Consider the following 115,343-nt stretch of genomic DNA (forward strand, 5'->3'; position numbering starts at 1 on the left):
ATCAGCGGAATGACCGTTGGAACCTCCTATACCGTTACCGCCACCAGCGGAGGCTGTACCTCTGCCGCTTCGGCATCGTTCAGCAATGCGGCGCAATTGCCAACACCTGCAGTTCCGACACTCAGCAACACGGCAGCAAGCTGTTCGGCTGACGGAACCAGCACCATCAGTAATTACAACGCGGGTAACACCTATACCTTCACTCCGGCAGGTCCGAGCGCAGGTGCAGGAGGGGCAATCAGCGGAATGACCGTTGGAACCTCCTATACCGTTACCGCCACCAGCGGAGGCTGTACCTCTGCCGCTTCGGCATCGTTCAGCAATGCGGCGCAATTGCCAACACCTGCAGTTCCGACACTCAGCAGCACGGCGGCAAGCTGTTCGGCTGACGGAACCAGCACCATCAGCAATTACAACGCGGGTAACACCTATACCTTCACTCCCGCAGGTCCGAGCGCAGGAGCCGGAGGGGCAATCAGCGGAATGACCGTTGGAACCTCCTATACCGTTACCGCCAGCAGCGGAGGCTGTACCTCTGCCGCTTCGGCATCGTTCAGCAATGCGGCGCAATTGCCAACACCTGCAGTTCCGACACTCAGCAGCACGGCGGCAAGCTGTTCGGCTGACGGAACCAGCACAATCAGCAATTACAACGCGGGTAACACCTATGCTTTCACACCGGCAGGTCCAACTGTGGGTGCAGGAGGTGCTATCAGCGGAATGACCGTTGGAACCTCCTATACCGTTACGGCCAGTAATGGAGGTTGTACCTCTGCCGCTTCAGCCTCGTTCAGCAATGCGGCACAGTTGCCGACACCTGCAGTTCCTTCACTCACAGCAGGAACGATCAACTGTAATGATATTACGGCAAATTGGACAGCAATACCTAATGTAACGGGTTATCGCATAGACGTTGCAAGAGATAATATTTTTACAGATATTTTACCTGCCTACAATAATTTATTACTGGGCAGTGGAGTCGCTACTGAAAATGTAACGGGACTAGCATCCGGATTAACTTTCTATATAAGGGTACGTGCGGAAAATAGTTGTGGAACGAGTCCTAATTCTAGTACTCTTACAATAACAACTGGGTCAAGTAGTACTGCTTTTACTACTGATTTAGTACAACCAACTTGTGTATTGGCTACTGGAAAAATAACCATCAATGAATCAGTGGTTGATCCGTCAGACCAGTATAGTTTCGATGACGGGGCAACGTATCAATCTTCAAATATCAAAGATTTATTGGCTGCGGGAACCTATAAAGTAAGAATAAAAAACACAAATGGTTGCGAGACCGCAGCAACAACAGTGGTTTTAAATGCAGCAACTGTTACTACTTATTCTGGATCTTGGTCCAATGGAGTTCCAGACATACTTAAAAAAGCAATTTTCGCAAGTAATTATACCGTTACAGGTGACATACAAGCCTGCTCATGCGAAGTAGATAGTGGAGTAACTGTAACTGTTAATCCCGGATTTTCTTTAGTGCTAGAAAATGGTATAGATGTTTTAGGATCTGGATCAATAATATTTGAAAACAATTCAAGCTTGATACAAACCAATAATGTTGTCAATACAGGAAATATAACTTATAAAAGAAATACTACTCCGGTTGGTAAATTTGATTACACTTATTGGTCTTCTCCTGTTTCACCTCAAACTTTATTGAATGTTTCGCCTACCACATTATTCGATAAATACCTTTCTTGGGATGCTGTTGGGGGAAAATGGAAAGTAGAAGCTACTGGAACAGTAATGGAGAAAGGGATTGGTTACATTATTCGTGGTCCACAGGCAAATGCTACTCCAGCGGTTCATACCGCCAGTTTTATTGGTGTACCTAACAATGGTACTATTTCTGTTTCTATAGCTGGTTCTGGATTGAGCTATCTCATAGGAAACCCATACCCCTCTGCTTTAGATGCAGATGAATTTTTAGGAGCAAATTCAGCCTTAGACGGGACTATCCGTTTTTGGACACATAATACACCTGTTACCAACTTAAAATACAATGGCAATGATTATGCTTCTTATAATGCGGTGGGAGGTACTGGAACGGCAGCTGCAAATACAGGTGTAAATAATTCTATTCCAACAGGAAAAATAGCAGCTGGACAAGCATTTTTTGCAACGTCAAACGCTGCAGGAACGGTTACTTTTGAAAATACGATGCGAGTAGGCCCCGGAGGTGCAATACTTAATAACTCTCAGTTTTTTAAAGGACCTAAACCAAAAACAAGTAGTGCTTTGAAAAAACATCGAATTTGGCTCAATCTATCAAATGTGGATGGTGCCTTCAAGCAATTGTTAGTTGGTTATGTTACCAATGCCACCAATGGATTGGATAGGCTTTTTGATGGTGAGACAATGAATGCTAATAAATATGTTGATTTTTATAGTATTAACGAAAGCAAGAAACTTTCGATTCAAGGTCGTGCATTGCCGTTTGACATTCTGGATCAAGTACCATTAGGATTTAAAACAACCATTGAGGGAACTTTTTCAATAAATATTGACCAAGTAGATGGTATTTTAGCAAGTCTGCCAATATTTTTAGAGGACAAATTAACTGGTACTATTGTTGATCTTAAAAAAGGAGCGTATAGTTTTTCTACAGCTACTGGAACCTTTGATGATCGTTTTGTATTGCGATATATTGATCGCTCCATAGTTAATAATTTCCCTAATATTAACTTAGAAAAAGTGCTAGTCTCTGTTAAAAACCATCAAATAAAAATCAATTCTTTTGACCAAACCATTGAAAATGTAACTATTTATGATTTGAGCAGAAGAAAACTTTATGAAAAGGATAACATTAATAGTAATGAATTTAATGTTCCTGATTTTAGTTCTACCAATCAATTTTTAATGGTGCAAATCCGTTTGAAAAATGGTAAAATAGTTACCGATAAAATTATTTATTAAAGTGATTAGAATAAAATTGTTTATATTTATGTTATGACTCTAAAACAATTATTTAGGACATGACGATAAAACGAAAAGCCCATTCCTTTCGGTTTGGGCTTCTTTTTTAAATTATAGTCTTACAGCTAGATTGATTTTTTTGTATTGAATTAGTTGTTTACTTTTTTAATTGACACCAACAACGGCTTTCAATTCAATATATTTTTCAAGGGTTTTAAAATTATGCCCCTTTTCTTTCATGGTTTTAATAAAGGCAGGAGAAACTCCCATTGATTTTGCTCCAATAACATTATCAACATCTAAATCATTAAATCCTAGATTTTTGTATTCATTTATCAAATCTGGAGTTATGTTCTGTGATTTCAAAGCAAACAAGTCATCCGGTTTCAGATTTTTATAACCTATCTTTTCAAATTCACCTATATATTTTGGAGTAATATTTAAAGATTTGAAAGCAAACAAATCATCCGGTTTGAGATTTTTATAACCTGCCTTTTCAAACTCATTGATATATGCCGGAGTAATACTTAAAGATTTGAAAGCCATAAGATCATCGTTAGAAAGATCATTATATCCCAATTCTTTAAAAGAATCAATAAATTTTTTATCGATATTTAAAGACTTAAATGCAATAATATTGTCCCCAGATTCATCATCGTCTTTACTGTTAGTCGAGTTATGAAAATCTGCAATAAATTTGCCATTAACGCCTTGAGATTTTAATGCAATAATATTATCTGCAGTAATATTTTTATAGCCAGCTTGGCGTATCTCATCGATATAAGCTTTGTCTATCCCCATTGATTTAAAAGGAATTAAATCTTCCAAATTAAAATCAGGAATACCAGCCTGCTTAATAGAAGTAACATACTCCTCATTTGCATCTAAAGACACCAACGGAATCAATTGATCTTTATCAATATCCTTGTATCCGTTTTTCTTCAGCATTTTCACATACGAAGTTTTCACATTTACCATAAAGAAAACCATAAGATCCCTGTCATTTTCAATTGTAACTCCTTCTTGAGCCATTGCTTTGCTAAAATTTTTGCTGGCAACAAATTTATACATTCCCATTCCATTGTTTCCTTCAAATTTTCCTTCAAAATTCATGATTCCCGCTTCGCGTGTTATTGTAAACTCGCCCTTCATGTCCTTTGTTAATCCATTCAATTCGCTCAGCTGAAAAGTAGTTGATGAATTATTGTTCTCATCGTTTTTAAACTGAATATTTACTGTATTGCCTTTGATAACTGCAAACCAGCTTCCCTCGGTATCCATTCCATTTTGAATGTTTGAATGCTCATTTGGCTCTTTGGATTCTTCATTTAAATTTAGAGTTTGTCCTTGCGCTACCGGTTGATTAAAAAGGCAGGCAAATAACACCATTAATGGTACAAGGAAAAAGTATTTCCAAGTGGTGTTTACATTTGATTTTTTTGAGTTCATCATAATGATTCGTTTTTTGATTAATGATTGATTATAGTTAGTTGTAAGACTCAATGGAAAATGGGGTGCTGCAACTTTAAGCAAGCTAAACTGATAACTTTCTTTTTCAACAGTGTCCTGCAAAAGCATTTGATTATCGGTCAAAAATTCAAGATTACTTTCCAATACTTTTCGCCATTGCCACGCAAAAGGATTGAACCACTGAAAAATGAGAACTATTTCAGCAAGCAGTAGGTCAATGGTATGTTTTTGCTCAATATGAATTTTTTCATGTAGCAAAATCTGATTATACATTTCCCATTCATATTTTTCAGGATTGATAAAAATATTATTGGCAAAAGAGCAAGGAGCCTTGTCTTCCTTTATTTCGACAATACGAAATTTTCCATCTTGGATAACCTCTTTTGAATAGGCTCTATATAGCAATATAATTAACTGCATCAAAAAGTTAAGCCCAAAAATTAGAACTCCGAACCAATACAAATAAACCGTCCACTTCACAAACAGATCAGCATTGATAACTTGTTTTGTCTGTTCTACAATTGATTTCTGAACAGGTTGTTCTTTTAACTCTGTTGTATTCTTGTCTACCGGAACTTTAGCCAATGCAATCTGCATTACCACAGGTGCATTTCTAAATGATAGTTGCTGAGGCACTGGAAGCAGGGGCAAAATAAAAGTCAGCGTCATACAGGAAAGCAATACAAACCTGTTCAAATGAAAGAAAGTTTCTTTTTGCAAAAGCAGCTTATAAAACATAAGACAAGCAGAAAGAATAATGGCTGTATACAAAATATAAGGTATCATTTTTTATCTTTTTTAATGATGTTCACTATTTCATCCAATTCATTTACTGTAAGTTTTTGCTCTTTGGCAAAAAAAGCAAGCATTCGCGGATACGAGTTATCAAAATACTGACTAACGATATCCTTCAATGCAAATTGTTGGTATTCTTCTCTACTGATAACTGGAAAAAAACAATGCATATTCCCGGCTGTTTCATGATTCAAAAACCCTTTTTCCTCCAGTATCTTCACTATTGTTGCCACACTGTTATAATGTGGTTTTGGATCAGGCAGCAATGGAATTATGTCCCTAATAAAGGCTTTGTTTAAATCCCAAAATACTTGCATTATCTGTTCTTCTCGCTTAGCTAATTTTATCATCGTTTAAAATATTTTAGCGCAAGATACTACTAATTAATTAGGAGGCAAACTAATTTATTAGTATTTTAACTAATCAATTAGTAATAATAAGAAATTCGCATACTAAAAGATTTAAAATAACTTGCTTATATTCCATAAAAATCATTGATTAACAATCATTTAAGTCTCTATTTACATTTTATAACATAACAATACTAATTTGACAAACATTACAAACCCCAATAACATAAGCATATACGTTAACATCCTTTTTTCTCTTTATGCTAATACATTCTAGAACAAATCAATTCTATTTATAAAAATATAAATCCTATTTTTGCACCTTAAAACACAATAAATCTATTTTATGCTCATTATAGGAATCGCAGGGGGAACAGGATCAGGAAAAACAACAGTGGTACATCAAATCATGAATGAATTACCGGAAGCTGAAGTTGGAATTATTGCTCAAGACTCGTACTACAAACAAACGCACGACCTTAGTTACGAAGACCGTTCCCATATCAATTTTGATCATCCAAGAGCTATAGATTTCGAATTGTTGGTAGCACACCTCAAAGAGTTAAAGGCGGGAAATACCATTGACCAACCTGTCTATTCTTTTGTGCAACACAATAGGACCGATGATATTGTAGTTACACATCCCAGAAAAGTAATGATTGTGGAAGGCATCTTAATCCTGACAAATCCTGAATTAAGAAGTCTTTTTGATATCAAAATATTTGTTCATGCCGATTCGGATGAACGTTTAATTCGTCGCATGAAAAGAGATATTGCCGAACGCGGAAGAGACATGCATGAAGTTCTAAACCGTTATCAAAGTACCTTAAAACCAATGCACGAGCAATTTATCGAGCCTTCAAAAGCCTTTGCCGACATTATAATACCCAACGACAAATTCAACACTGTAGCCATCGATGTAGTTCGTGCCGTAATTAATCAGCGTATTTTATAATTTTGTTGTAATTTTATCGTGTTTAATTCACAACATTCTTTATCTCATTTTTGCATAATGAAAATTAAGAAGTTATAAAAACAAATAGTGTTGCCTATTAAATTTGGTTTAAAAAATATTCCCAATGAAAAACCCCTTTAAAAACAAATCTTGGTTTAAATTCCTAAGCAACAAGTACGTTTGGGTCTCGTTATCATTTTTAACATGGATGGTTTTTTTGGATAATTACTCCTATTTTGAACATCGCTTTCTGGACAAACAAATTAATGACTTAGAAGACAATGCTACTTATTATCAAGGAGAAATAAAAAAAGATGAAGAAAACATCAAACAGCTTAAAAATCCTTTGCAAATCGAAAAATATGCTCGGGAAAAATACTATATGAAAAAAGATAGTGAAGATATTTATATCATCGAATTTGATGGTGATACAGTCAAAAAAAAATAATCCTATCGCATTTCAAATCTAATTACATTTAAAAAATGGCCAAGAATTTATTCGACGATTTCAGCCCTGTTTCTGCAAAACTTTGGAAACAAAAAATTCAATTTGAACTCAAAGGAGCCGATTATAACGAAACCGTAATCTGGAATTCTCCCGAGGACATCAAAGTAAAACCATTTTACGATAAAGAAGATATTACCAAAAAGTATACTGTTTCCACAAAGGCTTCGCTATTTAGAATTTGCCAAAACATCTATGTCTTTGATTTAGAAAAATCAATCGAAAAAGCGTTGGACTCCATCAATCGTGGTGCCGAAAGTTTACGTTTTACCATTCCAGAAGAAACCGTAAATATTGGAAAACTATTGGAAAAACTTCCTTTAGAAAAAATTGTCATTTACTTTCATTTCCATTTTATTTCAATCGATTTCGTTAAAAAGATTAACACTATTGCAAAAGAAAAAAAAGCAACTGTATATTGCCTTTTAGATCCTATCGGACAATTAGCCAAAGACGGAAATTGGTATAATACCCCAGAAAAAAACAACTTTGACACCCTAAACATACTTTCCAAAGAAACCACATCTCTTTCGATCATAAGTATCAACGGCGGATTATATCAAAATGCGGGTGCTACTATGGTTCAGCAAATTGCTTACAGTCTTGCACATGCGAATGAATATTTCAACCGAATTCCAGACATAAATCAACCTATTGTTTTTCAGATTTCAGTGGGAGCCAATTATTTTTTCGAAATCGCAAAGCTTCGTGCTTTACGGATCCTTTTCAAAAGCATAGCCAAAGAATACAATCACAACCTGGATTGTCATATACTGGCTACTCCAACAAAGCGCAACAAAACTATCTACGATTACAATGTAAATATGCTGCGCACCACAACCGAATGTATGAGTGCCATTCTTGGTGGAGCAAATGCGATTGCTAATTTACCGTATGACGCTTTGTACCACAAAGACAATGAATTTGGAGACAGAATTGCCCGAAATCAATTGCTGATTCTAAAAGAGGAAAGTTATTTTGACAAAGTAGACAATCCTGCTGATGGAAGTTATTATATCGAAAGTTTAACCAGTCAATTGGCTGAAAAAGCATTAGTATTATTCAAAGACATTGAAGCCAACGGAGGTTTTCTAAAGCAACTGAATGAAGGTGTAATCAAAAGAAAAATACAGGAAAGCGCTGATACCGAACAAACTTTGTTCGATTCCGGAAAAGAAACGCTTTTGGGAACCAACAAATATCCCAACAAGAACGACAAAATGAAACATGACTTAGAATTGTTCCCTTTTGTAAAAATCAAACCAAGAAAAACGTTGATTACTCCGATAATTGAGAAAAGATTGGCGGAAAAATTAGAACAGGAACGACTTTCTGAAGAGTAATCAGAATTCAGTCTTCACCAAACAATAAAATCAATTTGGCAATAAAATAACAAATTGATTAAAGGCTAAAAAAATGAAAAGAAAAGATTTACAACATATAAAGCTTAAAGAAGATTTCCAGTCTGAAAACTACAGTTTGCAGTCTGAGAACTTCCTGACCGCAGAAGGGATTGAGCTTCACAAAACGTATACTGAAAAAGATATTGAATCTATCGAGCATCTTGATTTTGGAGCTGGATTTGCACCCAACTTGCGTGGCCCTTATGCAACTATGTATGTGCGCAGACCTTGGACAATACGTCAATATGCAGGATTTTCTACAGCTGAAGAAAGCAATGCTTTTTATAGACGAAACTTAGCCGCTGGTCAAAAAGGACTTTCAATTGCTTTTGATTTACCCACGCACAGAGGTTACGATTCGGATCATGAACGCGTAGTAGGTGATGTTGGAAAAGCTGGAGTAGCCATAGACTCTGTTGAAGACATGAAAGTATTGTTCAATGAGATTCCGCTTGACGAAATGTCGGTTTCAATGACGATGAACGGTGCCGTTTTACCCATTATCGCATTTTATATTGTGGCTGCCGAAGAACAAGGTGTAAAACCGGAACAACTTTCGGGAACTATTCAAAATGACATCCTGAAAGAATTTATGGTGCGTAATACTTATATCTATCCACCTACTCCATCGATGAAAATCATCGCCGACATATTTGAATTCACCAGCAACAAAATGCCTAAATTCAATTCCATTTCCATCTCAGGCTACCATATGCAGGAAGCTGGAGCAACAGCTGATATAGAATTAGCTTACACATTGGCCGATGGATTGGAATATATTAGGACAGGATTGGCAACGGGAATGAAAATTGATGATTTTGCTCCTCGCCTCTCTTTTTTCTGGGCTATTGGGATGAACCATTTTATGGAAATTGCCAAAATGAGAGCAGGAAGAATGATATGGGCTAAATTAATCAAACAATTCGGCCCAAAAGATGAAAAATCATTGGCACTGAGAACTCACTGTCAAACATCTGGTTGGAGTTTAACGGAGCAAGACCCATTCAACAATGTGGCACGCACTTGCATCGAAGCAACTGCAGCAGCTTTTGGTGGGACACAATCTTTACACACCAATGCACTTGACGAAGCTATTGCTTTACCCACAGATTTTTCAGCTCGAATTGCCCGTAATACCCAAATCTATTTACAGGAAGAAACCAAAATAACCAAAACTGTAGATCCGTGGGCTGGTAGTTATTATGTAGAAAGCCTGACCAACGAAATTGCAGAAAAAGCTTGGAAACTAATCGAAGAAGTTGAAGAATTGGGTGGAATGACCAAAGCCATTGAAACCGGAATTCCCAAGATTCGAATTGAGGAAGCAGCAGCCCGCAAACAAGCCCGAATTGACAGCAGTCAAGATATTATTGTTGGGGTCAACAAATACCGTTTGGAAAAAGAAGATCCATTACAGATTTTGGATGTAGACAATCAAATGGTTCGACAACAACAACTCGAACAATTAGACCGAATTAAAGCATCCAGAGATGCTAATAAAGTGCAGACATCCCTTCAAAAATTGAAGCTTTGCGCCGAAACGGGCGAAGGAAACTTACTGGAATTTGCCGTTGAAGCAGCGAGAAACCGTTGTACATTGGGAGAAATTAGCGATGCATTGGAAACTGTTTTCGGAAGGTATAAAGCACAAATTAAATCTTTTAGTGGAGTGTATAGCAAAGAAATCAAAGACGACAAAAGTTTTGAAAAAGCAAAACAACTGGCAGATACCTTTGCCAAACAAGAAGGGCGTCGACCAAGAATCATGATTGCCAAAATGGGACAGGATGGTCACGACCGTGGTGCAAAAGTAGTGGCCACAGGTTATGCAGATGTGGGTTTTGATGTGGATATTGGCCCATTATTTCAAACTCCAGCAGAAGCAGCCAAACAAGCTGTAGAAAACGATGTGCACATATTAGGCGTATCCTCGCTCGCGGCTGGTCATAAAACATTAGTTCCCCAAGTAATTGAAGAATTAAAAAAATACGGAAGAGAAGACATTATGGTTATCGTTGGTGGAGTTATCCCACCACAAGATTATCAATTTCTATTTGATGCTGGAGCGGTAGCTGTTTTTGGACCTGGAACAAAAATAAGCGATGCGGCTATCAAGATTTTAGAAATTTTAATTGACTCATAAATACCCTCCTTTAAAGAAGTTATTGTCTTCAAAAATTGATACTTCTTTTTCTTTTATAGCTATTCAGTACTTTAGCTAATTGTTAAAGTACTGAATAATTAGATTTAAAACCCTCTGTTTATTTTTTTGCATAGCAAAATAGGCACATCTATTCAGTCCCATTAATTTTACCAAAAAAGCTATCTTCTTCTTTTTTTATTATATTTTTTTTCTTTTTCACCAACAAAAAAACAATCTCCAAAAATAAACTATCCGCCAAAGAATCATTTATTTTTTAATATAAAAACCAATTTTTCATCTTAAAATTTAAAATTGGGAGGTACTTGCTTAATAATTAAAATTTTATGACTCTCAATCTGAATAAAAAAGGTTTTTTAAATTAACATCCCTTAAGCAAGGCGTTAACAACACGTGCGTTATAATTACCCTATTTTTATAACAGTCTTTAAAATAAATAAAACAACAAAAAGGGGAAGAAACAATGAACAAGCCTTACCATTTATTTTAAAAATAAAATTTCAAAATATAATATTAATTTAAAATAGAATATTATGAAAGCCGTTTTAATTATTGCATTAGTTTTAGGAATGCATATTACCTCATATTCACAAGATAAGATAATAGAAGGTAATGACGAAGGAAATATGAACACAGTAGATCTACCAGAGATTGTTATTAAAAATGCAGGGAAAGATTTTTCCTATTATTTACCAGACAAAAATCCAGACATTACCGTTAATCAACTTGAAAAAGAATTTGTAGCTTATGATTTAGGGAAAGACTATGAGGGATATGAAAACTATCTGGTTATTTTATCCACAGGAAAAGGTTCATTATCAGCAACCTATGATGTTAATGGTAAACTAACTAGTGTTGTAGAAAAATACACTGATACGATGCTACCTCATCCAGTTATTTACTCTGTATATAAAGCATATCCTGGTTGGCAAATTGTAAATGACAAGTATCTCTACACACAAGAAAATGGAGATGTTACGAAAAAAGAGTACAATTTAAAACTCAAAAAAGACAACGAAGTAATTAAATTAAAAGTAAATCCGAAAGGTGAAATCATCTCAAAAAGTTAAACAAAAAAATTAAGAGGAGGTTTGGAAAATCATTTCCAAACCTCCTCTTAATAGTAAAATTTGAGATTCAATACAATTTAAATCATCACTCTTGCAGTACTGTCAGCAACAATGAAGGAAGTATCGTAACCTCCAAATCTTCTCAGATAGCTTCTCAATGAAGTTCCATAAACGTCTTTAATAAAACGCTTCCCTTTATATCTGAAATACTTTTTAACAGATCCCACACCAGCAAGATGTGCCGCTGCCAAAATTCCTGATTCAGTAATTCGGATGCCGTTCAAAACAGTTCCATCATACCTTTCAATGACTTTTCTTAACTCCCATTTGTTTTTTGACAAAAGGGCAATAAAAGCTTTTTCTTGCATTCTGGGGCTGTTTAAGAATGCGTCGGAATTGTGAACCCCAATAGTTTTTAAAGTTTCAATACCAAATTGGTATTTTCCTAAATAGCCGAGAGAATTAATTTTTCTGTATTTTCCTTGTGATTCTTTGAAGCCGATTGCTTCTTTATATCCAATAAAAAAGGTTCCAGTATAGGGAATCTCAGAATTGGTATAATCGCTCACATTTAATGATGGTAGTAAGTAGGATGTATCATCTGTTTCGTTAATTAGAAACCATGGGGTAGATTCTAATTTGGAGGGTTTAAAACCTAAGCTTAAAAAAGCTACTACAACAATCAAACTTGTGTAAAAATACCATTTTTTTATCATATTTGGGTTTTCTTCAAAACGCTGTCCCGTTAAGAAATTTCTATGCCCAAAGATACGACTTTAAAAATAAAGCTGAAAATCAAGGCTTTAAACTTATCAACTTTTTAAATTTTCACTCCTTAAGTTACTAATTGTGCGGGCGTTCGAGTTTTGAAAATAAATCGAAATAATTAAAAAAATGTAACTTATTCAGCATCAAAACATAAGCTTATTCTTGCTTAAAAAAAGTAAAAACGTCTAGAAAAAGCAAAATAACACTGAATTGATTACAAATTCTTCATTTTACGATAACGTTTGAAATAAAAATATAAGAATTGTTAATTAATAAATTCACTTTTGGACAAATTCAATAGATAAAAAAAGCTTCAAAACTGTCTTAAAAACAATTTTGAAGCCTTTTTAAAATAGTATTTATGCTTACAAAACCTATCGTTGCACTCCTTGGCTATTAATCCAATCGGAATATTTTTTGGCATTTACATTATGCTCCGCTAAAGTAGCTGCAAATTCGTGGTATCCAAAACGATCAACACTGGCACAAAAATAGATATAATTGTTTTTTTCAGGATTTAAAACCGCTTCAAGCGCCGTAATATCCGGCATCGCGATTGGTCCCGGAGGAAGTCCTATATTCACGTAAGTATTGTAAGGTGATTTCATAATCAAATCATTATAGAACACTCTTTTAATCACCTGATTAAAATCGTTTGACTTCTTTTTCATTGCAAAAATTACAGTCGGATCGGCCTGCAATGGCATTTCAAGTCTCATTCTATTCAAATAAACACCCGCAATTCTTGGTCGTTCATCTTTCTTAACTGATTCTTTATGCACTATAGAAGCTAAAATAGTAGCTTGAATTGGAGTCAGACCTTGTGCTGCAGCTTTGGCAGTACGTTCTTTGTTCCAAAACTTATTGTATTCCTTAATCATTTTGTCACGAAACTTCTCTGCCGAAGTATTCCAGTAAATATCATACGTATTAGGAATAAACATCACGAGGACATTCTCTTCCGTAAATCCGTTTTCTTTCAAAAAAATAGAATCTCTAAAAGTATTCAATAACTCAAGGCTATCCGGTTCGATTTGGGAACCCACTCTGCCAGCAAAATTTTCTAGACGCTCTTGATTATTAAAAGCCAGACTTACGGGATCATTAAATTTCATCGCTTTAACCAACTCATAACTATTCATACCATTCTTTAGTAAAAAGCGACCTGCTTTTACATTTTCTGGATAGCTTGTTTTTCCAGCTACCATTTCAAAACGGCTTATATCTTTTACATAAGGCTCTAAAATATGTTTTACTTGCTCATAATCGGATCCTGTTGGTACGTATACATACAACTCTTTATCTGCAAATTTTGTGTTACCACTAAAAATTTGATACATCAAAACAAACCCATAAACGATTAATATTGATATTAATGCAACAGATACTAATGATACTATTTTTTTTAGATTCAAAATAAAAAAATTTAAATTACTGCGCCAGTTCGTTGTCGCTAGTGTGATTATTAATTAATTGAAAAATCGCTTCGTCTTTGTAAACTCCATTTACAAAAGTCCAGTCTTTTTTTACGCCTATTCTTTCGAAACCAAATTTAGTAAAAAGAGCAATACTAGCCTTATTTTCGCATCCAATATTTGCATATAATTGATGCAAATTAAGATTATAAAAGGCATACTGAATGAGTAAGTCCAACGCTTCCGACCCAATACTCTGATTTCTATTGGCTGATGCCTGAATCACAATCCCAACGCCCGCTCTATTGTTCTTCGGATCAAAATCAAACAAATCAATCAGTCCCAAAGCCGGAAAATCATCATCTTGACAAATTGCCAATCGCAATTGCTTGGCCTCATAAATATCCTGATGAGCATTCTCCAAATACTGCTTCACCAAAAAACGACTGTAAGGAGTATGAGTATTGCTTACTTCCCAGATACTCTGATCATTTTCTATGGCATAAATAAACTCCAAATCATTGGGTTCAAGTGCTCGAATATAAATATTATCGCCTTTTAATGTCCTCATATTAGAATTACGAATTTGAAATTATGAATTACGAATTGATTTTTGAATAGAACCTATTATTTTCAAAAGCTCTTAAACATCTTTCAATAAAACATCAGATTGTTCAATTGTTAAATAATCCGAATCTCTCAAAAGTCTTATCCAATATTTTGACTCTCTAGCCTCTTTATAAGCAATTGTTAATTTTGCAAAAAAATCAGCTTTTGATTGACCTCCTATAGCTTCTTCAATATTAGCTCCAACAGAAGTTCCACTTCGCAACAATTGTTTTGACAGAACAAATTCTTTTTTCTCTTGACTTAGATATTTATAAACTTTAACAATCCTTAAAGCGAAATCATAACTTTTAATTTGAACCACATTCTCTGACTTCATATATAATTAATTATGATTTTGTATTTATGAACTTGAATTATAAATTTGAAGAGCCTAATTTCGTAATTCATAATTGACAATTCGTAATTAGACCTCTATCGTTCCTTTAAACACAAATTCAGCAGGTCCTTTCAAGAAAACATTTGTAAAACCGTTTTCGTTTTTATCAAAAGAAACAACCAATTTTCCGCCTTCGACATTCACGTTAATGGCTGTTGCACTAGTTTGTCCTGTGGCGTTCATAGCAATTGCAACTGCTGTAGCTCCAGTTCCACAAGCTAAAGTTTCGTCTTCAACACCTCGTTCGTAGGTACGAAGCCTAAAAGTGGTATCGTCAATTTTTTTCACAAAATTAATATTGCTTCCTGCTGCGCCGTACAATTCGCCATAACGAATCGCAGCACCTTCTGCTTTTATATTGTAATGCTCTAAATCCTCTATCATTTGAACATGATGCGGGGAACCTGTATTCAAAAAAGTGTGGTCTTTTTTAATCTCTATAGTCGGAACATCAATCATCTGTAACGAAACCAATCCGTTGTCTTCAAATGAGGCATGATGCAAACCATCCGTAGCTATAAAAGTAGTTTTACCGGCAATCACATGTAGATCTTTGGCAAAAGCCACCAAACAACGTCCTCCATTACCACACATCGAACTTTGATTCCCATCTGAATTGTAATACACCATTTTAAAATCAGTATCCGTATCGTTTTCAAGTAAAATAAGACCGTCTCCTCCTATCCCAAAACGTCTGTCACACAAATGAGCAACCAATTGCGTGTCCTCTTTTGGGAAAAATCCGGAACGATTGTCAATCATAACAAAATCGTTTCCAGCTCCTTGGTATTTATAAAATTCTAATTGCATTTTTATTTCCATTTTAATCACACAAAAGTACAAACTATTAATGAATTGTTAATCATTGTTAAAGAGCGTTAAACCATATTGTGCGAAAAAAAAATTCTTCTAAATTCGTAATCAAATAACTAATAAAAACTTTATTGCTATGAAACAAATTTCAAAATTATTCTTGGTTTCCTTGTTAAGTGGCGCAACAACCCTTGGTGCATACAAAATATTATTTGACAACAATGGTTATTTTTCATCCAACAAACATGGAATTACAACACTTGCTCCTGAATCCTATGGAAGACAAGTTGGATTAAGTGCCGAAAACATCGATTTTACAGTTGCTGCAGAAAAAACCGTTCATACTGTAGTTCACGTAAAAAACGTATCGGTGAGAACAATTTCTAATCCAATCATGGAATACTTTTATGGCTATGGAGGTGGACAACAGCAAGAACAGGTTGGAACTGGATCGGGTGTTATTATCTCTGAAGATGGATATATTGTGACCAACAACCACGTAGTAAAAGATGCTTCCGACATTGAAATTACCTTAAACAATAAAAAAACGTATAAAGCAAAGCTCATTGGAACCGATTCTAAAATGGACATTGCTTTGCTAAAAATTGATGCTGATGAAAAACTACCGTATTCTACATTTGCCAATTCCGATTCGGTTAAAGTAGGCGAATGGGTATTAGCAGTAGGTAATCCATACAACTTGACATCAACCGTAACTGCAGGAATTGTTTCTGCCAAAGCCAGAAATCTGGACGCTAGAGGAATTCAGTCTTTCATACAGACTGATGCAGCGGTAAACCCAGGAAACAGTGGTGGAGCACTTGTAAACACTCGCGGCGAACTGATAGGAATTAACACCATGATTTCATCAATGACAGGTTCTTATGTAGGTTACTCATTTGCAATTCCTTCCAATAATGCCCGAAAAATAATCGAGGACATAATGGAATTTGGTAATGTCCAAAGGGGAATACTTGGAGTTGAAGGCGGTGAATTAAACGGAACCGCATCTAAGGAACTGGGAGTTACACAAACCCAAGGTTTTTACATTAATAAAGTGTCCAAAAACTCTGGTGCCGAAAAAGCCAAATTACAAAAAGGAGACATCATCATCAAATTAGACAATCAGGATATTTCCACTTTTGCAGATCTTTCGGGTTATGTAAACACCAAAAGACCTAATGATAAAGTACAGGTAACTATCATTAGAGAAGGAAAAAATATGGTTGTGCCTGTTATATTGAGTAAAAATGAAAACTTTAACACCGAATTCAAAGGAATCGAACTTGAAAATATTGACACCGCCAACAAAAAGAAATTCAAATTGGATTATGGTGTAAAAATCAAATCCATTTCCAATGAAAACTTGGCACAATATACTGATGAACTAGTCGGAAACATCATTTTAAGCATTGACAATGTCAAAGCAACGAATGTAGAAGCGGTTTCTAAACTTTTGAATAATAAAGACGAAAAACAAAGTATCCGTATCGAAATGATAAATAAAAACGGAGAGGTCATGAGAATCATTATCTAAAAAGTTAAAACAATAAATTTAAAGCCGATTTGTAAATACAAGTCGGTTTTTTTTTATTTCAAAAAAAACTTAAAAAAAGTTACGAAATCGATTGAAATAAGTACTTTTGCACCAAATTTTAAAAAACTGCATCAATTACCAATACAAATTTTCAACATGAATAACATGGATTTATACGAAAAAGAGGTTTCGTTTCAAGCCGAAAGAAGACGTTCAGGAGTAGAATTAATTAAAATTATTAGTGATTTATGGTACGACAAATCAATTGAATTGGTTTTGTTCCGCAACCAATTAATTGATAGAAATGTAAGCGAAATTATCAACTTACACGAATATGCAGGTAAATTTGTAGGCAAACCAATTTCGGTTTCAGATTCAGTAGAAATTGCCAATGTAATTCTTACTTTGGATTTGCCACCATCAAAATTGGACATCGGAAAACTTACTTACGAGTATCGTCTAGAAGATGAAAAATACCCGGACGCAAGACATTTTGTTTTAGATAAATTAAAAGAAGCCAAATTCTCTGAAGAAATTCAACCCAAAGATGTAATTCTTTATGGCTTCGGTCGTATTGGGCGCTTATTGGCACGAGAGCTAATGTCCAAAACAGGAAAAGGAGAGCAAATGCGCTTGAGAGCCATCGTTACGAGAGACAAAAACGATGCTACAAGCCTAGAAAAAAGAGCTTCTTTATTAAGATATGATTCCATTCACGGAGATTTTCAAGGTTCTGTTGTTGCCGATACCATAAACAATGCCTTAATCATCAACGGTACTACAGTTCATATTATCACAGCAAACACTCCTGAAGAAATTGACTATACTAAATACGGAATTGACAATGCCCTAGTAATTGACAATACAGGCGCTTTTACAACTAAAGAAGCTTTAAGCCGTCATTTGGTTTCAAAAGGAGTTGATAAAGTATTGCTTACTGCTCCAGGAAAAGGAGTTCCAAATATCGTTCATGGTGTCAATCAAAACGAATACAACCCAGACGAAATAGATATTTTCTCGGCTGCTTCATGCACTACCAATGCAATCACTCCAATTCTAAAAGCGATTGAAGACACTTTGGGTGTTGTAAAAGGGCATTTAGAGACAATTCATGCGTACACGAATGACCAAAATTTGGTTGATAATATGCACAACAAATACCGCCGTGGTAGAGCAGCAGCACTCAATATGGTCATCACCGAAACTGGTGCCGGAACAGCAGTTGCCAAAGCATTGCCATCTCTAGAAGGTAAATTAACATCAAATGCCATTCGTGTACCTGTACCAAACGGTTCTTTGGTCGTGTTGAATCTTGAAGTAAAAAAAGAAACTTCGATAGAAGCCATCAACGCTATTATGAAAAAATATGCACTCGAAGGTGAATTGGTAGAGCAAATCAAATATTCATTGAATAACGAATTGGTTTCGTCTGATATTGTGGGAACTTCGGCTCCTTCAATTTACGACAGCAATGCCACAATCGTTTCCAAAGACGGGAAAAATATAGTTCTTTACATTTGGTACGACAACGAATATGGTTACAGTCACCAAGTTATTAGACTAGCCAAATATATTGCCAAAGTAAGACGTTTTACGTACTACTAGCATTCATTTACAGGTTGGGAAAGCTCTTTTAGTTTTAATTTTAGTTTTTTAGATAATAAAATCGCCCCAACCTGAATTCAACAGAAATCCGCCAAGTTTTTTAACGAGGCGGATTTTTTATTTTCTCTAAAATCTAAAATCTCTTTGGGCGTGCCCCCGTTGAGAAAAGGAGGCTATTTATCGGAGCGGTTATTCGCCTCCTTTCCTCAACGGCGTCAGGCTATCCGCGCTACTTCGGTAGCTTGCTGCTATCCTTCACGCACTAAGCGACAACTTTTTATCATAAAAGAAGCTCACAATAAAATCAAAATTCAATAATCTAACAATCCAAAAATCTAAATTGGCAAAACCGTCGTACTCTTCACTTCCGAAATAATAAAAAAACTGTTTATCAAAGACACCTCTGGCAAAATCGACAATTTCATTTGATGAAAATGATGATAACTTTCCATATCGGGCAACACAATTTTGAGCATATAATCAAAACTTCCCGAAACAAAATTACACTCCACCACTTCAGGCAAATTCAATATGGCTTGATTGAAACTATCCGAAATATCAAAAGTTTGCTTCACCAAAGTCACTTGACAGTAAACAGTCAGGTTTTTACCTAGTTTTTTCTTGTTCAAAATAGAAACATATCGTTCTATAATACCCTCTTTTTCAAGACGTTTCACTCGATCATGGACCGGAGTCAACGAAAGATTTATTCGATTTGAAATGTCTTTTAATGTCAAATGCGCATCTTCCTGCAGGAGGCGCAATATTTTTCTGTCGTTTTCATCTAAAATCATAACAAAAAGAGGTTTAATAAAATTGATTTATAACAAAATAATCCGATTAATTTTCTTTTTACAAATAAAAAAAGCATCAAAAAAAGAAATATTTCATGCTAAATTACTAAATAAAAATAATATTTTCCTATTTTCATTTACTACGAACAAAATTTTTCTTTATCTGCTAAATTTGTAATTGAATTTTAAATCAATCACTAAATACAACAGTTATGATAATCGGTGTACCAAAAGAAATTAAGAATAACGAAAATCGTGTTGCTCTAACTCCAGCAGGTGTTGCTGAGATGAAAAATAACGGTCATAGTGTTTATGTTCAAGCAACTGCAGGTGAAGGAAGCGGTTTTGCTGATGAAGAATATGCTACAGCCGGAGCTGTAATCTTACCTACTATCGAAGAGGTATACGGTATTGCCGAAATGATTATCAAAGTAAAAGAGCCAATCGCTTCAGAATACCCACTTATTAAAAAAGATCAATTACTTTTCACATACTTCCACTTTGCATCATCAGAGCCATTAACTCATGCAATGATTGAGCGTCAGGCTATCTGCTTGGCATACGAAACTGTTGAAAAAACAGACCGTAGCTTACCATTATTAGTTCCAATGTCTGAAGTAGCAGGTCGTATGTCTATTCAAGAAGGTGCAAAATACCTAGAAAAACCATTAAAAGGAAGAGGAATTCTTCTTGGTGGTGTTCCAGGTGTTCCTCCTGCTAAAGTATTAGTACTTGGTGGCGGAATCGTAGGAACTCAAGCAGCAAAAATGGCTGCTGGTTTAGGAGCTCAAGTTACTATCATGGATGTTAGTTTGCCACGTTTACGTCAATTAGACGATATTATGCCTGCAAACGTTATGACTCAAATGTCTAACAACTATAACATCAGAAAAGCAATTTTAGATACTGATTTAATTATTGGTGCTGTATTAATCCCAGGAGCAAAAGCACCTCACTTGATTACTCGTGATATGCTAAAATTAATGCGTCCAGGAACAGTTCTTGTTGACGTAGCAGTAGACCAAGGAGGTTGTATCGAAACTTGTACTCCTACAACTCACGAAAACCCAACTTTCATCATTGACGATATCGTACACTACTGCGTGGCTAATATGCCAGGTGCAGTACCTTATACTTCAACTTTAGCACTTACAAATGCTACTTTACCTTATGCTGTACAATTAGCAAACAAAGGATGGCAAAAAGCTTGTGCTGAAAACGAAGAATTAAAAAAAGGATTAAACATAGCCAACGGAAAAATCCTTTACAAAGGAGTAGCCGAAGCTTGGAATCTTCCTTTTAATGAAGAGTTAGTATTAGAAAACGCTGTTTGCTAATATTAAATAAGTGCTTACTACACTAGAAAAACCCGTTTTGTTCATCAAAACGGGTTTTCTGTTTTATAAAACAAAAAAAATCCGCCTCGTGGGAGACGGATTTTCTTTAAACATCATTTAAGTATCTTAATTCAATATTCTCCAGAATTCTGAGTACTGCAAACTGCTATCTGAATTCTGTGATCTGAGTTCTGAGTTCTAAAATCTGCAATCTGAACACTTACTCCTTAGATTTAGTCAAATAATAAATCGGAATTCCAATCAACATTATAAAAACACCCCAACCGCAAGTGCTGGGTTTTGTGTATAACAAAGCAATACTAATGGCACTGGCAATAAGAATGTAAAGTGCTGGCAAAAACGGATAACCAAAAGCCTTATATGGTCTTTCAGCATCTGGCATTTTCTTGCGAAGAACAAAAATTCCGTAAATTGTCAGAATGTAAAACACCAAAACGATAATCACAACAAAATCCAACAAATCACCATATTTTCCAGTCAAACATAAGGCCGAAGCCCAAATACACTGCGCCCACAATGCCCAAGCCGGTACGCTTGCCTTGTTCAAATGGGAAGCTTTTTTAAAGAACAAACCGTCTTGTGCCATCGTATAATAAACCCTTGCGCCAGTCATAATCAAACCATTATTACAGGCAAAAGTCGAAATCATAATCATCAAGGCGATAATTAATGTTCCGATATTTCCGAAAATATTTTGTGATGCCACAACAGCCACTCTATCAGATTCTGCCGTAGCAATATCCTGCAAAGGAACCACCGCCAAATACATTATATTGGCCAAAATATAAATACAACTTACAATCAAGGTTCCTAGAAACAAACTCAATCCGACATTGCGTTTTGGATTTTTGATTTCGCCAGCGATAAAAGTCACACCTTCCCATGCCACACTAGAAAACAACGAACCCACCAATGCCGCCGACATTGCCGAAATCAAGGCCACTCCACTAATTGGGAGCCAAGAACCCGTTTCGACATCCAATGATTGAGAAGTCCAGGCATTCGCCCAGTTGGCGTCCCAAACTTCTGATTTGGCAGCCACGAATCCGAAAATAATCAATCCAAAAATCGAAGCAATTTTAATAACTGTCAAGACAGTTTGCAAAATCTTGCTGTTTTTCACACCACGACTATTGATATAACTCAATAAAATAATGGTGATTATCGAAACGATTTGGGCTGCGCTCAGTTTGAAATCGCCCAATTCATAAATAATATTTTTTTCGCTCACAGGAGAATACAAATAAGCGGCGAATTTCGAGAAAGCCACACCCACAGCAGCAATTGTACCTGTTTGTATCACGGCAAAAAAGCTCCAACCATATAAAAACCCAATCAGTTTTCCGTAAGCTTCTTTTATGTAAACATATTGCCCGCCAGCTTTGGGAAACATCGCGCTCAACTCGCCATAACTAACGGCGGCAATCACGGTAATAAATCCAGTAAGCACCCACATTGCAATCAGCCAGCCGGCAGAACCCAATTGACGCACCATATCCGAGCTCACAATAAATATCCCTGATCCAATCATTGATCCAACAACAAGCATTGTTCCGTCTAGTAATCCGAGTTCTCTTTTAAATTCTTCTGGTTTGTTTTCTTCCATTTTTATAGGTTTATTTTTTGGTTGGCTAAAGATATACTTTTTTTTGAAAATGGCTAATAATACTCTTTACACCGAGATATTAAATAATAAAAAAACTCCTAAGTTTCCTTAAGAGTTCCATTAAATTATTCTTTTTATAAGCTATTTGATTACTCGATTGACCTGTGCAAAATTTCGTTGATAATAAGGCTCTTTGGTAGAAGAAATAATCACTCCTGAATGTGTTGAAGAATGAATAAATTTTATTTCATCATCCACTACATCAATTACCATACCCACATGATTAATATGACGTCTGCCATTGGTTTTAAAGAAAATCAAATCTCCTTTTTGTACCTTCTCCGTTTCTACTTTTTCGCCAAAACTTGATTGTTCAATTGAAGATCTAGGCAATTTTATATCAAAATTCCCAAATGTAGAACACATAAACCCAGAACAATCAAATCCAGCAGTTGTGGTTCCTCCGCTTCTATATCTTGTCCCTATTTTATCGGATGCAGTCTGTATCAACTGATCGATCAAATCTACATTTGACACATTAAATGTTGCATTTATTGTATCCTTAAGCTCTGAATTCACTTGAGATTCTACCACGTCAATTTTACTCGGTTGTACCAATTTATCATTAGGCACTTGAATACTCAATTTTGAACCTACCAATAATTTTTGTTTAATAGTGGGATTTTGCTTTTCTAATTCTGCTACAGTGATTCCGTATTTCTTGGCAATACCATATTTAGTCTCCTTGGTCAAAACCTCATGAAAAATTTCTGTTGTTTGAATTTGAGAATCTGTTTTTACTTCTTTTTCTTTCGTACCACTTTCAGCAACAGCAGAAACAGTTACTTTATTCTCTGCAACATTATTTTCTTTTGATTTTGACTTATTTTCTTCAACGACAATTTCATCTTGAGGTGCTTTTCCATTACTTGGAATCACAACTGTCTGCCCAATGCTTAACCCCTTCTTTCCGATCTCTGGATTGGCATTTTGGATTTCTTTTAATGAAATACCATACTTTTTGGCAATTACATACAACGATTCTTTAGGCTTTACTTGGTGCGTTAAAGGAGTTGTCGCTGATTCTACTGTCTCAACTACCTCTTGAGTTTTTGCATTTGACAGACTCGCTATTTCTTTTTTGGTCAAACTCGATGGGATAATAATCGTCTGACCAACTTTTAATCCTTCAGCTTCTAATTGTGGATTGGCTTTATAAAGTAGTTCTGTAGTAGTTTTGAATTGCTTGGTAATTCCGTATAATGTTTCTTTTGGCAATACTTGATGATTAATTTCTGTTGCTTTTTCAGAATCAATAACTACTAAATCATTCGTTTTTTTAGGTTCAGAATTTGGAATTAATAAAACCTGATTGAGCTGTAAGGTTTTTTTAGCTTTGGGATTTAGCTTATAAATAGAAGCAATGGAAACATTATATTTTTGAGCAATACTAGAAATTGTTTCTCCTTTCTCTATTGAATGCTTAATGTTTTTTTCTTGAGAAAAAACACTAACACTACAAAAAACAAACGCTAAAACAATTACTTTTATAAACTTCATACTTATTTATTTTTACTTCAATTTTTTAACATTACGTACGATTTCAAGGTAATTTATTGAATTTTTCCGTATTTCATCCCTGAAAAAAGTATTTTTATCGGGATTTACAAATATAAGTTATTTGTTAGATTAGAAAGTTAAAGGATTACTAAAATTTAAAAAAATGTTAAAATAATATTCTTTACGGTCGATATTGTTAATTATAAAAGACAGTTTACAAACTTTCCAAAATAGCTACATAGTGAAATACGGTACCTAAAAGCACAAAAAAATGCCAAACAGTATGAAAGTAGTTTTTATGTCCTTTTACATAAAAATAAACGCCTACAGTATAACTCAATCCTCCAGCAAGTATCCACAAAAAAATCGATAAAGGAATAACTCCCCACAAAGGCTTTATCACAAAAACGATCATCCAGCCCATCAATAAATAAAACAAAACAGAAAGAAACTTAAAACGATCAACGTAAAAAATCTTAAAAAAAGTTCCCAGCAAAACTATTGACCACATTATTCCCAGAAAAACCAAAGCCGTTTCTTTATTCAAATAAATAACCATCAATGGTGAGTAGGTTCCGGCAATTAGATAGTAAATACTGATGTGATCTGCAATTTTAAGCAACTGTTTCGTTTTCTCTTTTTGTGCCAAATGATACAAAGACGAAAAAGAATACACCAATAACATTCCTATTCCAAAAACAATAACGGAAGATTCGGTAATTAAATTGTGCTGTCCGCTTGATTTCATAAGAAGGAACGGCATTCCGATTAAACAAAAAAGCACACCAAGAGCATGTGAAATTCCATTGGCTAGTTCTTCGTTACGCGTTTGTATTCTTACTTCCATTACAGTCTGATTTAATAGTTTTTATTTCACTAAAGATACGATTTCATCATTTAATTTCAACCATTCCGAGGCATAAGCTTTTAAAAATCTGTTCCGTTTACTTCATACCTTTTTTTGATAGTAAGACGCATTGTCGCGATACTTGCGGAGATTGCTTCGCCAATCTACTTCCATAATCTTGTCATTCCAACAATGAAGCAATCTTTGAAAACCCAATTAAGCCTAAGTTGACCTTTTACCCTTATTACAGTGATAAAAACCCACAACTTAGAATAAACACAATAGTACTTTACCTATATATTTAACAAAATACACAAATAATGAAAGAAAAACACTATGTAAAAAAGTAAGAATAGTTTAGTTTTGGTTTTGTAATCTATTATTACAATAACCAATAAAAAACTATTTATGTCAAATTTGCTTAACAATCGCGTAAACGCTACTGCTACGGCAGCACAGGTAACGGCAGTCAAAGCCGCTTTCCAAACTATTCTAACCAATCTTCCTTTTTTGGTGGGTTTAACTGCCGATGAGAGAAAATCATTAATCACTATTGATGTCAGCAACAAGGCGTTTACCGAAGATGCTATTAATGCGGGTGTCAACAACCCCACAATAGTTCCGTCTTATCTTTCGGTGGCGAATATGCAAAGTGATTTAACACTTTTTACGCAACTGGATGAAATCTCAGGATTGGCCAACCAGCTTTGTGAGCGTATTGAAGACACCAAAATGCTGGCAGGAAGTGAGGCCTACAGTGTGGCACTCGCATTGTACAAAACCTTTGGGTCGGCAGCCGATGCCGGAGTTCAGGGTGCCGACAGCATAGTCGAGCAGCTCAAAAAACGTTTCCCAAGCAATAGTAGCAGTTCAGGAACTAATACAGCACCTCCTGTACCCGTGCAATAACAGCCGTTGCAATGCTAAACTGGCCCCATTATGCTATGGGGCTTTTTTTACCGAAATAGTGAATCAAAAAACGACCTATGGGGATTGTTTTCCAGTACCAATACAGGTACTTTAGGGTAATAGTACACCCATAAAAACACCCTTACCCCCCTACAAATTAGGGTCAAACCTCCATCATTTAGGGAGTATAGCCCCTCTTTTAATGGAGCAATACCCCTACTTTATAGTACCCATACACCCTATAAATAGCAGTATTGGTACTGCTTTTAGGGAGTATAGGGGTGTATAATGGGGTGGTTTGATCACTTTTATTGGGTATAAACTATTTAAAAAACGACTATTATGACAGACAACAATAAAAAACACAGCCTCGACAGGGGCGATCAGTACCCGCAGGTGGGGAATTTTATCAATTACCACATTTCGCAGCAGCTTGTAACCAAAGCAGATGTAGCCAGAGCACTGAACATACGCCCCAAAGGACTGACAGCCTATTGCAAAAGAGATACGCTGCAGTTTGCTGTTTTATGGAAACTAAGCCTGGCATTGAAACACAATTTTATCGCTCAATTGGGCGAATACCTGCCCTATCGTTTTGAAACCATTCGCGAAAAGGCACTAAAAGAAGAACTTGCTCAGAAAGAGGACATTATACAAAAAATGGAAATCCAGATGGAGACTATGAGGGAGTTGATTAAAAAATAAAACGAATTGAAATTGAGGAGAAATCAATTATATTTGGTTTTATAAAAAGTGTGTATTATATCACATTTATACACTCCCTTTTGGGTGACAGTGTCACACATATATTCTAGTTATGTGAAATTCTGCAGAAGTACTAAACAACAACTTATTATAATTAAATTAAAAAATAACATGGTTAATAAAAACCCCTATCTAAAAGATTCTCTTGTCTTTTTTAAAACCGTATCTACAGAATTAAAACCTATTTTAACGGAAAGTGAAATCATCAATTTAACAATGCATTTTTCATTTGGATTAGAAAGACTCCTAAAAGGGATTTTATATTCACTTAATCCAATTTATATACTCATGGTTCCCGAATTTAAAAATTCTCTACCCGTTTTTTATTCTTCAAAAATAATTAGTGAGGCAACAGGAACTAAAGAAGTTGCAGAAACTCCAAATGAAGATGTTATTACTTTCAGAAATTCTTTATTAAGAACTCAATTAATATCTAAAACGGCATATGACAATAAATCATTATTATTTACCATTTCAAACGCAAGAGACATAATCGCACATCATGAACTTTCAAAACTAGATTTTGAAAGTTTAAAAACACTTTTAATACGTGACTATTATCCTTTAATGAAAGCATTTTCAGAAGAATTGAATATAAAATCAACCTTAATCTTTCATGGAAAACACATACAAATGGCAAAAAATTCCAGTGCACTTCAAGATACAATTGAAAAACAAATTGAATTAAGATTTGAGGCACTAAAAGAAACATTTAAAATGCTAGAAAATAGACCCGGATATATACTAGACAAAGAGTGTCTAACTTTTGAAGCTTATAATAAAGGCAACAAGTTTTTAGTGAAATGTCCTTGTTGCAATAATGAAGCGTTAATATATTCAAAACCCATATATGAATACAATCAATATGAGAGAAGTGATATTAAAATAGGTAATGAAATAATAAAATTAAAATGTTTTTATTGTAAATTAGAAATTGAAGATTACAAGCAATTGGATTATTTAAAAATATCAATACCTACACCAGAAGATCAAGAAAAAATTAAAACTTGCATTAAGTGCCAACAAGCATTTACAAGTGACATAGAAATTAATATTTGTAACAATTGCAATAAAGAAGAATAAGAACTTCACATAACAGCTACAACGGATTTGGGCAATAGACTTAATGGAAAGTTGGTCTTGTATTTGAGATGATTTGGCAAATCCGAAAATAGGGCTTAATTTAGTCCCAAACCCGCTGTAGTGCCAGAACGTTGTGTGCAATTATCAAAAAAACAATACGGAAGTCATCAATTAAAACATATGAAAAAGACGATTCAGATTATAGGATTTTACTTTTTATTTTTCAACTTAACTGCTTTTAGCCAATCAGTTAAAATTGAAAAGGATTCACTTTGGACAATAGACGAAATTTCTAATATGTCTGTTTATTTATATCAAAAAGTCACAGATACATCAGGAATAGGTGGAACTGGAACAATAATTAATCATAATAAACGGTATTTTCTTTTGACCGCAAATCATGTCGCAAAGGAAATGAAAATAAATTCACAAATTGTTTTTCGCATAACAGGTGATAAACCCGTAATTTTTAATCTTTCCTTGTTTACTCCTAACCATAAAATTGATTGGATTAATCACAACGAAGCAGATTTATCTATTATTGAACTTTTACCTTTTAATAATGATGTTCAAAAACGATTTGATGAATCATCATTTTCATCAAAGTTTATATATAAAGGACATGATACTTTACCGAGAGATAATGATGTGACATTTTTTGGTTATCCATTACTTGATTTAGATCTTAAACATTTTTCATCGCTTAGTTTTACTGCATATCTTGCGAGTGGCTTAATTACCAATAAAAGATATGATACTAAATCAAAATGCACTTTTTATTATTTAGATCAACCGAGTATGCAAGGTGCAAGCGGTGGTGGCGTATTTTGTTCAGTTAAAAAAGCAATGTACATGGGGTCAGGGAGAACATTATTAATTGGAGTTGTTCACGGAACAGCTGGAGATAATACTGGCGGAAAATTAGCTGCAATTACGCCATCATTTTACATTTGGGATTTATTGAATAATTTAAATTAAACTGCACACAACAGCTACCCCGATAGCGCGGATTTGCAATCCGTGCCCACCACAATAAGCCACAATAGAAATCATATATAAACACAATCCACATTTATTTTGATATACGTTGTCGGCACGGATTGCAAATCCGCGCTATCGGTTGCCAAGACGTTATGGGCTAGTTTAAAAAGATTCACGTTTAAATGAACAATGAGAAAAGAAGAAAAAATCTATAAAATACTTGAATCAAAGCTTTCAACACTTGAAATGCAAGAGAAATATTTGAATCTTTTAAATTTTAAAATTGAGGAAAATCGAAAATCAATGGGTGGACTTGCAATAATAATGATTTTGCTTTTTTTAGCTTTTCCGTTATTAATTCAAACAAAGATTAGTGAAATTTCTGTTGGTCCATTTAAGCTTCTAGATAATACTTTTGCAATCTCTATAATTCCGTCAGTTTTTGCATTTTGTTATTATAAATATATAATGATTTGGGTTGATTTGTCGGAACAAAAAAATATCTACAAATGTTTGACTTCAAAAATATTTGATATTGAATATAAGTCATACTTAAATATAAGATTAAGATCATTTTCGCTTATCGACTCAATTGAAAACTATAACAATAATAACCAAAAGACAACTCCTTTTGGATGTCTTGTCGACCTAATTTATTTGCCCGTAATTATAGCAATAATACTGATGCCATATTTTTTTGAATATTATTGTGCAAATTTCCTATTTCATAAATATGGAATTAATTCTATTCTAAATTTTATTTTTTTCTTTTCGCCAATTGTACTAGGATTATGTACAATATCTATATTTTTTCAAGTTGGTAAAAAAGATATTTATGAATTGTAAAAGAAAACCCGATAGCGCGGATTTGCAATCCGTGCCCACCACAATAAGCCACAATAGAAATCATATATAAACACAATCCACATTTATTTTGATATAGGTTGTCAGCACGGATTACAAATCCGCGCTATCGGAACCTAATCTGCATCTAAGCTACTGACGAAAATCGAGCGGAATTAATTGCATCCAACGGGTTTTAGTATATTATAAAACATTAATTATGAGTGATATTCAAGATTTAAATATAAAAAAAGAAGTATTACCTATTTTTGATTATTCTCTAAATTCATTCACTAGAAATAAAATCCTTAATTTATTAGAAACATCTCTTATAAGCGAAAGTCAAATTATTGAACGGCAAGATATTCTTAAAAGTTTCATTACTAATATAGAGCTATTTAAAAAATATTCATATACTGTTCTGTATTTAAATGAAGTTCATTTTTTTCTAAATAATTTTAAAATCGAGCCGGTTGAAAGGAAATACCTTTTGTTTTTTAACCCTAGTACAGACGAGATATTATTGAACAATAAAATCCATCAATTAATATTGTTTTTCCATAGGCTTGAATCTATTTGCTTTTTAAGACTTAATTTAATAGATTTCCCTGAAACATATAGAACCGATTTAAAAAGAATTTTAACTTTTCTTTCTTTTTTCCAGTTAAATAAATATGAAAAAATTATTAAAGAGAAGAAGTGGAAAAATAAGGATAGTAAAGAAATAATAGCTATAATTTTAAAACTAAAGTCAGAAAATAGGATCGAAACTTTTTGGAAAGATCTTTTTTTGTTTGAAAGCTATTTATCTATTAGTAGAGCTATAGTCGATAAGAACTTTGTTTTCCCTACTTTTGAAAAAAACAGTATAACTCTTGCTGATTTTTATCATCCAATAATTAAAAATCCGACTAAATATAGCTTTACATCTTCCACTAATGTTATTATATTGAATGGACCAAACATGTCAGGAAAATCAACTTTCTTGAAATCTGTTAGCTTATGTGTATATTTAGGAAATCTTGGTTTTGGAATTCCAGCATCAACAGCGAAAATTCCATTTTGTACTGATTTTTCAATAGGAATTAGTAAGCGTGATGATATTTTAAGTGGTTACAGTCTTTTTATGACAGAAATCATGAGTCTTAAAAATATTCTTTTGAAAGCAGTCGAAGGAAAAAGATGTTTTGTTGTTTTTGATGAACTTTTTAGCGGAACAAATATTGAAGATGCCTTGGAAATATGCACCACCACAATAAATGGGGTTAGTTTTTATTCTAATTCATTTTTTTTTATTTCTACACACATTCAAGAACTAAAAAATCTTACTAGTACTAATATTTCAACTTATTATTTAGACTGTGAGATAATTAATAATACACCTACTTTTACATATAAACTAAAAAAAGGGTGGTCAGAAATTAAGGTTGGAAGAATTTTATTTGAAAAAGCAGGTTTAAATAAACTATTAAATTCTAAAATTTAATCTATAATTTAATTTGAATTCATTGTTGTCCGATAAAAAATTTCAGAAGGTTAATTTTTCTATATATTTAAGTGCTTAACTATTTTGTCACAACAATAGCTAACACACACTACAAGCAATTTGGGCAATTGGCTTAATGGAAAGTTGGTTTTGTATTTGGGATGATTTGGCAAATCCGATATCAGTGCCTATCGATGCCTCTTTTTAGGTTTTCCACAGACTGATGTTGCCAATCAAAACAAAAATATCATTATGAAAACGAATGCCCTAGCCCTGATGGGAATGGAAAGCCTTGTGAAGTAGCCTTGAATTTTTTCTTGATGTAAAAGAGCGACCAGAGGAAGCTTCTTTTATATCTTAGAAAAAAACAAGGATACAAACAAGCTTGAAATGACAGCAGGATTAGCTCCTTATTACATTTACGATGCCTAAACAAAAAACTCCCAAGTTGCCTTGAGAGTTTTTTTATGTAAATTTTTAAAAACTTATGAATTAGCTTCAGCAGCGATTAAATTCAATGCAGAACCTGCAACAAACCAACCAATTTGACTTGCATTATAAGTATGGTTGGCCAAGATGATATCTTTGCTTCCATCAGCGTGAACGAATTCAATACTTAATGGTTTTCCTGGAGCGAAATCAACCAAATCAGTGAAGTTGATCGTGTCATCTTCTTGAATTTTGTCATAATCAGCTTCGTTTGCAAATGTCAATCCTAACAAACCTTGTTTTTTAAGATTCGTTTCGTGGATACGGGCAAATGATTTAACCAATACCGCTTTTACACCCAAGAAACGAGGTTCCATAGCCGCATGCTCGCGAGAAGATCCTTCACCATAGTTGTGATCTCCTACAACAATAGAAGGTATTCCGGCTGCCTTGTAGGCACGCGCCACAGCAGGAACTGCATCATAAGCACCTGTCAATTGGTTTTTAACCGAATTTGCAGTTTGGTTGAATGCGTTTACAGCACCAATCAGCATATTATTTGAAATATTATCTAAATGCCCGCGGAAACGCAACCATGGCCCTGCCATAGAAATGTGGTCAGTAGTACATTTTCCGAAAGCTTTGATTAGTAATTTAGCACCTGTAATGTTTTTACCGTCCCATGGATCAAATGGAGCCAATAACTGTAAACGATCTGAAGTTTCGCTTACTACAATCTTAACGCTTGATCCATCTGCTGCCGGTGCTTGAAAACCTGCATCTTCAACAGCGAAACCTCTTTTTGGCAATTCGTCACCAAACGGAGCAGTCAATTTTACGGCTTCTCCATTATCGTTCATTAAAGTATCAGTCAATGGATTGAAATCCAATCTTCCTGAAATAGCCAATGCAGCCACCATTTCTGGTGAAGTTACAAAAGCGTGTGTATTTGGGTTACCGTCAGCTCTTTTGGAAAAGTTACGATTAAAAGAATGCACGATGGTATTTTTCTCTTGTTTGTCGGCGCCAGCTCTATCCCATTGCCCAATGCAAGGACCACAAGCGTTAGTAAACACCTTAGTTCCTAGTTTCTCAAAAGCAGCAATCATTCCATCTCTTTCGATAGTGTAACGAATTTGCTCTGAACCTGGATTGACTCCAAATTCTGCTTTTGGAGTAATTCCGTGCTCCACCGCCTGATTTACGATAGAGACCGCTCTAGCCATATCCTCATAAGATGAATTAGTACAGGAACCGATTAATCCCCATTCTACTTTTATTGGCCATCCGTTTGCAGCAGCTTCAGCTTTCATTTGAGAAACTGGAGTTCCGCGATCTGGAGTGAAAGGCCCGTTGATATGTGGCTCTAATTCTGATAAGTTAATTTCGATAAGTTGATCAAAATATTTTTCTGGATTAGCATATACTTCTGGATCAGCAGTCAAATAAGAAGCTACTTTATCGGCAGCATCTACCACATCCTGACGGTCTGTAGCCGCTAAATACCTACGCATAGAATCATCATAACCAAAAGTAGATGTTGTAGCACCAATTTCAGCTCCCATATTACAGATGGTTCCTTTTCCTGTACAAGACATGTTCAAAGCACCCTCGCCAAAATATTCTACTATAGCACCAGTCCCGCCTTTTACAGTAAGAATATCAGCCACTTTTAGGATAACGTCTTTTGGAGCTGTCCAACCCGATAATTTTCCGGTCAATTTCACTCCGATTAATTTAGGAAACTTCAATTCCCAAGACATTCCAGACATTACATCGACAGCGTCAGCACCACCAACACCGATAGCCAACATTCCCAATCCACCTGCATTAACAGTATGCGAATCGGTACCTATCATCATCCCACCAGGGAAAGCATAGTTTTCTAAAACAATTTGATGAATAATTCCAGATCCCGGTTTCCAGAAACCAATTCCATATTTATTAGAAACTGATGATAGAAAATCAAAAACTTCTTTAGATTGAGTATTTGCTACCGCTAAATCAGATTTAGCACCGTTTTTAGCTAAAATCAAGTGATCACAGTGAACCGTAGTTGGTACTGCGACTGTTTTCTTTCCTGCATGCATAAATTGCAGCAATGCCATTTGAGCCGTTGCATCTTGGCAAGCAACTCTATCAGGAGCAAAGTCAACATAATCAACTCCTCTTCCGTAAGCCTGCTTAGCAACACCATCCCAAAGGTGACTGTATAAAATTTTCTCCGTTAAAGTAAGCGGACGACCAACTATTTCACGTGCCGCATCAACACGAGTTTTCATGTTGTCGTACACTTTTTTAATCATTTCAATATCAAAAGCCATAGTATATAATTATTTTTGTTATTATATTTTGAACATTACAAGGTACAAAAAAATTGAGTACAAAAAAAAGCCTGAGTCTAATGACTCAGGCTTTTAAACTATAATTAACTAATTATGTAAATTATTTAACTAATAACTTATGTGAAGGTGCAAACTTAGTTAGGTTGATGCCTTCTACTGCAGTTTTATATTCTTCTATTGTTGGAGTTCTACCAAGGATTGTAGATAATACCACAACCGGTGTAGACGAAAGTAATGATTCTCCTTTTTTACCCTCAGTATCCTCAACAACTCTTCCTTGGAAAAGACGAGTAGATGTTGCCATTACAGTATCTCCTTTGGCAGCTTTTTCTTGATTACCCATACAAAGATTACAACCTGGACGCTCTAAGTACAACATGTTTTCGTATGAAGTACGTGCTGCAGCTTTAGGAACGTTATCGTCGAATTCGAAACCAGAGTATTTTTGCAAAATTTCCCAGTCACCTTCTGCTTTTAATTCATCAACAATATTATAAGTAGGAGGAGCTACAACTAGTGGCGCTTTAAACTCTACTTTACCTTCTTGCTCATCAATATTTTTAAGCATGTGCGCTAGAATTTTCATATCTCCCTTGTGAACCATACAAGAACCGATAAATCCAAGATCTACTTTTTTAACCCCTCCGTAGAAAGATAAAGGTCTGATGGTATCGTGAGTATATCTTTTAGAAACATCTGCATTATTAACATCTGGATCTGCAATCATTGGCTCAGCAATCACGTCAAGATCTACAACAACTTCAGCGTAATACTTAGCGTTTGCATCAGGTCTTAAAGCTGGTTTCTCACCTGATATAATCTCAGCGATTCTCTTATCAGCTATAGCGATCAATCCTTTAAGAACTTCATTTTTGTTATCCATTCCTTTGTCGATCATGATCTGAATTCTACCTTTCGCCATCTCTAGAGATTCAATCAAAGTATAATCTTCAGAAATACAGATAGAAGCTTTTGCTTTCATTTCTGCTGTCCAGTCCGTAAACGTAAACGCTTGATCCGCATTAAGAGTTCCTAAGTGAACCTCAATAATTCTTCCTTGGAATACATTCTCTCCACCAAATGTCTTAAGCATTTGAGCTTGTGTAGCATGAACCACATCACGGAAATCCATATACCCTTTCATATCTCCTTTGAAAGTTACTTTCACAGATTCTGGAATTGGCATTGAAGCTTCACCAGTAGCCAATGCAAGAGCAACAGTTCCTGAGTCAGCACCAAAAGCAACACCTTTAGACATTCTTGTATGAGAGTCACCACCAATGATGATAGCCCACTCGTTTACAGTAATATCATTAAGTACTTTGTGGATTACATCTGTCATTGAGTGATAAACGCCTTTCGGGTCACGAGCAGTGATCAAACCGAAGTCGTTCATAAATTTCATCAATCTAGGAATATTTGCTTTAGATTTATTATCCCATACTGAAGCTGTGTGACAACCTGATTGGTACGCACCATCAACAATTGGAGAAATCACAGTAGCAGCCATAGACTCTAACTCCTGAGAAGTCATCAAACCAGTTGTATCTTGTGAACCAACAATGTTTACGGTAACGCGAACATCAGAACCAGCGTGTAAAATTTTACCTGGAGTTGTTCCAACCGCATTTTTATTAAATATTTTCTCTACTGCTGTAAGACCTTGCCCTTCAATAGAAACCTCTTTTGACGGAGCATACACTGGGACAATAGGAATACCAAGAGTCTTTGATGCAAATGTTTGTAATTTTTTTCCAAATACAATAGCATAAGAACCTCCAGCTTTTATAAATTCAATTTTCTGAGGAGTAAACGCCTTAGAAATATCAATCAATTCTTTATCACCGTTATAAAGTTTCTTTGTTTTTGTATTGATAGTAAGAACAGTACCAGTAGCAACAGAGTAAACTTCTTCTAGAATAGGGTCGCCGCTTTCATTACGAACAACGTTACCATTTTCATCTAATTTTTTTACCCAGTTTTTAAGATCAAGACCAATACCACCAGTAACGTCAACAGTTGTTAGGAAAATTGGAGAAATACCGTTTGTTCCTGCAACGATTGGAGCAATATTAATAAATGGAACATAAGGACTTGCTTGTTTCCCACTCCAAAGTGCCACGTTATTTACACCTGACATTCTTGAAGAACCAACACCCATAGTACCTTTTTCAGCGATTAACATCACGCTCTTATCAGGATTCGCATCTGCTAACGCTTTAATTTCAGCTTGCGCTTCTGGAGAAATTAAACATTTTCCGTGAAGTTCACGATCTGAACGAGAGTGTGCTTGGTTTCCTGGAGAAAGCAAATCGGTTGAAATATCTCCTTCACCTGCAATAAAAGTAACTACCTTAATTTCTTCTGCTATTTCAGGTAATTTAGTAAAGAACTCAGCCTTAGCATAGCTCTCTAAAATATCTTTAGCAATTTCATTACCATTTTTAAATGCTGCTTCTAAACGATCTGTATCAGCCTCATAAAGAAAAACTTGTGTTTTCAAAACTTCAGCAGCTTCTTTAGCAATAGCAACATCATTACCTAAAGCTAAATCAAGTAATACCTTTATAGAAGTTCCACCTTTCATGTGTGCTAATAACTCTAAAGCAAAAGCAGGAGTAATTTCGGCAACTACTGATTGACCTAGAACGATTTCTTTTAAAAAATTAGCTTTTACATTAGCCGCAGGAGTAGTTCCAGGAACAACATTATAAATAAAGAATTTAAGAGAATCCTCTCTGTATTCGTTATTCAAATCTTTAATTTGTTCAATGATTTCGCTTAGCAATTCAGCACCATCAATTGGCTTCGGGTTAAGCCCTTGGTTTTTTCTTTCTTCAATCTCTTGAATGTAATCCTTATAAGTCATAACAGAAGTCTTTTATAGGTATTTTTATTTTTTTGTACGCAAATTTAGGAATTAAAGCTGATAATTAAAAAAAATTTAATGGATGTGCCATTTTTAAAAATTATTATTGCAAAATAAAAGATTTCAATACGTTAAAATGAGAAATAAGCATATTTAGGCTATCTAATTTACAAAATTCGTAATTTGAAATTCGGATTTTAACAAAACTAAAAACTATTGTTAAAACAAAAAGTGCTACATTCCTATTGGAACATAACACTTTTCAATAATTTCTTATTTTTCTCTTTTAAATCAGCTTATCAATTATCATTTCCTCAGAAATTCCTTCCGCATCGGCTTTATAGTTCTTAATGATTCGGTGTCTCAATATTCCAGTCGCAACTGCTTTTACATCTTCAATATCCGGAGAAAACTTACCATGAAAAGCAGCATTGGCTTTGGCCGCCAAAATTAAATTCTGAGATGCTCTCGGTCCTGCACCCCAATCCAAATAGTTTTTCACAAAACCATTGGAAAGCACATTATCAGGACGTGTTTTACTTACCAGTGTTACGGCATATTCGACAACATTATCAGCAACAGGAATTCGACGAATCAAATGCTGGAAATCAATAATTTCTTGAGCCGTAAACAATGCGTTTACTTTTGTATCAGAATCTGCAGTTGTGCGTTTCACCACTTGCACCTCTTCCTCAAAAGATGGATATTCCAGTTTAATGGCAAACATAAATCGGTCTAATTGGGCTTCTGGCAAAGGATAAGTTCCTTCTTGCTCAATTGGATTTTGAGTAGCCAATACAAAATAAGGCAAACTTAACTTATGGTTTGCGCCTGCAATAGTAACAGACCTTTCTTGCATCGCCTCCAATAAAGCAGCTTGTGTTTTGGGTGGAGTCCTATTGATTTCATCTGCCAAAATAATATTGGAAAATATAGGTCCCTTTATAAATTTAAACTGTCTGTTTTCATCTAATATTTCACTTCCTAATATATCTGATGGCATTAAATCTGGCGTAAATTGAATCCGTTTAAAATCCAGCCCTAAAGCCTGCGCCAATGTATTTACCAATAAAGTTTTAGCCAATCCCGGAACTCCAACCAACAAGGCATGACCTCCAGAAAAAATACAAAGCAAAATTTGATCTACAACCGCTTCTTGACCTACAATGATTTTGGCAATTTCTTTTTTTAATTCGTTACGCTTTTCAACTAAATTTTGTATCGCTGTTACATCCGACATTTTATATTTTTTTTTAAAATTAAAAAGAGTTAGCTCTATGAAAACATAAAACTAACTCTTTTTATTTATTTAATGAAAATTATTTTTTAACCCAGTTATTTACAAAATTACAATCCTTATATTCATCAACTATCTTAATGTAAGTATCCTTTATTTTGGTGTCAAACCATTTCCCAATCGCTTTAAATTGCTTTTCTTTTAAGGCCAAATCTTTAATTTTGATGTAATCTTTCGCATAATCAGCAGTATGTGAATCTATCCTATTAGTTACAATCATAATTTTATAATCTTTTTTCCCTTGAACATCTTCTAGAAACGGCATAGAAATTTCGTTATCTTTCAAATTAGAAACTTGACTATATATAGAAGGATCCATTTTGGTCAATTCAAAACGCGTGTCTTGTGTTTTAGGATTCACCAAAGTTCCACCATTAGCTCTTGTTTCTTTCTCATCCGACATTGTTCTTGCCGCTTCCGCAAAAGTAATTTCTTTATCCTCAATCTTCTTTCTTATCAAAGTAATTTTCTCTTTAGCCTCTTTCAAAGATTCTTGAGAGACTACTGGCGATATCAATATATGCCTCAATTCTATTTCCTGACCTTTAATCTTTTCTACGTAAATAATATGATATCCATAAATAGTTTCAAAAGGTTCTGAAATTTCACCCTCAGCAAGACTAAAAGCTACATCTTTAAACTCTTTCACAAAAGGTGTTTTACGTGTCATTTTATAATAACCCCCATTTTTACTGGATCCTGGATCTTCTGAATATAATACTGCTTTGGTAGCAAAACTCGATCCTTCAAGACATTCTTTTCTAAAACTATTCAGTTTATCAATTACCTTTTTCTTGTCCTCATCAGTAACCTTAGGTTTTACCACAATTTGGGCAACTTCTAATTCTGCTCCAAAAACCGGCAAATCCGCAGTTGGTATTTTTTTAAAAAATTCTCGAACTTCTTCTGGTGTTATTTCAACCTTTTCAACAATCTTTTTTGTCATTTCAGATGTAAGCTTCTGTTCTTTCAAGACATCAAAGAAATAGGTCCTAAACTCTTCCTCCGAATCCTTTTGATAGTATTTAACCAACTTATCCATTGATCCGATTTGCTCAAGCATATAATTCAATCTTTCATCCATCAACCCCTTTACCTCAGAATCACTAACTATGATACTATCCTGAACTGCTTGATGAGCATACAATTTTTGCTCTAACAAATTACCTAAAATTTGACATCTAGTTACATCTTTCGTAGAACCTCCAGAAGCTGTAATCTCCAAAAACCCTTTATCAATATCAGAATCCAGAATAATATAATCCCCAACAGTTGCCACAACTCCATCAATCTTAAGTTTTTTTCCAGAAGGAGCAGCCGGCTTAGCAACAGCAACAACACTATCTTTTATAATTTCTTGAGCATTTACAAAGGTTAAAGCAGAAAACAAAAGAAAAAAAGTCAACATAACTTTGTTGGTTATGGATTTCATTTGTACATTTTTTAAAGGCATTTTTTATATTTTATATTATTATTATTTTACATAGAGTCTGTTCCAAAAAAAACGCATCCTACTTAAACAGAACACTTTAAAACAAATCAAGTTTATTTACCTTAAGCTCCTCAGAATTAAAAGACATTAATTCAACAAAATACTTACAATTTCCGGAATTTAAACCGAACAAAAATAACAATTCGATTGCATTAAACAAGTTTCCTCAGTAGTATTAACAAAAAATTATTAAGTTCCTCAATGCGCATTTATCCATAGTTTCCAATTCAAAAATCAAATTCCACTTTAAAAAAGTAAAATTTTAAAAATTCTAATTAAACCTTTATAATGAACTACATTTTTTACTTCATTCATTATATGTTTTTTTGTTAAATTAACATTTATTGCTATTTGAAATATCAAATTAATATTTTAAATCAACTAAATTATATTTTATGTTTTTACCGATTTTTCAAAAAACATCTGATAAAATTAGAATCCCTAAAAACCAAATATGTAAAGCGCTAATTAATAATGTTTTACAATAATTTATAAACACTACATCGTTGTAGTTATCTTCTGAAGTAAAAAAATTACAAATCTTATTGTATTTTAAATACATTCGCTACGCTAAAAAGTTAATCTGATAATTTACAGTTAATTATAAAAAGAAAAATAGCTTAAAAATAAAACAGATTTTCATAAGCCAAAAATTTTATTAAACCCAAAAAAACCTATTACTAACCTTAAATTAACCAAATTATGAAGAAACCAATTTTTAAAATGTTTTTATTAACCGCTCTACTGGCGGGACTTTATTCGTGCAATTCATCGGATGAAGTTAGCAGCAAAAGTCCTGAAGCATCAACATTCAAGATAATAAATGTAACCACACACGATGGACGTCCTTTTAGCACTGGAAATACTAAAACATCTCTTACCGGAAAATATGTTGACAATCCTGGAGGAGGTGTAATGATGCAAGCCTTTTACTGGGATGTCCCTTCTGGAGGAAATTGGTGGAATACCGTCGGAACAAAAGTAACAGCTTGGGGAAACGCAGGTATTGGCTCAATCTGGCTACCGCCGGCATCTAAAGCTCAAAATGGAGCCTTCTCAATGGGATATGATCCTACCGATTATTTTGATTTTGGAGATTATAACCAAAATGGTTCTGTAGAAACTCGTTTTGGTTCAAAAACTGAATTAGTCAATTTAATTACAAAAGCTCATGCCGAAAACATGAAAGTGTATGCCGACATTGTTATTAACCACAACAGCGGAGGAGCTTCTGAAAGCAATCCATTTACAGGAACTAACACGTGGACAAATTTCACAGGGATAGCTTCTGGAAAATTCAAAAGAACCTATGCTGATTTTTACAAAAATTCCTTCGGTAATAACGATGAAGGTGCATTTGGAGGATTTCCAGATTTATGCCATGCCGCGCCAAATGTGCAAGATTGGCTTTGGAAAAGAACAGACGGTGTAGGTAAATATTACAAAAACACCATGAAATTTGACGGTTGGAGATTTGACTATGTTAAAGGTTTCGGTTCATGGGTAGTAAGAGACTGGAATGCCAATGTTGGTGGATTTTCTGTTGGAGAATTGTGGGATTCCAACGTAAACATTTTGAATGACTGGGCAAACAACGCAAACAGTTCAGTATTCGATTTTGCTTGTTATTATAAAATGAACGACGCTTTTGATGGAAATAATCTAAACCTATTAACTGACGATATGATGTGGAAAAGAAATCCATATAAAGCAGTCACTTTTGTAACCAATCACGATACAGATGAAATTTGGGCCAAAGAATTAGCTTATGCCTACATTCTTACACACGAAGGTTACCCAACAATTTTTTATAGAGATTATGAAGAATGGCTTAATAAAGCAAAATTGAATAATCTTATCTGGATTCACAACAACAAAGCAACAGGAAACACTTCAATATTATATGCTGATAACGACGAATATATCGCCCGAAGAAATGGTTATAATGGCAATCCTGGATTAGTAGTTTACATTAATAATTCTACAGCTACCTTGGAAAGATGGATTCAAACTAATTGGAGTTCAAAACAAATCAAAGACTTTACAGGGAATTCTACTTGGTATCCTACAACTCAAGGAGATCAATGGGTAAAAATACAATGCCCTCCAAAAAGCTATACTGTTTGGTCACTGAACATCTAATACTGATTATTTACAAATTAAAGCTATCCAATACGGGTAGCTTTTTTTGTTTTTTTTTAGAACAATCACAATAATGAGCATATAACTACCTCTTTTATTATAACTATATTTTTTTATATAGAATTTATAAATAGTACTTTTGCAAACTATTGATATAAAAATATGAGTTTTTTAAAAGAAATACAAAGACGACGCACTTTTGGGATTATTTCACACCCCGATGCCGGAAAGACAACACTAACTGAAAAATTACTTCTTTTTGGAGGAGCAATTCAAGAAGCTGGTGCAGTTAAAAATAATAAGATAAAAAAAGGAGCAACAAGTGATTTCATGGAAATTGAACGCCAGAGAGGAATCTCGGTTTCCACTTCTGTTTTAGCCTTTAATTACAGAGAAAAAAAGATAAACATTCTTGACACACCAGGTCACAAGGATTTTGCCGAAGACACTTTTAGAACCTTAACAGCTGTAGACAGCGTAATTGTTGTAATAGATGTTGCAAAAGGAGTCGAAGAGCAAACCGAAAAACTGGTTGCCGTATGTAGAATGCGTAAAATCCCAATCATTGTTTTCATTAACAAATTAGATCGAGAAGGAAAAGACGCGTTTGACTTAATGGACGAAGTTGAACAAAAACTTGGATTAACAGTTACTCCACTAAGTTTTCCAATCGGAATGGGTTATGACTTTCAGGGTATTTACAATCTTTGGGAGCAAAACATCAACTTATTTAGCGGTGATAGCCGAAAAAATATTGAAGAAACAATCGCTTTCTCAGATGTACAAAGTCCTGAACTGGAAAAAATAATCGGTCAAAAACCTGCCGACCGTTTGCGTGAAGAACTGGAATTAATTGACGAAGTATATCCAAAATTTGATAGACAAGATTATTTGGACGGAAAACTACAACCAGTATTTTTTGGTTCAGCCTTAAATAATTTTGGAGTTCGAGAATTACTTGATTGTTTTGTAACTATTGCGCCATCGCCTAGACCAAAAGATTCTGAAACTAGACTAGTTGATCCAAAAGAAGAAAAAATGTCTGGATTTGTTTTTAAAATCCATGCTAACATGGATCCTAAACACAGAGACCGATTGGCATTTATTAAAATTGTTTCTGGTACTTTTGAAAGAAACAAACCGTATTACCATGTTCGCCAGAAAAAGAACTTAAAATTTTCAAGTCCCAATGCTTTTTTTGCTGAGAAAAAAGAAATAGTTGACATTTCATATCCTGGAGACATCGTTGGATTACACGATACTGGAAATTTCAAGATTGGCGACACTTTGACAGAAGGAGAAATAATGAGTTTCAAAGGAATCCCGAGTTTCTCACCAGAACACTTTAGATACATCAATAATGCCGATCCAATGAAAGCCAAACAGCTTGACAAAGGAGTCGATCAATTAATGGATGAAGGTGTAGCGCAATTATTTACATTGGAAATGAATAATCGAAAAGTAATTGGAACTGTAGGAGCGTTACAATATGAAGTAATTCAATACCGCTTAGAGCACGAATATGGCGCAAAGTGTACTTACGAAAACTTCCCTGTTCACAAAGCCTGTTGGGTAAAACCAGACGATGCAAAGAATGAAGAGTTCAAAGAATTTAAACGCATCAAACAAAAATTTTTGGCTAAAGACAAATACAATCAACTGGTTTTTCTTGCCGATTCTGATTTTACAATTCAAATGACACAAAATAAATATCCTAGTGTTAAATTATTCTTCACCTCTGAATTTGATTAAATTCATATTAATATATAAAAAAACGCCAGCATAAAGTTGGCGTTTTTTGTGTATACAAATTAAATTTAACCCTAAATTTTAACAAGATTTAATATTTATAGCTTTTTTCAAAAGCGTTTTTACTAATAAGTGATTTGGCTCTCTACCTGAAGTTATAACACTTTTTTTAGAATAAGACGAATCCTTAGATATAGTTCCATTGACATCTTCTTTTGTTCCCATAAACCACAGAATAAAATTCATATTTGAAGACGATTCTGAAGTCGATACTCTCACAGGGGCTGTATCATCAGAACTACCGTTTTGATTTATTGCAACTTCGTTTGACGAAATCGAAAAATCAGACTTTTGTGCAAAAACAGTAGAGCTAGTAAACAAAACAAACATAACTAAAATCAAAAATTGAATTTTATTATTACTCTTTTTTACTATTTTAAAAATTCTACTCATTTTTTTCGTTTGTGATGAATTAAGAAATACCAACAGGCCGCGAAAGTACTTGAATAGGTAACTCAAAAAAAAAAAAGTCGCCAAAGGGTTAAAAAACCCGTTTAAGTACAAAAAAACATAAGACTGAGTACAATAGAGTGAAATTAATCTGTCCACGAAAATCGAAATTCAATATAAAATTCAGAACATATTTACTAAAACTATTTGACAGCAATATTTCTATAAATAAAAAAAGACCCCATTTCTGGAGTCTTTATTTTTCAAATTATGCTTGCCCTGTAGGACCAAAATTAATGGGAATTGCAGGTTGTTCGGCCTCTTTAATTTCACCATGAGTTACTTCAAAACGGTGAATATTTTCACCTAAAGCTTTAAGTAATCTTTTAGCATGCTGTGGAGTCAAAACTATTCTTGATTTCACCTTTGCTTTTGGAACACCTGGCATAATACATACAAAATCTAATACAAATTCAGATGAAGAATGATTAATGATAGCTAAATTGGAATAAATTCCTTCAGCTACCTTTTCATCTAATTCTATGTTTATCTGTTCTTGCTGTTGTTTAGAATTGCTCATAAAAGTTATTTTTATCAAAATTCTCTCCCTACATAAGCAGAGAGAGAACATTGAGGAAAAGAATTAATAAATATATTCTTCTTTATTAGCCATCATATCATTATAATCTTCTCTAGAACCTACAATTGCATTATCATATTCTCTCATACCTGTACCGGCTGGGATTCTATGTCCAACAATTACATTCTCTTTCAATCCTTCTAATAAATCAACTTTACCTGCAACAGCAGCTTCATTTAATACTTTTGTTGTTTCTTGGAAAGAAGCAGCAGAAATAAATGATTTAGTTTGAAGAGAAGCTCTAGTAATACCTTGCAATACAGGTGTTGCAGTTGCTGTAATTACATCACGCGCAACGACAAGGTTTTTATCTGTACGCTTCAATAATGAATTCTCATCACGCAATTGACGTGGCGTTATGATTTGACCTGGTTTCAAGATGCTTGAATCTCCAGCATCTTCAACCACTTTCATTCCATATAAATTATCGTTTTGAACGATAAAATCTTTGGTATGAATCAATTGATCTTCTAAGAATAAAGTATCTCCTGGATCTTGAACTCTAACTTTACGCATCATCTGACGTATTACTACCTCAAAGTGCTTGTCGTTGATTTTTACCCCTTGAAGACGGTATACCTCTTGAATTTCATTTACCAAATACTGTTGAACAGCAGCAGGTCCTTGAATTCTCAAAATATCATCTGGAGTAATTGCACCATCAGACAAAGGAACACCAGCTCTTACGAAGTCATTTTCCTGAACTAGAATCTGGCTTGATAATTTAACCAAGTATTTTCTAATATCACCAAATTTAGACTCAATAACAATCTCACGGTTACCTCTTTTAATTTTTCCAAAAGAAACAACACCATCAATCTCTGAAACTACAGCTGGGTTTGAAGGATTACGAGCCTCTAACAACTCCGTAATTCTTGGTAAACCTCCTGTAATATCCCCAGATTTAGATGAACGACGTGGAATTTTAACCAAAACTTTACCAGCTTTAATTTTTTCCCCGTTTTCAACCATCAAGTGAGCTCCAACCGGTAAGTTGTAAGAACGGATTAACTCTCCTTCTTTACCGTAAACCAATAAAGTAGGTATTAATTTTTTGTTTCTTGACTCAGAGATTACTTTTTCTTGAAAACCAGTTTGCTCATCAATTTCAACCATGAACGATTGTCCTTGCTCTAAATCTTCATAAGCAATTTTACCAGTAAACTCAGAAACAATAACTCCATTATATGGATCCCATTTACAGATCACATCTCCTTTTGCAACTGATTGACCATCACCTACAAAAATACTTGAACCGTAAGGAATATTATTGGTACTTAACAAAATACCTGTTTTTTCGTCAATTAATTTTAATTCTGTTGAACGAGAAACTACAATATCTACTGAATTACCTTCACTGTCTTCACCTTTAACAGTTTTTAAATCTTCGATTTCCAGTTTACCCGCAAAACGAGTTATAATACTAGACTCTTCAGAAATACCTCCTGCAACCCCTCCAACGTGGAAAGTACGTAATGTCAACTGTGTACCTGGCTCTCCAATAGACTGTGCTGCAATTACACCAACTGCCTCGCCTCTTTGAGTCATTTTACCAGTAGCTAAGTTTCTACCGTAACATTTAGCACAAATACCTTTAGTAGCTTCACAAACTAATGGCGAACGTACTTCTACTTTCTCCACTGGAGAAGCTTCAATACCTTTCACTAATGCTTCTGTGATTTGCTCACCAGCATGAACTAAAATCTCACTTGTCAAAGGATTAATTACATCTTGCAATGCAACACGTCCTAAGATTCTTTCGCCTAATGATTCAACAATTTCCTCATTTTTCTTCAAAGCAGAAACTTCAATACCTCTAAGAGTACCACAATCCTCGATATTAACAATAACGTCTTGAGAAACGTCATGCAATCTTCTAGTTAAGTATCCAGCATCGGCCGTTTTCAAAGCCGTATCCGCAAGACCTTTACGAGCACCGTGAGTAGAGATAAAGTACTCAAGGATAGAAAGACCTTCCTTAAAGTTAGAAAGAATTGGGTTTTCAATAATTTCACCACCACCAGCAGTAGATTTTTTAGGCTTAGCCATCAAACCACGCATACCGGTTAACTGACGAATTTGCTCTTTGGAACCCCTCGCTCCAGAATCAAGCATCATATACACAGAGTTGAAACCTTGTTGGTCTTCTCTAATGTTTTTCATTGCCAATTCTGTCAACTGAGCATTTGCTGAAGTCCATACATCAATAACTTGGTTATAACGTTCGTTATTGGTAATAAGACCCATGTTATAATTCGCAGAAATACCTTCAACTTGCTCTCTGGCGTCTGCGATTAATTTTGGCTTTTGTTCTGGGATTCTAATATCACCAAGAGAGAATGATAATCCTCCTTTGAATGCAAATTTATAACCCATATCTTTCATATTGTCCAAGAAAGCTGCTGTAGTAGGAACATCAGTCGAACTCAATACGTGTCCGATAATGTCTCTTAAGTTTTTCTTAGTCAATACATCATTGATATATCCAGCTGCTTCAGGTACTACTTCATTAAACAATACACGTCCAGCAGTTGTTTGGATAATTTGGTACACTAATTCTCCAGCTTCATTAAAATCTTTTGCTCTAATTTTCACACGAGCATTCAATTCTAATCTTCCTTCGTTCAATGCAATATTTACTTCTTCAGCAGAATAGAATGTAATTCCTTCTCCTAAAATTTTAAGTTCTGGTGTAGACAAACGCTCTTTGGTCATATAATAAAGACCAAGTACCATGTCCTGAGAAGGTACAGTGATTGGCGCACCATTTGCAGGGTTCAAGATATTGTGAGAAGCCAACATTAACAATTGCGCTTCCAAAATAGCCTCTGGTCCTAATGGTAAGTGAACCGCCATCTGATCCCCGTCAAAATCCGCGTTAAACGCCGTACAAACTAAAGGGTGCAATTGGATTGCTTTTCCTTCAATTAATTTTGGTTGAAAAGCTTGAATACCTAATCTGTGCAAAGTAGGAGCACGGTTTAGTAATACAGGGTGTCCTTTAATTACATTTTCAAGGATATCCCATACAACCGGTTCTTTTTTGTCAATTATTTTCTTGGCAGATTTTACTGTTTTTACAATTCCTCTTTCTATCAATTTACGGATAACGAAAGGTTTGTACAATTCAGCCGCCATATCTTTTGGCAAACCACATTCAAACAATTTCAATTCAGGTCCAACAACAATTACCGAACGAGCAGAATAATCCACACGTTTTCCAAGTAAATTTTGACGGAAACGTCCTTGCTTACCTTTTAAGGAATCAGATAATGATTTCAAAGGTCTGTTTGATTCCGTTTTTACTGCAGAAGCTTTACGAGTATTATCGAAAAGTGAATCTACAGATTCCTGCAACATACGTTTTTCGTTACGAAGGATTACTTCAGGAGCTTTAATCTCGATTAATCTTTTCAAACGATTGTTACGGATTATTACACGACGGTATAAATCATTCAAATCTGAAGTTGCAAAACGACCTCCATCAAGAGGCACAAGAGGACGCAATTCTGGTGGAATTACCGGAATCACTTTCATAATCATCCATTCTGGACGATTTTCTCTGTTCAAAGTAGACTCACGGAAAGATTCTACAACTTGCAGTCTCTTTAACGCTTCTGTTTTACGTTGTTTTGATGTTTCGTTATTCGCTTTATGTCTTAAATCATATGACAATTCGTCAAGATTAATACGAGCCAATAAATCCATAATACACTCTGCTCCCATTTTGGCAACAAATTTATTTGGATCAAAATCATCTAAATATTGATTATCTGCAGGAAGAGTATCTAAAATATTCAAATATTCTTCTTCTGTCAAGAAATCTAATCTTTCAATAGATTCACCATCTGCATTTTTAGCAATACCTGGCTGAATAACTACATATCTTTCGTAGTAGATAATCATATCTAATTTCTTAGATGGAAGACCAAGGATATAACCAATTTTATTAGGAAGAGAACGGAAATACCAGATGTGAGCAATAGGCACAACAAGGTTGATGTGTCCTACTCTATCTCTACGTACTTTTTTCTCCGTAACTTCTACACCACAACGGTCACAGATAATTCCTTTGTAACGTATTCTTTTATATTTACCACAAGCACACTCAAAATCTTTAACTGGTCCAAAAATTCTTTCGCAGAAAAGACCATCGCGCTCTGGTTTGTGAGTTCTGTAATTGATAGTTTCAGGTTTCAAAACTTCACCTCTTGACTCTTTCAAGATCGATTCAGGAGAAGCTAATCCTATTGAAATTTTATCAAATCTTTTTACAGGATTCTTATCTTTATTATTTCTATTATTCATCATAGTTTTTACTATTGATTTATTTGCAATTAAAAATTGATTTTGTAGATACTTAGCAATGCTACAATTCTACTACCTCGAATTACTTCTCTAAACTTCAAACTAAATTTTGAAGTGCTAGTCACAAAACATTTAAAGTATTATGAAAAATCGGAACGGGTTACGGGCATAAATCCTAAAAACTCGTAAAAATGAGTAATCAGTCTCGAAAAAAATCGGACTGATTACTACTAAATTTTAATTTATTCTTCTAAACGAATGTCAAGTCCAAGACCTTTCAATTCATGCATCAATACGTTGAATGATTCTGGTAATCCTGGTTCTGGCATAGACTCACCTTTCACGATTGCCTCGTAAGTTTTGGCTCTACCTATAACATCATCAGATTTAACAGTCAAGATTTCACGAAGTGTACTTGATGCTCCATAAGCTTCAAGTGCCCAAACCTCCATCTCTCCAAAACGCTGACCTCCAAATTGAGCTTTACCTCCAAGTGGTTGTTGAGTAATCAACGAGTATGGACCAATAGAACGTGCGTGCATCTTATCATCAACCATGTGACCTAATTTAAGCATGTAAATTACACCCACAGTTGCTGCTTGATGGAAACGCTCTCCAGTACCACCATCATAAAGATGTGTATGTCCAAAACGTGGTACTCCAGCTTCATCAGTCAATTCATTGATTTGATCAAGAGTTGCACCGTCAAAAATTGGTGTAGCAAATTTTCTACCCAAATTCATACCAGCCCAACCTAAAACTGTTTCATAGATTTGTCCGATGTTCATACGAGAAGGTACCCCAAGTGGGTTCAACACGATATCAACCGGTGTTCCGTCTTCAAGGAAAGGCATATCTTCATGACGAACAATACGAGCAACAATACCTTTGTTACCGTGACGTCCCGCCATTTTATCCCCAACTTTCAGTTTACGTTTCTTAGCTATATATACTTTAGCTAATTTCAAAATTCCTGATGGCAATTCATCTCCAACAGTAATTGTAAATTTCTCTCTACGTAAAGCACCTTGTAAATCGTTCAATTTAATTTTATAGTTATGAATCAAATCATTAACCATTTTATTAGTTACATCATCTGCAACCCATTGACCTTTACTTAAGTGAGCGAAATCCTCAACTGCATAAAGCATTTTTTGAGTATATTTTTTACCTTTTGGTAAAACTTCTTCACCCAAATCATTCATTACACCTTGAGAAGTTTTTCCGTTTACGATATTGAAAAGTTTCTCAATCAATTTATCTTTAAGCTCAACAAACTTAACTTCGAACTCCATTTCAAGTGCTCCTAAAGCATCTTTATCTTGAGTACGTTTACGTTTGTCTTTTACTGCTCTTGCAAATAATTTTTTATCTAAAACTACACCGTGTAAAGAAGGAGAGGCTTTTAATGAAGCATCTTTTACATCACCTGCTTTATCCCCGAAGATTGCACGAAGCAATTTCTCTTCCGGAGTAGGATCTGATTCCCCTTTTGGAGTAATTTTACCGATAAGAATGTCACCAGGTTTAACCTCGGCACCAATTCTAATCATACCGTTTTCATCCAAATCTTTTGTAGCTTCTTCAGAAACGTTTGGTATATCATTCGTTAACTCTTCGTTACCTAATTTTGTGTCTCTAACTTCTAATGAATAATCATCAACGTGAATAGAGGTAAAGATATCGTCACGAACCACTTTTTCAGAAATAACAATCGCATCCTCAAAGTTGTATCCTTTCCATGGCATAAACGCAACTTTAAGGTTTCTACCTAAAGCTAATTCTCCATTTTGAGTAGCATATCCTTCAGACAATACTTGACCAGGAATCACTCTATCCCCTTTTCTTACGATAGGTTTAAGGTTGATACTTGTTCCTTGATTGGTTTTTCTAAATTTAATTAAGTTGTAGGTTTTCTCATCAGATTCAAAACTTACCATTCTTTCTTCCTCAGAACGATCGTATTTAATAGTGATGATATTTGCATCAACGTATTCAACAACTCCATTTCCTTCAGCGTTTATTAACACTCTAGAATCTGAAGCTACTTGACGCTCTAAACCGGTACCAACAATTGGAGCTTCAGGGCGTATCAATGGTACGGCCTGACGCATCATGTTTGATCCCATCAATGCTCTGTTCGCATCATCATGTTCCAAGAAAGGAATCAAAGATGCAGAAATCGAAGCAATTTGATTTGGCGCAACGTCTGTATAATGTACTTGAGAAGGATCAATTACAGGGAAATCACCTTCTTGACGTGCAATTACGTTTTCGGCAGTGATTTTACCAGTAGCATCCATTTTAATGTTTGCTTGTGCAATTAACATTCCTTCTTCTTCTTCGGCACTTAAATAAATAGGAGTAGATTCTAAATCAACAACTCCATTATTTACTTTACGGTAAGGTGTTTCAATGAAACCCATTCCGTTAACTTTAGCATAAACACCAAGAGAAGAAATCAAACCAATGTTTGGTCCCTCAGGAGTTTCAATTGGACATAAACGTCCATAGTGCGTATAGTGAACGTCACGAACCTCAAATCCAGCTCTTTCTCTCGAAAGTCCACCTGGTCCAAGCGCAGATAATCTTCTTTTGTGCGTAATCTCAGCCAATGGATTCGTTTGATCCATAAATTGAGACAACTGGTTTGTTCCAAAGAAAGAGTTGATAACAGATGATAATGTTTTAGCATTAATCAAATCTATTGGTGTAAACACCTCGTTATCTCTAACGTTCATTCTCTCACGAATGGTTCTAGCCATACGTGCTAAACCAACACCGAATTGTTGAGACAATTGTTCTCCAACTGTTCTAACACGACGGTTCGATAAGTGATCAATATCATCAATCTCAGCTTTAGAGTTGATCAATTCAATCAAATACTTAACAATAGTAATGATATCTTCTTTGGTAAGCACTTGCTTTTCCATTGGAGTATCAAGACCAAGTTTTTTATTAATTCTATAACGACCTACTTCACCTAAGTTGTAACGTTGGTCAGAGAAGAATAATTTATCTATAATACCACGAGCAGTTTCTTCATCAGGCGGTTCTGCGTTACGCAATTGTCTGTAGATATGCTCAACAGCTTCTTTTTCAGAGTTTGTTGGATCTTTTTGTAATGTATTATGAATGATAGAATAATCAACAAGATTATTATCTTCTTTATGCAACAAAATAGATTTAACGTTTGAATCAATGATTTCTTCCACATTATCTTTGTCGATAATAGTATCTCTATCAAGGATTATTTCGTTACGTTCAATAGAAACAACTTCGCCAGTATCTTCATCAACGAAATCTTCATGCCATGTATTCAAAACACGAGCGGCCAATTTTCTACCAATATATTTTTTAAGTCCTGTTTTAGAAACTTTAATTTCTTCAGCTAGGTCAAAAATCTCAAGGATATCCTTATCTCTTTCGAACCCAATTGCACGGAATAAAGTAGTAACAGGTAATTTTTTCTTTCTGTCGATATAAGCATACATTACGCTATTGATATCTGTAGAAAATTCTATCCAAGATCCTTTAAAAGGAATAACTCTGGCAGAATATAATTTTGTTCCATTTGCATGGAACGACTGTCCAAAGAAAACACCAGGAGAACGGTGTAATTGTGAAACCACAACTCGCTCAGCTCCATTGATAACAAAAGTACCACTTGGTGTCATATAAGGTATTGTTCCAAGATAAACATCTTGCACAATAGTTTCAAAATCTTCGTGTTCAGGATCGGTACAATATAGTTTCAACCTTGCTTTTAAAGGCACACTATAAGTAAGACCTCTTTCAATACATTCTTGAATAGTGTAACGTGGCGGATCTACAAAGTAATCAAGGAATTCCAAAACAAAGTTATTTCTTGTATCTGTAATTGGAAAGTTTTCCATGAAGGTGTTGTATAACCCTTCGTCGCCTCTTTCGTCAGATTTGGTTTCCAATTGGAAAAAATCTTTAAACGATTTTACCTGAACATCTAGAAAATCTGGATAATCAGGAATATTTTTTGTAGAGGCAAAATTCAATCTTTCAGTCTGATTTGTTATCATCAATGGACAAAATTTTGATTAAAAAAAAGTAGTTTTGTGTGTAAAACACAGTAATTTATAAAACAATCTATACTTTCTTTTTACAATCAATACCTCTTTAAAAATAATATAAAATAGACTCTCGTATTATTTTCTTTCTTCGTATTGATTAAAAAAACCTTTTCGTATTTTAAACTATTTTATAATAAAACTTGATATAATTTTATTATACGAAAAATGGTTTAGGCCTTGAGAATACTCTCAAAGACCTAAACCTGTTTCAAAAACTAGTTAAACTTATTTAAGCTCAACAACAGCTCCAGCTTCTTCTAAAGATTTTTTAAGCCCTTCAGCTTCTTCTTTAGTTACACCTTCTTTAACATTGCTAGGAGCACTATCAACTACATCTTTAGCTTCTTTCAAACCTAAACCTGTAAGTTCTTTAACTAATTTTACTACAGCTAATTTAGAAGCACCAGCTTCTTTCAATACAACTGTAAATTCTGTTTGAGCTTCTTCAGCAGCACCTTCGCTACCACCAGCAGCAACTACTACAGCTGCAGCAGCTGGTTCGATACCGTACTCATCTTTCAATATTGTTGCTAATTCGTTAACTTCTTTTACAGTTAAATTAACTAATTGTTCTGCGAATTGTTTCAAATCTGCCATTTTTTCTATCGTTTTAAAATGATTTGTAAAAATATAATTTATTTATTGTGCGCTATTTTAAGCAACAAGGAAACTAAATTCCCTGTTTTGAGTATTATGCTTCAGCCTCTTCGCTACCAGCGAATTGGTTTTGTAAAGCAGAAATAACTCTTTGAGCTGGTGATTGTAACAATCCGATGATTTCACCGATAAGCTCTTCTTTAGATTTAATAGTTGCTAATGCATCTAATTGATCATCACCAAGGTAAATTTCAGAATTGATATAAGCCCCTTTCAATACAGGTTTTGCAGATTTTTTTCTAAAATCTTTGATGATTTTTCCAGGTGCGTTTGCAACATCTGAAATAAATATAGCACTATTACCTGTCAATACAGAAGGTAAATCTCCATAATCATTATCTGAAGCTTCCATTGCTTTTGCAAGCAAAGTGTTTTTCACTACCTCTAATTTAATACCTGCTTTAAAACAAGCTCTTCTCAAGTTTGAAGTTGTTTCTGCGTCTAACCCAGAAATATCAGATACATAAATAATGTTTGTACCAGCTAACTGTGCAGTTAAATCTTCAATCGCGATTGATTTTTCTTCTCTAGTCATACTAAAAATTATTAACTACCAATTATACTGCTTTAGGGTCCAATGCAATTGCAGGACTCATAGTGCTTGTAAGGTGAATACCTTTAATGTAGGTACCTTTAGCAGCAGTTGGTTTAAGTTTGATTAATGTTTGAATAATTTCGTGTGCATTGTCATAAATTTGCTCAGCTCCAAAAGAAACTTTACCAATTCCTGCATGAACGATACCAGTTTTATCAACTTTGAAATCGATTTTACCAGCTTTTACCTCTTGAACAGCTTTTGCAACATCCATAGTTACAGTACCTGTTTTAGGGTTTGGCATTAAACCTCTAGGTCCTAAAATACGACCTAATGGACCTAATTTACCCATTACAGCAGGCATAGTGATGATAACATCAACATCTGTCCAACCGTCTTTTATTTTTTGTAAATAATCGTCAAGACCTACATAGTCTGCACCAGCTGCCAAAGCTTCCGCTTCTTTATCTGGAGTAACCAATGCTAATACTTTAACATCTTTACCTGTACCGTGAGGTAAGGTTACTACACCTCTCACCATTTGATTCGCTTTTCTTGGATCTACACCCAATCTAACAGCGATATCAACAGACTCATCAAATTTTGCAGAAGCAATTACTTTTATCAATGCAGCAGCATCTTTTAAAGAGTATAATTTGTTCTTTTCAATTTTTGAAGCAGCCTCTTTTTGCTTTTTTGTCAATTTTGCCATGTCTTTCTCTTAATTAAAAAGGAGAATCTCCTGATACAGTTATACCCATAGATCTAGCTGTTCCAGCAATCATGCTCATAGCAGATTCGATTGTGAATGCATTTAAATCTACCATTTTATCTTCAGCAATTGCTTTGATAACATCCCAAGTAACGCTAGCTACTTTTTTACGATTTGGTTCACCTGATCCGGACTTTAGCTTTGCAGCTTCCAATAACTGGACAGCCGCCGGAGGAGTTTTTACAACAAAATCAAATGATTTGTCTTTATACACAGTAATTTGTACTGGGCATATTTTGCCAGGTTTATCCTGAGTTCTAGCATTAAATTGCTTACAGAACTCCATGATGTTTACCCCAGCAGCTCCTAAAGCAGGTCCAACCGGTGGCGACGGGTTCGCAGCACCTCCCTTAACTTGTAGTTTAACTACCTTACTAATTTCTTTAGCCATTTTTAAAAAATTTAACACGACAATCATTGGAAGCGATTGCAGTGGTTATTATAGATGTAACAAAAATTATACTTTTTCAACCTGCATAAAACTCAATTCTAAAGGTGTTTTTCTTCCGAAAATTTTCACCATTACTTCAAGTTTACGCTTTTCTTCATTAATTTTTTCAACTGTACCGTTAAATCCATTAAAAGGACCATCGATCACTTTAATAGTTTCTCCAATGTTGAAAGGAATAGCACGAGTATCTGTATTTACAGCCAACTCATCCACTTTACCTAGCATTCTATTTACCTCAGACATTCTTAACGGAACTGGCTCTCCACCTTTAGTTTCCCCTAAGAATCCGATAACACTTGTAATAGACTTAATAATATGAGGAATTTCTCCAACAAGATTGGCTTCCAACATAACATATCCCGGAAAGTAAACCTTATCTTTCGATAATTTTTTACCTTCTTTTACAGTAACTACTTTTTCAGTAGGCACAAGAACTTGTGAAACATAATCACTCATACCCAAACGAGCTATTTCCGTTTCGATATAAGCTTTTACTTTATTTTCTTGTCCGCTTACTGCACGAACGACATACCACTTTTTTATATTATTATCTGCCATTACAAAAAATTATGCTTTTATCCAGTTAAAAAACACAGCTAATGCTTTTGCAAATACCTCATCTACTCCCCATGTTGCTAAAGCGAATACCACTGAAAATACAGCAACAACGATCGTAAGACGCTGCACTTCAGCCCAAGCTGGCCAAGTTACATTTGATTTTAATTCTTCAAATGATTCTGATATGTAATTAACAACTTTTGTCATAGTGATTAGTTTATTTTGCACGGGCGGAGGGATTCGAACCCCCATCAACGGTTTTGGAGACCGCTATTCTACCCTTGAACTACGCCCGTAGTTAATAAAAACCAGTGTCGTCAAAACGACACTGGTTTTGGTATTTATTATAGTATTAAGCTACAATTTCAGTTACCTGACCTGCACCTACTGTTCTACCACCTTCACGGATAGCAAAACGTAAACCTACGCTCATTGCGATTGGGCTTAACAAAGTAACGTTGATAGTTAAGTTGTCACCTGGCATTACCATCTCTACACCTTCTGGTAAAGTAATAACCCCTGTTACGTCAGTTGTACGTACGTAGAACTGTGGACGGTAGTTATTGTGGAATGGAGTATGACGTCCACCTTCTTCTTTTTTCAAGATATACACCTCAGCTTTGAAAGTAGCGTGTGGTTTTACTGATCCTGGCTTAATGATAACCATTCCTCTTTTGATAGATTCTTTATCAATACCTCTTAACAATAAACCTACGTTATCTCCAGCTTCACCTCTATCAAGGATTTTACGGAACATCTCAACTCCTGTAATAGTAGAAGTTAATTTCTCAGCTCCCATACCAATGATTTCAACAGCATCTCCTGTATTAGCAATACCAGTTTCGATACGACCTGTAGCAACAGTTCCACGACCTGTAATTGTAAACACGTCCTCAACTGGCATCAAGAATGGTTTTTCAGTATCACGAACCGGCTCTTCAATCCAGCTATCAACAGCTTCCATCAATTCAAGAATTTTTGGTACCCAAGCTGGATCATTATTCAATCCTCCAAGAGCAGACCCTTGAATAACTGGACAATTATCACCATCATATTCATAGAAAGACAATAAGTCTCTGATTTCCATTTCAACTAATTCCAATAACTCAGCATCATCAACCATATCCACTTTGTTCATGAAAACTACCATTCTAGGAATACCTACTTGGCGACCTAAAAGGATGTGCTCACGTGTTTGTGGCATTGGTCCGTCAGTTGCAGCTACAACAAGGATAGCACCGTCCATTTGAGCAGCACCAGTAACCATGTTTTTTACGTAATCCGCGTGACCAGGACAGTCAACGTGTGCGTAGTGACGGTTAGCAGTTTCATACTCTACGTGTGACGTATTAATTGTAATACCTCTTTCTTTTTCTTCAGGAGCATTATCAATTTGATCAAATGATTTTGCTTGACAGTAACCAGCATCAGATAACACTTTTGTGATTGCTGCTGTTAAAGTAGTTTTACCGTGATCTACGTGTCCGATCGTACCAATATTTAAGTGTGGTTTCGAACGGTTAAAGGTTTCTTTTGCCATTTTACTTAATTTTTAATCTAGTTTATATATTTATTTCAATTTCCTACTTACTTGAGCCAACTACGGGAATTGAACCCGTGACCTCTTCCTTACCAAGGAAGCACTCTACCTCTGAGCTAAGTCGGCAGAATCCTTGATTAAAGAGATTAGATTTCTAATTTTAGATTTTTTCAATCTACAATCTTAAACCTTCAATCTAAAATTAATTCTTGTGGGGAGAGCAGGATTCGAACCTGCGAAGTTCACACAGCAGATTTACAGTCTGCCCTCGTTGGCCGCTTGAGTATCTCCCCAACTTTTTTTATTACAACTTTCGCCTTTTGAGCCGGCGGAGGGACTCGAACCCACGACCTGCTGATTACAAATCAGCTGCTCTAGCCAACTGAGCTACGCTGGCAATATCAATAAAAAAAGTCCGCTATTTCTAACGGACTGCAAATGTAGAGATTTTATCTTTTAATCAAAACATTTTTTGAAAAAAAATTTAATTAAATATGTGTTCTTAACTTTTCTTTACGTTTTACCAGCAATCGCTCTAGAGATTCTGCTGATTGTTCGACTGCCTCCTCAAAGGTTTTGCACTGCTTTTTAACCAAAAAATCATCTCCAGGAACATTAATCTTTATTTCGACAATTTTATTTTCCTTCTCACTTGTCTTTTCCACTTTCATAAAAATATCCGAAGAGACAACTCTGTCATAATATTTCTCCAATTTATCCATTCTCTCTTGAACGAAATCTACTAGCTTTTTGTCAACAGTAAAGTTAACTGCATGAACATTTACCTTCATAATCAATCTTTTTAATGGTTAAACATTTCAGAGTTATTTTTTATTCCTAGGATGCGCCTCTTGATACACTTTTTTAAGCTCAGACAAACTGCTATGGGTATAAATTTGCGTTGAAGCCAAACTAGAATGTCCTAATAACTCTTTAACTGAATTCAAATCGGCTCCGTTGTTTAATAAGTGAGTCGCAAACGTATGCCTTAATATATGAGGACTTTTTTTTACTTTCTCGGAGACAGTACTAAAGTATGAATTTATTAAACGATACACAAAAGAATCACTCAATTTTAACCCTTTTTTTGTTAGAAATAAATAATCATCATCCACTATTGTTTCCAACAAGGAACGCTCCCTAAGATATAACGACAACTGCTGTGTCACAATAGGCAAAATCGGAAGAATACGTTCTTTATTTCTTTTTCCCAGAACCTTCAAAGTACTACTCACCATATTAACATTGGAGCATTTCAAATGAATAAGTTCGGTTCTACGTATTCCTGAAATATAAAACAACTCCACAATGAGCTTATCTCTTATTTCCTGAAACCCTTCGGAATGTGAATTTTGAGACAACGCCTCCGTAAGTTCTTTTTCTGAAAAGGGAATTTGAAGTTTTTTTTCCGTTTTTAAAGCTTTATGCTTCAACAAAGGATTAATCTGAATTTGTTTTATCTTTAAAAGAAACCTATAAAAAGCTTTTAAGGAAGCTATCTTTCTATTTACTGTACTATTTGAAACGCCATCTTCAACAAGCGAAACAATCCAACTTCTAATTTGATTGTAATTTACCTGTTCAATAGTTTCTTGTTCAAAATGTTGCTTATTAAATGATTCAAAGTATATTACATCATTTAAATAAGCATTTATCGTATGTGGAGAATATTTTTTTTCTAATTGCAGATAATTTCTAAATGCATCTTTATTATTTGTAGCCATAAAAAAACCGTTAGCATCAAAGTTAAGAAACTTTAATTACTAACGGTAATTTATTTTAAAATGCAGTGACGTATTAGATATTCTCTATACTATCTCTCATATTCTGGATATAAGCTGCTTTCTGGAATTTCATTCTATTGATAACTGATGGCTTTATAAAAGCAGTACGCGCTCTTAATTGTCTTACAGTTCCAGTTTTATCGAATTTTCTTTTGTAGCGCTTAAGTGCTCTATCGATATTTTCTCCGTCTTTAATTGGTATAATTAACATAATTTTATCACCCCCTTTCGTTAAGTGCGCAAAATTAAACATTATTTTGAATTCTGAGTACTTTATTTTTATTTTTTTGAATTTATTTTTCAATTGCACCAAAAATAGGATTCAAACCGAAAATACTCTTGATCACGCGTGAAGGGTAGAAGCAAGCTACCGAAGTAGCGCGGATGACCTGACCCCGTTGAGTAAAGGAGGCGAATAACCGCTCCGATAAGTAGCCTCCTTTACTCAACGGGGGCACGCCCTAACTATTTATTTCAATAAATTTCTGGAAATTACTACTTTTTGAATTTCGGTGGTTCCTTCACCGATGGTACATAATTTTGAATCTCTATAGAATTTTTCTACGGGATAATCTTTGGTGTAACCATAACCACCGTGAATTTGTACAGCCTCATTAGCCACTTTTACACAAACTTCTGATGAGTACATTTTGGCCATTGCACCTAATGTAGTCACAGGTCTGTGTTGCTCTTTAAGGAAAGCCGCTTTATGCAATAATAATTCTGAGGCTTCTATTTCGGTAGCCATATCAGCCAATTTAAAAGAAATTCCTTGAAATTCAGAAATAGGCTGACCAAACTGATGTCTTTCTTGAGAATATTTCAAAGCTGCTTCATAAGCTCCTTTTGCAATTCCCAACGACAAAGCTCCGATGGAAATTCTTCCGCCATCAAGAATTTTCATCGCTTGAATAAATCCCTGCCCTACTTCGCCTAATCTATTTGTATCAGGAATACGACAATTGTCAAAAATCAACTCGGCCGTTTCACTGGCGCGCATTCCTAATTTATTTTCTTTCTTACCAGATGTAAATCCAGGCATTCCTTTTTCAAATACAAATGCAGTCATTCCTTTGGAGTCTCCTTTTTCACCAGTACGAACAATTACTACGGCAATATCCCCCGAAATGGCATGCGTAATAAAGTTTTTAGCGCCATTTACCACCCAAAAATCTCCGTCCCGAACAGCCGTCGTATTCATTCCGCCCGCATCGGATCCTGTATTGTGTTCCGTTAAGCCCCAAGCACCTATATGCTCAGCGGTCGCCAGTTTCGGAATCCATCTTTTCTTTTGTTCGTCGTTTCCAAAAGTAAGAATATGATTAGTACATAAAGAATTATGGGCCGCGACAGACAATCCTATGGAAGGATCAACTTTTGAAATTTCCTCTACTACCGTAATGTATTCATGATAGCCCAGTCCTGACCCTCCTAATTCAGTTGGAACCAGAACTCCCATAAATCCCATTTCACCAAGCTTTTTGAAAAGAGAAATTGGAAAAATTTGAGCTTCATCCCACTCCATTATATAAGGTCTTATATTTTTTTCGGCAAAATCTTTTATAGATTGAGCTATTAAAGATTGTGTTTCGTTGTAATCAAAATTCATCATAAATGTCTTTTATATTAAAAGTCCAAATATAAGGCAATAAAATTTGCTTTTTCAACAGGAAAGCCGTTAATTTTTATCAAATCCTCAATATTTTTAAAATCACCGTTCATGCTTCTATATTTTACAATTTGTCTTGCTAAGTCATATTTGAAATAAAAAAACTGAGAAAGCTCCTTTATTGACGCATTATTGATATCAATTTTATTCAAATTGGGGAGTTTTGCAATCTTAAAATGATTATTTAAATTCAGAATTACTTCTGGAGAGATTCCCCAAACATCTTTGAGTTGTTCCATAGAGACAAATCCTCCTAATTTTTCCTTTTGGGTTAATATACGAAGTGAAATCACTTCTCCTATTCCACTTATCTTAATCAAATCTTCTTTCGTCGCTTGATTAATGTCAATTAAAACTATTTTTTCTTTTTTGGCGAAAGCCGAATTCTGAGCGTACTTATATTCTTTAGCTTCTTTTTTATGATTTACCCAATCTGGGAATTTGAAAAACGGAGCGATTATATTCAATAATGAATCTGAAACTTTTGTAACATCTTGAAATTCTTTAACCGAATTAACAAACTTATTTTCTTTTCTAAAAGCGAGCAGTCTGTCAATTTCCTGAACGGACATTCCAAGTTTATAGCCTTTGTAATCGGAAATAAAATTGGGATTGAAAAGATACGTTTTAGGTTTATCATTCTGACCATGCATCTTTGCATCATCAACTTCCGATTGTAGAGAAATCCATTTTTGCTTATCTGAATATTCTTTTTCAACGGCATTAAAATCAACGAAAAAGTAAACAAGTTGAAGTATTACTATAATCCCAAACAGGAAAACAATTCCTGTTTGCTGTTCACGTGAAAATTTAAAATAATCTTTGATTGTATTGAAAGTCATAGTTGAATTACATGCGTATTAACAAAACATTTGAAATCTAAAAATATAAAAATTATTCACAAATTAATATTTTTATAAGAAAAATATTAATACTCAATATTCCTTAAATACCATAAAATACATTCGTACTATTTTTTTTCTAAATAAAAAAGCTCAGAAAATCATTAATTTGTTAGTTAAATGAAATTATAGTTTTTATTTTTTATAAAAAACTATACATTTGGCGCTTAATAACATTTAAACCATAAAAACCATGTCTATTTGGAAAAGAAAACCATTAGCTCTACTATTAGCTGAAGCTGCTGATTCTGAAAAAGGATTAAAAAGAACACTAACCGCTTGGTCATTAGTTGCATTAGGAATCGGTGCAATTATTGGTGCTGGATTATTCGTTAGAACAGCAACCGCAGCTGCACAAAGTGCAGGACCATCAGTAACAATAGCCTTTGTCGTAGCCGCCATTGGTTGCGCACTAGCAGGATTGTGCTACGCAGAGCTTTCGTCTTCTATTCCAATTTCAGGAAGTGCTTACACCTACACTTATGCTACTATGGGTGAATTTCTAGCATGGATTATTGGCTGGGATTTAATTCTTGAATATGCAGTAGGTGCTGCAACAGTTGGGATCGCTTGGAGTGAATACCTAAATAATTTACTGACAAATGTGTTACACGTAGATCCCATACCCTTTGCCTATTGTCATTCTCCATTTCAAACATCACTAACAGGAGAACATGGAATCATAAATTTACCTGCGCTTTTTATAGTTGCTGTAATCAGTTTATTATTGATAAAAGGAATACATGAATCAGCTGTGGTAAATGGAATAATAGTTGTCGTTAAAGTTCTAATTGTAATACTAATTATTGTGTTAGGTTGGCATTTCATTAACCCAGCAAACCATACCCCTTACATTCCACCAACAGATGTTTTCACTGACGAACACGGAGTAGGACATGCCTATGGAGGAATAATGGGAATATTAGGAGCCGCAGGAACTGTTTTCTTTGCTTTCATCGGATTTGATGCCGTGAGTACTGCCGCTCAAGAAACTATCAACCCTAAAAAGAATATGCCAATCGGTATTTTAGGATCCTTAGCAGTGTGTACAGTATTATATATTCTTTTTGGACATGTATTAACAGGTCTTGAACCAGTTGAATTTTTTAGAACTAGCGGTAAGGAAGCATCTGTTGCCAATGCAATCATACATGCTATGGGGGAAAGTTACAACTGGCTTGCTCAATTTGTTACAGTTGCCATATTAGCTGGATTTTCATCTGTTATTTTAGTGATGTTATTAGGACAATCAAGAGTTTTTTACTCTATGGGTAAAGATGGGTTGCTTCCAAAAGCATTTAGTGATTTACATTCAAAATACAAAACTCCATACAAAGCAAATCTTGCTATTCTGGTAATTGTTGGAGCTTTCGCAGCTTTTATACCTGGTGATATTGTAGGAGACATGACAAGTATTGGGACTTTATTTGCTTTTGTTCTTGTCTGTATTTCTGTTATTATCTTAAGAAAAAAAGAGCCAAACATGGTAAGAGAATTCAAAACCCCACTTGTTCCCTTCGTACCACTTTTAGGAGTGTTTGTATGTTGTGCAATGATGTACGGCTTAGGTTGGACGAACTGGTTGAGACTGTTTGTTTGGATGGCTTTAGGCATTGTTTTCTATTTTGCTTATGGCAAGAAAAACAGTGTATTAAACAAAACTAAAGAATAAGAATAATTTCAATTCACATAAAGAAGGGATTTTAAAGCTTAACCACTTTAAAATCCCTTTTTTTATACCTTATAATTTTCTACAAATCAAAAACAGAAGTTCTTTTGGCCCGGATTAAATCTTTTAGACGAATCCAGAAAGCCAATGTAAGATAAACTCCAAATCCCAAACCAGCTGTTACAAACGAAATATAGATAAAAAACAAACGGACATTGGTAACCCGCATCCCTAACTTGTCAGCCAAACGGGAAGAAACATGGAAACCATATTTTTCTAAAAAGAATTTCAATCGTATTACTGCTCGCATCTTTTTGAGTTATGTATTATGAGCAAAATTACAGAATCTTTTAATACTACCAGTTAACACATAGAAAAGTTCATGAAATATATAAATTGCTGAGTGTTTTAATTACTCTTTAGCAACTCAATCCCGATTGCGCAGTCCAAACATTTGTTTTTATTACAATATTCATTTTTGAGTTGCAATAATGACTGGGTTTCAAGGGCATTTTTAGACTTTAAACCAAAAGAAGTAAATTTCTCTATAATTGAATTGTTTTCTGGTTCAACATCGTTCAAAACAGCAATTAAATCTTCGGAGATTTCCTTTCCCTGACTTTTAGCATACGCAAATTGAAGTGGAATAATCGTATTCAAAACAATCAAATCCATGAAAGATTTACTCAAAGTTTTCTTTTTCTTCGGACTTTCTTTATCAAATTGATAATGGGTTTGCCAATACGGAGCAACCGAAACACAAAAAACTTCATAAATAGCCTCAACAGAATTCAAGCCAATTATTTTCGAAAATAGGTTTTGCTGTTTGTGATATAAATTGGCTAATTGTGAAAGCCGAATTGTCGGAAAATTATCTGGACGATGCTTAAAAAATTGAATAGGTTCAACACAACTTTTCTCAATTTGGTATTTGTGCAGCAAATAATAATATCTGAATTTTAAATTTTTGAAATAGGTATCTTCCTTCTCAACATCCAGTAATCCAGCAGAACCGAACAATAATGCTTCCAGATTCTCGACTTCAAAACATTCTTTTCGAATGACAGAAAAAGGAATGAACTGAGCAATCTTGAGAAATATTTCCCCATTGGTGTTCAAACCAAAATTCTTTGCCAAAAGACAAAACAAAACGGCTTCCCAATCATTGTTGGCTAATTCCAACAAATCCAAAATAGGTTTTGCTTTTCTTTCCAAACGCTCAAAAAACAAACGCTCCTGCCAATTGATTAATGTAAACTGAGGGATTTCTTTTATTTGCTTTTCGCAAAAAATCCAAGATTTGGGAGTCAGCAACTTTTGATAATTATTTACAATTTCTGCACTGACATAATTTTTGAGTTCGAGAACAGGAATTTCTGAATTGTTACTTCTATAAATTTCGGCATCATGATTCCAAACGACATGCAAAATTACATTTTCATAACCCGCATCTTTCTCATGATGATGGATATACCAATCGGATGATTTGATATGAATTTCGACATTTCCTGCCCACTTTTGATTTCCAATAGTGATTTGGGCGTTAAAAAAATCAGGACCAGCCAATTCCAAATACTGTCCCACGTTACTAATCGTGATTTCTTCCTGATTACAAGTTTTTAAATTTAAAGTATCAAACTTTTTAAACTTCCAAAGGTAGTGGAGAAAATCTTCTTTCATGTTTTTTTAGATAATAGATGAAAAGATGAGAGATAATAGACTCATTCTAAAAGACTAAAATAACAAAAAAAACAAACAACTTAACTTACAAAATAAAAAAAGACAGATATTTCAGCAAATTTAAAATATCAACAATAAAATAAGCTTATAAATTCTGAATGCTATTGAAAGAATTTATCGCAATAAATATAATTTGGCGCAAGCCCGAGCATCCGATAAAGCTTCGTGATGGTTTAGTTTTATATTCATTTCACGACAACAATCACTTAGTTTTGTTGGCTTCAATCCTTTTGATTTATATATTTTTACGGTACATTCCCAACGTGAACCTATATTCAAATCATCGTAGTTCAAACCATAAAGCTCCATTGATTTGGACAAAACATTACGGTCGAAGCTTTCATTATGTGCCACTACGACTCTATTTTGAAGTCTTCTTTGTATTTCAGGAAATACTTCGATAAACGTTTTCGCGTTTGCTGTGTCTCTTGGATATATTCCATGCACGCGTATCGTGAAAGGATTATATTCATTATTCGGCGGTTTGATTAAAGTCACAAACTCATCTACAATAACACCGTTTTCAACAGTAACAATACCTACCGAACAAGGATGATAAGCAGTTGCAGTTTCAAAATCTATAGCGGTGAAAGTCATGGAAATTTTAGAATTTAGATTGCAGATTTTAGATTGCAGATTTTAATAATTAGTAGAAAATCTGCAATCCAAATAAATTTATTTCATCGCCTTAATAATATCTGATTTTGTAATAATTTGATGGTTTCCGTTTTCAAGTTCTACTAAAACAGCATCATTATCTTTGGTGAAAAATTTAGAAACTTCTTCGATTGATGTGCTTAATTTAACAACAGGAAAAGGTTTTCCCATTACTTCTTTGATAGGCTTGTCAATCACATTTTTATCGACCATATAACTTCTAAACAAATCTGTTTCGTCAACAGAACCAACAAATCCATTAATATCTACCACAGGAATTTGCGAAATATTATACTTGCGCATACGATCAATTGCATGCGAAACCAATTCTTCGGTACGAACAACTATCAAAGGTTTATCGATATGATCTTTGATCACATCTTCAGCTTTAGTAACATCCTCTTCCAAAAATCCTCTTTCTCTCATCCAATCGTCGTTGAACATTTTGCCCACATATCGACTTCCTGAATCATGGAACAATACCACAACCACGTCTTCCGGTTTGAAATGTTCTTTGAGCTGTAATAATCCTTTTACCGCAGCACCAGCCGAATTCCCAACAAATATTCCTTCTTCGAGTGCAATTTTTCGGGTATAAACAGCAGCGTCTTTATCAGTTACTTTGGTAAATCCATCAATCAGAGAAAAGTCCACATTTTTTGGCAAAATATCTTCCCCGATTCCTTCAGTGATATAAGAATAAATTTCATTTTCGTCAAAAATACCTGTTTCGTGGTACTTTTTAAAAACAGAACCATAAGTATCGATTCCCCAGATTTTGATGTTCGGGTTTTTCTCTTTTAAGAATTTACCAACTCCAGAAATCGTCCCACCTGTACCAACACCTACCACAAAATGAGTAATTTTCCCTTCTGTTTGTTTCCAAATTTCAGGCCCAGTTTGCTCGTAGTGTGCCAATGTATTTGACAAATTATCATATTGGTTTACATACCAAGAGTTTGGTGTTTCTTCAGCCAATCTTTTGGAAACCGAATAATATGAACGTGGATCGGTTGGCTCCACATCAGTAGGACAAACCACTACTTTAGCTCCAACTGCACGAAGAATATCCATTTTTTCTTTGGATTGCTTGTCGGATATCACACATATCAATTTATATCCTTTTATAATGGCAACCAGTGCCAATCCCATTCCAGTATTTCCGGATGTTCCTTCAATTATAGTTCCACCTGGTTGCAAACGTCCATCAGCTTCGGCATCTTCAATCATTTTTACAGCCATACGATCTTTTACCGAATTACCAGGATTGAATGTCTCTACTTTGGCCAAAACCAAAGCATCTACTTCCGCAGTTATTTTATTGAGTTTTACCAATGGAGTATTCCCAATAGTTCCTAATATATTTTCTGAGTATTCCATTTTTGTTTTTTTATTGGGGGGTTATTTTTAAACCGCACTATTTACATATAGTTTATATATAAAAGCAAAATTAGTCAATTTTTCAAATTTAAACTTAACTTCTAAATGACTAATTTCTACACTAATTGAAGAAGTTCCAAACTAATCCAAAACGAATTAAGAAATCACGATACGGATAATCAGGTGCCGATAAATAATTATTTTTTGAAAACAGCGAATTAAAATGTTCTGCCTTCAAATAGATTCGAGTGCGCTGAATTTTGGCATTTACAAAAAAATCAAGAAGCGGATAATTCCCTATTTTCACTCTATCCTGAACAAAAAACTCGCCAATCAAAGGATTATAACTATTACTATAATAACTCGTAAAATAATTCAGTTCCGTTCCTATTTGCAAAAACAATCTTTTTTCAAACATAAAGTCCGAATAATACAAAGTGTTTCTAGTCACAAATTCAGGCACATTCAAAATAAAATCCGATTGATCCACTTTTTGAAATAATAAAGTATTATCTAAAGCCCATTTGCCAACAACAAACTCTTTTGCAACTTTAAGCGATGCATAATTAATTGCTTTACCATATTGAGCCGGAGCCACTATTTGTGTACCCAATGCTCTTTCCGCATCAGTCGATACATCAGCAAAATGCAAATAATCGTTTACCGAATTCAGCAGCAAAGACAACGATACCCATTTAGTATCGGCATTCACACTGATTGCGTTTATTTTTTCATTTACAAAATCGTTTGACCAGTTGTATTTTCTATAACTACTTTGGTACAAATTATAATTATTATTAGGCAATTTATTCATACTTTGATACCTGAATGATATTTGGTTCTCATCGTTTATATCATACACCGCCGATGCATCAAGATTGAATAAATTTTGATCCGTAACCGATTTGGAATATAAGAACTTCCCATTCCATTTGTCCTTGCGATAATTATATTGTCCTCCAAAAGTGTTTATTTTCTGGCTCAACAAGTTAGGAACGGTTTCCGCATCCAAATACAAAATATTATTGTAGAAATAATTCGAATGCAAATCATCAACAAAAAAAGTAAAAGCCCCCAAAGTCATGTTCTCATAAACCAATCCCAATTTGTTGTACATTTTATTGTAGGTAGTTTTGTCATCAATTCCACTGGTCAAAAAGGAATCTCCATAACGATCCACGATTACCCCTCCAACAGTTGAAGGCACCGTTTGTTGAGTAAAATTAAAATAAATATCCTCGTAATTAAACTGTTCAGTAACATATAAATTATTGCTGCCTTTTTTGGGATTTATTCTAAAGGTTTGATCAACAAAAAAACGTTTGCCTTTTAACACAGACATAGCATCCTCAAAATAAACCCCTAATCGGGCTCTATTATCAAACGCTGGATCGCCACTTTCAAAATCACTTACATTGCTAATCCCTCCGTTTTCCTCGTTCTGGATCTTCTGAGCAACATAATGCGCATTGGCAACATAACGCCCATTCTTGGTATTATAACTCGTCGTAAATCTAAAATTACCCGTTCTGGCCTCCTGGTTGATATACCTACCTTCCGATCGCAAAGCCTTGTAGGCAATGGAAAAGTTTAGTCTTGGAGACGGATTTATGGCAAAATAAGAATCTGCTGACTGACCTCTTTGTATTGTTGTCTTAAAATATAATTCGGTTACAGGAGTGGCTACATTGGCATATCTAATATCTTCTGCCTTGCTATAATTAAACTGTTTTGCGGTAAATCCAAATTCAGGATAAGGCGAAAAACCATTAAGACCATATTGAAGTGTATTATAAGTTTGACCAATATTGGTAAAACTCAACAAACCAAAATTATCTTTCCTCAAATAATTATGACTGTATGCTTTTCGGATAGATTGGGTAGTATCAATATATGTCGTATCCTTATTCAACGAAATAATCTGATACATATCATAAGTTGCCTCTGGCGCTTTTTTCTTCTTAATAGAATCCGAAGAATTGTACTTACTATTATAATCAATTTCTTTAGCACTATTTACTTGAGAAAACAGGAGAATTGGAAAAGCTACAAAAAATAACGAAAAGAAAATTCTCATTTGAAACGGTTATAATTAGGCAATTATTTTACTTATATATCGAGCAAAGGTAAAGGATAAAAACGTATAAATAAAAAAACACCTCAATTTATAGAACAAACAACAAAACATAATTTAGTTACAAACCACAACTTATCTTTCCTAAATAATTTGGGCGAGCCACCAGTAGGAAAAGGGGCTAACTCACTGTATCGCTTATTCGCCCCTTTTCCTAATGCTGTCGGGCTATACGCGCTACTTTGGTAGCTTGCTACTATCCCTCTCCCAACTCCCAACAGCGTGAATACAATTCCCACATCTTTTATTTTCCTGAAATCAATTTGCTTCACAAAAAAGAAAATCAAGAAAAAATCACAATATTTGCCACACGAAAATATTTCAATATGCTTCTTAATAATTTCTCCACTTTCCTGCTCGAAACCGGCACCGACGAAGCCGGACGCGGTTGTCTTGCCGGCCCAGTTACAGCTGCGGCCGTAATTTTGCCTTTTGATTTTAGAAACACCATCCTAAACGACAGCAAGCAATTATCCGAAAAAGCGAGAGAAAAACTAAGACCAATTATAGAAGAACACGCCATCACATTCGCCGTGACCCATTTGCATCCAAATGAAATTGATGAAATCAATATCCTGAATGCTTCGATGAAAGGAATGCAGGAATGCGTCTTGAAATTAACCAAAACTCCCGAATTCATAATTGTTGACGGCAACAGATCGCTAAATGCCAAATTGGGTTTAAAAAACAATCATGGAAAAAAATTCTCTAAAGCTGAAATAGAATTATTAAAATCAATTCCGAATCAAAGTATCATAAAAGGAGATTCGAAATATCTGAGTATTGCTGCCGCTTCGGTTTTGGCAAAAACGTATCGTGATGAATATATGGATAAAATTCATGAAGAATTCCCGATGTACAATTGGAAAAAAAACAAAGGTTATCCCACACAAGAACACCGCGATGCCATCCGAAAATACGGCACCACAAAATACCACCGAATGAGTTTTAGGTTGCTACCGGAGCAGTTGGAATTGGATTTTTAAAATTTAATCACAAGACACAAAAAAAAGCCGCAAAGTTCACAAAGTTTTTTTTCGAGATTTTAAGAAGTCACAAACTCCGCTTCGAATAATTCAGAGAAATGTTTTAAGATTTTTTCTTTGACTTCTTGCTCATCCACTTTTTCTACACCAAGTTCTACATGAAGTGAAGTAACCGCTTTGCCGCGGATTCCACACGGAATAATGTTGTCAAAATACCCCAAGTCAGCGTTGACGTTTAGGGCAAAACCGTGCATAGTTACCCAGCGGGAAGCACGAACTCCCATAGCACATATTTTTCGGGCGAATGGTGTTCCTGCGCCAAGCCAAACTCCGGTTTCGCCCTCGCTTCGTCCACATTCCAAACCGTATTCCTGCAAAGTCAGAATAATAGCTTCCTCCAGAAAACGCAAGTATTTATGAATATCCGAAAAGAAATTTTCCAAATCCAGAATAGGATAACCTACAATTTGTCCTGGTCCGTGATACGTAATATCACCACCACGATTGATTTTATAGAAAGTCGCACCTTTGGCTTCTAATTGTTTTTCGGATAAAAGCAAATTACTCAAATCACCGCTTTTCCCTAAAGTATAAACGTGAGGATGTTCTACAAACAAAAAATAATTAGGAGTCGGAATAGCAGTTTCTTCTCTCCTATTTTGGATCTTCAGATCCACAATTCCCTTGAACAATTCTTCTTGGTACGCCCAAGTTTCATTGTAATCTTTATTTCCTAAATCTTGAAGTTGGATGGTTTTGTTCATTTTTTTAAAGCAACTAAGTTTCTTAGACTCTGAGATTCTAAGATTCTAAGATTTTATTTTTGCAAATGTACGAATGTTTATGGCATCCTAACAGGTTTCCAAAACGGGTTAGGTATAATATCTTCTATCTACTCAACGACAAAATTCCTAACAGGTTTTGCAAACCTGTTAGGAAAACGTATTAATCAACAGATTCAGATTCTAAAACAACTTCAAGATTTGTACTCAATGGATTTTGCAGACAATCAGATAATAGAAATTGCAACGACAGTGATTTACGGTCGTCACTAATCTTGGCAAGCGAATTGGAAACTGATTGGATTTTACGAGGAAAATGATAGTTCAATACATAACTCTGAACAAGTTTGTATCCTTTATAATGGTTTTTGTATTTTTCAACTTTATCAAATTCTTTTTTTAATTGTATCGAATCGGTGATTTTTACGGTTCTGTTAAAATGATTTCCTTCAAAAATATAACTAACTTCATAATAATGTTCTTCGGCAGACAAAGCATAATTCTTTTTGATATTATCGGCATAGTCTTCGACTTTATAAAGATCCACAATGTCTGTAGCTTTCTTGAAATTTTGAGAAACTGTCGTTTTGAACTCTTTTTCGTAAGAACTTTTCTTGATGTGTACTTTTACATCAGAGTATCTAAAATATACATTTTGATCTTCCCTTGGAGTTCTGGTAAATGTCTCTGCATATTTTTTAAAATAATCCGCAAATACATAAATCGTGTCTCTATAGATATCTTCTTTTGAATATTCTTCTTTTGCCAACTGCATATAACTGTGCTCGTCTCTTAGATCGACTACTTCAATTTTTCCGGTACCATCGGCGTTGAGATGAAGAGTTTCTGTAACTTGACAGTTTGCGGTTAATAGAATTAAGAGGAGGAAGAAGTATTTTTTCATTTTTTTTAGTTTCTAAGATGATGAGAGACTAAGTTTCTAAGTTTTCACAAAACGAAGTTACACTATTTTGTACGGATTTTACACGCTTTTTTTTAACCGCAATCCCGATAATTATCGGGAGCTAAGAAAAAAAGCGCAAAGTTCGCAAAGCTTTGCGTTCTTCGCTTAATCCTTAGCGAACCTTGCGGTTAAAGAAATAGTTTAATGCTATTAAATTCCAATTTAGCTTTGGTAAAGGTCTTATGAAAACTAAACTTGTAGCCTAGCCCCGATAGTAGTGAAAATCCTCCCGATTTTTTTTCGGGAGATTGCAACGGATAGCGGGAGAATACATGAAAAAAAAGCGAATATTTCTGCTCCCAAAAAATCTAAAATCTGCATTCTGAAATCTGCAATCAATTTGTTATCTTTGCGCACTTAAAAAACAGTATCTAATGGCCTTATCAGAACAAGAAATCATCCGAAGAGAAAAACTTCAATCTTTACGTAATTTAGGAATCAATCCTTATCCTGCCAATCTTTTTCCTGTAAATCATACTTCAAAGCAAATAAAGGAGTCTTTTGAAGAGGGCAAAAAAGTGATTGTTGCTGGGCGTTTGATGAGCGTTAGAGATCAAGGAAAAGCTTGTTTTGCCGAATTGCAGGATAGCGAAGGGCGTATTCAATTGTACGTGAATCGCGACGTTTTGTGTGAAGGTGATGATAAAACTTTGTACAATCAGGTATTCAAAAAATTGACCGATTTAGGTGATTTTATTGGTATTGAAGGTGAATTATTTACTACCAAAGTGGGTGCACAATGTATTCGTGTCGACGGATTTACTTTCTTGAGTAAAACGTTGCGTCCGTTGCCATTACCAAAAGTGGACGAAGACGGAAAAGTTCACGATGCTTTTAATGATGCCGAATTGCGTTACAGAATGCGTTATGTGGATTTGACGGTGAACCAAAACGTGAAAGAAACTTTTATCAAGCGTACAAAGTTATTCACTGCAATGCGAGGTTATTTTAACGATGCAGGTTATCTTGAAGTTGATACTCCGGTTTTGCAATCAATTCCTGGTGGTGCTTCGGCAAGACCTTTTATCACGCATCATAATTCGCTTGATATTCCACTTTATATGCGTATTGCAAACGAATTGTATTTAAAAAGATTAATTGTTGGTGGATTTGATGGTGTTTATGAGTTTTCCAGAAACTTCCGTAATGAAGGAATGGACAGAACGCATAATCCTGAATTTACTGCTATGGAAATATATGTAGCCTACAAAGACTACAACTGGATGATGGAATTCGCTGAAGGTTTACTTGAGCATTGTGCAATTGCCGTAAATGGAACTAGCGAAGTTACTTTTGGTGAACATAAAATCAATTTCAAAGCACCTTATGCACGTGTTACAATGACTGATTCTATCAAACATTTTACTGGTTTTGATATTTCCGGAAAAAGTGAAGAAGAACTTTTTGAAGCTGCAAGAGGAATGGGAATTGATGTTGATAATACAATGGGTAAAGGAAAATTGATTGATGAAATTTTTGGTGCGAAATGCGAAGGAAATTACATTCAGCCTACTTTCATTACAGATTATCCTAAAGAAATGTCGCCTTTGTGTAAAGAACACCGCGATAATCCTGATCTTACTGAACGTTTTGAATTAATGGTTTGCGGTAAAGAAATTGCAAATGCATATTCTGAATTAAATGACCCGATTGATCAACGTGAACGTTTTGAAGATCAAATGCGTTTGGCTGCAAAAGGTGATGATGAAGCAAACGGAATTATCGATGAAGATTTCTTAAGAGCTTTGGAATATGGTATGCCTCCAACATCTGGAATGGGAATTGGAATGGATCGTTTGATTATGTATTTGACTAATAATGCATCAATTCAGGAAGTTTTATTGTTCCCTCAAATGCGTCCTGAAACCAAAAAAGCCCAAATTGAATTGACTGATGAAGAGAAATTTATCGTAGATTTATTGAAAGGAAATGAAAATAAAATGGATCTTCAGCAATTAAAAATTACTGCAAATTTAAGTGGTAAAAAATGGGATGCTGCTATGAAAGGTTTGTCTAAAAATGGCTTAACTAAAGTGGCTGTTGAAGGAGAATATAAGATTGTGGAATTGATAGAGTAATCTTTATTCTAACTATATTATTTTAAAGGAGTTTCAATTTGAAGCTCCTTTTTTTATATAAAAACATCGAATTAAACTAAACAATCCATATTCGTTTTTGTAACTTTACTAGTCAAAACCACACGTTATGAACACTTTAGAATTAAAACAAAAAATAATTGATAAGTTGAAATCTGCCGATGATATTGACTTGTTAAAGCAAATTATGAATTTACTTCAACCATTAGATCCAAATGAAATTAAACATTTAAATGAAAATGAATTGGAAATGGCAAAAGATAACGAAGAAGATATACTATTTAAAAATGATCTTTCTGAGGAACAACTTGACAAAGAGGACCCAGAATGGATTACTGAGCTGTAGAACGTATTAAAATCAATAGAAAAAGAGCTCCAATTTGAAGCTCTTTTTCGTTTACACAAGAAATTAACACCTTTATTTATAAGAAAAAATTTGTGGGTTCACATTAACTGCTAACCAAGCCCAATTGTTGGTGTGATCCACATCACCGCCTTTCAGTTTCTGCATTGTATCTGTTGCAAACATTTGTGAATAACCTCCAGTGATATTTACAAACTTATGTACTGAATAGCCAAATGTTAAATCAACTTCCGTACCAAGATAGTTGCTCATTTCATTTCCACTAGCATCCAAAACCGTATTGGCAGCATTAAAAACATGTGGCAATAAAGCAAACTGCCATTTGTTGACATTGTATCCAAATTTCAGAAAAACATCTTGAAGACCTACCGAATTTTTATGGTTTCCTACGTAGAAATAATCCATATATCCATTCAATCCGTGGTTGGTTCCAAAAATAGGATTAAATGATTTTATGTCGGTACTGGTATTAGCTTGACTTTTCCCCGATAGAAATTCATATCCAAGACCCGCTTTGAACTTATCTGTCAATGCATAATTAAAATTAAGAGCTGCATCAAAAGCACTCACGGTATAAGTTGTGCTTTTTCCTGTTTGTCCATAGAACCATAGATTTCCATCCCAAGATTTTCCTTTGGTATTCATATAAGTTCCAAAAGTTTGCATATAATCTACTTTTAATTCAGGAGTTGGAGTTGGAATTGGAGCGACTAGTTTATTTTCGTAACCTGTGTTTAAAAACAATAAACTCATATTTATTTTTCCCAACTCAGTATGATACCAAGCATATTGCATGGCTTTGTAATTGGCAACCGTGTAGGGTGTTGCAATATCCGTTTCGCCATTGGCGTTATAAGCAACCGCAAGATCTAATTGGCTTTTCTTATTTTTATAGGTTACAGATAAAGCATCATGACTTTGTGCTTGTTGAGCCCAATCTGCTTCACCAAGAATACGCTGGTTATCATATGAAATCACCTGACGACCAATACGGGTACTCCATTTTTCATTAAAATTGTATTGTGCCCAAGCTTCGAATATTTGAACACCATTTGCATCTGCCTTGGTATTTGGGGCTACATCTCCCCAAACACGAACATTTTGCATCGTCAGTTTAGTAATAAATTTATCTTGTTTGAAATTTAAATTCAAACGCGTTCTACTTGAAATAAACTGACCTGGAGTTTCTCCGAAAGGAATTGGCGCTTTATACCCATTCCTAAACTCGTAACGAGGCCTAATTTGTAAATTGGCATCGAACTCTTGGGCAAAAGTATTCATACTGGCCATTAACACAACTGCCAGTGTCATTATTTTAAATAGCTTCATTTTGTGAAATTTTAGTTTAGCTTAACTGCTTCTTCAGTTATTTTTTTGATGGTTTCATCCGAGTTTACTCCTAGTCCTTCTTGTTGATAAGCCAATTCTCCTTCGGCATTGAAAACACTTATAATATTAGAATGAGAGAATTCAAGTGGTGCAATTTTCTTGTAATTGACAGCCAAAACTGCTGCGAACTCTCTTGTATTCTCTTCCGTAGATCTCAGGAATTCCCAATGCTCGCCATCCATTTTATTGGCAATAGCAAACTCCTTTAAACGTTTTGGCGTATCCACTTCAGGATCAATACTCACTAATACCAATTTAACATGTTCCTTAACGTTGTCTGGTAAACGCGATTCGATATTACGCATATCTGCCACCAAACGAGGGCAAGCTGATTTGCAGGAAGTATAAATCATTACCATTACAAGCACTTTACCCCTCAAATTTTTCATTTCAATATTTTGCCCATTTTGATTCGTCCATTTGGAAGGCAAATTATAAATAGACAAATCCGAAATAGGCTTATCTTTATCTACAGCTTCTTTTTTATTACAGCCTTGAAAAACAAAAAACAGCGCAAAAATAGGTAAAACAAGTACAAAGTACAATCTGTTTTTAAAAATTCCTTTACGCTTTTGGGCTAACTTTGATTTCATTTTGTTTGGTTTTGATTGGATTTCGAAAGATGCCATTAATCTTTGGCACATCGAAAACCTAAATTTTTTGTAGTATAATTTGCTTTCAAGCTACCTCTAAAAGCATAGCGCATAAAAGCAGCATAATTCATCAAATCGGTTGCGTTTACTGATCCGCTTCCGCAAAAGAGATTCTTATCAGTGTCTTTATCTTTTCTGGATTCTCCCGAAAGAAAAATGCTATTGAAGTCCGATGTCCATTCCCAAACCAAACCGTGCATATCATAGACACCCCAATAATTTTTGAAGGTTTGTCCAACAGGATTCGAATAGGTTTTTGGTTTTTCGTACCAAGATAAAATGTATCTGTTAAATTCTTCTTTGGTACGGGCATCAGATCGTTTTTCATCAGCCATAGCCACATATTCCCATTCATCCATCGATGGTAATCTTTTTCCTTGGCACTCGCAATATTTTTTGGCAGCAAACCAAGATACATTGGTTATAGGTGCATTACTCAAATTATTTTTACCATAATTAAAATCACTTTCCCATTGGGTTAGATAACTTTTATCGGCATACAATCCTTTCATTTTCGAACGACTGTAATCTGGATATTTTTTTACAAAGGCAAGATATTGGGCATTGGTAACTGGATAAACATCTATGCTAAATGGAGCTACTTTGACTGGTTTTTTGGTAGTGGCTCCATAGAGGGGGACAAACGTTCCCCCACTTATGGTTACCATTTTAACTTCTTGAGCAAAAAGACCAACGCATATCAACAATAAAAAGAAGGTTATTATTTTTTTTAGTGGTATCATTGAGGCTCTTTTTGCTTTAGTATTTATTATTTTCTTTGGGCTTTCACCATTGCTACTGTTACTGATTTTTTGCTATTTCCCCAGCTAGCATATACATAAGTAAGTACATCCGCAATTTGCTGGTCACTCAAAGCTTGAGGAGGCATAGCTCCAGTGAATTTCTTTCCATTTACGGTGATTGTACCATTAGATCCTTTGATTACTTGCTTAATTGCACGATTCACATCGGCATTCAAATAATCAGATTTGGCCAGTGGAGGAAAAGCACCTGGAATTCCTGCTCCAGTAGCTTGATGACAGGCAATACAGGTTTTGGTATATACCCCTTTCCCTTTGTTTGCATCTTGACTAAAACCTTTCAAACTTAATCCAATTAATGCTATTCCTAAAATGTATTTTTTCATGACTTATAAATATTTAAAATTGTGTTTATTATTTTCTTTGAGCTTTCACCATTGCTGGTGTTACTACTGTTTTATTATTACCCCAACTACTGTAAACATAAGTTAGAACATCGGCGATTTCATCGTCGGATAGATTTTGACTTGGCATCACACTGTTTATTTTCTTGCCATTTACTGTAATCTCACCACTTAATCCTCTAATAACTGCTTGAATAGCGCGATTTGGATCAGCATTCAAATAATCTGATTTGGCTAATGGAGGGAATGCATTTGGTACTCCTTGTCCTTCAGATTGGTGACAAGCAAAACATGTTGTTCCAAAGATTGCTTTTCCAGATTTGATTTGTTCAGGAAGTGTTTTGGCCACTGTAGATTTGGCTTCTTTTTTTCCTTCAGGCATATTTTGAATATTTCCTCCTTCTGGCAAATATATTCCTTCTTGCGTTGTACCAGAATAGATTTTTTTATTTTCTTCACCAGTTACTTTTAGCATTCCTAAAGCTCCTTTATTAAATGCTCTAAAAATAGAGTGATCCACCAAAATAAATGTTCCTGGTACATCAACTTTAAATTCTACAATTGCAGAACCTCCAGCTGGTATTAATGTCGTTTGAACGTTAGTATTAATAGCATCACCTCCCTCAATGTGAACTTTATCAAAAATTTCACCAATAACGTGAAATGAAGAAAGTAAGTTTGGTCCACCATTACCCATATAAATACGAACAGTTTCTCCAACTTTGGCAGTAAGCGCATTATCTCCCGCAATTGCCCCCACTTTACCATTAAAAACCACATAATCCGGTTCTTCTTTCAATGCTTTGTTCATATCAAAAGGCTGCACACCTTGCTCCCCATAACTCCCTTTGGTATAAAAATCACCTTGCATCACATAAAATTCTTTGTCAACTGGTGGCAAACCTCCTTCTGGCTCTACCAAAATCAACCCGTACATTCCGTTTGCAATGTGCATTCCAACAGGTGCAGTAGCGCAATGGTATACATATAATCCAGGATTTAACACTTTAAAATTAAATACTTTTTCATGGCCCGGTGCCACTATTGAAGAAGAAGCTCCTCCTCCTTGCCCTGTTACCGCATGCAAATCTATATTGTGTGGCAATTTATTGTCTGGGTGGTTTTTTAAGTGAAATTCAATTTCGTCACCCACTCTTGTTCTAATGAAACTTCCAGGAACTGAACCTCCAAAAGTCCAATAAATATATTTTGTCCCATCGACCATTTCACCTTCTTGCTCTTTGATTTCCATATTGACTACCAAATGCATCGCAGGTCTGTCACCAACAGGTTTTGGAACAAATGGTGGTGCTGTAAGTTCTGCTTCTTTTTGACCTTCGACTTTTATTTTTTCGTAATAATCAACGTCATGTTTTTCTTCTTTTTTACCGCAAGAAAAAATACTAGCAGCGGCAAATAATGCAAGAGCAATAATTTTATAGGGTTTGCTAAAATGGAATAATTGTTTCATAATTGTTTCGTTTTAAAAAGTGGCTTTATATTAAGGATAGTTTTGTCTTTTATTATAGTGTAAAATTAAAATTTGAGTTTCAAAAAATTAATGATAAATATCATGTTTTTAACTTTTTTTTAAGACCCTTATTCTATCCACTAATTAAGTTGCTAAGATTCTAAGCAACTGAGATTCTAAGTTGAAAAAAGTTCACAGACCTTTTCTAACCACTTTCACATTATATCAATTCCATAGATTAACTGAGCATAATTTTTTTAGATTATCTTCTTAATCTTAGCGACTTAGAATCTTAGTTACTTAGTAACTACTTAATCCCAATAATCAAAATTACAAGCAATCCTAAAGTTATTATCAAACTGATTTTCCAGAAAGAATGTGCCTTTTTTAATTCCATAAATTGAAAAGCAACCAATAAAAATTTAACAGCGGCCAAGACCATTATCACAGGGGCAATAAAAGCAGAGACAGAAAACGAATTCACAATACAAGTAGTTGTAATTGTGATAATTAACAACAATGTAAAGACTAAAATTAGTGAATTTTTCATTACTAAAAAAATAAATAAAGTGTAGGAAATAAAAGCAACCAAATCAGATCACACATATGCCAAAAAGCAGCACAGGCTTCGACGTCTTCAACAGTAGTATCTGAATTTTTCTTTTTCATTCCGTAGTTTGTCCATCCCAAGATAACCAATCCCATAATCACATGGATAACATGAAAACCTGTTAACAGCCAATAAAAAGTATAAAACATATTGGTATCCAATGAAATTCCGCTTTCTATTTTATGATAATATTCTACGCTTTTCAGTGCCAAAAACAAAAATCCGCCCAACATAGCCAACTTAAAGAATACTGATGATTTCTTAACTTCATTTTCCTTAAACAAATGCACTGCATTGGCCATAAAAAAACCGCTTGTCAATAAAAAAATAGTATTTGTTGCTCCGAACGCGGTATTCAATTGCATACGTGATTCATGAAAAACAGTGGCATTTTCAATTCCGTAATAGACGAATGCGACCAATGCCATTCCGAAAGTGATGAGTTCCAAAAAAATGATAATCCACATCAGGATTCCTCCTGGGGGATAATAAATGCTTTTGTAATTTATTTTTAAGGTATCCATTTTATTTTAGATTTTAGACTGCAGAATTTAGATTGCAGATATTGAAAACTGGGGTTAATTATTTCTTTTTTTAAATAATTGCAAAAAAAAAATTCATTCCTTTTAATCCTGATTACTCCCTATACTTTTATTTTCATAGGAGTTCAGTGAACTTCGTTTGTAACGGAAAGCAGGAATCATATTGCCTAAAAAACGTATTCTTCCTGCCCTAAATTCTGAAATCTGCAATCTTAATTCTCATTCCTTTTTTACTCCCAATCCAATAACCTTTTTTCGCCTTCAATTTTCTTGATATCGGTAATATCCTGAGACATTTCGATCACGCCTTTGTAATTTTTATTGGCATCCCTTACGGCGAAATAGCGGATGTAAATCAGGCGATCCTTGTAGTTTATCCAAAAAGAAGATTCATTTTGGGTTCCTTTTCTGAATTCATCCAAGATTTTGAGAACCGTTCCCACGCTCTTCGGCGGATGGCAAAACTTCACTTCACGACCAATGATTCCGGCGCTTCTGGGAAACACGCGCTCTTCGCCCCTATTATAGAAAATCACTTTGTCATTTTCGTCCACATAAGTCAAATCCAACGGCATGGTTCTGAAAAGCAGATTCACCTGCTCCACAGTCATGTATCCTTCGTCATAATGCGAAGTGTTTTCCAATGAAAAAGGCATTTCTCTGATGGTGAAATCCTCGCTCGGATGAATATATTCCACTTTGGGAAAAGGCGGTGGGGTTTGCGATAACATCCAACCAATTTCTTCTTCGCCTTTGCGCATTTCGATCCAATCATTTTCGGTAAGGATGTCCAATGCGTTTGGGAACAAGACGTTTTCTTCAACTCCCATCAATCGATAAATTCCATCTACCAAAAAAGGAGTATTGGTTTCAATTCTTTCGGGATTATTCATTTTGAGATAATATTGAATCAAACGAAACTGCTCTCTCAAATTATCATGAAACGACCACATTCCTTGCGATGGGCCAACCCAACCTTTCTTTTCCAAAAAAGGAAAAAGCTGATTTTCCTTGCGGGCAAAACGTTTCTCTATCGTAAGCAACTGATTGAATATGTTGGTGTATTTTGGTAAATCAATCAATGGATTTACGCTTGTAATCTCTTGCAAAAGAGACTCTATCAATTCTTTTTCCTGAAAGTAAATCCAAACTGGATGACCTTCTGGCAATACTGGTGTATGAACTGTTTCTGTCATTTTAATTAAATTTTAAACTTTTTTTTGAACCATTAAGAGATTAAGAAAATTAAGTTTTAGGGGAGCATTTTTTAACCATATAAGAAATATAAGAGCATTTAAGCTTTACTTATATGGACTTATATTTCTTATATGGTTAAAAAGTTTCCAATTCAAAAATCTAATTTTTACTTCTTAATGGTTAATTCTATTTTTGGAGTTTTATCTTTTCATATAGTTTCACTAACGATTGCAGCAACTCGACGGGAGTCGTTAAAATTTGGTAGTGATTTTGCCCAAACATTTGTGGCAAATAATATTTGGCTTCGGCCTCGATGGCCAAAGCATAGGAATTAATATTTTTTGAATTGAGTTCCCGAAGGGCTTGCTTTACATCATTAACTCCATATTTTCCTTCGTATTTATCGTAATCGTTGGGTTTTCCATCAGAGATTAAAATGACCCATTTGTTTTTTGTGCTTCGTTTGTCGAGGCGAACTCCTGCATGCCGCAGTGCGGCGCCAATTCGGGTGTAACCGCAAGGTTCCACTGCTCCCACTTTGTGTTTGGCAACATTCCAATTTTCATCAAAATCTTTCACAGTCAGGTAAGTCGAATAATTTCTGGTTTTGGAGTAAAAACTGTCTATCGAAAAATCAATATTGAATTCGTTGAGGATTTCTCCAAACAGAATCGAAACTTCTTTCTCCACATCAATCACTCTATTTCCGGCAGCGTAGCCATCGCTTGAAAGACTGATGTCCAAAAGAATCAGAATAGACAAATCCTTTTCTATTTTTCGATTAGAAACATAAATTTTATCCGAAGGCGTTCTTCGGGAATGCACATCAACATACAAATCGGTGATGGCATCAATGTCAAATTCGTCGCCTTGGGTTTGTCTTTTTTGCTGTTGCATTTTGTTGTTGACATTCGTCAGCATTTTACGCAATCCCATCAAGGTGGAGGAATTCTTTAGTATCGTTTTTTGGTAATAATCGTTGTCTGTTTTTAGCTGTAATTTTGGATATACTTTGCAAAAATTTGTTTTGTAGGTGTTTTTGCTACAATCCCATTCATCATAGGAAAGATGAAATCCTTTTTCATCCACGGAAGCGCTTTCGGAGATTGTGGTGTTTTCCATAAAATCGGATTGATAAACGGAATGTGCCGTATCGTCAACCCGAACAGTGTATTTCATATTCAGTTCATCCAACGCATCTTGATGGTCTTCGAGTTCATCTGATCCGTCAAAATCACGCCAATTTCCGTTGAATTCTTCGGCGGTTTCCACTTTTTCAAAATTATGTAGCATCACATAATCCTCTTGTTGCTTTTTGTCAAGTTCCACTGTAATCACTTCCTCAACAGCTTTTGCTTTAAGCGTAGTTAAAGGCTGAATCTCATTTGGTTTTTTGGTCTTGTCCGAGAAGTTTTGCAACACATTGTCACTATCGATTTCTGGTTCATTTTTCATCCATTTTCCAAATAACCAAGAAAAATCAGGTTCCTTTTTAGCAGTTGATTTTTGAATAAAATGATTTTTGGCATTCGCCAAAAAGGATTCATCAATAGAAAATTCTTTAAACAAAATGGCAAGAATATCTTCGGATGTTTCCAATGCTTTTTGTTGCGAAAGGGATAATTCCGGTTCGGTTTCTTCAGCGGTCCAATTGTAATTCAGGCGCTGTTGCACGCTGAGATACAAAATTCTGAAATGATAAAAAGTAAGGTTCTCTTCCAGAGTAGGGAATTCAGCAAACGAAATCGGAAGAAAAAAGTTATTGTTCTTGTAACCTCCTTCCCTTTCGGCAGGAAATATTTCAATGGCTTTTCCTGTCAAGGCACGTGCCATTATTGTCAAGCGGGGTTTTATCTCAGCAAGAGTAACCGTTCTGTCTTCTATTTCGGGACTTATTTTTTTCCTGCTTTTCAAATGCTTAAAAAACTTCCCAACTAAGTATTCATCTATCTCGAAACCCATAATTTTTCAGTTTTCAGTTTGCAGTTTTCAGTCACAGTGCAAACTGGTAACTGATAACTGATAACTTTTTTCTTATATCATCAAATTGCACAAATCTTTTAATGCCTCCAACGTTTGTAAATCATCTGTCAATGGTTCTACGACGGCAACGTGAACCGCCAATCGTTTTGGCAATCCGCTGTGGATGATTTTCGCAGCATCTACCAAAAGTCGTGTCGAAACCGTTTCGGTCAATCCCAATTCAGTTAAATTTCTAATCTTGTTACCAATGGCCACAAGCTTCTTGGCTGTATCATTATCAATATTGGCCTCATTAACCAAAATCTCAGTTTCAATTTTCGACTCTGGATAATCAAAAGAAACTGCAATAAATCGTTGACGTGTGGATGGTTTTAGCTCTTTAAAACCTCTTTGATACCCTGGGTTAAAAGAAGCGACCAACATAAAATCATCATGTGCTTTAATGGTTTCTCCCAATTTGTCAATAAACAATACACGACGGTGATCGGTCAGGGAGTGAATTGCCACAATCACATCGGGACGGGCTTCGGCAACCTCATCCAAATAAATAATCGCCCCTTCTTTTACAGCAGTGGTCAAAGGACCGTCTAGCCAAACCGTTTCGGCACCTTTGATGATAAATCGGCCAATCAAATCGGTAGAAGAAGTTTCTTCGTGGCAACTGATCGTAATTAAATTTCTCTCAAATCGATGCGCCATATACTCCACAAAACGGGATTTCCCTGTCCCGGTCGGTCCTTTCAACAAAAAGGGAATTTTATTTTTATAGGAATGTTCAAAGACATCGACTTCTTTGCCTACTGTGTGGTAATATGGTACGGGTATTAAAGTATCTACTAACATATTTTTTAATTTTTTGAAAAAAAACCGAAACGTAAAACAATCGTTTTTATGGAAATGGAGTTCAAAAACTGTTGCCAAAACGTTCCGGTTTAAAAAAAAGGCTGAATTAGTAATCTATTTTATTTCTAAAGCTTCATCTGTCGGGCGACCATATTTAAAGAAATCAAATATAAATAGACCTATTCCTGTGGCAAACATCGTTGCGCAAATCAACAATACCACAAAGTGAATGCTGATTTCATTTTGCACGACCATAAACTCCATTTTCATTTTTCGTTCCAAATACACTTGCACCACTCCGGCTACTCCAAAAGCAACTGTCATTCCTAACATTCCGATATTGGACAACCAGAAAGCGGCCATTCCTGTTCCGCTTTGGTATCTTTTTCGCCCTGTTAAATTCGGTAAGGCATAACTGATTATTGCCAAAACAATCATCGCATAAGCACCCCAGAACGCGTAATGTCCGTGCATGGCTGTTACCAAAGTTCCGTGTGTATAAAGGTTGGTTTGTGGCAAAGTGTGCGCAAAACCAAGTAATCCTGCTCCAACAAATGAAACTATAGAAGAACCAATAGTCCAGAATAAAGCGATTTTATTAGGATGGCTTTTTTCGCCTTTTCGGTACATATTGACAGCAAACAAAGCCATTGCCAAGAAAGCCAAAGGCTCCAATGCAGAGAAAATTCCACCAACGATCAACCAAATTTTGTTTACGCCTATATAATAATAATGGTGACCTGTTCCTAAAACTCCCGAAAGAAATGTCAATCCAACGATTACGTACAACCATTTTTCGATAACTTCTCTATCGACACCCGTCAATTTAATTAATAAATAAGAAAGAATACCTCCCATAATTAATTCCCAAACACCTTCAACCCACAAGTGAACTACCCACCAACGGAAGAATGAATCCATCACCTGACTGTCAAACCAAATCATTCCCGGCAAATACAACAAGGCCGCAAACAGCAATCCCATAGTTAATACCAATGCGGTTGTGGTTTTGCGTTTTCCTTTAAATAATGTTCCTAAAATCAATCCTAAAAATAATAGAACATTAATAACGACTAAGAAATCAAGCTCCCTAGGAATCTCAAGAAATTTTCTGCCTTCCCAGTGGTTTAAGTGAAACCCAATAATTGCAATTACACCAACAACCGCAAGAGAAATTAACTGTATGTATGCCCATTTCACGCTGATTAATTCGCGTTGTGCCTCTTCGGGAATAATGTAATAGGCCGCTCCCATAAAACCGGTCAACAACCAAACCACCAATAAATTGGTATGTACTGCTCGAGCAACATTAAAAGGAATTACATCGTGTAATCCTTGAATACCTATTCGGTCAAAGCCCATAATAAAACCATAGACGATTTGCAGTGAGAACAATAACATACACAGTGCAAAAAACCAGTAGGCTACTTTTTGTGATTTATATTTCATATCTATATATATTAATTATTTTCTTTAGATAAAGGAGAAACGATGCGGTCAAACCCATTCAAATCAATCTTCCCGATCCATTTGAAGTAGGCTACCACGGCATCGGCATCTTGTTCATTCATATTATAAACAACCATTTTTCGTCCATTTGGAGCCCAAGGTACTGGTGACATCAATACTGCCTTGACATAGCCTTCGCCTCTGCGGTCGATAACTTTTGTCAGTTCTGGAGCATAATAGCCACCTTCTCCCAAAATGGTGTGGCAACCCATGCAGTTGTTGTGTTCCCAAATTTCTTTTCCTCTCACTACTTGTTTGTCAATCATCTTGTAGTTGGTTTGATCATTTCTGGGCATAAACGAATAAACGGTCAATCCAATAAAGATTAAAAAGGTGACCAAAGTTCCTCCCAGAAAAAATGCTCGTGCTTGTGATTTTGAAAGCATAATAATCTGTTTTTTGTTAGTTAATAATTCTATTTTTTAAATAAAGGATAATTTTGTCTTTTATTTAATTGCAAATATAAAAGATGTTTTTATCTTTTATTGTAATGATTATCATTTTTTTTTTAAATATTTTTTTTGAGGTTCTCTCTATACGATATAAAAAACAAACTTTTAAAATTGTCGGTCAGATAAGTTTTCAACAATAGAATGTTCTTAAGTCATGCCCAAAATATGATTTTTATCATGTTACAACTTTTCAAATAATCGTAAAATTACAAAGACAAAAACAGAAGATCCCCAAATCTCATTCGTTTCTTATTCAAACATTTATACAAATAAAAAAATAAAATATTTAATTAAAGATAAATTTGTCTTTTATTGAAATAGTACCTATTTTTGTACTCTAAATTTTAATTTTAAAAAACAACATTATGGAAACTTTAGAGAAAATTACAATAGGTGAATATGTAGCAAAAGACTTTAGAACCGCAGCTTTATTTTCAAAATATGGCATCGATTTTTGTTGCAATGGGAACAGAAGTATTGAAGAAGCATGTGATAAAAAATCAGTTAATCCTGATAACTTATTAAAAGAAATTGAAACAGTTTTATCTCAAAAAAGTGATTCGGGAATCGATTTCAATTCATGGCCAATCGATTTATTAGCCGATTATATCGAAAAAACGCATCACCGTTATGTTTCAGAAAAAACGCCAACACTGCTTCAATTTTTGGATAAATTAAGCAGAGTTCATGGAGCCAACCATCCAGAATTATTGAAAATAAATGAACTTTTCAAAGGATGTGCGGGCGAATTGGCACAACACATGAAAAAAGAAGAGCTGATTTTGTTCCCTTTTATCAAAAAAATGGTCAATGCCTCTATTTCGGATCAATTGATTGAGCAACCTCATTTTGGAACAGTAGAAAATCCAATTGCTATGATGATGCACGAACACGATGCCGAAGGAGAGCGTTTCAGAAAAATAGCCTCATTAAGCAATAATTATACACCTCCTGCAGACGGATGCAACACTTATAAAGTAACATTCGCCATGTTACAGGAATTTGAGGCCGATTTGCACAAACACATCCATTTGGAAAATAATATTTTATTCCCAAAAGCAACTAAACTCGAAAAAGAATTTTCGGCTCAATTATAACCAACATTAACACCAAAAATCAACAACTATGGGAAATTACGTCATCAAAAGAAATGGTAAATACAAACCATTTGAAAGTCATAAAATCAAAGATGCAATTGAAAAAGGTTTCAAAAGCGTCTCCATAGCTGTTGATGAAAGTATTTTTGAAAGCATTATCATTCAGCTGGAAAATGAAGAAGTATGGGCCGTTGAAGAGATTCAGGACATGATTGAAAAGAAGCTTTATGAAAAAGAATATTTTGATGTAATGCGTTCGTTCATGTTGTTTCGGCACACGAGAAAATTACAGCGTGAACATGTGGAGGGATTGAATGATGACACCACTTATGTGGACAGTACACAAACCATTGAAGAATATATTAAACAAACAGATTGGCGAATCAATGCCAATGCCAATACTTCCTATTCCAATGCGGGATTAGTCAACAATGTGGCGGGAAAGATAATTGCCAATTATTGGTTGGACAAAGTTTATAACAAAGAAGAAGGCTATGCACACCGCAATGGCGATGTCCACATTCATGATTTGGATTGCCTCACTGGTTATTGCGCGGGTTGGAGTTTGCGTGTGTTACTCAACGAAGGTTTTAATGGCGTTAGAGGCCGTGTGGAAAGCAAACCTCCTGCCCATTTTAGGGAAGCTTTAGGACAAATGGCTAATTTCCTAGGAATTTTGCAAAGCGAATGGGCAGGTGCACAAGCTTTCAGTTCTTTTGACACTTACCTTGCTCCATATGTTTTCAAAGATAATTTGGATTTTGACGATGTTTTAAAGTCGGTACGAAGTTTTGTTTACAACCTAAATGTACCTGCACGTTGGGGACAATCTCCATTTACCAACATCACTTTGGATTGGATAGTTCCGGACGATTTAAAAACACAGATTCCGACCAAAAATGACCATCATATATTTGAAAACTGCATCACTTCCGACTTATTAATCAGAGCCAAAAAGAGAGGTGTGTCAAAAGTAACAGAATTGAGATATGAGCATTTCCAAAAAGAAATGAACCTAATCAACAAGGCTTATTATACCGTAATGACAGAAGGTGATGCCAACGGACAACCGTTTACCTTTCCTATCCCAACGGTAAATATCACTGAAGCATTTGATTGGGACGGAGAAAACACAGATTTACTTTTTGAAAATACAGCCAAAATTGGTTCTTCTTATTTCCAAAATTTCATAGGAAGCCAATATATTTTGGATGAAAACGGCAACCAAATTGAAAACGAGAATGCCTACAAACCCAATGCGGTTCGCAGTATGTGCTGCCGTTTGCAACTGGATTTACGTGAATTGCTGAAACGCGGAAACGGACTTTTTGGAAGTGCAGAAATGACCGGAAGCATTGGCGTGGTGACCATTAACATGGCTCGTTTGGGCTATTTGAACAAAGGAAACAAAGAGAAATTATTCACCCAATTGGATACACTTTTATACATCGCCAAATCGACTTTGGAGAAAAAAAGAGTGTTTATCCAGGAAATGTATGACCGCGGACTGTACCCGTACACCAAACGCTATCTGCAACATTTCAGAAATCACTTTTCGACTATCGGAGTGAACGGAATGAACGAAATGATTGAAAATTTCACCTATGAAGATGATAATGTAACCACCGAAACAGGTATTGAATTTGCTTCGGAAATTCTAGATCACATCCGTAATCGAATGAAAGAATTCCAAGAAGAAACCGGAAATCTATACAATCTCGAAGCCACTCCTGCAGAAGGAACTACTTATCGTTTTGCCAAAGAAGACAAAAAACGTTATGACGACATTATTCAGGCAGGGCAAGCAGAAAATATTTATTATACAAACAGCTCCCAAATTCCCGTAGATTTTACACAAGATCCATTCGAAGCTTTGATGCTACAAGATCAATTGCAATGCAAATACACTGGAGGAACAGTTTTACACTTATACATGAGCGAAAAAATAAGCTCGCCGGAAGCCTGTAAACAGTTTGTCAAAAAAGTGATTACCAATTTCAGATTGCCGTACATTACCGTAACACCTGTGTTTAGCGTGTGTCCAGTACATGGCTATTTGAATGGAGAACACGAATATTGTCCAAAATGTGACGAAATCATAATTGAGGAAAAAGTAAAATTTATTGAACTATAAAAAAGTTTAGAAGTTTAGCTTCTTTTAATCTCTATAAACTTCTAAACTCTCTAAACTCATAACCCAACTAAACTATAAAAAAATGAAACTAACAACCAACCAGATTTTAGAACAAAATCAAGAACAGCGCACCAAATGTCTGGTGTACACACGAGTAATGGGCTACCACAGACCCGTAGAAAGCTTTAACATAGGAAAAAAAGGTGAACACAGACAACGAACTCATTTTACAGAAGGAAAATGTTGCTAAGCCTATTTATAGCTTAACCCCTTTTACATTATTGGATTACCCGCATAAATCAGCTTGCATACTTTGGTTTGCAGGCTGCAATATGCGATGCCTTTATTGCTATAACCCCGAAATTGTTTTTGGAAAAGGGACCATCTCGTTTGAAAAAGCGCTTGATTTCCTAAAAAGGAGAAAACAGTTGCTCGATGCAGTTGTTTTTAGCGGAGGCGAATGTTTGTTGCATAAAAAGAGTATTTCATTTATCACCGAAGTAAAGAAAATGGGCTTTTTGGTCAAAATTGACACCAATGGTTCCCAACCAAAAGTATTGGAAGAACTCATCCAAAAAAAGCTTATCGATTATGTCGCGCTTGATTTTAAAGCAATGCCTGCGAATTTCGAAAAGATAACGCATTCGAAACTTTTTATTCCGTTCGAAAAGTCATTACTTTTATTGCTTCAAAGTGGAATTTCGTTTGAAACACGAACAACTGTGCATTCCGAATTGTTGGACAAAAAAGACATTCTGCAGATGATTGGGTATTTGGAAAATACGGGCTATACTGGTGATTATTTTATTCAGCATTTTGTAAATGGAGCTCCGACAATAGAAAAATTAGGGCATTCATTTAAAGAGTTAGAAAAAGAAAATCTTTCAACAGAAAAAATTAAAGTACATTTTAGAGGATAATTATGAGAAAGAGCTGGATTTTGATATGTTTTTTCAATTTTTTCATTGCTTCGCTAATGGGATTATTGCTTCGATGGATGTATGTTGCACCAATTGAAGGCGTTAATTTTCAGTTTTTGATGCACGGGCATTCGCATGTTGCCATGTTGGGTTGGGTGTATTTGATGTTATATTGTTTGATTTTTCATTTTTTTGTTCCCAAAGAAGCACAACAAAAATCCATTTACAATCAATTATTTTGGGTAACGGAACTCGCCGTAGTCGGTATGATGATTGATTTCCCGGCACAAGGCTACGCTTTTTTGTCCATCCTCTTTTCGACTTTGCATATTTTTTGCAGTTACTATTTCTGTTATTTGATTTGGAAAGATGCTCAACCAAGCACCTTTCCAGAAAAAAGAATGCTCAGAACCGCTTTATTCTTTATGGTTTTTTCTACATTGGGCGTTTGGTGTCTGGGCCCTGCTGTAGGATTGATGGGAAAAGCCAGTGCATTTTATCAAATTGCGATTCAGTTTTTCCTTCATTTTCAGTTTAACGGATGGTTTATGTTTGCGGTTTTGGCTCTGTTTTTCAAACAGTCAAGAATCAATGTGGAAGAGAAAAAATTCCGGTTGTTCTATAACTTCCTTGTTATTGGAACAATACTTTCATTGGCTTTGCCCGTGAGTTGGTCACTTTCTAATCCTATATTTTATTGGATAAATGCCATTGGAATAACGATTCAATTAATCTCATTTATCCTTTTTGCCCAACTTATCCAATCTCAGTTCCAAACGTTCTTTTCTCCTCTTTCTTTTATAGAAAAAACCGTCTATCGATTTGCTTTATGTTCTTTAGCTTTAAAAGTCATCATTCAGTTGGTAGTTTTAGTTCCCCAATTGGCACAAGTATCTCATGAGATTCGCAATTTTGTCATTGGCTACATCCATTTGACTATGCTGGGAATAATAACTGGTTTCCTCTTTGGATTTGCATTGCAAAATGAGTTTTTGAATTCACAAAAAAAAATTCAGAAATGGGGAATACAGCTTTTTCTAATGGGCTTTGTCGCAACCGAAATCCTTTTATTTCTCCAAGGCTCTTGGTTATTCTTAAAAAGTGGAACTTTCCCAAATTATTATCAAAATTTATTTTTAGCCAGTTTGCCATTGCCAACAGGCTTATTATTTATAGTAGGCAGCCTATTTTATAAAATCAAAATTTATCGCTTTAGTATAAGAAACTCTAGCATTTAATACCCCAGAATAGAAGTAAATTATTTAAATTTGTAAAAAACCGATTATGTTTTCCAAAACCTGCGAATACGGCATTCGAGCCACGATTTTCATCGCTTCAGAGTCTTATCAAAACAAAAGAGTTGGACTCAAAGACATTGCCAAAAAAATAGATTCACCTGAAGCTTTTACGGCCAAAATTCTTCAAATTTTATCGAAAGACAACATTATCAATTCCATAAAAGGAGTTGGAGGCGGTTTCGAAATTCCTCGAGAGACGATGAAAGAAATCAAACTGGCACAAATAGTAAATGCCCTGGAAGGCGACCGCGTCTTTACGGGTTGTGGTTTAGGACTGACACATTGCTCCGAAGACCATCCGTGCCCGATGCATGAGAAATTCAAATCCATTCGGAACGAATTGGCTTTTATGCTCGAAAACACGAATCTGGAGGAATTAGCATTGGGTATTAAGACCGGAGACACTTTTTTGCGGTACTAATAAAAAGTAATCTTATATTTACATGATTTTCTTTAAGTAACTGAACTTAAACCTATTTATCATGAATAAATCTAAGCAATCCAATTTAAGCACTTTTTTAAACGTAGATTACAAAGAAGACAATAGCATTTGGCTAACCAATAGTTTGACACTTCGAAAAATTATTGGTGTTTTGGGAATGGGGATGCCCTTACTTTTATTCTTATTCCTATACCTTGACAATGGACTTCAGCAACCTCTAGAATCCATAAGCCATTATTACTATACAAGGGTGAGTGGTATTTTTGTCATCATCTTAAGCCTATTGGGCTTTTTTTTAATTGTTTACAAAGGCAAAGAACCTGTTGATTTCTATATTTCCCTATTCGCAGGAATTTTTGCGCTTTTAGTAGTTTTATTTCCCACTAATAATATCACGGAAATATGTGGCGATACTGCCAAAAAATATGCTGTTACGATTTTACCAAACAGTGATTTCAGAGTGTATTTTCATTACACATCTGCGGCATTATTTTTTTTATGCCTATCCTATATGTCTTTGTTTTTGTTTACTAAATCAGACAAATCGCCGAGCAAAAGAGGAACAAATAAAATCATCCGAAACCGAATTTACAGGACTTGTGGTATTTTAATGCTTTTGGCCCTCCTAACATTATTTACTGGTTCACTTAAAATAATTCATCCAAGCTATTTTAAAACATTTCCGTTAACCTTTTGGATGGAAACCTTGGCTATTGAAAGTTTTGGTTTCGCTTGGTTAGTCAAAGGAGAAACTCTGTTTAAAGACTAATAGACAATCAATTATCGTTATGGCTTTTTTAAAACTTTTTAATAAATCCATTATATTTACTTAAAAAAGATTGCACTTCCATTTTTTTACAAAGACTAAAAAGAACAGAAAATGAATATCACTTGCAAAAACTGCCATCAAACTTTCAAAGGACATTATTGCAGCAATTGTGGGCAAACTGCAGAGACTCACCCTATAAACCTGCACTTTCTATGGCATGATATTCAAAAAGGTCTTCTTCATTTTGACAGTGGAATAGCCTATACAGCCAAGCAACTATTCACTAGGCCTGGTCACTCGATTAGAGAATTTATAGAGGGAAAAAGGGTGAAACATTTCAAACCAATTTCTCTGGTGATGGTATTGGCAACAGCATATTTAGCCTTAATTCATTTGCTTCACATTAATTTAATCGTAAATACAAGCGGTCCTGTCGACCCCGATTCCGATGTTGATGCCGTAAAAATTGGAGAATGGCTACTAGCTCATTTTGCATGGATTACGCTAGCGTTTATACCCATACATACAATCGGCACTGTTATTGCTTTTAGAAAACAAGGCTATAATTTTTTTGAATATTTTGTCCTCAATACATACAAGGCGGCGCAAAAGTTATATGTCGCTTTACTATTTATCCCGGTACTTTATTATTACAGCGGAGTCCCGGCAATCAATACGGTAACTAGAATACTTCTTCTCATTGATTTTGTCTTGTATTTTTGGACCAATGAGCAATTTTTTAATCATTTGTCAAAAACAAAAACATTCTTTTTGACACTATTAACCCATTTGATATTTTGGTTTATAGTGATTTTGATTGGAGTCATTGTGTTGCTTATTCTGGACAAAGGATAAACTAAGATCCAAAAAAAAAGACTTGAGTTACATCAAGTCTTTTTCATTATCAAACTATTATTATTTAAACTGCTATTGCCACTTGTTCAGGAATACAAAGATCAATCAGTTCATCTTTATATTGTTTCAATTGATTTTCAATTTTTTCTTTACTTTTCTCAAACCAATTATTGGATGCAATTAATGATTGATAATATTCAATTCCTTCATTCAAATTGCTTTTGAATGCTTTCAATTTCTTAGCCTGAGGTGCTGTGATTTGTTCTGAATATTCATTGATTTCATTTTTCAGATAATCCATGTACATTTTCAGTTCATTGATAATGACATTCGGACGCTCTCTGTTTCCAAGAACGGAAGCATTTCCATAAATGTGTTTTACCATATCCAAAAGCGAAACTTCTTTGTCAAAATAAGCCAAATTAGGGCCTGGACAAATAACAACTCCTTGAGGCTGCCCTTTTATTTTTAAATTATTTTCAAGATAAGCGGCATTCGCCAAACCTACGCAAAGGCAAGATTTCTCGGTAATGCTGTTTTTTCGTCTGTCAAAAGCTTCATTAGACAATGAATTCTTAATAGCATCCAATTCTTCCAATTTTAAATCCTGATAGGCTTTCGAAGCTGGGCACATTCCTTTTGGACCGTATTCTTTACTCAAGGCCAAGAATTTTTTAGGGCAAGAACTTCCCGCTTTTTCTTCCTCAATACGTTTTTGTTTGTAATACTCATTTGTCGTTCCTTTCACGGCATTGAACGGAATTCCCAGAGGCGAGATATGGCTCAAATAAAAATCGTTCTCTTTAGCTTTTTCTAATAATGATCTGGTTTCAGCATCTACAGAAGTAGCTTCGGGAACCAACAAAAATGGAGAACCCCAACCCACAGAATCTACTTGATAGTGATCCAATAAAAAGTCGTGTTCCTCTGCAGTTCCTACACCACCTTGAACCGTAATTTTTAATTCTAATGGCGTTTCAGGAATTTGCAATCCTTTTATTTCCAATGCTTTTACCATCAACTCATGGGCTGATTGGATTAATTGCTCTTTCTTTTGTTTAAATTCCTCCAAAATAGGCCCTAGCAAATAACCATCGGTAGCAAAAGCGTGACCTCCACAATTTAGACCCGATTCGATTCGGTATTCAGAAACCCAAAGCCCTTTTTTGGCCAAGAAATTCCCTTGAATCATTGCCGAACGAAAGTCGCTTACTTTCAGTATAATTTTCTTTTGCAGTTTGTTATTGGCATCCGGATAAAAAACTGGAAAGTTTTCAAAGTATGCATATAGTCTAGGATTCATCCCCGCCGAAAGCACCACTGATGAAGACAGATTACTATTCGCAAAACCACGGAGCGAAGCATGAGCATCATTGAACTCTACCGGCAATTGTTCGTCTTTAATAAAATTATCTTTATCGACTTTGGTCATAATATTTACATCAATTTCACCTGCGGAAAGATTCTCTTCCAGGTAACTTTTGATGGTGTCTTTAAAAGCGATTCCGTCGTCGATTAAATTTTGCAATCCTTTTTTAATCTCCGATTTATTAGGCAACATCGCGATATAATTCTCCAAAGCCTGTTTGCTCTCTGCTAATTCTACTTTAAATTTTTCGAATTTATCTTTTACGATAGTGTCCATCAAATTCAAATACGAGGTCACACGTTCAGCACGATAATCATGAATCTTTTCTGTGATTTCCTGATAAGGTATTTTGAATTTTTCGCTGTAAAAAGCATTCATTCTTTCAATCAAATCGTCATCTATAATTGAGACAACAGATGAAATTCCATATTGTGCCACACGAATCGGACTATCAATAGTATAGGCCAATCCCATCACTGGAATATGGAAAGTATGTAGTTGTTTTTTTGTGGTCATAAGTATAAAAATTGGTTTAATAAACTTTATGCAAATATCACCATACTAATTTGCTTAAAAACTGATAAATGTCATACTCACAAGAAACATATTGCAATAGATTTGCGGGTTGCAAAAACCACAAAGGCATTTTTTTAACAAAAACATTTTTTTTGATACTTTTAGAAAGCTTTCATAAACGTGTAGCTTCAAAGTTTTACCTTATATTTGCATAGAAATTAATCTTCAATTAAAAAAAACACCATTAAAGTTTTTAAAAAATGAAAAGTCTTAAAGAACGTATATTGGAATTGAAAAAAGAGAAAAATGCGGTAATCTTAGCGCATTATTATCAAGAAGCCGATATTCAAGATGTGGCAGATTATGTAGGGGACAGCTTGGGATTATCCCAAGAAGCAATGAAAGTAGATGCCGATATTATCCTTTTCGCAGGAGTTCACTTTATGGCCGAAACTGCCAAAATATTAAACCCTACCAAAAAAGTTATTTTACCTGATTTAAATGCGGGCTGTTCCCTAGCCGAATCATGTCCTGCTCCTTTATTCAAAGAGTTTACAGAAGCACACCCCGACCATATCGTAATCACTTATGTAAATTGTTCTGCCGAAGTAAAGGCATTGACAGACATTGTAGTAACTTCGTCGAATGCCGTTAAAATTGTACAATCTATTCCAAAAGACAAACCCATTATTTTTGCTCCGGATAAAAATTTAGGAAAATATGTAATGGAACAAACGGGTAGAGAGATGCTGCTTTGGGATGGTTCCTGTGTGGTTCACGAAGCTTTTTCACTAGATAAACTGGTAGCTTTATACAAACAAAACCCAGATGCTCAAATCATTGCGCACCCAGAATCGGAAACGCATATCCTAAAAACTGCCAACTACATTGGTTCTACCGCGGGGATGATCAATTATGTAAAAACCAATCCAAGCAACAAATTTATTGTAGCAACCGAAGCGGGTATTTTGCATAAAATGAAACAGGAAGTTCCTAATAAAATACTGATTCCAGCACCTTCAAACGAGGATAATACTTGTGCCTGCAGTGAATGTGGCTACATGAAAATGAATACTCTACAAAAAGTGTATGACTGCTTATTGAATGAAACTCCCGAAATTAATGTTCCAGACGACATTAGAGAAAAAGCATTAATCCCTATCGAACGCATGCTCGAATTATCATAAGAATGATTACAACCAATTATTTAATCATAGGTTCTGGTGTTGCAGGTTTGACCTTTGCCCTAAAAATGGCCACCCGTTTTCCTGAGAGAACCATTACTATCATTACCAAAGCAAACGCAGACGAATCCAATACCAAATACGCACAAGGAGGCATTGCCATTGTTACTGATAAAACCGAAGATTCGTACCAAAAACACATTGAAGACACTCTGATTTGCGGGGATGGATTATGTGATGAAACCGTGGTTAAAATGGTTGTTACCGAAGGTCCCAAACGATTGAAAGAACTCATCGAATGGGGTGCTCAGTTTGATAAAAACGCTAAAGGAACTTTTGATTTAGGCAAAGAAGGAGGTCATTCAGAGAACAGAGTGGTGCATCACAAAGACCAAACGGGTCATGAAATACAGCGCGCCATTTTGGAACAGGTAATGCAAAAAGAAAACATTACTGTTCTGGATCATCATTTTGCATTGGAATTGATTACACAAGACCATCGTTGCATAGGCGCATATGCTTTGGACGAAAAAACAAATGAGGTAATCACCTATCAATCTGATTTTACTTTATTAGCGACTGGCGGAATTGGTCATCTATACGGACATACCACCAACCCTATTATAGCTACTGGAGACGGAATTGCAATGGCGTATCGTGCCAATGCCGTTATTCAGGACATGGAATTCATACAATTTCACCCAACAGCTTTATTCGATAACTCCAGCGGTTCCAAATTTTTAATATCCGAAGCTGTCCGCGGTTTTGGTGCCCGTTTGAGAACCAAAAAAGGAGACTTATTTATGCATCTTTATGACCCGAGAGCCGATCTTGCCTCTAGAGACATTGTTTCCCAAAGTATCGATTTGGAACTCAAAAAATCGGGTGATGAATGTGTGTATTTAGATTGTACGCATTTGGATATGGAAGGATTCAAAAACCATTTTCCAATGATTTACAAACATTGCAAAAAAGTAGGAATAGACCCTGAAAAAGAATGGATTCCCGTTGTTCCTGCCCAACATTATTTGTGTGGCGGAATAGTGGTTGATATTAACGGAAAAACATCGATAGAAAATTTATTTGCCTGTGGCGAATGTTCCAGAACAGGCCTTCACGGCGCCAACAGACTGGCTTCAAATTCTTTATTGGAAGCTTTGGTCTACTCTGATAAAATTTACCACTATTTGGCCGAAAATCCTTTTATTGAGCCAAAAAAAGCCAACGTTATCCCAAAATGGTCTATCCAATCAAAAACAAAAATAGCTTCAGAATATATCGCAAAGACAAAAGCAAAATTGCAACTATTAATGCGCCAAAATGCGGGAATTGTACGTTTTGATTCGGATTTATTGAAAGCCAAAGAAGCACTCAAAAACCTGCAAAACGAAATCGATGAAAAAATTCAAAATCATCTCGTTTGCACTGATTTATACGAACTTAACAATATGATTGATATTGGCAATCTTATCGTTCAGCAATCCATTGACCGTAATGGAAATTGTGGTGGATTTGTAAAGTATGAATCGAAGGATATAAAACAATAAAACGTTTAAAAATAAATTTTAAAAGTCCCTTGACAGCAATGTTGAGGGACTTTTTAGTTTTTAATTTACCAGACCGTAACAAATAGTAAAAGAATATCTATCAACTATTACAAAACTATGTATTATAAATAATTTTGAAGTTGACTGAAATCAGAGATTTTAGGCGTTGCAAAGTAATCCTTAAATGCGTTTAATTTGTCATAAACTATAGCATCAATTCCTAGTTCTTTCGCAGCTGCAATTTCCGATTCAGGATCATCGCCAATTACCAATACTTCGGAAACATCATAATTAAAATCATGCAGAATGCTTTCGAATATTTTTTTCTTGGTATCATTGGTCATTACGGTATCCACAATATATATTTCTTTGAAGTCGTTTTCTATCCCAAGCTGTCTCACCTTACTGTTTTGCAATTTTGGGAAACCCGAAGTAACCAAAAATTTATCGCATGCTATTTTATTCACTTCATTATAATCTGGAAATGGCTCAATAGGTTCATTATAAGTAAGATTAACCAATAATTGCAAAGATTCGTTATACAGTAATTGACTCATACTATACTGTTTAGCAACAACACTAAAAGGTTTTCTATTGATGTCTGTTTTAATATCTTCCAAATTTCCTTCAAACTCGTTACCATTGATTTCAAGGAGATAATAGAGATCTGCAAAGAGTTTATCACCAATAGACGTAGTAGAAAACAGTGTATTATCCAAGTCAAGTATTAAAGCCTTTTTCATCTTTTTGATGGGTTGAGTTTAATTTTAAATTAATCAAGAATGTTAAATCATTCACTATTTTATTTACCATTTTTTAAGTCCTAGAAGTTTTTCGCCAAGTTCTGAAAGTTCAGCAACTGGCTGTTTGCTTTCGCGTTTCAAAGGATCTCCTGGAAAGGCGTAACCTTCGGGCACGTGCTTGTTTTTCCATGCATTTATTCTCCATTCACGCATTTCCACATTATCTTCATCAGCGGGTATCATAGCAATATACTGAGCGATACGAACTGAATTCTTACTGTTATTTGGTCTAATACCATGTGGCTGTGAGCTATTGAAAATTAAGAGGTCGCCAGCATTCATTTTTACTTTTACCATTTCAAAACCTGTTGTATCGGGTTTGAAATGATCACGATCTTCTGGTTGTGACAATTTCCAGGTATCATACGTCCTAAAAAGTTCAGGAATACATTGAAAACCACCCATATTTTCATCATTTTGATCTGCCAATGCCAATACACCCTGAACATTTTGCGGTTTGGTTTCCGGATCATAATCCCAATGGATAAAACCTTTGTATTCATGACCTGGGCGAATAGGAAAGTTAAGGTTGGCACGATCAATAGTAACCCACAATTTTTCAGTACCCCAGATATCTGCAAAAGCCTGATGCACTTTTGGAAATTGACGATTGTCCCACAAATACTGATGATTGTATATCTCCACCATCCCAGTGTTATTGAGTTCTGACATTTTCATAGAAAGCGTTGGCTTGTACCAAGTTTCAGGATCGTTTGCCTTTTTCCCCTCATATTCCCATAGATAATCAGCCAGTTTTTCTGCTTGTTCCCTTGGTACTGCATTTTTCACTACCACATAGCCATTATGAGTCCAAAAATCCCATTCTTCCTCGGTCAAAACGCGCAATTTTTCGCCATTAGAACGATTGCTTAATTTTACTTTACTACTGGTTGCAACGGATGGATTTCCTGGAATCTCTTTATGTGCTTCATTCAAACCGTTGTTCATTGTCATTGTTTTCATTTTTTCATTATTTAAAGTTGGTTTAGCAAAGTTCAGTGTAATATCGGTAGTGAATAAATTCTAAAATGATCAATTTACGCTCTATATTGACATTTTTGATTAATTTTATATCCAATAACCGTTAACTGAAAGCTATAATGAAAATAAAGAAAGAAGAAATCACGATTCAACCCGGAAAATCATTCCGTATTTTCACACCTAGTTTACGAAATTACTTCTTCTGGCATTATCATCCTGAATTTGAATTGGTTTACGTAGAAGCTATTGCAGGTATTCGCCATGTTGGCAAAAACATTTCAAGTTTCGTAGAAAGTGACCTCGTATTAATAGGTTCCAATGTTCCCCATCTTAATTTCGACTATGGATTGCAAACAGAGTACAAACAAATAGTAGTACAGTTCAAAGAAGACTTTTTGCCTAATCTGATTGTACCTACAGCCGAGTTCGGTGATATTCGTGCTCTTTTTGATAAGGCTTATTTAGGTCTGTCTTTTTATGGAAAAACAAAAGAGCAAGTGGTAGCTAAACTCAAAGAAATACAATCTAAGGATAATTTCAATTCTTTACTGGAGCTTTTTGAAATATTAAATATAATGGCTCGATCTTCCGAAGTCCATCAGTTGAATACCGAAGACACGAGAATAAAGATGTTCATGAATGATAAAATCAGAATGGGAACTATATACGATTACATTCATGAGAATTATGACAAAAAACCCGATGTTAATGATATTGCTTCAATAGTACATTTAAGTACTGCTGCTTTTTGTCGTTATTTCAAAAATCAGACGAATATGACATTTACAGAATTCGTAAATCATTACCGAATTACCCAAGCCAAAACTTTACTTTTAAAAGATCATAATGTGTCAGAAGTAGGATATGCCGTTGGATTTGAAAGTATGTCTTACTTTAATAAACTTTTTAAATCATTGGTTGGAGAAACTCCTTCGTCTTTCAAAAAAACAATACTTTTTACAACGAATTAGGCAATACTTACAGAAAAAACAGGTTTATAAAACAAAAAAACTCAGAAATATTTATAATTCAGAACTTTTTTGTTTTATACTGGTTGAAAATTTACTTATAGCAAATTACTTTGCACCACTAAGTTTCTTTTCATCTTCAGTTCTTGGCTTACCGGTAGCATTCGGCTGACCTTTTCCAGTCGTGATCAGGTTCATTAAACTTTGCTGAATGTATTGCGTCCATGCATTACTGCAAATATCATAACATTCAAATTCTGGAACTAATCCATGATGTGTAACACGGATTTCTGTTTTATTGTCTTTTTCAGAAATTTCAAAACTCATTTTGGTTCCTGTCCATTCGCTTCTATCTTTAGTAAACTTAAAATAGTTATACTTCACAAACCAAACCACTTTTTGGTTGGGAATTACTTCTGTCAATTTGATTTGGCAATAATGAACATCTTCATAATGGTATGTAAATTCATCGTTGAGTTTTGCGGTATCGCCTTCGATTTCTTCAGACCACCATCCGCGGACATTCGTGATGGCGTTGAATACCTCTTCGGGAGTTTGGTCTACAATTAACGTCGTGGTAAAATCTGATGCTTCCATTAGTGTATGATTAAAATTCAGAATGCCAAATATACCACTAATTACCAATTAGTTAATAACAAGAACAGAACATCTTAACCTAACTATTCATCATAGTTTTTCTTTTCTTCCATTTCGTCTTTTATTCTTTTATTGACATCTACTTTTGCTCCGCGCAATACATAAATTGAAATTTCGGGCTCTCTCGCAAATTTGTTAATTCTTTTTCCTGCCAAATAAACGGTGTCAAATAACGGAATCTCGGTTTTTCTTTCTTTGTCTTCATCGTCATCCTCTTTTACTAAAATAACATCCTTAATTTTCATACCCAAAGGAAGCCAATTGATGTAGTCTGCATTAAAGGAATGGGCGACGACTTTTTTGTTCGTCGTATAATAATTGATAGCTCCAGCCTGCCCATAATTGTCACAAAGAATTAAGGTATGTTCCAAATCCGGCAGCGTTCCTGCAACCGAATCCACTTTTATAGCTAATTCTTTCCACCCGAGCATATCGGCAAAGTCTTGTGGCAATAAATGATCCTTGCCATCTTCCCAATGAAGTAATCCAAATTTTTGATACTTTTTAGCATGATTCACTATGTATTCGGGGCTTTTATTTGGAAAAAAAGCATTGTACATCGGAATAAAAAGCAGTATTGGCAATATGATTAAAACAGGTTGCAAATACCTTTTCCAACCTTCTTTTAATTGGTTTCCCAAATAAACAGAACCAAAGGCAATATAAATAGGATACAATCCAATGGCATAATAATCTTTGGCTTTTAAATACATGAAAACCGCAAGCGTAAAAACAATGCTCCAAAAAAACAGTCTGTATTTTCGGAACGGTTTGTACAGCAACAGGGCCAGCCATCCAGAAACAATAACAATAAAAGAACCAATAAAAAAGAGCAATTGTGATTTTAAAAATTCCAATCGATCAACGTACACCAATTGTGTATCGGCTAATTCTTTTAAATGATGAATCACGGGAAAACCGTTTCTGTATTGCCACAAAAGATTTGGAGCAATCAACAGCAAGCCCAAAACAAGCGCGACATATAATTTTGGCTGAGCGAAGATTTTACGCTCTTCCGTCAATAAAAGGGCAGGAATCAATCCAATAATCAAAAACCCAATATTATATTTATTCAGGAAACCAAAAGCAAATACGATTGCCCCAATGAAGAGCCATTTGGTATTTTCGGAATTGATGTATTTGATTAAGATGAAATAAAAAGTTGTCCAACACAACACATCAAAAGAATTGGGCTGATACAAAGTATTCAGCCTTAAAAGCGCCGAAAAAAATACGCAGGTTGCGCCCAAAATCAAAGCAAACAAACTCCCTTTCAATTCTTCGATTGTTTTCCAAACCACAACAATGGTCAACGCTCCAAACAAAGCTGGAAAAAATTTAATCCAAAAAACGGAATTCCCCAAAAGATAAATAAGATAGGAAATCCAAGAAGTAAATGGTGGTACCGATAAATACCCCCAAGCCAAATGATGCGCTTGATCAAGGTGCAGATATTCATCTCGCTGTAAGTCGTAATCGGAGCTTATTAAGGAATATTGCAATACGAATTTCAGTATGATGAATCCGAGTAGTAGTACAGTTTTTTTGTTCATTAGTGGCTATTAGTTACTTTCTATAATTTGCTTTAATGCAGCTAAAACTGGATTTCCTTCATTGCTTTCTTTTTCTTCCACAGCTCCAGGGCGGTTGTCTTCTTTTATAATTTCGAGCTGAACAGCGTTTTCCGATTCCGAAATAATGTAGCTCATTATAAAATAGTTTTCTTCTATGTCTTCAAGGTCGGGTCTAGGAAAAAACAAACTGTATTTTATCAGTTCGTTTGGAATAATTTTCAGTATTTTGCCCCATTGTTCAAAAATTTTGCTGTCCCACTCCACCCGAAACCTGATTTCGCTTCCCACTTTCCAATCTGTTAAAACATCGCTTCCGTATTGCCATTTTTTGACCAATTCCGGTTTGGTCAGAGCGTCCCAAACTTTCTGTTTGGTTGCATTGATCAGTATTGTTGATTTACTTGTTATCATTTCAGCTTGATTTAATTGGGTTTCCGTATTCTATTGATTTTCATCAATTAGAACGTAAATATAACAGAAATAAACTTACAATGAAGATTAGTTTGGAAAAGACAATATTGAGGGTAAACAATGCTTGTACAGAAATGATTTTCAATAAGTTTAAAATAATTATTGATTAAAAAAAAACGTCTCATTTCTCCCAAATATCTTGTAAACTGCGTGAAGGATAGAAGCTAGCTACCGAAGTAGCGCGGATAGCCTGACCGCCGATAGGAAAAAGGGCAATGACGGCAACGAAACTAGCCCTTTTTTCTAGCGGTGGTCACGCCCTAAATAATACCTGCATTTTTTATTTGCACAAAGATCCTTGGATGATGCCTCTTTTCTCGATTGTGGAGTCGATGTAATGCTGGATTTCAGTCTTTTTGAGTCCCCAATTTGGAGTGATGAGCAAATCCCAATCGGAGATCCCGAAGAGGCGCTGAATGACGATGTCGGGTCGTAGGAGCGGGATGAGTTCGCAAAGCAAATCAGTGTATTGTTCTAAAGTGAAGAGCGGGAACGGGTTTCGCTTGTAGTGTACACCCATAATCGAGCCTTCGACAATGTGCAGATGATGGAATTTTATGAATTTTATTTGAGGAAAGCGGTTGATTTCATTGATGTAATTGAGCATCATTTCGCGGGTTTCCCAAGGGAATCCAAAAACGGTGTGAACGCACAAATCGATGGGACTGTCCGTTAATAATTCCACGGCGGTTATGAATTCGGCGTGTGTACAGCCTCGGTTTATTTTCTCTAAGGTTGCGTCATACATCGATTCCATTCCCATTTCGAGATCGACATCGAAACGGTCGCAGTAGCTTTCGAGCAAGGCCACTTTTTCGGCATCAATACAGTCGGGACGCGTCCCAACCGAAAACCCAACGACTTCCTCAGGATTGAAAGACAAGGCTCGTTCATAGATGTTTTTGAGATAATCGACACTGGCGTAAGTATTGGTATTGGGCTGAAAATAGACAATGAATTGGTCGGCTTTGTATGATTTTTTGGCACGCTCCATACCTTGCAGTAACTGCTCTTCGATGGTAGGTGCTTTTCTGGAAATATCGGGCGTGAATGAATCGACATTGCAATAGGTACAACCTCCGTACCCCTTTAGTCCGTCCCGGTTAGGACAGCTAAAATTACCATCGACAATTACTTTGAAAACTTTCTTTCCGTTATATTTTTTTCGGAGATGGGTGCCATAATTGTTGTACCCTTTTTTGCTGGATTGTGCTTCTGCCTTCATTTTGCAAAGGTATTCACCACTATATGGTACCAACAATGACTTTTATCAGGGATTTTAAAATGGGTTGTTGTTAAATGAAAGCTTTGTTACGCAAAGAATCACAAAGGACACACAAAGAATCACAAAGGTTCTGCAAAAAAACAATACTCTTCGCGAGTCTTCGTGAAATAATTTTCTAATACTTTAGCCCCCAATCTTAATCATGCTTCGATTTTGAGAAAAAAGAAGCGGATTTTGGAATTTAGTATCATCGTCCATTCCGCCACGCATGGCGAATTTGGATTTTATGTTTTGAAAAATAAGCGGTTCGATTGAATCTCCTGCACGCAAGGTATCGAGCAAAGATGTTTCTGCATTAGAAAACAGACAGTTTTTTAACTTTCCGTCCGCAGTCAAACGGATACGGTTACAGGTACTGCAAAACGGATTGGTCACCGAACTGATTACCGAAAAACTGCCCTGATAACCATCTATTTTATGGTTTTTAGAAGTATCATTCGGTTTGTCTTGGGTGCGTTCTACTTTTTGTTCCGTATAAAAAGCATTGGCTTGCGAAAGGATTTCAGCATAACTGACCAATTTCTCTTTGTTCCATTGATTGCCGTCAAAAGGCATAAACTCAATAAACCGAATCTGAATGTTTCGATCTTTGGTCATTTCTATAAAATCAATAATTTCGTTATCATTAAAACCTTTGATAACGACTACATTCAGTTTTACTTTGAAATTATTTGACTCAAGCAAATCGAGGTTTTCAATCAGTTTCTCAAAATAATTACGGCGAGTAATTTGGTTGAACTTATCTTTTTTCAAACTGTCGATACTTACATTCAATGTCGTAATTCCAGCTTCTTTAAACGTATTTATGAATTCGTGAACCAGGATTCCGTTGGTTGTTAAGGTCAGCTCAACGCCCAATTTTCCTAATTGTTCAATAATGTTTTTAGCATCTTTTCGTACCAAAGGCTCACCACCGGTTAATCGGATTTTGTTTACGCCGAGTTTTACGAAAGTCTTCGCAATGGTAACAATTTCCTCCGCAGTCATCAGATGCGCCCTTGGTGTAAGCGCAATCCCCTCGGCTGGCATACAATACGTGCATCTCAAATTACAATGTTCCGTAATCGAAATGCGGAGGTAATTGTGCGCTCTGCCGTGGTTATCCTGCATCGGATTGATTTTATTTTCCATGGTTAAAACCATTTAATATTTTGAATAAATGCAATATGGACGGAAATACGGCATCCATCGATTCGCTGGCACCCGCTGTGGAACCTGGCAACGCCATAATCAAGGTATCGCCTTTAAAACCGACTACGGATCTAGACAACATTGCATAAGGCGTTCTGTCCTGTCCGTAAGAGCGAATGGCTTCCTCAATTCCCGGAATGCGTCGGTCGAGCATCGGGATTATGGCTTCGGGAGTGACATCGCGATTAGACAAACCTGTTCCGCCGGTGAGAATAATCAAGTCTTTATTAGCTGAACACAAATTATTTATAGTTTCTTGGATATCGGAAACCTCATCTGGAATTACTGAATAACTCGAAACACTTAAACCAAGATTCTTAATTTTTTCCGAAATTACTTTTCCGGCACGGTCTTCTTTTTTTCCGCAAGCCACACTGTCCGAACAAACGATTACCGCTACCGATAAATCCAATTCTTCCTTAACTCCATAATCGGATTTACCTCCTTTTTTATGAAGCAGTTTTATGGTCGAAATTTCGACTTGCTTGTCGATGGGTTTTAGCATATCGTACATTGTCAAAGCCACTATCGAAGCGCCGTGCATGGCTTCGACCTCAACCCCTGTACGGTAAATCGCTTTTACGGTTACTTTTATCATCACCGAATCTTCGAGCAATTCATATTCAATTCCGGTGAATTCAATCGGCATTGGATGACAATCCGGAATCGAATTCGAAGTGTTTTTTACCGCAAACAAACCGGCGGTTCGTGCGACTTCCAATACATCGCCTTTTGGAACTGTTTTGTTCAAGATGGCCTGCATCGTTGCTGACGAACCTACTTTTACGATTGCTTGGGCTGTAGCCGTGCGTTGTGTTATTATTTTATGAGTGATATCTACCATTTATTTAGTGACAAGTGATTAGCATTATATATTATTAATTTGGGCGTGTCCCTACGGGTCGGGCTTTCGGCTTTATCTCTCCATTTCACTACGAGGATACCGCCTCTATCCCTCACGCAAATTCACGTTTTCAAATCTCCTTCTCGTACCTCTTACAGCCTTCTGCTTTCTAAATTCTGTTTTCTGCCTTCTTCTTTTTTTTAAGTATTCTTCTTCCAAGTGTAGCTTTCGTCTTCAAAAATTTCTTTTCCGAAAATGGCTGTCTTTTCTTTTATTTCTTCGACCAAAAATTCCAAAGCTTCATACACCACTTTTCGTCTTGGCGCAGAAACAAAAACAAACAGGCATATTTCTCCCGTTTTTACCGTTCCTAGGCTGTGGTAAATATGCAAACAAGAAAGCTCATATTTGGAAAAAGCCGCTTCCCGAATTTCGTAGAAGGTTTGCTCTGCCATTTCCTCGTAGGCAGTATATTCAATGGCGGTAACTGTTTTTCCTTCAATCACATCGGCGCGAACCTGGCCCAGAAAAATATTGTGGGCACCAATCGTAGTTTTGCTTTGGTGTTTGGCAATTGAATTTCCTATGAACTCTGATGTTATTTGCCCCTGAATAAAGGAACTTTTCTTTGGTTTATCTGTTGACATGCTAATTATTGTATATTTTTTTATTTTTTAAAATTGACATTGCTATTAAATCTGATTTTTCAAAGAATCAATTCCTTTTCCCAAATGAAAAACACCAACAAAACCTGATTTTATTAAATAATTCAAAGCGGCCTGACTACGTTGTCCTGTTTGACAAAACAAAACGATTTCCTGATTTTTGTCCAATTTTTTGCTGTATTCTTCTAATTCGCCCAAAGGAATCCGAACAACACTATCTCCTTTAAAAGCGGGTGTTTCGTCCAATTCCCGAACGTCAATAACAACAATTCCTAATTGATTACATTTTTCAAAAAAAGATTCTGGACTTAAATCTGTTTCTGTTTTTTTAGTATTTAAAAGCAGTGTTCCGTTTATGATTCCTTTTTCAATCATTTTCGGATTTTTTGAGAAATTGATAGTTTGCGTTTGAAAATGCAAAGCATCATAAATCAATAATTTCCCGGACAATATTTCGCCAATTTCGAGTATTATTTTGAGCACTTCTGTTGCCTGTAATGTTCCAATAGTGTTGGGTAAAATTCCCAAAACCCCTGAATCAGTGCAATTAGGAGCCGCATTCAATCCTTCCTGCTCCGGAAACAAACAACGATAACTCGGTCCATTTTTATAATTGAATACCGAAACCTGACCTTCAAACTTATGGATTGAGGCATACACCATCGGAATTCTTTTGGCGACAGCAATATCATTAATCAGGTAACGAACGGCAATCGCATCGGTACAATCGACTATGATTTGGTAATCATCTACAATTCGAACCGCATTATTGGCTGTGAAAAACTCTGAAAAAGCATTAACAGTAATCTCAGGATTAAGTTCCAAAATTACTTTTCTCGCAGTTTCGGCTTTACTGTTGCCACAATCTTTTAATGTGTATAATAATTGTCTGTGCAAATTGGTTTCATCCACCACGTCTCCATCAACAATTCCGATATTCCCCACTCCTGCCGCGGCCAAATTTTGCAAAACGGGGCAGCCCAAACCACCCGCACCAATTACCAAGACACGAGCGTCCTGCAATTTTTGCTGACCTATTTCTCCTATTTCCGGGAGAATTATTTGTCTGGAATATCTCATATTGTTTAAAAGTTTAAGAGTTTAAAAGTTTAAGAGTTTAAGGATTGAACCTTTAAACTTTTTCTTAAACCTTTAAACAAATTTCATCCACCTGCAAACGGTGGTAGAAAAGCAATCACATCCTTGTCTTTTATTTTGGTTTGCAAATCACTCATCGTTTGGTTGACCGCAATGGTATAACTTGTGTTATGCATGTTTTGGTAACTGCTTTCAATTTTTGATTTCAATGCCGAAACCGAAATAGTATCTTCATCAAAAGTGAATTGCTCCTCTTTCAATTGCGTGATATCTGCGAGTAAACCAAAATATTTTAGTGTTATGGTCATTTGATTAAATTTTGATATTCTTCCTGTGTATTTATATTTTGCACTTGATTGCTCCATTTTTCAGGAACCTCAATAGTTTGGTGTTTGACATCATCAATCACTTGTTGCAATTTCAACTGGTTTCCTGCCATGTGCTCGCCAAAAACAATTCGCATCGAGCGGTCGTAAACCCCAATCAGCGGGCACGTTTTATCACCGCTTTTTGTTTGTGTAACCATATACGTTTCATCGTGACTTTCTATCAACCATTTCAATAATTCAGTCGAGACCATCGGCACATCAACACTCAAAACCAGATTTATTTTGGTTTTAGACTCTTTTAGTGCTGTGTAAAGCCCACCCACCGGGCCTTTGTTTGCAATTATATCTTCCACTCTGGAAAAACCCAAAGCGTCAAATTCTTTATTACCAGAGACAATCAAAATATTGGAACCTACAATCGGCTTTAACGCATCGCAAATGTGCTTGATGAATGTTTTTCCATTCAAATCCAATAAACCTTTATCGGTTCCCATGCGCTGGCTTTTTCCTCCGGCCAATACTATTGCTGTGATTTTATTTTCCATATTTTATAAAGAATGCTTTTTAAGTTGCAAATCCAAAAATTCCCAACAGGCGACATTAATTTTTTCAAAAGACTCAATAAGTGATTTTCCATACGGAGTCACAATAGTGCCACCACCTTTATTGCCCCCCACTTGAGTGGCAATTAAAGGTTCTTTGGAAGCTTTGTTCGAAGCGTCAATCAGTTTCCATGCTTTTTGATACGAAATATTCATTTCCTTCGCCGCTTTATTGAGTGAACCTGTGGACTCAATCAACTTTAACAATTGAATACGCCCCTCGCTAATGAGAATTCCCTCATCGGTTTCAATCCAAATTTTGCTCTTAATTTTCAAAGCTTGCTTATTTCGTTATACTTTTACAAATATAACGAAATGAATATTCAAAAAAAATAAAAAAATAGTTTTACTCTGTGTTTTTTGTTATAAAAACAGCAAGATAATTACATCAAAAAACTCATTTAAAAACAAAAAATAATTATATTCGCTTACCTTTTTAACCACAACTAACTATAAATGAATATGAAACAAGCCACAACTATAGATGAAGTCATTGTGTTTTTGGATGAAATAATTGAAACGTCAAAACTGGAACAATGTGCTATAGGTTTGTTTACCACTTTATATAGAGAAGTCACATTGCAGATAAAACATGGTATCGAAACGGGTTTATTTCAAAATCCAGAACGAATGGGAAAACTCGATGTGATTTTTGCCAATAGGTATTTAAAAGCTTATTATCAGTTTAAAGCTAAAGAAAAATGCTCAGAATGCTGGGAATTTTCGTTTACGAAAGGAGAAGAATATTGGCCAATTGTAGTACAACATTTACTACTAGGAATCAACGCACATGTCAATTTGGATTTAGGAATCGCCTGCGCACAAGTCAGTACTCCTGAAAGCATTTTTGATTTACATTCTGATTATAATAAAATCAATGAAATTTTAAGCAATCTAGTCGAAGGAGTTGAAAAATGCTTGGTTGAAATCTGGCCAACGCTTACCTATATATTGAAAATATCGGGCAAAATAGACAATTTTTTTATTGATTTTAGCATGAAAACCGCTAGAGATGGTGCATGGAAATACGCTACTGAATTTGTCCTTCTACCAGAAAATCAAAGAGAAGCCTCCATACAGGAAAGAGACATCAAGATTACCAAAATAGCTCGATTAGTTTCGAATCCAGGTTATTTTGTAAGTAGTATTTTCAAGCTCATTCGATTATTTGAGAAAGGAACTGTTGCTCAAAAAATTATAGATTTAAGCAAATTAGAATACAACCCAGAAACTAAAACCGTTGTAACTCCTGAATGTGTTTTACAAAATTAGTATACAATACAAAAAAGCAACCTCCTTATTAAAGAAGATTGCTTTTTTTTTACTTTATATTAGTACTAAGCCTGCTCTTTCTCAAACCTGGCAATTACTTCCTGATAGTAATTAAACGTAATTTTTGCGATAGATTCCCAACTAAATTGTTTCAACACTCGCACTCGACCTGCTTTACCCATGGCGATTGCTAATTCTTCATTATCTAACAATTCATTTACTTTGGCCGCAAAAGCTTTCTGAAATGCAGTTGGATTCAGCGGATTAAAGTTTGTTCTCGAAACACTTTCCAGCGGAATCAAATAACCCGTTTCTCCTTCTACAATAATCTCTGGAATTCCACCCACGTGACTACCTACTACAGGTGTTTCACAAGACATGGCTTCGAGATTGATTATTCCAAAAGGTTCGTACAACGACGGACAGGCAAAAACCCTGGCGTGGCTGTACAGCACTTTGACTTTTTCGCGTGGCAACATTTCCGAAATCAGGATTACTCCTTTTCGTTTGGTCTTCAACTGGTCAATAAGTGTTGACGTTTCAAGCGCAATTTCTTCGGTATCGGGAGCTCCGGCGCAAAGCACGATTTGGCAATCTTCATTAAAATATTGGGCCGCTTCTATCAATTGCGAAATCCCTTTCTGGCGGGTAATTCGACCCACAAAAAGCACGAACGGAATATTTGGATCAATTCCATATTCTCTCAACAAATTATCATCAAAAGTAGGCTTATAAAATTCAGGGTCAATTCCGTTATGGATTACGGTAACTTTTTTGGGATCCACGCCATAAGCTTCGACCACATCGGCTTTCATTTGTTCGCTCACGGCTATTACTCCATCGGCAGTTTTATAGGCGTTGGTTTCAATCCATCGGGACATAAAATAACCATTCCCCAATTGTTCTACTTTCCATGGACGGTGAGTTTCCAGACTATGTGTGGTCAATATCAACGGGACTTGCAACAACTCTCTCGTGAAAATACCTGCCAAATGTGTGTACCAAGTATGGCAATGAACGATATCGGCTTTTGGAGTCGCCTGAGCCATTTCGACATTTCGGCTTAAATTATGAAACATCTTGATATGTTCATTTTTTGGATCAACCATTTTGGTCAAACAGGAATTTATTCCTTCCACGTGCATGGAGTCCTTGTTTTCTTTTTGGTCACCAAAACATCGAACTTCGACTTGTGCCAATTTGGCCAATTCATGACTTAAAAAATCAATATGAACTCCTGCTCCACCATAAATGTTTGGTGGAAATTCGTTGGTGTAAAGCGCTATCTTCATATATGCCCATTGTTTGTTTTATAATTTACAGTAGCTGATACAAAACTACATCCATTGCCCCATTTAAGTGCATCAAAATATCAATTTAGTAAAAATACGAAACCGCAATTTAATTCGTACGGAAACCTACCATTATTTTGAAACATTTTACACCTAAATTCTAAATTATTTAAACTTTCTACAAAAGTCATCATTATTTAATATTGATAATTACTACATTTTAACTAGATTAGCCTAATAATACCATTGTCATTTTATTCATCAAAATAACTCAAATATGAATCAAAATAACTCGAATTTCAACAGTTTCAATTTTGAAAAAATTGCCGATACCATTATTCGCCTCGGGGTATTATTTTTACTGATTGGTTGGTGCTATGATATTCTGAAGCCCTTTGTTTTAATCATTGTATGGGCCATTGTTATCGCCGTGGCATTGAGTCCCGTTTATGAAGCGATAGTAAAATTATTCAGGGGCAAAAAGATTTTGGCCACTATTTTTCTGGCGTTGTTATTGATCAGTATATTGGTCATTCCGAGTATATTGGTGACCCAATCATTATACGAAGAAATCAACAACTTCACTAATTATTATCAAACAAACGGGCATTTAATTCCACCACCTGGAGCAAGTACCAAAGACTGGCCAACTTTTACAAAACCTATAGTCGAAATTTGGCAAACGGCCTCAGAGGACATTTCCAAAGTAATCATCAAATATTCCGATCAGTTAAAAGTCGTTGGCGAATGGCTATTGTTTTCCTTGGCTGGAATTGGCAAAGGCATTCTGCAGTTCATTGTTTCCATCATCATTGCAATGGGATTATTGCTGTATTCTGATCCCCTAACATCCGTTTCCAAAAGTATTTTCATCAAATTAATAGGCAAAAACGGCGAGCACTACGCTTTAATCACCGTTGCCACGATTCGCAATGTTGTCAAAGGTTTTTTGGGAGTGGCCTTAATTCAATCAATGATGGTGGGAGTTGGATTTTTCTTAGCAGGAGTTCCCTTTGCAGGGATTTTTACCATAATCTGTCTTATCCTGGCCATTATACAAGTTGGAATTGGCCCTATTGCCATCCCAGTTGTAATTTATATGTTTTCGGTAACCGACACTACCTCGGCAACTCTACTAGCCATTTGGATAGGTATCACCTTGATTTCCGACAATATCCTAAAACCGATCTTTCTGGGAAGAGGTAATCCACCGGCTCCAATGCTTGTGATATTCCTTGGCGCAATTGGAGGTTTCCTATACAACGGATTCATTGGATTATTCCTCGGTGCGGTTATCCTGACCTTGGGCTATAAATTTTTCCTTTCTTGGATAGAAATTATAGAAGACGAAATAATAGAGGAATAGTTTCTAATAAAACACGATTACAACAATTTAGATCCTACCGATAAAAAAACAAGCAGCATGGAAGATCATAATAACAAAACTGAAAACACAAAACCAAAGGTGACATGCATTGATCGTATTTTCTTTTTTACAGACAATCCGTAACAGACTATAAAATGGCACGGACAAAACTTAGAACTTGAAGTTGATGACTATGATTCGACTTTTGAATCCAGAAATAATAACAAACCTGACCTAATAAATGCTCTTCAATAGAGTACTTCAAAAAGGAGATTACTATTTCTCTAATCCAAAAAAAGTTTGTGATTAACTATCGAATTCAGAATATTGAAGAACTTGTCAAAAAGTTAGATAAAAAATACCGTGACTATACTTGATCAAATTAAGACATCTGACTACGGCAAAATTTTTACATATTAGGACCTTGAAGGAAATAATATAGACCTGAAATCCAGTGACAATTAAACAAAAATAGGTAGAGAAATTAATGTATAAACAGCGGACTTAAAACTTAACAAACTATAAAAGAGTAATCATTAAAAATAGATAACCATGCGTAAAATATTCCTTTTCATTATAGTGCTTTCCTTTACCACTTCCATTCAAGCACAAGAGAACATTTCTTTCAATTTCTCTTTTAATCATGTATCGCTTTCTGTCAAAGATCTCGACTCTACTTGTGATTTTTATAAAAACACTCTAGGACTTCAGGAAATTACCAATAGAACAAAAAAGGAAGGCATTCGTTGGTTTTCTTTAGGGGAAGGAAAGGAATTGCATCTAATCTCAACCGTAAAAGAAAGTGTGACAATTAACAAAGCAATACATCTTGGACTGACAACGCCAAACTTCGACTCCTTTGTCAATAAATTAGACAAACTAAAACTAAAATATAATGACTGGGAAGGCAACCTAAATAAAATAACCGTTCGTGCAGACGGCATCAAACAAATATATCTCCAAGACCCAAACGGCTATTGGATAGAAGTAAATAGTGTTGCTCAGAAATAAAAGTGCCCTAAGAAATTTTCAACTAGCAGTCAATTACTAACGCTGATTTTTCAATTTAAATAGTAATAAAACATGAAAACACTTGAACCAGCTTACAAAATGCAGTTTAGCCAAATTAAAATGCTCAGCATGGTAGTTATCTTATTTACACTAACCTTTTTATTTAGTACCAATACAATGGCACAAGAAAAAAATCAAATGGTTCGCTTAGCAAAAATTAAAGTCGACCCATTGCAATTGGACAAATATAACGCCGCATTAAAAGAACAAATGACGACCGCTGTTCGCGTTGAACCGGGTGTACTAACCTATTATGCCGTAGCTGACAAAAACGACCCTTCACAAATTACAATACTTGAAATATATGCTGATACACTTGCATACAAATCACATATAGAAACAATACATTTTAAGAAATACAAAGAAACTGTCAAGGATATGGTCAAAGCATTGGAGCTTACTGATGTTAGTTTAATTGGTTCTGCCAAAAAAGAGGGTATGTAATA

At 35.2% G+C, this 115,343-nt stretch carries 101 protein-coding genes and 4 tRNA genes; 36 read left to right on the forward strand and 69 right to left on the reverse strand.

All coding sequences use genetic code 11. The features are described 5' to 3' along the window. Nucleotides 1-2,931: T9SS sorting signal type C domain-containing protein (locus tag DOS84_RS16455; RefSeq protein ID WP_133255353.1), on the forward strand; the 2,931-nt coding region annotated here is incomplete at its 5' end. A 165-nt stretch (nt 2,932-3,096) separates the two neighbouring features. Here the strand turns inward: DOS84_RS16455 and DOS84_RS16460 are convergent. Further along, a complete protein-coding gene (locus DOS84_RS16460; RefSeq protein WP_111411207.1) occupies nt 3,097-5,187 on the reverse strand; it encodes a M56 family metallopeptidase in 2,091 nt (696 codons plus the stop codon). After that, nucleotides 5,184-5,546, reverse strand: coding sequence for a BlaI/MecI/CopY family transcriptional regulator (locus DOS84_RS16465; protein WP_111411208.1), 363 nt, complete (start codon nt 5,544-5,546; stop codon nt 5,184-5,186). The genes DOS84_RS16460 and DOS84_RS16465 overlap by 4 nt, the downstream gene beginning before the upstream one ends. A 346-nt stretch (nt 5,547-5,892) precedes the next feature. Between DOS84_RS16465 and udk the strand changes: the two genes are divergently transcribed. The 5 genes from udk (at nt 5,893) to DOS84_RS16490 (ending at nt 11,640) form a co-directional block, all read left to right on the forward strand. Beyond that, complete coding sequence (udk, locus tag DOS84_RS16470; protein WP_111411209.1) at nt 5,893-6,501, forward strand: uridine kinase; 609 nt, start codon at nt 5,893-5,895, stop codon at nt 6,499-6,501. A 124-nt stretch (nt 6,502-6,625) separates the two neighbouring features. Further along, on the forward strand, nt 6,626-6,949 hold the full coding sequence (locus DOS84_RS16475; RefSeq protein WP_111411210.1) for an FtsB family cell division protein: 324 nt from the start codon (nt 6,626-6,628) through the stop codon (nt 6,947-6,949). 35 nt (nt 6,950-6,984) lie between these two features. Then, the gene (locus DOS84_RS16480) at nt 6,985-8,349 is read left to right on the forward strand and encodes a methylmalonyl-CoA mutase subunit beta (RefSeq protein WP_111411211.1); all 1,365 of its coding nucleotides are present in this window, start codon (nt 6,985-6,987) and stop codon (nt 8,347-8,349) included. A 73-nt stretch (nt 8,350-8,422) separates the two neighbouring features. Continuing rightward, nucleotides 8,423-10,552 (forward strand): methylmalonyl-CoA mutase, encoded by a 2,130-nt coding sequence (scpA, locus tag DOS84_RS16485; protein WP_111411212.1) that lies wholly within the window; start codon nt 8,423-8,425, stop codon nt 10,550-10,552. A 551-nt stretch (nt 10,553-11,103) separates the two neighbouring features. Then, complete coding sequence (locus DOS84_RS16490; protein ID WP_111411213.1) at nt 11,104-11,640, forward strand: hypothetical protein; 537 nt, start codon at nt 11,104-11,106, stop codon at nt 11,638-11,640. A 77-nt stretch (nt 11,641-11,717) separates the two neighbouring features. On the opposite strand, the gene DOS84_RS16495 is transcribed toward DOS84_RS16490, so the two are convergent. From DOS84_RS16495 to dapF, 5 genes are all read right to left on the reverse strand, one after another. Further along, complete coding sequence (locus tag DOS84_RS16495) at nt 11,718-12,356, reverse strand: peptidoglycan-binding protein LysM (protein ID WP_111411214.1); 639 nt, start codon at nt 12,354-12,356, stop codon at nt 11,718-11,720. Between the two features lie 426 nt (nt 12,357-12,782). Continuing rightward, nucleotides 12,783-13,823, reverse strand: coding sequence for an endolytic transglycosylase MltG (mltG, locus tag DOS84_RS16500; RefSeq protein WP_111411215.1), 1,041 nt, complete (start codon nt 13,821-13,823; stop codon nt 12,783-12,785). Between the two features lie 16 nt (nt 13,824-13,839). Further along, nucleotides 13,840-14,394 (reverse strand): GNAT family N-acetyltransferase, encoded by a 555-nt coding sequence (locus DOS84_RS16505; RefSeq protein WP_111411216.1) that lies wholly within the window; start codon nt 14,392-14,394, stop codon nt 13,840-13,842. Nucleotides 14,395-14,466: 72 nt separating this feature from the next. Continuing rightward, nucleotides 14,467-14,769: a four helix bundle protein gene (locus DOS84_RS16510; protein WP_111411217.1), complete on the reverse strand. Its 303-nt coding sequence runs from the start codon at nt 14,767-14,769 to the stop codon at nt 14,467-14,469. A gap of 87 nt (nt 14,770-14,856) precedes the next feature. Continuing rightward, nucleotides 14,857-15,639 (reverse strand): diaminopimelate epimerase, encoded by a 783-nt coding sequence (dapF, locus tag DOS84_RS16515; RefSeq protein ID WP_111411331.1) that lies wholly within the window; start codon nt 15,637-15,639, stop codon nt 14,857-14,859. Nucleotides 15,640-15,778: 139 nt separating this feature from the next. On the opposite strand from dapF, the gene DOS84_RS16520 reads away from it, so the two are divergent. Both DOS84_RS16520 and DOS84_RS16525 read left to right on the forward strand, forming a co-directional pair. Continuing rightward, nucleotides 15,779-17,179 carry a trypsin-like peptidase domain-containing protein gene (locus DOS84_RS16520; protein WP_111411218.1) on the forward strand — a complete coding sequence of 467 codons (1,401 nt, stop codon included), beginning with the start codon at nt 15,779-15,781 and terminating at the stop codon, nt 17,177-17,179. A 156-nt stretch (nt 17,180-17,335) separates the two neighbouring features. Further along, the gene (locus DOS84_RS16525; RefSeq protein ID WP_111411219.1) at nt 17,336-18,784 is read left to right on the forward strand and encodes a glyceraldehyde-3-phosphate dehydrogenase; all 1,449 of its coding nucleotides are present in this window, start codon (nt 17,336-17,338) and stop codon (nt 18,782-18,784) included. Between the two features lie 335 nt (nt 18,785-19,119). On the opposite strand, the gene DOS84_RS16530 is transcribed toward DOS84_RS16525, so the two are convergent. Next, the gene (locus DOS84_RS16530) at nt 19,120-19,578 is read right to left on the reverse strand and encodes an Lrp/AsnC family transcriptional regulator (RefSeq protein WP_077370209.1); all 459 of its coding nucleotides are present in this window, start codon (nt 19,576-19,578) and stop codon (nt 19,120-19,122) included. Between the two features lie 212 nt (nt 19,579-19,790). Here DOS84_RS16530 and ald point away from each other — a divergent pair, with 212 nt between their 5' ends. Beyond that, the gene (gene ald / locus DOS84_RS16535) at nt 19,791-20,915 is read left to right on the forward strand and encodes an alanine dehydrogenase (protein WP_111411220.1); all 1,125 of its coding nucleotides are present in this window, start codon (nt 19,791-19,793) and stop codon (nt 20,913-20,915) included. A gap of 220 nt (nt 20,916-21,135) precedes the next feature. Here ald and DOS84_RS16540 read toward each other — a convergent pair whose 3' ends face one another. From DOS84_RS16540 to trhA, 3 genes are all read right to left on the reverse strand, one after another. Continuing rightward, nucleotides 21,136-22,542 carry an APC family permease gene (locus DOS84_RS16540; protein ID WP_111411221.1) on the reverse strand — a complete coding sequence of 469 codons (1,407 nt, stop codon included), beginning with the start codon at nt 22,540-22,542 and terminating at the stop codon, nt 21,136-21,138. Nucleotides 22,543-22,683: 141 nt separating this feature from the next. After that, on the reverse strand, nt 22,684-24,102 hold the full coding sequence (locus DOS84_RS16545; RefSeq protein ID WP_111411222.1) for a C40 family peptidase: 1,419 nt from the start codon (nt 24,100-24,102) through the stop codon (nt 22,684-22,686). A gap of 214 nt (nt 24,103-24,316) precedes the next feature. Continuing rightward, entirely contained in the window at nt 24,317-24,949 is a 633-nt protein-coding gene (gene trhA, locus DOS84_RS16550; RefSeq protein WP_111411223.1) for a PAQR family membrane homeostasis protein TrhA, read from the reverse strand. Between the two features lie 408 nt (nt 24,950-25,357). Here trhA and DOS84_RS16555 point away from each other — a divergent pair, with 408 nt between their 5' ends. From DOS84_RS16555 to DOS84_RS16580, 6 genes are all read left to right on the forward strand, one after another. Beyond that, nucleotides 25,358-25,858 carry a hypothetical protein gene (locus DOS84_RS16555; RefSeq protein ID WP_111411224.1) on the forward strand — a complete coding sequence of 167 codons (501 nt, stop codon included), beginning with the start codon at nt 25,358-25,360 and terminating at the stop codon, nt 25,856-25,858. Between the two features lie 342 nt (nt 25,859-26,200). Continuing rightward, entirely contained in the window at nt 26,201-26,563 is a 363-nt protein-coding gene (locus tag DOS84_RS16560) for a hypothetical protein (protein WP_111411225.1), read from the forward strand. Nucleotides 26,564-26,734: 171 nt separating this feature from the next. Beyond that, nucleotides 26,735-27,706, forward strand: coding sequence for a hypothetical protein (locus DOS84_RS16565; RefSeq protein WP_111411226.1), 972 nt, complete (start codon nt 26,735-26,737; stop codon nt 27,704-27,706). Nucleotides 27,707-27,886: 180 nt separating this feature from the next. Next, entirely contained in the window at nt 27,887-28,684 is a 798-nt protein-coding gene (locus DOS84_RS16570; RefSeq protein WP_111411227.1) for a S1 family serine peptidase, read from the forward strand. Between the two features lie 192 nt (nt 28,685-28,876). Continuing rightward, complete coding sequence (locus DOS84_RS16575; protein ID WP_111411228.1) at nt 28,877-29,533, forward strand: hypothetical protein; 657 nt, start codon at nt 28,877-28,879, stop codon at nt 29,531-29,533. Between the two features lie 217 nt (nt 29,534-29,750). Beyond that, nucleotides 29,751-31,016, forward strand: a complete 1,266-nt coding sequence (locus DOS84_RS16580; RefSeq protein ID WP_111411229.1) for a MutS-related protein — start codon at nt 29,751-29,753, stop codon at nt 31,014-31,016. A 485-nt stretch (nt 31,017-31,501) separates the two neighbouring features. On the opposite strand, the gene DOS84_RS16585 is transcribed toward DOS84_RS16580, so the two are convergent. The 4 genes from DOS84_RS16585 to DOS84_RS16600 form a co-directional block, all read right to left on the reverse strand. Beyond that, nucleotides 31,502-33,769 (reverse strand): aconitate hydratase, encoded by a 2,268-nt coding sequence (locus tag DOS84_RS16585; protein ID WP_111411230.1) that lies wholly within the window; start codon nt 33,767-33,769, stop codon nt 31,502-31,504. Between the two features lie 121 nt (nt 33,770-33,890). Next, nucleotides 33,891-36,659 carry a bifunctional aconitate hydratase 2/2-methylisocitrate dehydratase gene (locus tag DOS84_RS16590; RefSeq protein WP_111411231.1) on the reverse strand — a complete coding sequence of 923 codons (2,769 nt, stop codon included), beginning with the start codon at nt 36,657-36,659 and terminating at the stop codon, nt 33,891-33,893. A gap of 286 nt (nt 36,660-36,945) precedes the next feature. Next, on the reverse strand, nt 36,946-37,899 hold the full coding sequence (locus tag DOS84_RS16595) for an AAA family ATPase (protein ID WP_111411232.1): 954 nt from the start codon (nt 37,897-37,899) through the stop codon (nt 36,946-36,948). A 79-nt stretch (nt 37,900-37,978) separates the two neighbouring features. After that, nucleotides 37,979-39,409, reverse strand: a complete 1,431-nt coding sequence (locus DOS84_RS16600; protein WP_111411233.1) for a peptidylprolyl isomerase — start codon at nt 39,407-39,409, stop codon at nt 37,979-37,981. 741 nt (nt 39,410-40,150) lie between these two features. Between DOS84_RS16600 and DOS84_RS16605 the strand changes: the two genes are divergently transcribed. Together DOS84_RS16605 and DOS84_RS16610 are read left to right on the forward strand one after the other, a co-directional pair. Next, entirely contained in the window at nt 40,151-41,590 is a 1,440-nt protein-coding gene (locus tag DOS84_RS16605; RefSeq protein ID WP_111411234.1) for an alpha-amylase, read from the forward strand. Nucleotides 41,591-41,752: 162 nt separating this feature from the next. Beyond that, nucleotides 41,753-43,342: a peptide chain release factor 3 gene (locus DOS84_RS16610; RefSeq protein WP_111411235.1), complete on the forward strand. Its 1,590-nt coding sequence runs from the start codon at nt 41,753-41,755 to the stop codon at nt 43,340-43,342. Nucleotides 43,343-43,420: 78 nt separating this feature from the next. Here the strand turns inward: DOS84_RS16610 and DOS84_RS16615 are convergent, their stop codons facing one another. The 20 genes from DOS84_RS16615 to DOS84_RS16710 all read right to left on the reverse strand — a co-directional run bounded on the left by DOS84_RS16615 (nt 43,421) and on the right by DOS84_RS16710 (nt 61,651). Continuing rightward, nucleotides 43,421-43,792, reverse strand: coding sequence for a hypothetical protein (locus tag DOS84_RS16615; RefSeq protein ID WP_124020657.1), 372 nt, complete (start codon nt 43,790-43,792; stop codon nt 43,421-43,423). A gap of 265 nt (nt 43,793-44,057) precedes the next feature. After that, a complete protein-coding gene (locus DOS84_RS16620; RefSeq protein ID WP_111411237.1) occupies nt 44,058-44,369 on the reverse strand; it encodes a DUF3467 domain-containing protein in 312 nt (103 codons plus the stop codon). Between the two features lie 63 nt (nt 44,370-44,432). Next, nucleotides 44,433-48,740: a DNA-directed RNA polymerase subunit beta' gene (gene rpoC, locus DOS84_RS16625; protein WP_111411238.1), complete on the reverse strand. Its 4,308-nt coding sequence runs from the start codon at nt 48,738-48,740 to the stop codon at nt 44,433-44,435. Nucleotides 48,741-48,979: 239 nt separating this feature from the next. Next, a complete protein-coding gene (gene rpoB, locus DOS84_RS16630; protein WP_111411239.1) occupies nt 48,980-52,792 on the reverse strand; it encodes a DNA-directed RNA polymerase subunit beta in 3,813 nt (1,270 codons plus the stop codon). A gap of 276 nt (nt 52,793-53,068) precedes the next feature. Continuing rightward, on the reverse strand, nt 53,069-53,440 hold the full coding sequence (rplL, locus tag DOS84_RS16635) for a 50S ribosomal protein L7/L12 (RefSeq protein WP_111411240.1): 372 nt from the start codon (nt 53,438-53,440) through the stop codon (nt 53,069-53,071). A 94-nt stretch (nt 53,441-53,534) separates the two neighbouring features. Further along, nucleotides 53,535-54,035, reverse strand: a complete 501-nt coding sequence (rplJ, locus tag DOS84_RS16640; RefSeq protein ID WP_111411241.1) for a 50S ribosomal protein L10 — start codon at nt 54,033-54,035, stop codon at nt 53,535-53,537. Nucleotides 54,036-54,057: 22 nt separating this feature from the next. Continuing rightward, on the reverse strand, nt 54,058-54,747 hold the full coding sequence (gene rplA, locus DOS84_RS16645) for a 50S ribosomal protein L1 (protein ID WP_039111376.1): 690 nt from the start codon (nt 54,745-54,747) through the stop codon (nt 54,058-54,060). A 13-nt stretch (nt 54,748-54,760) separates the two neighbouring features. Continuing rightward, complete coding sequence (gene rplK, locus DOS84_RS16650) at nt 54,761-55,198, reverse strand: 50S ribosomal protein L11 (protein WP_035639405.1); 438 nt, start codon at nt 55,196-55,198, stop codon at nt 54,761-54,763. A 66-nt stretch (nt 55,199-55,264) separates the two neighbouring features. After that, on the reverse strand, nt 55,265-55,816 hold the full coding sequence (nusG, locus tag DOS84_RS16655) for a transcription termination/antitermination protein NusG (RefSeq protein ID WP_111411242.1): 552 nt from the start codon (nt 55,814-55,816) through the stop codon (nt 55,265-55,267). Nucleotides 55,817-55,825: 9 nt separating this feature from the next. Next, entirely contained in the window at nt 55,826-56,023 is a 198-nt protein-coding gene (gene secE / locus DOS84_RS16660) for a preprotein translocase subunit SecE (protein ID WP_111411243.1), read from the reverse strand. 18 nt (nt 56,024-56,041) lie between these two features. Beyond that, nucleotides 56,042-56,112: transfer RNA gene (locus tag DOS84_RS16665), tRNA-Trp, on the reverse strand. Nucleotides 56,113-56,168: 56 nt separating this feature from the next. Continuing rightward, nucleotides 56,169-57,356 carry an elongation factor Tu gene (gene tuf / locus DOS84_RS16670; protein WP_111411244.1) on the reverse strand — a complete coding sequence of 396 codons (1,188 nt, stop codon included), beginning with the start codon at nt 57,354-57,356 and terminating at the stop codon, nt 56,169-56,171. 54 nt (nt 57,357-57,410) lie between these two features. Next, nucleotides 57,411-57,482: transfer RNA gene (locus tag DOS84_RS16675), tRNA-Thr, on the reverse strand. Between the two features lie 86 nt (nt 57,483-57,568). Continuing rightward, a tRNA-Tyr gene (locus DOS84_RS16680) sits at nt 57,569-57,649 on the reverse strand. A gap of 30 nt (nt 57,650-57,679) precedes the next feature. Beyond that, a tRNA-Thr gene (locus DOS84_RS16685) sits at nt 57,680-57,753 on the reverse strand. Between the two features lie 91 nt (nt 57,754-57,844). Beyond that, nucleotides 57,845-58,147, reverse strand: coding sequence for a ribosome hibernation-promoting factor, HPF/YfiA family (gene hpf, locus DOS84_RS16690; protein ID WP_111411245.1), 303 nt, complete (start codon nt 58,145-58,147; stop codon nt 57,845-57,847). A 33-nt stretch (nt 58,148-58,180) separates the two neighbouring features. Next, nucleotides 58,181-59,080 carry a tyrosine-type recombinase/integrase gene (locus tag DOS84_RS16695; protein WP_111411246.1) on the reverse strand — a complete coding sequence of 300 codons (900 nt, stop codon included), beginning with the start codon at nt 59,078-59,080 and terminating at the stop codon, nt 58,181-58,183. Between the two features lie 73 nt (nt 59,081-59,153). Then, entirely contained in the window at nt 59,154-59,351 is a 198-nt protein-coding gene (rpsU, locus tag DOS84_RS16700) for a 30S ribosomal protein S21 (RefSeq protein ID WP_100431805.1), read from the reverse strand. Between the two features lie 258 nt (nt 59,352-59,609). Beyond that, nucleotides 59,610-60,749 (reverse strand): acyl-CoA dehydrogenase family protein, encoded by a 1,140-nt coding sequence (locus DOS84_RS16705; protein ID WP_111411332.1) that lies wholly within the window; start codon nt 60,747-60,749, stop codon nt 59,610-59,612. A gap of 17 nt (nt 60,750-60,766) precedes the next feature. Beyond that, nucleotides 60,767-61,651 (reverse strand): ComEA family DNA-binding protein, encoded by an 885-nt coding sequence (locus DOS84_RS16710; RefSeq protein ID WP_111411247.1) that lies wholly within the window; start codon nt 61,649-61,651, stop codon nt 60,767-60,769. A 253-nt stretch (nt 61,652-61,904) separates the two neighbouring features. Between DOS84_RS16710 and DOS84_RS16715 the strand changes: the two genes are divergently transcribed. Beyond that, nucleotides 61,905-63,383: an amino acid permease gene (locus DOS84_RS16715; protein WP_111411248.1), complete on the forward strand. Its 1,479-nt coding sequence runs from the start codon at nt 61,905-61,907 to the stop codon at nt 63,381-63,383. Between the two features lie 79 nt (nt 63,384-63,462). On the opposite strand, the gene DOS84_RS16720 is transcribed toward DOS84_RS16715, so the two are convergent. From DOS84_RS16720 to DOS84_RS16740, 5 genes are all read right to left on the reverse strand, one after another. Then, a complete protein-coding gene (locus tag DOS84_RS16720) occupies nt 63,463-63,690 on the reverse strand; it encodes a PspC domain-containing protein (protein WP_111411249.1) in 228 nt (75 codons plus the stop codon). 98 nt (nt 63,691-63,788) lie between these two features. Continuing rightward, the gene (locus tag DOS84_RS16725; RefSeq protein WP_111411250.1) at nt 63,789-65,060 is read right to left on the reverse strand and encodes a DUF2851 family protein; all 1,272 of its coding nucleotides are present in this window, start codon (nt 65,058-65,060) and stop codon (nt 63,789-63,791) included. A gap of 174 nt (nt 65,061-65,234) precedes the next feature. After that, a complete protein-coding gene (locus DOS84_RS16730) occupies nt 65,235-65,717 on the reverse strand; it encodes a 3'-5' exonuclease (RefSeq protein WP_111411251.1) in 483 nt (160 codons plus the stop codon). A 78-nt stretch (nt 65,718-65,795) separates the two neighbouring features. Further along, nucleotides 65,796-67,157, reverse strand: a complete 1,362-nt coding sequence (locus tag DOS84_RS16735; protein ID WP_111411252.1) for a pyridoxal-phosphate dependent enzyme — start codon at nt 67,155-67,157, stop codon at nt 65,796-65,798. Nucleotides 67,158-67,278: 121 nt separating this feature from the next. Then, on the reverse strand, nt 67,279-69,234 hold the full coding sequence (locus DOS84_RS16740) for a putative porin (protein WP_111411253.1): 1,956 nt from the start codon (nt 69,232-69,234) through the stop codon (nt 67,279-67,281). Between the two features lie 383 nt (nt 69,235-69,617). On the opposite strand from DOS84_RS16740, the gene DOS84_RS16745 reads away from it, so the two are divergent. After that, nucleotides 69,618-70,277 (forward strand): ribonuclease HII, encoded by a 660-nt coding sequence (locus tag DOS84_RS16745; RefSeq protein WP_111411333.1) that lies wholly within the window; start codon nt 69,618-69,620, stop codon nt 70,275-70,277. A gap of 59 nt (nt 70,278-70,336) precedes the next feature. Here the strand turns inward: DOS84_RS16745 and lipB are convergent, their stop codons facing one another. Next, nucleotides 70,337-71,041, reverse strand: a complete 705-nt coding sequence (gene lipB, locus DOS84_RS16750) for a lipoyl(octanoyl) transferase LipB (protein WP_111411254.1) — start codon at nt 71,039-71,041, stop codon at nt 70,337-70,339. Nucleotides 71,042-71,222: 181 nt separating this feature from the next. After that, on the reverse strand, nt 71,223-71,963 hold the full coding sequence (locus tag DOS84_RS16755) for a hypothetical protein (protein ID WP_111411255.1): 741 nt from the start codon (nt 71,961-71,963) through the stop codon (nt 71,223-71,225). A 434-nt stretch (nt 71,964-72,397) separates the two neighbouring features. Between DOS84_RS16755 and lysS the strand changes: the two genes are divergently transcribed. Both lysS and DOS84_RS16765 read left to right on the forward strand, forming a co-directional pair. Then, nucleotides 72,398-74,101, forward strand: a complete 1,704-nt coding sequence (lysS, locus tag DOS84_RS16760) for a lysine--tRNA ligase (RefSeq protein WP_111411256.1) — start codon at nt 72,398-72,400, stop codon at nt 74,099-74,101. 127 nt (nt 74,102-74,228) lie between these two features. Then, complete coding sequence (locus DOS84_RS16765; protein ID WP_111411257.1) at nt 74,229-74,465, forward strand: hypothetical protein; 237 nt, start codon at nt 74,229-74,231, stop codon at nt 74,463-74,465. A 72-nt stretch (nt 74,466-74,537) separates the two neighbouring features. Here DOS84_RS16765 and DOS84_RS16770 read toward each other — a convergent pair whose 3' ends face one another. From DOS84_RS16770 to DOS84_RS16825, 12 genes are all read right to left on the reverse strand, one after another. Then, entirely contained in the window at nt 74,538-75,812 is a 1,275-nt protein-coding gene (locus DOS84_RS16770; RefSeq protein ID WP_111411258.1) for an alginate export family protein, read from the reverse strand. An 11-nt stretch (nt 75,813-75,823) separates the two neighbouring features. After that, nucleotides 75,824-76,465: an SCO family protein gene (locus DOS84_RS16775; RefSeq protein ID WP_111411334.1), complete on the reverse strand. Its 642-nt coding sequence runs from the start codon at nt 76,463-76,465 to the stop codon at nt 75,824-75,826. Between the two features lie 35 nt (nt 76,466-76,500). Then, a complete protein-coding gene (locus tag DOS84_RS16780) occupies nt 76,501-77,268 on the reverse strand; it encodes a formylglycine-generating enzyme family protein (protein WP_111411259.1) in 768 nt (255 codons plus the stop codon). 26 nt (nt 77,269-77,294) lie between these two features. Beyond that, a complete protein-coding gene (locus DOS84_RS16785) occupies nt 77,295-77,672 on the reverse strand; it encodes a c-type cytochrome (RefSeq protein WP_111411260.1) in 378 nt (125 codons plus the stop codon). A gap of 28 nt (nt 77,673-77,700) precedes the next feature. Then, nucleotides 77,701-79,161: a copper-containing nitrite reductase gene (gene nirK, locus DOS84_RS16790; protein ID WP_111411261.1), complete on the reverse strand. Its 1,461-nt coding sequence runs from the start codon at nt 79,159-79,161 to the stop codon at nt 77,701-77,703. 307 nt (nt 79,162-79,468) lie between these two features. Beyond that, nucleotides 79,469-79,711 carry a cytochrome C oxidase subunit IV family protein gene (locus DOS84_RS16795; RefSeq protein WP_111411262.1) on the reverse strand — a complete coding sequence of 81 codons (243 nt, stop codon included), beginning with the start codon at nt 79,709-79,711 and terminating at the stop codon, nt 79,469-79,471. A 2-nt stretch (nt 79,712-79,713) separates the two neighbouring features. Further along, entirely contained in the window at nt 79,714-80,295 is a 582-nt protein-coding gene (locus tag DOS84_RS16800) for a cytochrome c oxidase subunit 3 (protein ID WP_111411263.1), read from the reverse strand. 248 nt (nt 80,296-80,543) lie between these two features. Then, nucleotides 80,544-81,509, reverse strand: a complete 966-nt coding sequence (locus DOS84_RS16805; RefSeq protein ID WP_111411264.1) for a DUF438 domain-containing protein — start codon at nt 81,507-81,509, stop codon at nt 80,544-80,546. Between the two features lie 187 nt (nt 81,510-81,696). Beyond that, the gene (locus DOS84_RS16810; protein WP_111411265.1) at nt 81,697-83,472 is read right to left on the reverse strand and encodes a nitric oxide reductase activation protein NorD; all 1,776 of its coding nucleotides are present in this window, start codon (nt 83,470-83,472) and stop codon (nt 81,697-81,699) included. A 72-nt stretch (nt 83,473-83,544) separates the two neighbouring features. Further along, nucleotides 83,545-84,336, reverse strand: coding sequence for a CbbQ/NirQ/NorQ/GpvN family protein (locus tag DOS84_RS16815; RefSeq protein ID WP_111411266.1), 792 nt, complete (start codon nt 84,334-84,336; stop codon nt 83,545-83,547). A gap of 114 nt (nt 84,337-84,450) precedes the next feature. Next, nucleotides 84,451-85,785, reverse strand: a complete 1,335-nt coding sequence (locus DOS84_RS16820; RefSeq protein ID WP_111411267.1) for a cbb3-type cytochrome c oxidase subunit I — start codon at nt 85,783-85,785, stop codon at nt 84,451-84,453. A gap of 11 nt (nt 85,786-85,796) precedes the next feature. Continuing rightward, nucleotides 85,797-86,231 (reverse strand): c-type cytochrome, encoded by a 435-nt coding sequence (locus DOS84_RS16825; protein ID WP_111411268.1) that lies wholly within the window; start codon nt 86,229-86,231, stop codon nt 85,797-85,799. A 431-nt stretch (nt 86,232-86,662) separates the two neighbouring features. Here DOS84_RS16825 and ric point away from each other — a divergent pair, with 431 nt between their 5' ends. The 8 genes from ric to DOS84_RS16865 all read left to right on the forward strand — a co-directional run bounded on the left by ric (nt 86,663) and on the right by DOS84_RS16865 (nt 93,812). Next, nucleotides 86,663-87,394, forward strand: a complete 732-nt coding sequence (gene ric / locus DOS84_RS16830) for an iron-sulfur cluster repair di-iron protein (protein WP_111411269.1) — start codon at nt 86,663-86,665, stop codon at nt 87,392-87,394. Between the two features lie 28 nt (nt 87,395-87,422). Next, the gene (locus tag DOS84_RS16835; protein ID WP_111411270.1) at nt 87,423-89,528 is read left to right on the forward strand and encodes a ribonucleoside triphosphate reductase; all 2,106 of its coding nucleotides are present in this window, start codon (nt 87,423-87,425) and stop codon (nt 89,526-89,528) included. 82 nt (nt 89,529-89,610) lie between these two features. Then, entirely contained in the window at nt 89,611-89,778 is a 168-nt protein-coding gene (gene nrdD / locus DOS84_RS16840) for an anaerobic ribonucleoside-triphosphate reductase (RefSeq protein ID WP_111411271.1), read from the forward strand. Beyond that, entirely contained in the window at nt 89,732-90,448 is a 717-nt protein-coding gene (locus tag DOS84_RS16845) for an anaerobic ribonucleoside-triphosphate reductase activating protein (protein WP_111411272.1), read from the forward strand. The genes nrdD and DOS84_RS16845 overlap by 47 nt, the downstream gene beginning before the upstream one ends. Before the next feature lie 2 nt (nt 90,449-90,450). After that, on the forward strand, nt 90,451-91,686 hold the full coding sequence (locus tag DOS84_RS16850) for a hypothetical protein (protein ID WP_111411273.1): 1,236 nt from the start codon (nt 90,451-90,453) through the stop codon (nt 91,684-91,686). Nucleotides 91,687-91,732: 46 nt separating this feature from the next. After that, the gene (locus DOS84_RS16855) at nt 91,733-92,167 is read left to right on the forward strand and encodes an RrF2 family transcriptional regulator (protein ID WP_100431833.1); all 435 of its coding nucleotides are present in this window, start codon (nt 91,733-91,735) and stop codon (nt 92,165-92,167) included. Between the two features lie 61 nt (nt 92,168-92,228). Continuing rightward, on the forward strand, nt 92,229-92,957 hold the full coding sequence (locus DOS84_RS16860) for a hypothetical protein (RefSeq protein ID WP_111411274.1): 729 nt from the start codon (nt 92,229-92,231) through the stop codon (nt 92,955-92,957). 111 nt (nt 92,958-93,068) lie between these two features. Then, nucleotides 93,069-93,812 (forward strand): DUF3667 domain-containing protein, encoded by a 744-nt coding sequence (locus tag DOS84_RS16865; RefSeq protein WP_111411275.1) that lies wholly within the window; start codon nt 93,069-93,071, stop codon nt 93,810-93,812. Between the two features lie 64 nt (nt 93,813-93,876). Here the strand turns inward: DOS84_RS16865 and DOS84_RS16870 are convergent, their stop codons facing one another. Continuing rightward, nucleotides 93,877-95,697 carry a hypothetical protein gene (locus DOS84_RS16870; protein WP_111411276.1) on the reverse strand — a complete coding sequence of 607 codons (1,821 nt, stop codon included), beginning with the start codon at nt 95,695-95,697 and terminating at the stop codon, nt 93,877-93,879. Nucleotides 95,698-95,957: 260 nt separating this feature from the next. Here DOS84_RS16870 and nadA point away from each other — a divergent pair, with 260 nt between their 5' ends. Both nadA and nadB read left to right on the forward strand, forming a co-directional pair. After that, a complete protein-coding gene (gene nadA / locus DOS84_RS16875) occupies nt 95,958-96,884 on the forward strand; it encodes a quinolinate synthase NadA (protein WP_111411277.1) in 927 nt (308 codons plus the stop codon). Between the two features lie 2 nt (nt 96,885-96,886). Beyond that, nucleotides 96,887-98,428, forward strand: coding sequence for an L-aspartate oxidase (nadB, locus tag DOS84_RS16880; RefSeq protein ID WP_111411278.1), 1,542 nt, complete (start codon nt 96,887-96,889; stop codon nt 98,426-98,428). Nucleotides 98,429-98,550: 122 nt separating this feature from the next. On the opposite strand, the gene DOS84_RS16885 is transcribed toward nadB, so the two are convergent. Both DOS84_RS16885 and DOS84_RS16890 read right to left on the reverse strand, forming a co-directional pair. Then, nucleotides 98,551-99,171: an HAD family hydrolase gene (locus tag DOS84_RS16885; RefSeq protein WP_111411279.1), complete on the reverse strand. Its 621-nt coding sequence runs from the start codon at nt 99,169-99,171 to the stop codon at nt 98,551-98,553. A 63-nt stretch (nt 99,172-99,234) separates the two neighbouring features. Further along, nucleotides 99,235-100,194, reverse strand: coding sequence for a phytanoyl-CoA dioxygenase family protein (locus DOS84_RS16890; protein ID WP_111411280.1), 960 nt, complete (start codon nt 100,192-100,194; stop codon nt 99,235-99,237). A gap of 137 nt (nt 100,195-100,331) precedes the next feature. Between DOS84_RS16890 and DOS84_RS16895 the strand changes: the two genes are divergently transcribed. Then, the gene (locus tag DOS84_RS16895; RefSeq protein ID WP_111411281.1) at nt 100,332-101,183 is read left to right on the forward strand and encodes an AraC family transcriptional regulator; all 852 of its coding nucleotides are present in this window, start codon (nt 100,332-100,334) and stop codon (nt 101,181-101,183) included. Between the two features lie 105 nt (nt 101,184-101,288). Here the strand turns inward: DOS84_RS16895 and DOS84_RS16900 are convergent, their stop codons facing one another. The 11 genes from DOS84_RS16900 to DOS84_RS16950 form a co-directional block, all read right to left on the reverse strand. Beyond that, nucleotides 101,289-101,777 carry an SRPBCC family protein gene (locus tag DOS84_RS16900; RefSeq protein WP_111411282.1) on the reverse strand — a complete coding sequence of 163 codons (489 nt, stop codon included), beginning with the start codon at nt 101,775-101,777 and terminating at the stop codon, nt 101,289-101,291. Between the two features lie 83 nt (nt 101,778-101,860). After that, nucleotides 101,861-103,390: a glycosyltransferase family 39 protein gene (locus DOS84_RS16905; RefSeq protein ID WP_111411283.1), complete on the reverse strand. Its 1,530-nt coding sequence runs from the start codon at nt 103,388-103,390 to the stop codon at nt 101,861-101,863. A 9-nt stretch (nt 103,391-103,399) separates the two neighbouring features. Then, a complete protein-coding gene (locus DOS84_RS16910) occupies nt 103,400-103,822 on the reverse strand; it encodes an SRPBCC family protein (RefSeq protein ID WP_111411284.1) in 423 nt (140 codons plus the stop codon). Nucleotides 103,823-104,162: 340 nt separating this feature from the next. Next, nucleotides 104,163-105,107 (reverse strand): tRNA modification radical SAM protein MnmL/YtqA, encoded by a 945-nt coding sequence (gene mnmL / locus DOS84_RS16915; protein ID WP_111411285.1) that lies wholly within the window; start codon nt 105,105-105,107, stop codon nt 104,163-104,165. Between the two features lie 183 nt (nt 105,108-105,290). Next, complete coding sequence (gene moaA, locus DOS84_RS16920) at nt 105,291-106,298, reverse strand: GTP 3',8-cyclase MoaA (protein WP_111411335.1); 1,008 nt, start codon at nt 106,296-106,298, stop codon at nt 105,291-105,293. Next, nucleotides 106,288-107,202: a bifunctional molybdenum cofactor biosynthesis protein MoaC/MoaB gene (gene moaCB, locus DOS84_RS16925; protein ID WP_111411286.1), complete on the reverse strand. Its 915-nt coding sequence runs from the start codon at nt 107,200-107,202 to the stop codon at nt 106,288-106,290. The genes moaA and moaCB overlap by 11 nt, the downstream gene beginning before the upstream one ends. Nucleotides 107,203-107,402: 200 nt before the next feature. Next, entirely contained in the window at nt 107,403-107,849 is a 447-nt protein-coding gene (locus DOS84_RS16930) for a molybdenum cofactor biosynthesis protein MoaE (RefSeq protein ID WP_111411287.1), read from the reverse strand. Between the two features lie 45 nt (nt 107,850-107,894). Then, a complete protein-coding gene (locus DOS84_RS16935; RefSeq protein ID WP_111411288.1) occupies nt 107,895-108,947 on the reverse strand; it encodes a ThiF family adenylyltransferase in 1,053 nt (350 codons plus the stop codon). An 83-nt stretch (nt 108,948-109,030) separates the two neighbouring features. Then, on the reverse strand, nt 109,031-109,273 hold the full coding sequence (locus DOS84_RS16940; protein WP_165830458.1) for a MoaD/ThiS family protein: 243 nt from the start codon (nt 109,271-109,273) through the stop codon (nt 109,031-109,033). Further along, on the reverse strand, nt 109,270-109,839 hold the full coding sequence (gene mobA, locus DOS84_RS16945; RefSeq protein WP_111411290.1) for a molybdenum cofactor guanylyltransferase: 570 nt from the start codon (nt 109,837-109,839) through the stop codon (nt 109,270-109,272). Before mobA ends, DOS84_RS16940 begins: the two co-directional genes overlap by 4 nt. A 3-nt stretch (nt 109,840-109,842) precedes the next feature. After that, the gene (locus DOS84_RS16950) at nt 109,843-110,172 is read right to left on the reverse strand and encodes a winged helix-turn-helix domain-containing protein (RefSeq protein ID WP_111411291.1); all 330 of its coding nucleotides are present in this window, start codon (nt 110,170-110,172) and stop codon (nt 109,843-109,845) included. Nucleotides 110,173-110,352: 180 nt separating this feature from the next. On the opposite strand from DOS84_RS16950, the gene DOS84_RS16955 reads away from it, so the two are divergent. Beyond that, nucleotides 110,353-111,168 carry a DUF5995 family protein gene (locus DOS84_RS16955; RefSeq protein ID WP_243636393.1) on the forward strand — a complete coding sequence of 272 codons (816 nt, stop codon included), beginning with the start codon at nt 110,353-110,355 and terminating at the stop codon, nt 111,166-111,168. Between the two features lie 65 nt (nt 111,169-111,233). Here the strand turns inward: DOS84_RS16955 and glgA are convergent, their stop codons facing one another. After that, nucleotides 111,234-112,460, reverse strand: a complete 1,227-nt coding sequence (gene glgA / locus DOS84_RS16960; protein WP_111411292.1) for a glycogen synthase — start codon at nt 112,458-112,460, stop codon at nt 111,234-111,236. Nucleotides 112,461-112,737: 277 nt separating this feature from the next. Here glgA and DOS84_RS16965 point away from each other — a divergent pair, with 277 nt between their 5' ends. The 3 genes from DOS84_RS16965 (at nt 112,738) to DOS84_RS16980 (ending at nt 115,341) form a co-directional block, all read left to right on the forward strand. Continuing rightward, nucleotides 112,738-113,826, forward strand: coding sequence for an AI-2E family transporter (locus DOS84_RS16965; protein WP_111411293.1), 1,089 nt, complete (start codon nt 112,738-112,740; stop codon nt 113,824-113,826). Nucleotides 113,827-114,378: 552 nt separating this feature from the next. Then, nucleotides 114,379-114,837, forward strand: coding sequence for a VOC family protein (locus DOS84_RS16975; protein ID WP_111411294.1), 459 nt, complete (start codon nt 114,379-114,381; stop codon nt 114,835-114,837). A gap of 72 nt (nt 114,838-114,909) precedes the next feature. Next, nucleotides 114,910-115,341 carry a putative quinol monooxygenase gene (locus DOS84_RS16980; RefSeq protein WP_111411295.1) on the forward strand — a complete coding sequence of 144 codons (432 nt, stop codon included), beginning with the start codon at nt 114,910-114,912 and terminating at the stop codon, nt 115,339-115,341. Nucleotides 115,342-115,343: the final 2 nt, after the last annotated feature.

Source organism: Flavobacterium aquariorum (assembly GCF_003254745.1).
GTDB lineage: Bacteria > Bacteroidota > Bacteroidia > Flavobacteriales > Flavobacteriaceae > Flavobacterium > Flavobacterium aquariorum.

Bases quoted from the DNA above. Each gene is read 5' to 3' on its own strand.
- DOS84_RS16505 (WP_111411216.1), bottom strand. From the start codon at position 14,394: ATGAGGACATTAAAAGGCGATAATATTTATATTCGAGCACTTGAACCC.
- DOS84_RS16965 (WP_111411293.1), top strand. From the start codon at position 112,738: ATGAATCAAAATAACTCGAATTTCAACAGTTTCAATTTTGAAAAAATT.
- DOS84_RS16610 (WP_111411235.1), top strand. From the start codon at position 41,753: ATGAGTTTTTTAAAAGAAATACAAAGACGACGCACTTTTGGGATTATT.
- nadB (WP_111411278.1), top strand. From the start codon at position 96,887: ATGATTACAACCAATTATTTAATCATAGGTTCTGGTGTTGCAGGTTTG.
- DOS84_RS16575 (WP_111411228.1), top strand. From the start codon at position 28,877: ATGAGAAAAGAAGAAAAAATCTATAAAATACTTGAATCAAAGCTTTCA.
- DOS84_RS16795 (WP_111411262.1), bottom strand. From the start codon at position 79,711: ATGAAAAATTCACTAATTTTAGTCTTTACATTGTTGTTAATTATCACA.
- DOS84_RS16600 (WP_111411233.1), bottom strand. From the start codon at position 39,409: ATGCCTTTAAAAAATGTACAAATGAAATCCATAACCAACAAAGTTATG.
- DOS84_RS16905 (WP_111411283.1), bottom strand. From the start codon at position 103,390: ATGAACAAAAAAACTGTACTACTACTCGGATTCATCATACTGAAATTC.
- DOS84_RS16910 (WP_111411284.1), bottom strand. From the start codon at position 103,822: ATGATAACAAGTAAATCAACAATACTGATCAATGCAACCAAACAGAAA.
- DOS84_RS16895 (WP_111411281.1), top strand. From the start codon at position 100,332: ATGAAAATAAAGAAAGAAGAAATCACGATTCAACCCGGAAAATCATTC.
- DOS84_RS16810 (WP_111411265.1), bottom strand. From the start codon at position 83,472: ATGGGTTTCGAGATAGATGAATACTTAGTTGGGAAGTTTTTTAAGCAT.
- DOS84_RS16780 (WP_111411259.1), bottom strand. From the start codon at position 77,268: ATGATACCACTAAAAAAAATAATAACCTTCTTTTTATTGTTGATATGC.
- DOS84_RS16590 (WP_111411231.1), bottom strand. From the start codon at position 36,659: ATGACTTATAAGGATTACATTCAAGAGATTGAAGAAAGAAAAAACCAA.
- DOS84_RS16525 (WP_111411219.1), top strand. From the start codon at position 17,336: ATGAATAACATGGATTTATACGAAAAAGAGGTTTCGTTTCAAGCCGAA.
- DOS84_RS16860 (WP_111411274.1), top strand. From the start codon at position 92,229: ATGAATAAATCTAAGCAATCCAATTTAAGCACTTTTTTAAACGTAGAT.
- DOS84_RS16510 (WP_111411217.1), bottom strand. From the start codon at position 14,769: ATGAAGTCAGAGAATGTGGTTCAAATTAAAAGTTATGATTTCGCTTTA.
- DOS84_RS16715 (WP_111411248.1), top strand. From the start codon at position 61,905: ATGTCTATTTGGAAAAGAAAACCATTAGCTCTACTATTAGCTGAAGCT.
- DOS84_RS16705 (WP_111411332.1), bottom strand. From the start codon at position 60,749: ATGAATTTTGATTACAACGAAACACAATCTTTAATAGCTCAATCTATA.
- DOS84_RS16765 (WP_111411257.1), top strand. From the start codon at position 74,229: ATGAACACTTTAGAATTAAAACAAAAAATAATTGATAAGTTGAAATCT.
- dapF (WP_111411331.1), bottom strand. From the start codon at position 15,639: ATGCAATTAGAATTTTATAAATACCAAGGAGCTGGAAACGATTTTGTT.
- DOS84_RS16900 (WP_111411282.1), bottom strand. From the start codon at position 101,777: ATGGAAGCATCAGATTTTACCACGACGTTAATTGTAGACCAAACTCCC.
- tuf (WP_111411244.1), bottom strand. From the start codon at position 57,356: ATGGCAAAAGAAACCTTTAACCGTTCGAAACCACACTTAAATATTGGT.
- DOS84_RS16465 (WP_111411208.1), bottom strand. From the start codon at position 5,546: ATGATAAAATTAGCTAAGCGAGAAGAACAGATAATGCAAGTATTTTGG.
- moaA (WP_111411335.1), bottom strand. From the start codon at position 106,298: ATGGAAAATAAAATCAATCCGATGCAGGATAACCACGGCAGAGCGCAC.
- DOS84_RS16490 (WP_111411213.1), top strand. From the start codon at position 11,104: ATGAAAGCCGTTTTAATTATTGCATTAGTTTTAGGAATGCATATTACC.
- DOS84_RS16930 (WP_111411287.1), bottom strand. From the start codon at position 107,849: ATGTCAACAGATAAACCAAAGAAAAGTTCCTTTATTCAGGGGCAAATA.
- glgA (WP_111411292.1), bottom strand. From the start codon at position 112,460: ATGAAGATAGCGCTTTACACCAACGAATTTCCACCAAACATTTATGGT.
- trhA (WP_111411223.1), bottom strand. From the start codon at position 24,949: ATGGAAGTAAGAATACAAACGCGTAACGAAGAACTAGCCAATGGAATT.
- DOS84_RS16815 (WP_111411266.1), bottom strand. From the start codon at position 84,336: ATGTTAGTAGATACTTTAATACCCGTACCATATTACCACACAGTAGGC.
- DOS84_RS16865 (WP_111411275.1), top strand. From the start codon at position 93,069: ATGAATATCACTTGCAAAAACTGCCATCAAACTTTCAAAGGACATTAT.
- nirK (WP_111411261.1), bottom strand. From the start codon at position 79,161: ATGAAACAATTATTCCATTTTAGCAAACCCTATAAAATTATTGCTCTT.
- ric (WP_111411269.1), top strand. From the start codon at position 86,663: ATGGAAACTTTAGAGAAAATTACAATAGGTGAATATGTAGCAAAAGAC.
- DOS84_RS16885 (WP_111411279.1), bottom strand. From the start codon at position 99,171: ATGAAAAAGGCTTTAATACTTGACTTGGATAATACACTGTTTTCTACT.
- DOS84_RS16855 (WP_100431833.1), top strand. From the start codon at position 91,733: ATGTTTTCCAAAACCTGCGAATACGGCATTCGAGCCACGATTTTCATC.
- DOS84_RS16870 (WP_111411276.1), bottom strand. From the start codon at position 95,697: ATGACCACAAAAAAACAACTACATACTTTCCATATTCCAGTGATGGGA.
- DOS84_RS16735 (WP_111411252.1), bottom strand. From the start codon at position 67,157: ATGGAATACTCAGAAAATATATTAGGAACTATTGGGAATACTCCATTG.
- DOS84_RS16480 (WP_111411211.1), top strand. From the start codon at position 6,985: ATGGCCAAGAATTTATTCGACGATTTCAGCCCTGTTTCTGCAAAACTT.
- DOS84_RS16495 (WP_111411214.1), bottom strand. From the start codon at position 12,356: ATGATAAAAAAATGGTATTTTTACACAAGTTTGATTGTTGTAGTAGCT.
- scpA (WP_111411212.1), top strand. From the start codon at position 8,423: ATGAAAAGAAAAGATTTACAACATATAAAGCTTAAAGAAGATTTCCAG.
- DOS84_RS16940 (WP_165830458.1), bottom strand. From the start codon at position 109,273: ATGACCATAACACTAAAATATTTTGGTTTACTCGCAGATATCACGCAA.
- DOS84_RS16825 (WP_111411268.1), bottom strand. From the start codon at position 86,231: ATGCTTTCAAAATCACAAGCACGAGCATTTTTTCTGGGAGGAACTTTG.
- mnmL (WP_111411285.1), bottom strand. From the start codon at position 105,107: ATGAAGGCAGAAGCACAATCCAGCAAAAAAGGGTACAACAATTATGGC.
- DOS84_RS16730 (WP_111411251.1), bottom strand. From the start codon at position 65,717: ATGACTTTCACCGCTATAGATTTTGAAACTGCAACTGCTTATCATCCT.
- rpsU (WP_100431805.1), bottom strand. From the start codon at position 59,351: ATGTTAATTATACCAATTAAAGACGGAGAAAATATCGATAGAGCACTT.
- DOS84_RS16460 (WP_111411207.1), bottom strand. From the start codon at position 5,187: ATGATACCTTATATTTTGTATACAGCCATTATTCTTTCTGCTTGTCTT.
- DOS84_RS16775 (WP_111411334.1), bottom strand. From the start codon at position 76,465: ATGAAATCAAAGTTAGCCCAAAAGCGTAAAGGAATTTTTAAAAACAGA.
- mobA (WP_111411290.1), bottom strand. From the start codon at position 109,839: ATGGAAAATAAAATCACAGCAATAGTATTGGCCGGAGGAAAAAGCCAG.
- DOS84_RS16805 (WP_111411264.1), bottom strand. From the start codon at position 81,509: ATGACAGAAACAGTTCATACACCAGTATTGCCAGAAGGTCATCCAGTT.
- rplK (WP_035639405.1), bottom strand. From the start codon at position 55,198: ATGGCTAAAGAAATTAGTAAGGTAGTTAAACTACAAGTTAAGGGAGGT.
- nusG (WP_111411242.1), bottom strand. From the start codon at position 55,816: ATGGCAGATAATAATATAAAAAAGTGGTATGTCGTTCGTGCAGTAAGC.
- DOS84_RS16755 (WP_111411255.1), bottom strand. From the start codon at position 71,963: ATGAAAAAATACTTCTTCCTCCTCTTAATTCTATTAACCGCAAACTGT.
- DOS84_RS16585 (WP_111411230.1), bottom strand. From the start codon at position 33,769: ATGGCTTTTGATATTGAAATGATTAAAAAAGTGTACGACAACATGAAA.
- DOS84_RS16620 (WP_111411237.1), bottom strand. From the start codon at position 44,369: ATGAGCAATTCTAAACAACAGCAAGAACAGATAAACATAGAATTAGAT.
- DOS84_RS16800 (WP_111411263.1), bottom strand. From the start codon at position 80,295: ATGGATACCTTAAAAATAAATTACAAAAGCATTTATTATCCCCCAGGA.
- ald (WP_111411220.1), top strand. From the start codon at position 19,791: ATGATAATCGGTGTACCAAAAGAAATTAAGAATAACGAAAATCGTGTT.
- DOS84_RS16615 (WP_124020657.1), bottom strand. From the start codon at position 43,792: ATGAGTAGAATTTTTAAAATAGTAAAAAAGAGTAATAATAAAATTCAA.
- DOS84_RS16475 (WP_111411210.1), top strand. From the start codon at position 6,626: ATGAAAAACCCCTTTAAAAACAAATCTTGGTTTAAATTCCTAAGCAAC.
- DOS84_RS16605 (WP_111411234.1), top strand. From the start codon at position 40,151: ATGAAGAAACCAATTTTTAAAATGTTTTTATTAACCGCTCTACTGGCG.
- DOS84_RS16710 (WP_111411247.1), bottom strand. From the start codon at position 61,651: ATGACTTTCAATACAATCAAAGATTATTTTAAATTTTCACGTGAACAG.
- DOS84_RS16720 (WP_111411249.1), bottom strand. From the start codon at position 63,690: ATGCGAGCAGTAATACGATTGAAATTCTTTTTAGAAAAATATGGTTTC.
- lysS (WP_111411256.1), top strand. From the start codon at position 72,398: ATGGCCTTATCAGAACAAGAAATCATCCGAAGAGAAAAACTTCAATCT.
- DOS84_RS16530 (WP_077370209.1), bottom strand. From the start codon at position 19,578: ATGATTTTAGATGAAAACGACAGAAAAATATTGCGCCTCCTGCAGGAA.
- rpoC (WP_111411238.1), bottom strand. From the start codon at position 48,740: ATGATGAATAATAGAAATAATAAAGATAAGAATCCTGTAAAAAGATTT.
- DOS84_RS16555 (WP_111411224.1), top strand. From the start codon at position 25,358: ATGTCAAATTTGCTTAACAATCGCGTAAACGCTACTGCTACGGCAGCA.
- nadA (WP_111411277.1), top strand. From the start codon at position 95,958: ATGAAAAGTCTTAAAGAACGTATATTGGAATTGAAAAAAGAGAAAAAT.
- DOS84_RS16820 (WP_111411267.1), bottom strand. From the start codon at position 85,785: ATGAAATATAAATCACAAAAAGTAGCCTACTGGTTTTTTGCACTGTGT.
- rplA (WP_039111376.1), bottom strand. From the start codon at position 54,747: ATGGCAAAATTGACAAAAAAGCAAAAAGAGGCTGCTTCAAAAATTGAA.
- DOS84_RS16975 (WP_111411294.1), top strand. From the start codon at position 114,379: ATGCGTAAAATATTCCTTTTCATTATAGTGCTTTCCTTTACCACTTCC.
- DOS84_RS16980 (WP_111411295.1), top strand. From the start codon at position 114,910: ATGAAAACACTTGAACCAGCTTACAAAATGCAGTTTAGCCAAATTAAA.
- moaCB (WP_111411286.1), bottom strand. From the start codon at position 107,202: ATGGTAGATATCACTCATAAAATAATAACACAACGCACGGCTACAGCC.
- DOS84_RS16695 (WP_111411246.1), bottom strand. From the start codon at position 59,080: ATGGCTACAAATAATAAAGATGCATTTAGAAATTATCTGCAATTAGAA.
- udk (WP_111411209.1), top strand. From the start codon at position 5,893: ATGCTCATTATAGGAATCGCAGGGGGAACAGGATCAGGAAAAACAACA.
- DOS84_RS16580 (WP_111411229.1), top strand. From the start codon at position 29,751: ATGAGTGATATTCAAGATTTAAATATAAAAAAAGAAGTATTACCTATT.
- DOS84_RS16540 (WP_111411221.1), bottom strand. From the start codon at position 22,542: ATGGAAGAAAACAAACCAGAAGAATTTAAAAGAGAACTCGGATTACTA.
- rplJ (WP_111411241.1), bottom strand. From the start codon at position 54,035: ATGACTAGAGAAGAAAAATCAATCGCGATTGAAGATTTAACTGCACAG.
- nrdD (WP_111411271.1), top strand. From the start codon at position 89,611: ATGAAACTAACAACCAACCAGATTTTAGAACAAAATCAAGAACAGCGC.
- lipB (WP_111411254.1), bottom strand. From the start codon at position 71,041: ATGAACAAAACCATCCAACTTCAAGATTTAGGAAATAAAGATTACAAT.
- DOS84_RS16785 (WP_111411260.1), bottom strand. From the start codon at position 77,672: ATGAAAAAATACATTTTAGGAATAGCATTAATTGGATTAAGTTTGAAA.
- rplL (WP_111411240.1), bottom strand. From the start codon at position 53,440: ATGGCAGATTTGAAACAATTCGCAGAACAATTAGTTAATTTAACTGTA.
- DOS84_RS16835 (WP_111411270.1), top strand. From the start codon at position 87,423: ATGGGAAATTACGTCATCAAAAGAAATGGTAAATACAAACCATTTGAA.
- secE (WP_111411243.1), bottom strand. From the start codon at position 56,023: ATGACAAAAGTTGTTAATTACATATCAGAATCATTTGAAGAATTAAAA.
- DOS84_RS16740 (WP_111411253.1), bottom strand. From the start codon at position 69,234: ATGAGAATTTTCTTTTCGTTATTTTTTGTAGCTTTTCCAATTCTCCTG.
- DOS84_RS16560 (WP_111411225.1), top strand. From the start codon at position 26,201: ATGACAGACAACAATAAAAAACACAGCCTCGACAGGGGCGATCAGTAC.
- DOS84_RS16565 (WP_111411226.1), top strand. From the start codon at position 26,735: ATGGTTAATAAAAACCCCTATCTAAAAGATTCTCTTGTCTTTTTTAAA.
- rpoB (WP_111411239.1), bottom strand. From the start codon at position 52,792: ATGATAACAAATCAGACTGAAAGATTGAATTTTGCCTCTACAAAAAAT.
- DOS84_RS16955 (WP_243636393.1), top strand. From the start codon at position 110,353: ATGAATATGAAACAAGCCACAACTATAGATGAAGTCATTGTGTTTTTG.
- DOS84_RS16935 (WP_111411288.1), bottom strand. From the start codon at position 108,947: ATGAGATATTCCAGACAAATAATTCTCCCGGAAATAGGAGAAATAGGT.
- DOS84_RS16545 (WP_111411222.1), bottom strand. From the start codon at position 24,102: ATGAAGTTTATAAAAGTAATTGTTTTAGCGTTTGTTTTTTGTAGTGTT.
- DOS84_RS16890 (WP_111411280.1), bottom strand. From the start codon at position 100,194: ATGAAAACAATGACAATGAACAACGGTTTGAATGAAGCACATAAAGAG.
- DOS84_RS16770 (WP_111411258.1), bottom strand. From the start codon at position 75,812: ATGAAGCTATTTAAAATAATGACACTGGCAGTTGTGTTAATGGCCAGT.
- DOS84_RS16570 (WP_111411227.1), top strand. From the start codon at position 27,887: ATGAAAAAGACGATTCAGATTATAGGATTTTACTTTTTATTTTTCAAC.
- DOS84_RS16725 (WP_111411250.1), bottom strand. From the start codon at position 65,060: ATGAAAGAAGATTTTCTCCACTACCTTTGGAAGTTTAAAAAGTTTGAT.
- hpf (WP_111411245.1), bottom strand. From the start codon at position 58,147: ATGAAGGTAAATGTTCATGCAGTTAACTTTACTGTTGACAAAAAGCTA.
- DOS84_RS16595 (WP_111411232.1), bottom strand. From the start codon at position 37,899: ATGTCGGATGTAACAGCGATACAAAATTTAGTTGAAAAGCGTAACGAA.
- DOS84_RS16745 (WP_111411333.1), top strand. From the start codon at position 69,618: ATGCTTCTTAATAATTTCTCCACTTTCCTGCTCGAAACCGGCACCGAC.
- DOS84_RS16520 (WP_111411218.1), top strand. From the start codon at position 15,779: ATGAAACAAATTTCAAAATTATTCTTGGTTTCCTTGTTAAGTGGCGCA.
- DOS84_RS16850 (WP_111411273.1), top strand. From the start codon at position 90,451: ATGAGAAAGAGCTGGATTTTGATATGTTTTTTCAATTTTTTCATTGCT.